The sequence below is a fragment of the Streptomyces sp. MA5143a genome, from assembly GCF_900290235.1.
Lineage (GTDB): Bacteria > Actinomycetota > Actinomycetes > Streptomycetales > Streptomycetaceae > Streptomyces.
Genome location: NZ_OLMK01000021.1, coordinates 57672 through 143550, shown reverse-complemented (window position 1 = coordinate 143550; position 85879 = coordinate 57672). Strand labels below are relative to the sequence as shown.

Here is an 85879-nt window from a genome sequence, read left to right as displayed (position 1 = left end):
TCTGGCAACAGGACTCACTCCCGCTCAGTCCAGAGGGACGGTGTTTCAATGCGGGCATGCAGAACTCCGAGGCCCTCGGGCTCACCGCCGCCCTGCTCGCCGTCGCGGGTGAGCTGACGCAGCGCATCCATGACGGGGTCGTCGCCCGGGGCTTCGAGGGGCGGCCCGCGTACGGGTTCGCGTTCACCCGGCTCGCCCCGGACGGTGCGACGGTCACCGAGCTCGCCCGCCATCTCGGAGTGACCAAGCAGGGCGCCAGTCAGCTCGTCGAGGAATTGGTCGCCAAGGGGTACGTCGAGCGCCGGCCGCACCCCCGGGACGCCCGCGCCCGGCTGATCGTGCTGACCGAGCGGGGATGGGCCTGCACCCGGGCCGCGGAGGAGGCGGCCGCCGAGGTGGTCGCGGGGTGGAGCGGCGCGCTCGGCGGGGAGGCGGAAGTGCGGGCGCTGCGCGAACAGTTGGCGCGCATCGCCCCCCATGGCCCCATCAGGCCCGCCTGGTGACGGTTTCGCCGTCCCGTATCAGCGTCCACGGGCACCGCTTGAAGTTTTTACTGACGCGTAACTTCCCAGTTTTACTACCCACCCGTAACTTGGCTGGATAGAACAGCATCCTCGTGATCCGGATCACAGGGCGAACGCCGTCGCACGTCCCTTGAGCCGCAAGGAGATCACCCGATGCTGCCCTGGAAGCGCCTGATCAGACCGCTGGCCGCCCTGCTCCTCGCCGCCGCGGCGACCACCCTCCCCGCCACCTCCGCCGCGGCCGCCGACACGGCCGCCACCTCCAGCCGTGGCTGGAACGACTACGCGTGCGAACCCTCCAGCGCCCACCCCCGCCCCGTCGTCCTCGTCCACGGAACGTTCGCCAACTCCGTCGACAACTGGCTGGGCCTCGCCCCGTACCTGGTCAACCGCGGGTACTGCGTCTACTCGCTCGACTACGGACAGCTCCCCGGCGTCCCCTTCTTCAACGGCCTCGGCCCGATCGACAAGTCGGCGAAACAGCTCGACACCTTCGTCGACCGGGTGCTCGCCTCGACCGGCGCCGCCGAGGTCGACCTCGTCGGCCACTCGCAGGGCGGCATGATGCCCCGCTACTACCTCAAGTTCCTCGGCGGGGCGGCGGAGGTGAACGCCCTCATCGGTATCGCCCCCTCCAACCACGGCACCACCCTGGGCGGCCTCACCCAACTCCTCGACTACTTCCCCGGCGCGGGCGATCTGCTGTCCACCGCCACCCCCGCCCTCGCCGACCAGGTCGTCGGCTCCCCGTTCCTGACGAAGCTCAACGCGGGCGGTGACACCGTTCCCGGCGTCACCTACACGGTCCTCGCCACCAAGTACGACGAGGTCGTCACGCCCTACCGGTCCCAGTTCCTCGACGGCCCGAACGTACGCAACGTCGTCATCCAGGACCTGTGCGCCGCCGACCTCTCCGAGCACGCGGCGATCGGGCTCCTCGACCGCGTCGCCTTCCACGAGGTCACCAACGCCCTCGACCCGGCCCACGCCACCCCGACGACCTGTCTGTCGGTCATCGGCTGACACGTGCACACACGCCGGGTCACCCATGGCGCGGGTGACCCGGACGTACACCGCCGGGGCCTGTCCGACCTGAGCCGCCGGGCAGGCCCCGGAGTCCGTCAGCCGCCGTGCCGGCCGCCCTTCACGCCGCCCCCACCCGTCCAGGCGAGGCTCTCCCGCGCACCGGCGCACTCCAACCACCGGAGGCGTCACCGCCGTTGTTCTCGGGGCCCTCCGCGTAGCACTGCGCCACCCGGCTCACCGGGTCGCCCGGCGAGCCGTGCGCCGCGGCGGACCCGGCGGCGCACACGGTCGGGGCGAACGGGGCGGCACCGACGACACCGGCGGTGACGAACGCGGCGCCCTTGCGGCGGGCAGCGGGCATGGCGGTACTCCTCGAAGCGGTTCCGGGATCCCGGGCTCTCCGGGCGGGCCGGGCTTCCGGTCGATCAGCAAGCTAGCCCCAGGGAACCGCGACATCACCTGCTGAGGGCGGGTGCGGGAGATCCTTATGGTCGCGTTAAGGATGGGCTAACCGGGGGCTCAGGAACACCGGCCGCGGAGCCGTCGATGATCCCGTTCTTACCCGGACGCGGAACAATGCGACCGACTGCGACAGTTGATGACCGGTTGACGACTGGTCGGAGTGACGAAGAGGAGCATCCATGACCGACGTACGGGGAACGACCGTGGACATCACCACCCAGGACGGCACCGCCGACGCCTACTTCGTCCGCCCCGACGACGACGCCCCGCACCCCGCGGTGCTGTTCTACATGGACGCGTTCGGACTGCGGCCGCATCTGAGGGCGATGGCCGACCGGCTGGCCGGGGCCGGCTACGCGGTCCTCCTGCCCAATGTCTTCTACCGCACCGGACGCGCCCCGGTCTTCGACCTGCCCGACTTCATCGACCCCGGCGCGCGCCCCGAGCTGTGGGACCGGATCCTCCCCGTGATGCTGGCGCTGACACCGGACCTGGCGGTGCGGGACGCCGAGACCTACCTCACATGGCTGGCGGACAGCCCGCACACGACGGACGGGCCCGTCGGCATCACCGGCTACTGCATGGGCGCCGGTCTCGCCCTGCGTACCGCGGGCGCCTTCCCGGAGCGGGTCGCGGCCGTGGGCGGGTTCCACGGGGGCCGGCTGGCGACCGACGCCCCGGACAGCCCGCATCTGACGGCGGACCGCATCACCGGCGAGGTGTACCTCGGGCACGCCGACAACGACTCGTCCATGCCGCAGGAGCAGATCGAGCTGCTCGACAAGACGCTCGACGAGGCGGGCGTCACCCACCGCACCGAGGTGTACGCGGGAGCCCCCCACGGCTACACCCAGGCCGACACCGCCGCCTACGACCCCGAGGCGGCGGAACGCCACTGGACGGCCCTGCTCGACCTGCTCGGCCGCACCCTCACGCACCCCCGCTCATGACGCACGGGACGGACGGGACGGCAGGCGAGGGCATCAGACGGGCGGAGCCCGCGGACGTCGACGCCGTGCGGGCCGTCACGGACGCCGCGTTCCGGCCCTACATCGAACGCATCGGGGTCGTACCGCAGCCCATGGAGGCGGACCACGCGGCGAACGTGGCCGCGGGCCGCGTCTTCGTGACCGGCGACCCCGTGACCGGCCTGGTGGTCGTCGAGGCACACGACGACCACCTGTTCCTCGACGTCATCGCCGTCCACCCCGACGCCCACGGACGGGGCGTCGGGAGACGGCTCCTGGACTTCGTGGACACGCACGCGCGCGCCCTCGGTCTGCCGGAGATCAGGCTCTACACGAACGCGATGATGTGGGAGAACCGGAAGATCTATCCGAAGTTCGGATACGAGGTCGTGGGGCGGCGGGTGGAGGGGCCCTACGACAGGATCCACTACCGCAAGCGGCTCGGCTGACCGGCCGGGGGCCGGGTCAGCCGTCCGGCCACCAGGTGCGCGCGATGTCCTTCCGCACTTCCCGGCGCTCGACGGGGCGCTCGTCGGCTTCTTCCCGCACCCGGCGGGAGTCGGACTTCCTCAGGGGCTTCTGCACGGTCGTACGGCGCATGGCTGCCTCCTTGCGTCTACCGTGTTCCGCGTTCTCACGGAGGTAGACCTCTTCCGGGAGCGTTACTCATCGGGTCGTGCTGTGTCAGTGGCGGCTGTCACCCTCTGGACTGTCAGTGGCAGGTGTCACTCTGGCGGCATGACCAACATCGACGACGGTGAAACCTCCCGGAGCCCCGAAACCGCGAAGAACTCCGTGCCGAACGACCCGCCCCCGCCCGTGGACTGGGACGCGCGGGCAGCCGTTTTCGACGACGAACCCGATCACGGCCTGCGGGATCCCGTCGTCCGGGAGGCGTGGGCGGCCCGTCTGCGGGACTGGCTGCCGCGCCGCACCGCCGACGTCCTGGACCTCGGCTGCGGCACCGGCAGCCTGTCACTCCTCGCGGCCGAACAGGGGCACCGGGTGACCGGAGTGGACTCCTCCCCGGCCATGGTCGGCCGCGCCCGCGCCAAACTCGCCGGGCATCCGGCCGTGTTCCTCGTCGGCGACGCGACGGCACCGCCCGTGGGGGAGGAGCGGTTCGACGTCGTCCTGGTCCGGCATGTCCTGTGGGCCCTGCCCGACCCGGCCCGCGCCCTGCGCCACTGGTGCGGGCTGCTGCGGCCAGGGGGGCGCCTCGTGCTCGTCGAGGGCGTGTGGGGGACGCTCAGCCCGGTCGGCATACCCGCCGAGCGGCTGCACGGGCTCCTCGCACCGCTCGTCTCCGACGCGGTGGTGGTCCGGCTCGACGACGACGCGCGGCTGTGGGGCAAGCGGGTCGAGGACGAGCGGTACGCGGTGGTCGCGGACCTCTGACCCCGCCGGGCCCGCCCCACCACGCTCCCCGCCCCCGCGTCTCCCGGTCAGCCCAGCAGGGCCGTGAAGCCGCCCTCCTTCGCGAGGAGTTCCAGCTCGTCCAGCGCGGCCAGGGCCGCCGCCGCGGCCTCCGGGTCGGTGGTCCCGAGCCCGCTGTCCGCGAACTCGTCCTCGTCCAGGCGCACCACGTCCGTGCCGTCCGCGGAGCGCCACAGGTCCAGGTCGAGGTCCTCGACGACGAGTTCCCCGCCGGACCGCACGGCGGGACGGGTGATGTCGCAGTACCAGCCCTTCAGACCGCCCCGCGCGTCGCGGACCTCCTTCACGGAGTACCACCGGTCGCGCCAGTAGTACTCGGTGAAGACGTCACCGGGCTCGAACCGCACGAAGCCGAAGTCCCGCACCCCGGGGCTCGCCCAGTCGGCGCGGACGACGACCCGGACGCCGTCGTCGCCCAGCAGCCGGGCGGGATAGCGGATCTTCGTACGCCCCGCCTTCAGCAGGACGACCTCCAACTCGCCGGTCGGCTCAGTCGAGTTCCCGGACATGGCGTACCTCCGTCGCACACACTTCGTAACCGAACCACTTGTTGATCGCGATCATCGGCCCGTTCCCGGCGTCGTTACCGGTGAACGCCTCCGCGTAACCGGCGGCACGGGCGCGGTGCAGGGAGTCGTTCTTGGCGAGCTTCGCCAGGCCCCGGCCGCGGAAGGCGCGGGCCGTGCCCGTCATGCCGGTGGAGTAGCGGGCCCCGCCGTCCGTGCGGGCCACGGTGAACGCGGCCGGTGCGCCGTCCACGACGACCACCGTGCTCAGCGCGTGGTCGAGCAGCGGATGGCGGAAGGTCCCGGTGAGCCACTGCTCGTAGTCGTCCAACTCGGCGCCGACATCGCCCGGTTCGTCCGCCGTGGTCTCCGCGTCCAGCGCGAACAGGGGGCGCGGGTCGTCGGCGAAGTCGGCGACCGTCCGCAGTTCCACGCCGGCCGGCGGCTCCCGCAGCGGGGGCAGCGTGCCGGTCGCGAGGTCCAGCCGCAGGAAGTGGGCGGACCTGCTGCCGGTGTAGCCGCGCCGCTCGGCGAACGCCCGGTCGGCCGGGGTGTCCATCACCCACGAGAACAGCCGCGTCGCCCCCGCCGCCGCGAGCCGCTCCTCGGCGGCGCGCACCAGCAGGGAGCCCGCGCCCCGGCGCACGCGCTCCGGGTGCACATACACATTGAGGTACCCCTGACCTGGTTCGGGGCTGTCGTGGGCGATGCCCAGTCGCGCGGTCCCGATCACCTCGCCGTCCGCCTCCGCCACCAGATGCCCGACATGGGCCTCGGGGACCGCGTGGGCGGCCTCGTGGACGACCGCCTCGGGGGTGCTGACCAGGAAGGGGAGGGCGCGCCCGCATACGTCGGCGAAGGCCTCGGTGTCCGCGGGATCCGCGGTCCGGAGGTCGCGCACGATCACTGTCATGGGGTCGCACGGTACGCGGACGGTGTCGCCGGTCGCCTCCGAATTTCCGGTGGGCGTGCGACGACCGCGGCCGGTGCGTACGGGACAATCGCCGCGTGACCTTGAACATTCGCATCGTGGAGGGGGGCGCGCCCTACGAGCAGGTGCGCGCCCAGATCTCGGAGCAGGCCCGGTCCGGGGCGCTGCCCGTGGGGTACCGGCTGCCGACCGTGCGGGGGCTCGCCGAGGAGCTCGGGCTCGCGGCCAACACCGTCGCCAAGGCGTATCGCGCGCTGGAGACGGACGGGGTGATCGAGACGCGGGGGCGCAACGGCACGTTCGTGGCCGCCGCCGGGTCGGCCGCGGAGAAGGAGGCGGCGACGGCCGCGGCGGGGTACGCGGAGCGGGCGCGGCGTCTGGGCCTCGGCGAGGCGGAGGCCCTCGCGGCGGTCCGGGACGCCCTGCGGGCGGTCTACGGCGGCTGAGCGGCCCGGCGGGGGTGTCAGCCGGGCAGCCGCTCGGGGGTTCTCGTCACCGTCAGCCCCGCTCTGCGGGCCGCCCGGGCGAAGGCCATGGCGTCCAGCACGGCCGCCGCGTGGGGGTCGTTGTTGAAGTAGGCGTGGACGTCGGCGCTGTCGGGCCAGGTGGCGGCGATGCGGTGGACCCAGGTGGTGAGGGCCTGGCGGCCGTAGTGGGGCCAGGTGTGGGCGCGGCCGACATGGAAGCGGACGTAGCCCCAGTCGGTGGTGCGCCACAGTGGCGTCGCGGGGCGGGAGCGGACGTCGGCCCAGCACAGGGCGGCGGACCTGGCCTCCAGGACCCCGCGCACCTCGTCGGTCCACCACGACTCGTGGCGGGGCTCCACGGCGACGCGTGTCCCGGCGGGGAACCGCGCGAGGCAGGCGTCGAGGAGGGGCGGGTCGGCGCGGAGGGTGGGCGGCAGCTGGAGGAGGACCGGACCCAGCCGGTCCCCGAGGCCCTCGGCGCGGCCCATCAGGCGCTCCACGGGTTCCTCGGGGTCCTTGAGCCGTTTGATGTGGGTCAGGAAGCGGCTCGCCTTCACCGCGACGACGAAGCCCGGCGGGGTCCGGTCGTGCCAGGCCTCGAAGGTCTCGCGGGACGGCAGCCGGTAGAAGGCGTTGTTGTTCTCCACCGTGGCGAACCGCGCCGCGTACTCCTCCAGCCAGAGGCGGGTGGGGCAGCCCTCCGGGTAGAAGGCGCCCCGCCAGTCCTTGTACTGCCACCCCGACGTGCCGACGAACAGGGTCATATCTCCATCAAAGCACCCGGACGCCACACCTATGCAGTCGGCGGCCGGGGGGGGGCGGCTACAGGTACAGCCCCGCGTCGGCGTCGCCGCGGGGTTCCGGGAGGGACGTGGGTGAGGTGCCCCGGCGCAGGGCGTACAGCTCGGCCAGGGTCGCGCCCTCGCGGCCGACGCCCTCGTCCGTGCCGAGCCAGTTCACCGCCTCCTGGCGGGTCAGCGCGCCGACCTCGATTCGGGCGAGACATCGGCCGGGGCGGACCACGGCCGGGTGCAGCCGCTCCAGGTCCTCGTTGGTGGTGACGCCGACCAGGACGTTGCGCCCCTGGCCGAGGAGGCCGTCGGTGAGGTTGAGCAGCCGGGACAGCGCCTGGCCGGCGGTGTGCTTGGCCTCGCCGCGGATCAGCTCGTCGCAGTCCTCCAGCAGCAACAGACGCCAGCGGCCCTTGCCGGTGGCGTCCTCCTCGCCGATCGCGATGTCCATCAGATAGCCGACGTCGGAGAACAGACGCTCGGGGTCCAGCACGCAGTCGACCTGGCACCAGTCCCGCCAGGACCGGGCCAGCGTCCGCAGGGCGGAGGTCTTGCCGGTGCCGGGTGGGCCGTGCAGCAGCAGGAGGCGGCCCGCGATGTCCTCCGGGGTCGTCTTCATCAGGCGGTCCATCGCGTCCGCCACCGGCGCCGTGTAGTTGGGCCGTACCTCTTCCCAGGTGCCCGCCGAGATCTGCCGTGTCGTACGGTGCGGGCCCCGGCGCGGCGAGACGTACCAGAAGCCCATCGTCACGTTCTCCGGCTGTGGTTCGGGCTCGTCGGCCGCGCCGTCCGTGGCCTGGCCCAGCACCTTCTCCGCCAGTTCGGCGGTGGTCGCCGTCACGGTGACGTCCGCGCCCCGGTTCCAGCGGGACACCAGCAGCGTCCAGCCGTCGCCCTCGGCGAGGGTCGCGCTGCGGTCGTCGTCCCGCGCCACGCGCAGGACGCGCGCGCCCGGCGGCAGCAGGGTCACACCGGTGCGCACCCGGTCGATGTTCGCCGCGTGCGCGTACGGCTGCTCGCCCGTCGCGAAGCGGCCGAGGAACAGCGCGTCGACGACATCGGACGGGGAGTCGCTGTCGTCGACGTTGAGCCGGATCGGCAGAGCGTCGTATGGGTTCGCAGACATGCCGCCATGATCCGTCACGGAGGGCTCGCCGTGCATCCGCTTTGCGTGGCGAGTCGGTTGTCGGTGACGGAAGCTCCCCCACCGCCGCCCCGCGCCGTTACTGTTGCCCATGATGCGACGGCATGGGTGGAATTCGGGGGACCGGCGGTGGCGGCTCACCGCGCTCCTCGGCGTGGGGGCGGCCGTGCTGGCCCTGATCGTGACCCTGCTCAACACACTGCCCGGCGAGGGTGGCACCGCCGGCACCTCACGCGACGGCGACAAGGTGCATGGCACGCCCGCCGTCCCGCCCGACGGCCTCGGACCCGAGGTCGGCTGGGGTTTCACCCACACCCAGTTCAGCGCGGACGAGGGCAGCCGGGCCGCCGTCGAACGCGTCGAGAAGCGCCTGGGCGAGCGGCCGTTGCCGCAGATCCAGCACATCATGGGCTGGGGCGCCGGCAACCCCGAACCGGTCGAGGGGCGCTACGACTTCGAGGAGATGGACCGGCGCGTCGACTTCGTCCGCGCCACCGGTGGCACGCCCGTCGTCACCCTGTGCTGCGCCCCCGACTGGATGAAGGGCGGAAAGTCCGGGGCCGGCGACACCGACTGGAGCCAGTCCGCCCTGGAGACCGCGCCCGAGCCCGAGCACTTCCAGGACTTCGCCGACCTCGCCGCGACCGTCGCCAGGCGCTACCCGGACGTGCGGCACTTCATCGTCTGGAACGAGTTCAAGGGCTTCTGGAACAACGCCGAGGCCCGCTGGGACTACGAGGGCTACACCCGCCTGTACAACCTCGTGTACAAGGCCCTGAAGAAGGTCGACGAGGACATCATGGTCGGCGGCCCCTACCTCGTCATGGACAGCCTCGACCCCCGGCAGAAGCAGAACGCGTCGACCTCCCTGAAGGGCCCCTGGGGCGCCATGGACCAGCGGATCCTCGACGCCTTCGACTACTGGGACAAGAACAGGGCGGGCGCGGACTTCGTGGTCGTCGACGGCTCCAGCTACACCGCGGACGACGAGTTGCTGCCGGACGAGTTCGCGGCCACGGAGAAGTTCACGGCGGTGAGCGAGTGGGTGCGGGGGCGCGCCCCGGGGCTGCCGCTGTGGTGGGCCGAGTACTACGTGGAGCCCGCCGACGCGAACGACGACCGCAACGGCTGGTCCGAGACCCGGCGGGTCGCCGTGCAGGCCGCCGGGCTGATCGGCATGGCGAAGGGCGGCGCGACCTCCGCGTTCTACTGGAACCCGGAGGAGAGGAGCGGGGAGTGCCCCGGATGCCTGTGGACCCCGACCGACACCAGCGGCGGCGGCAGGGCGCTGCCCATGTACGACCTGCTGGCCCGGTTCGGCGCGGAGTTCCCGCCGGGCACGAGGTACGAGACGGTGTCGGTGGCCGCCGACGACCGGCCGAACGTACGGGTGCTGGCCGACGACGACGCCGTGCTCGTGGTCAACACCCTGGACCGGAAGATCAGCGCGAAGGTCGACGGGCGGCGGTTCGCGATGGGGGCGTACGAGGTGCGGTGGCTCAAGCGGTGAGCACCCGCCAGAGGGGCCCCAGGTCCCTCACGGGGCGCCTCCCATCGTCAGGAACCGCTGCACCAGTGACGCGAGCAGCAGGGCCAGCAGCGGCAGGCTGAACCAGAAACTGCCCTGCAACCACCGGAGTTGACGGACGCTCGGGCGGGCCGCCACACGTACGACCTCGCGGGTGGTCAGCAGCACGATCAGGGCGATCGTCGCCAGACCGCCGACCACGGACCACGGCGTCCAGGTCACCTGCGGGCCGATCGGCCCGGGATCGGGCGCGGGGGCCTTACCCGTCCGACCGCGCAGCGAGAAGATCGTCGCGTCCTCGTTGGCGAAGACCTCCCTGAGCTCCTTGCGCGCGTCGAGGTTGCGGATGAGCCGCGCGTCCCAGTTCGCGGGGTAGCCGGAGTCCAGCTGGAGCGACGTGGTCTGGCCGCGGTTGACGATGAGGTAGGAGTGCGGGCCCGCGTCCTTGAGCGACTTGACCAGGCCCGACACCAGGACCGGGTCGACCGGTGCGAGCGTCGGCACGTACTCGACCTTCTCCATGTCCCGGGCGCCCCACGGCAGCGCGGGCGTCACCGAGTCGACCGGGTCGTCGCTGAGCCAGAGCAGCCGTACGGTGGGCTCGTCGTGGGCGTACACGTACTCCATGGCGGCCACCTCGCCGCTGCGGACGCGCTCGAAGGGCTCGTTGCCCCAGCGGGCGACGAGGAAGCCGCCGATGAGGAATAGGCCCGCCAGGAGGGCGGCCAGCGGGGCGAGGCTCCGCCGGTCCTTCGCGCGTTCCCCGGCGGTCGCGCCGGAGCGCGGGAACAGGGCGAGCGCGGCGAGCAGCGCGGCACCCGGCAGGGCGAACATGAAGACCCGCAGGGCCATCTCGCCGCCGTACGACTGCATCCCGAAGCCGAGGAACGGCACGAAGGTCAGGACGAGCAGGGAGCGTTCGCGGTACCTGTTCGCACGGCGGCGCAGGAAGCCGTAGCAGGCCAGCAGCATGACGAGGCCGGCCAGGGCCACACGTGCGTACAGCACGAGTTTGTGTGTGGAGCTTCCCTCGCCGATACGGCCGGACACCGAGGACGTGACGTTCCCGCCGACGCCGCCGACACCACCGAAGAGTTCGTCGAAGTGGCCCGACCAGTACGGCTCGGCGAGGAAGCCCACCCAGACGGCGACCAGGACGGCGAACAGAAGGGGCAGACCGCGCAGTTCGCAGCGGCCGACCAGGACGAGGACGGCGAGGACGCCCAGCATCACGAACGGGGTGAGCTGGTGGGCCGGGACGGTCGCCGCGTACAGCGCGATGAGGACCACCAGCAGCACCGCGCGCTGCCGGCGGTCGGTCGGCTCCACCTCGGCCTCACCGGGCCGGACCTTGGCCCACAGCATGCGCGGGGCGCGGAACCACACCAGGAGGATCGTCACGAAGGCCAGGTAGAGGAGGTAGGTGAAGCCCTGCGGGGAGAAGTAGTCCTGCCCCACCCAGCCGCTCAGCACGAAGATCCACACACCCGTCCACCGGGCGCGCCAGTTCGCGCGCACATGGCGGGCGAGGAGGAACATCGGGGCCAGGTAGAGCAGCTGCATGGCGGTGGGCCACCAGCGGATGATCTCCGTGAAGTCGTCGACGCCGCAGGCCTTGGCCACGAACGCGGCCGCCGCGAAGAAGCCCGGCCAGCTCCAGCGGGCGTCCAGGTCGGGGACCGCCGAGCCGGTGCGGTCGATGTAGTCGAGGAAGCCGAGGTGTTGCCAGGCCGTCGCGAACCGCGGCTCGGCCTCGATCACGGCGGGCAGCGCGTGCAGGGATACGACGGTTGCCACCAGTGTGACCAGCAGCAGAGCCCGGTGCTCGCGGCGCAGCCACAGCAGCGAGGCGAACACGGTGGCCAGCAGCGCCGTCCCGGCCAGCGTCGGCAGCGGCAGCACGGAGACGAGGCCGAGCCCGTCCATGCCGTCCAGCGCGGAGTCGTCCAGCGCGAGGGCGGGCACCCAGTACAGCAGCAGCGCCGCGATCAGGAGGCAGCCGAGGAGCACACCGGCGCGGGTGGGGCGCGGCAGCCATGCCCCGCGGGGCCCGGAGGGCGGTGGCGCCGCCGGGGACGGGGCGGGCGGCGCATCCCCTGGGGCGCCCTCGCTCTCCTCGACCGGCGGGACCTCCCCGTCCACGGGCCGTCCGGGCGCCGGTGGCCGGTTGAGGTGGAGCGGCCGGGTCGGCCGGTCCTGGGCCCAGGCCGGCCGGTGGTCCCCCCGGACGGCCGGGCTTCCGGCGGGCGGGGTGCCGGGGCCGGGGCGTACGTCGGGTCGGCGTTCCATGTGGTCGAAGTCGAGGTGCAGGCCGAGGGCGAGGGTGTCGGAGTCGGGCCGCCGGGACCGGGCTCCGCTCTCCTTCTTCGCGGTGGACGCCACCCGGCCCAGGTCGGCGAGGTCGCCGTCGGGCGCCGCGTCCTCGGGGACCGCGGCGGGCGGCGCCGTGCGGACGATCCGCCAGAGCCGGGGCGCGGCGATCAGCACGATCACCGCGAGGCTGGAGATCTCGGCGACCCCCGCGCCCAGCAGACCCATGCGGGGGAGCAGCAGCAGTGTCAGTCCGAGGACCAGGGCGCACAGCAGGCCCTGGAGCCAGGCGAGTCCGGCGGTACGGCTCTGGGCGCGCAGCACCGCGAAGTAGGTCTCCATCACCACCCGCAGCACGGCGCCGACCGCGAACCAGCGCAGCAGCCCCGTCGCCGCGTCCGCGTAGCCCGGCCCGAACACGGCGAGGATCCACGGCGCCCCGAAGAACAGCACCCCGCACACCGGCAGCATGATCCGGGCCATCCGCCGCAGCGCGGCCCGGGTGTTCGCGGCGAGCCGGGCCGGGTCGTGGGCGCCCTCCACGGTCAGCGAGGCACCCATGTTGATGGCGAGGAGGTTGACCGTGCCGCCGATCGTGGTGGTGATGTAGAAGTACGCGTTGTCGGTGGAGCTGACCTGGGCGGCGACGATCACCGGGACCAGGTAGACCACCGCGAGGGAGAACAGCGAGCCGGTGTAGTCGCCCGCGAGGAAGCGGCCGATCTCCCGCAGCGACGGCGGGTGGGCCAGGCCCTCGGTCGCCTTCACATGCCGGGGGACGAGCCGCCGGAACACCAGCCAGCCCAGCGGCAGCACGGAGACCGCGATCGCCGCGACCCAGGACACGAACACACCCATGGTCGGGACGGCCGCGGCGAACACCACCAGCAGCACCAGCTTGACCGCGGAGAACACGGTGTTGCCGACGGGCACCCACAGGGCGCTGCGCAGCCCGGTCAGCACCCCGTCCTGAAGGGTCAGCAGCGACCAGGCGACCACCGCGAGCACGAAGAACACGGCGTCCCGCGGGTCGTGCAGGAAGCGGTACGAGGACCCCCACAGCCCGAGCGTCAGCAGGAACACCCCGGCCGCGAGCGCCACCGCCACCGAACTGCCCGCGTACGTACGGAAGACCAGCCGTCCCGTGCCGCGCCCCGCGACCGGGATGAACCGGGCGAGCGCCCCCGTCAGGGTGAGCGCGGCCAGCCCCGCCAGGAGCTTCATCGCGGCGATCGCGGCGGAGCCCTGCCCGACCGCAGCCTCGGTGTAGTACCGGGCCGCGGCCAGCCAGAAGCCGAGGCCGAGCACGGCCGAGATACCGGTGTTCAGCATCAGGGCGTAGGCGTTGCGGAACAGCTGGTTGCCGCCGGCCCCCCTGCCGAGGCCGGGCAGCCGCAGCCGGCGGGCGGGGCCGGGCCGCGGCCCGGTGGTGTCCGCCGTGCCGGTGTCGGCCTGCCCGGCCGTGGTGGTCGTCGTGTCAGACACGGGAGCGGATGGCCTTTCCCACCTGTCGTGCTCTTCGGACCATGGCGTACCCCTTGGTCAGGGCACGGTCCCGGGCGAAGCCGCGGGCGACGGCGCGCCCCTGGACCAGCCGCTCGAACTCCTCGACGCCGGTGGAGCGCCGCACGGTGACCCGCCGCAGCGCGTACGGGCCCTGCCGGCGCCGGGCGAGCGCGTTGCCGACGGCGAGCGCCTGCGCGAACCCCGTCTCCCGCACTGCGACCCGCACCCGGCGGCTGGAGTAGCCGTACGGGTAGGCGAACGAGACGGGCGGGGTGCCCAGTTCGTCGGCGACGATCCTTAGGCAGCGCCGCAGCTCGAACCGGAGCCGGTCCTCGTCGAGCATGTCGAGCTGCGGATGGGTGTGGCTGTGTCCGCCGATCTCCACGCCGTGCCCGGCGAGTTCGCGGACCTGGTCCCAGTCGAGCATGGTGTCGAGGGCGCCGCCGTCGTCGTACGGGCCCTTGATCCAGGCCGTGGAGACGAACAGGGAGGCCGCGAAGCCGTGCTTGGCGAGGACGGGCAGGGCATGGCGGTGCACGCCCTCGTAGCCGTCGTCGAAGGTGATCAGCACGGGCCTGGCGGGCAGCGGGCGACCTGAACGCCAGCCGGCCGCCAGGGTGGCCGTGTCGACCGGGGTGAGACCGAGGTCCCCGATCACCGCCATCTGCTCCGCGAACGCCTCCGGTGCCACGGACAGGGCACGGGTGGCGTCGCCCGGAGCGGCGGCGACCGCGTGGTACATCAGGACCGGTACGGCGTCCTCCGTCATGACGAGCCCCCCTCGCCCCCCTCACCGGCCGGGGTCCCGCCGACGGAGAACGTGACGTCCCCCCGGCGGGCCCGGACGCTCCCCACAACGTACCCCCCGGCCGCCGCCGTGACCCCCGCGACGATGGCACCGGCGCGGCCCGCGCCGCCCCGGCGGCCGAGCAGCGCGTCCCGCAGGCCGCGCGCCACCCCGGCGGGCAGGACGCGTGTGGTGTAGCGGCGCTCCGACTCCAGGCCCTTGCCGGCGCCGACGCTCCGCGCGACCAGGGCCTTCGACAGGCCCTCGGCGTAGGTGCGCGACCGGAAGTACCCGAAGCGCTCGCGCGCGCCGGGCACCCGGTGGTGGATCACCGCCCGGTCGTCGAGGAGCAGGATCGCGTCCGGCCTGGCGCGGGTCAGCCGGATGCACAGCTCCGTCTCCTCGCAGCCGAGGGGGTGCCTGTCCCCGTCGCGGCCGATCCCGGTGGCGAAGCCCCCGGCCGCGTCGAAGGCGGTGCGGCGGAACGAGGCGTTGCCGCCGAGCACGTTGCGCACCCGGGCGACCCCGCCGGGCAGGCCCTTGTAGGCGCAGCCCACCACCCAGTCGAACTCCTCGGGGAACCAGGCCGGGCGGCGGCCGGACGCCCAGACGGGCACCGTACGGCCGCCGACGGCCATGACGCGGGGGTCGGCGTAGCCCTCGGCGAACCAGCGCAGCCAGTCGCGTTCGGCGACGGCGTCGTCGTCGAGGAAGGCGATGATCTCGCCGGACGAGGCGGCGATGCCCGTGTTGCGGCCGGCGGACAGGCCGCGGGGGCCCGCGTTGGCGAGCACCCGGACCTCACCGCTCTCCCGGTGTTCCTTGTACTCCCTGGTCAGACGCTCCAGCAGGGCCTGGTTGTGGTCCACCACCAGGAGCGTCTCCAGGGCCGGCCGGGACTGTGCGCGGACCGAGGCGACCGCCGCGAGGATGTCCTCCCAGCGGTCCTCGGTGTACGCGCAGATCACGACCGACACGGCCGGTCCGTTCAAGACACCTCTCCTCGGCCGGAGAGAAGCATCGTCGCGTGCGAACGGCGCCGCAGCGCACGCCGGTTGGAGCGCTCCTTGAGGATCACCCGCAGCACGCGCAGCCCGTCGCGCACGGCCCGCAGATTGCTCGCGCCGTGGATGCGGAGGTATTCGTGGCTCGGTATCTCCTGGACCCGCAGACCGGCCTTGACGACCCGTATGTTCATCAGGGTCTCGACCTCGAACCCGGTGCAGTCGAGGTCGATCTTGTCCAGGCAGTGGCGCCAGAAGGCGTTGTAGCCGTAGCAGAGGTCGGTGTAGCGGGCGCCGAACTTGCGGTTGACGACCGTGCACAGCGCCCAGTTGCCGAACTTGCGGATCAGCGTCATGTCGTCGGTGGCGCCGCCGTTGGCGAAGCGCGACCCCTTGGCGAAGTCCGCGCCCGAGACCAGGGCGGAGACGTACGACAGGATCTCGTGGCCGTCGGCCGAGCCGTCCGCGTCGACCATCACGATGATGTCGCCGGTGCACGCCTCGAACCCGGTGATCAGGGCGTCCCCCTTGCCCTTGCCCTGCTGCGGCACGACCTTGACGCCGGGCCACACCTCGCGGGCCACCTCGACGGTGTTGTCGGTGGAGTTGCCGTCGACGAGGACCACTTCGTGGATCCAGTCCGGCAGTGTCTTGAAGACGTACGGGAGGTTCTCCGCCTCGTTCATGGCGGGGATCACCACGCTCACCGGGGGAGCGATGGCCAGATGGGTGGAGACCGGCCGGTACGTGCCCGAGGCGACCGTGATGGTCCCGTCGGGCTCCTCGGCCGTGTCGGTATCGGATATCGCCGGGCGCAGAACTGAGCTCATGAGTCTGGTCCCTCTCGTCCGGTGGACCGCCCGCCCCTGGGCGGTCCGGCTATGTGTCCGGTTCGAAAGGGGGGTTCTCACCCACGGCACGCGAAATCGATCTCCGTATCGACCCCTTGGTGCATGACAGGGTGAGCTGGCAAAGCTGGCCGACTGTCGCGACTGGGCAGTCGGTCGCGCGGCACGACTCGGCGACAGATGCGCTCACCGAGCACGGCACCCCCCTACCGCGCCCCGCGCCGGGACCGTCACGCCCCTCGAGCCCTCCCCTTGGGACCACTGTCGACGGACCGATGCGGGTGGATGTAAGACGGTATTGATGATTGAGCCCGTATGGCAAGGCCTACTGCGAGGCCTCACATTTTTGTTGTTGTGTCCGTTACCTACAGACCTGATCGGATTTTGCCTACCCGTTTCAGTGCTCTGTCCGCCGACGCGAACAGCTCCGGCCGGGCCAGCACGGCGTTCCGCAGCGCCCGGACGGGGGCGCGACGGGCCCGGTGCCCGAGCGCCACGGGGTGACGCCGGGTGGCCCACCCCTCGGACACGGAGATCTCCCGTGTCTTCAGGGAGTCCTTGTACTGCTTCTGGCCCCGGCCGAGATCCAGGTACGCGATCCCGTCCGCGGCGCCCTCCTCCGCCATGTGCAGATGCAGCAGCAGCCCCGGCGAGAACCTCGCGAACGCCGGGTCGTACGCGGGGAACCAGCAGGTGAGCACCCGCTCGGAGCGGAGCCCGAAATGGGCCGCGACCGGCTTGCCGTCCGCGTACAGCACGGACAGCTGGCCGGCGAAGGAGTCGGAGCGGGTGTGGAACAGCTGCTGGACGAGCCGGATGATCCACGGGTGCGCGAACCGGTCGCTGCGGCCGGTCCTGCGGTACTGGGCGGACTTCCAGGCCATCAGGGTGCGCAGGACCTCGGGGTCGCGCTCGTCGTGCACATAGCGGACCTCGCGCGCCGCGCGCCCGAGTCTGCGTTCCTTGGCGAGCGTCGAGCGGACGAACTTCGGGGAGCCGGCCCGCAGCCGGCCCAGATAGGCCTCGTAGCCCTGTTCGAGGTCCATGACCGGTGACGGGAAGGTCCCGGTCACGTGGTGCGCGAACGGGGTCTGACCCTCCGCCAGGTGGTCGAACTCCCAGACGGCGAGCCCGCAGGCCCGCAGCAGCGCCTCGGCGTCCCAGGTGAATCCGGGGCGGTGGACGACGCCCTGGCAGTCGGACAGTCCCAGGCCGACGGCCCGGCCCACCCCGACCGGGGTTCTCTGGAACGGGAAGAACGCCGCGGGTTCACCGCCCTCGCGCAGGACCGCGATCCGCACCCCGCGCCGGCACCGGCCGACCGCGAGGGCGAACTCGGGGGACAGGAACGGGTTCGCCAGCTCGGGCGCGCCGTGGAGGTGTGCCTTCGACTGCAGGGCGGTCCAGGCCGCCCGGTCGGCGGCGCTCAGTTCGCCTGGGCGGTACACGCTGATGTCCACGTCTCAGGTCCGTCTTCTCTCCGTACGGCCGCGCACGCGCCGTACCAGGCTCAGCAGGAGAACGAGCGAGCTGATCGCGGTCACGGCCGTGATCCCGCCGGTCACCGACCAGGAGTGGGTGGCGATCATGCCCTGTGCGACGAGGAGGTTCACCGCGATCGCGCCCGCGACGGACGCCACGACACGGCCGAAGGGTTCCAGTCCGCGCAGGGCGGCCCCGATGGCGGCTCCGGGCGCGACGAGGAGGAAGAACAGCGTGAACGGGCCGCGCAGGACCGAGTCCGCGTCGGCGAACGCGAGCACCGCGCCGGTCCCCGCCACGGCCGCGGCCACGCCCGCGAGCAGTGGCCCGCCGCTGTCGGACAGGGATGGCTTGGTACTCAAGGTCTGCATGGGCGACTTTGCCCCCCGAAGCGCCGGATGCCGGGCTTCAATGTCGCTCAGCGGGCGCGGGACCGTCAAGATGCGTAACCCGACGGCAAGCGCTCGCGCGGGAGGTCGGCGGAGAAGCGACGGCGGGGGGATCTCCGGGCCCGGGGACGAGGACTCCCCGGAGGCGGCGGGCGCCTCCGGGGAACTCGTGTGCGGACGGACCGTCCCGTGCCGGGAGACCTCGGGAGAAATCTGGAGACCTTAGGGGCTCAGGGACTCAGGGGGCCTCGGGAGACCGGGGACGGGCCGGCCGGTGTCACGGGACGATCTGGAGCAGGCGGTTCGGGGAGCCGGTGCCCGGGCTGGTCACCTTGCCCGTGACGGCCCCGCCGGTCAGTGCCGTGGCGACCTGGGCCGGGGTGGCCGAGGGGTGGCCGGCCAGGTAGACCGCGGCGGCGCCCGCGACATGGGGGGTGGCCATCGAGGTGCCCGAGATGGTGTTGGTGGCGGTGTCGCTGGTGTACCAGCCGGCCGTGATCGACGAACCGGGGGCGAAGATGTCCAGGACAGAGCCGTAGTTCGAGTAGCTGGCCCGGGCGTCGGTGCTGGTGGTCGCGCCGACCGTGATCGCCTCGGTGACCCGGGCGGGGGAGTACGAGGAGGCGTTGGCGCTGCTGTTGCCGGCCGCGACGGCGTAGGTCACTCCGCTGGCTATGGAGTTGCGGACGGCCGTGTCGAGGGCCGCGGACGCGCCGCCGCCGAGCGACATGTTGGCGACCGAGGGGCCGCTGTGGTTCGCAGTCACCCAGTCGATGCCCGCGACGACGCCGGCCGTGGTGCCCGAACCGGAGTTGTTCAGCACCCGCACCGCCACGATCTTCGCCTGCTTGGCGATGCCGTAGGTGGAGCCCGCGATGGTGGTCGCCACATGGGTGCCGTGCCCGTTGCCGTCCTGCGCCACGTTGTCGCCGTCGACGGCGTCGTAGCCGTTGGTGGCCCGGCCGCCGAGCTGGGAGTGCGTGATGCGGACGCCGGTGTCGATGACGTACGCCGTCACGCCGCCGCCCGCGGAGTCCGGGTAGGTGTACGTGCCGGAGAGCGGAAGGGACGCCTGGTCGGAGCGGTCCAGGCCCCAGGGGGCGTTGCTCTGGGTGGCGTCGGCGGTGAGGATCTGGTTCTGCTCGACCGAGGCGACCGCCGGGTCGGCGGCCAGTCTCCTCGCCTCGGCCGCCGAGAGCTCCGCCGACCAGCCGTTGAGCGCGGACCGGTAGGTCCGCTCGACCGTGCCGCCGTACTCCGCGATGAGGCTCCTGCCCTTGCTGGAGGCGGCCTTGAGGCCGGTGCTCTTCCTGAGGGTGACGAGGTAGCTGTCCTTGATGGCCGTGGGGGAGCCCGCCGCGAGCACCGTGCCCTCGGCGGGGGCGGCCTGGGCGGGCAGTGCGGTCGGGCCGACGAGCAGGGCGGCCGTCGCCAGGGTGGTGACGGCGGTGACACGGATCCTCTTGCTACGCAGGTGTGCCATTACGAGGGAGTCCTCCTCATGGGCGGCGCACGCCAGATGGGGGGCGTGCGTCTGTGGGGGGCGTGCGGGATCGCACTCACGACCGGGAGCGTCGCGTTCCGCTCCCGGCTCCCAGCAGCGTGGGGGAGGCGCAAGCGCGGCACAAGGGCGCTGAGGTCTTGTCATGCGTACGTCACATGTACGCAATCGAACGGAAGTTGAACGAGGTGTCTTCGGGGCGATAGGGACCCGAAAGTCTTGACATGGACACTTCCGATCAACACGCGTAGTTGCTACGACGGTTGACACAGAGATCCTGCTAAAGGGAGGTTCCATGAGACGTTCCCGATTTGCGGTATTCACGACCTCACTCCTCTTCGCCGTCGCCGCCACCCTGACCGGGACCGCGGCGGCGCAGGCGTCCGAAGAGGCCGCCGCCACCGGCTACGTGGCCCTCGGCGACTCCTACTCCTCCGGTGTCGGCGCCGGGAGCTACCTCTCCTCCAGCGGCGACTGCAAGCGCAGCACGAAGGCCTACCCGTACCTCTGGGCGGCCGCCAACTCCCCCTCCTCCTTCGACTTCACGGCCTGCTCCGGCGCCCGAACGGGTGATGTTCTGGCGAGTCAGCTCGGCCCGCTGGGCGCCGGAACCGGGCTCGTGTCCCTCTCCGTCGGCGGCAACGACGCCGGGTTCGCCGACGTGATGACCACGTGCGTGCTCCAGTCCGACAGCTCCTGCGTCTCCCGGATCAACACGGCCAAGGCGTACGTCGACTCGACGCTGCCCGGCCAGCTCGACAAGGTGTACTCGGCCGTGCGCGCGAAGGCACCGGCCGCCCACGTGGTGGTGCTCGGCTACCCCCGCTTCTACCAGCTGGGCGGCACCTGCCCCGGGCTGTCCCAGACGAAGCGGTCCGCCATCAACAACGCGGCCGACTATCTGAACACCGCGATCGCCAAGCGCGCCGCCGACCACGGATTCACCTTCGGCGACGTCCGCTCCGCCTTCACCGGGCACGAACTGTGTTCCGGCGACCCTTGGTTGAACAGCCTCAACCTGCTGAACATCGGTGACTCGTACCACCCGAAGGCCGCGGGGCAGTCGGGCGGCTACCTGCCGGTGTTCAGGAACGCGGCCTGACCCCGGTCACGGCCCTCACGAGCACGACCTGAACACCCGCCCGAACACGCCCTGAGCACGCCCTGAGCACGTCGACCGGGCCGGCTCCCCGCTCCCCGGGGCCGGCCCGGTCAACCCCGTTCCAGGCGCTCGGGCGTGGTCCGAACGATCGGCCTACGCCCGCGGCTCCACCGCGCGGTCGTAGGCCCCGGCCCCGGCCCCGGCCTCGTCGTCGGAGCCGCCGGGGTCCCCCGAGTCCGAGGGGGTGCCGCCCGTGGTCGGGGGCTCCTCCTCGCACGTCACGGAGAACGCGACGGAGTTGGACTTCGTCCGCACCGGCCCACGCACCTCGACGGTGATCTCGTCCTCGTAGGTCGTGTCCGGCGCGTACGTCGTGACGACGATCCGGTCCTGCCGGCTCTTCCCGCCGCCCTCCGGGAACGACAGCGTCTTCCACTCGGTGTCCGGTGCCTTGCTGCTCGCGGTCACCCAGCGGTACTCGACCTCCACGGGCACCCGGCCCACGGTGAACGTCGCCGTGAAGCGCGGGGCGTCGCCCTCGGACGGCGGACACGCCCCCGAGTAGCGGGTGGCCTCGCCCGCGACCACCACCTTCACGGACTGGGCCGGCGGCTTGCTGGTCGTCGGACCGTCGTCCGGGGTGTCGGAGGGCCCGTCGTCCTCGGTGGTGGGCTCGTCGCTCGGCTCGTCGGACGTACCGCCGCCGCTCGTCCGCCCGTCGCCGCCGCCCGTGGTGCCCGCGCCGTTGGTGGTGTTGCCGTCGGCCCCGCCGTCGTCCCGGTTGACCCAGGCGTACGTCAGCCCCGCGACGGCGAGGGCGAGCGCCGCGATACCCGTGATCAGGAAGACGAGGGCACGCCGGTCGCGCCCCTGCGCACCGGCGGGCACCGCCGAGGGGCCCGTCGCCACGGCCGGGCCCGCGTACGACGGCGTCGGGGCCCCGTACCCCGCCGTGTCCCGACGGGTCGGCCCGCCCCCGGCCGGGGACGTGGTCACCGTCGGGACGTACGGGGCCGCTCCGGCCGTGTCGGTCCCGGAAGGGGTGCCCCCGGCGCCGATGATCCGCAGGTCCCGTTCGGCCTGTTCGGCCGGGACCCGCTCCGCCGGGTCCTTGCGCAGCAGTCCCTCGATCACCGGGGCCAGCGGACCCGCCCGGCGCGGCGGCGGCAACTCCTCGTCGACGACCGCGCGCAGCGTGCTCAGCGGGGTGTCCTGCCGGAAGGGGGAGTTGCCCTCGACCGCGGCGTACAGCAGCACACCCAGCGACCAGAGATCCGACTCGGGTCCCGGCGTCCGGCCGAGCGCCCGCTCGGGGGCGAGGAACTCGGGCGAGCCGATCACCTCGCCGGTCATCGTCAGCGCGGAGCTGCCCTCCACCGTGGCGATGCCGAAGTCGGTGAGGACCACACGGCCGTCGTTGGACATCAGCACGTTGGCCGGCTTCACGTCCCGGTGCAGGACCCCCGCCTCGTGCGCGGCGCGCAGCGCGGCCAGCACCCCGGCGCCGATCTGCGCGGTGCGCTGCGGGGTGAGCGGGCCCTCGGCGTCCAGGAGATCGGCGAGCGACAGGCCGCGCACCAGCTCCATCACGATCCAGGGGCGGCCGTCCTCCAAGGCCACGTCGTACACCGTGACGACATTGCGGTTGGCGACCCGCGCGGCCGCCCAGGCCTCCCGCTCCAGCCGGGCGTACATCCGCTCGACGTCGGACGTCGGGATACCGGCCGGGGCCCGCACCTCCTTGACCGCGACCTCACGGTGCAGCACCTCGTCGCGGGCCCGCCACACCGTTCCCATGCCGCCCTGGCCGAGCGGGGTCAGCAGGCGGTAGCGGCCCGCGATCACACGTTCACTGCCCGGTTCTTCGGACACGGACATCCCCCATCATTCGCATCCGCGCGACGTCTGAACTCCGTGCGATTTCTCCCCAAAAGTAGCTCAGAGGAACGCGGATGCCGCCCCCTTGAACACCAAACCCGCCCCCAGGGCGACAACCAGCAGCGCCGACGCCAGCGGGACGGTACGGCGGACCAGCGCCGCGGTGGGGCCGCCGAGCCGGCCCTGGCCCTTGTCCATCACGCGCGCCGCCCAGCCGCCCGCCTTCACCACGGCGTACCCGGCCGCGGTCAGCGTGAGCGCCAGACCGATGCCGTACGCCAGCACCAGCAGCAGACCGAACCACGCCTTGCCCATCGCCGCCGCGCCGACCAGCACGACCACCGCGGAGGGGCTCGGCACCATGCCGCCCGCGAAACCGAGCAGGATCGTGCCGCGCAGGGTGGGCGCGGTGGGGTGGGTGTGGGTGAAACCACCATGGGTGTGGGTCAGACCACCGCCGAGCAGCGAACGCTTGGGGGCGGGGGTGTGGTCATGGTCGTGACTGTGGCTGTGGCTGTGGGACGCGTCGTGGTCGTGGTCGTGGCTGTGGACGTGACCGTGCTGGTGCCCGTGGTCATGGCCGTGCTCGTGGGCGGTGCCGTGGCTGTGGGTGTGCGACTTGACCGGGGCCGTTTCGGGGGCGTGGGTGTGCGCGTGGGCTTCGCCGTGTGTGCGGGGGTGCGCGTGGGCGAGGACGAGCTGCTTCTGGGGCTCGGGCTCGGGCGCGTGGTCGTGCGTGGGGGAGTGGCCGCTCCCGTGGCCGTGGCCGTGGGAGTGACCGTGACCATGACTGTGGGAGTGACCGTGTCCGTGACCGTGGTCATGGTCGTGGTCGTGGTCGTGCCCGTGCTCATGTCCATGTCCGTGCCCCGGCATCAGCGTCAGCTTGCGGTTCAGCCAGGCGCGGCGGGCCAGGGTCACGCCCGCCGTCATCACGAAGAGGCCGCTCGCGATGCCGAGCCAGGTGATGACGGACGGGGCGGCGGCGGAGCCGGCGAGGACCAGCAGGCCGAGGGCGACCACGCCCAGGGTGTGGGTGATCGTCACCGACGCGGCCATGGGCAGCACATCGCGCATCCGGGCCCGGTCGCGGGCGGCGGCGGTCGCGGCCATGAGTGTCTTGCCGTGGCCCGGGGCGAGCGCGTGCATCGCGCCGAGGAACAGGGCGATGCCGAAGGCCAGCGCCCCGAAGCCGAGGGTGAGCTCGTGGCTGGAGACCAGGTCGTCCAGGGCCCGGGTCCAGCGGTCCGCGCCGCGCGGGAGGATCGAGGCCCCCGGCGCGTCGCCCTCGCGCTCCGCCAGCGCGGGACCGCCGGGCCGCACCTGGAGGGAGGCGGTCGCGGTGTCCTCGGGGGACTGGAGCAGTTCCTGGGGGTAGTCGGTCAGCCGGTCCGACACCGACTCCTTCGGCACGTCCGACCCGGTCAGGGTCATCCGGTCGCCCTGCGCGGTGACCTCGCGCCAGCCGGGTCCGGAGTCCACGGCGGCGTGGAAGCGCACGTCGACGGCCCGGTCCGGCAGGGCGGCCCTCAGCCGGCACTCCACGCGGAGCGTCTTCAGCCCGGCCTGGCCCGGCCGCTCCTGGGCCCGGCTCGACGCGACGGTCACCTCGACGGCCCGTCCGTCGACCGTCACCTCGGTGTCCCCGGCGGCCGTCGCGCACCGCTCACGGGCCCACCCCGCCCTGCCCCGGCGCTCGATGGCGGGCTCCGCCTGGGTGGCGGGAATCTCCGCCAGGTCCTCCACATGGAGGATCCTGAGCTGACCGGGGGCGGCGACCAGGCCGTCGTACCGGTTGACGGTGAAGTTGCCCAGCGGGTGCGCGCTCGCGGTTCCGCTGGGCACGAGCACCAGGGCGCAGGCGGCCGTGAGGACCGCCGCGCAGGAGGCGAACAGGCGCCGAGGGGCAGTCACTTGGCCTCCAGAGCCTTCAGGGTCTTACGGGCCTCGGCGGCGCCGCGCGGGGCGAAGCCGGGGTTCAGATCGAGTGCCGCCTCGAGGGAGGCCTTCGCGGCCTTCTTCTCGCCGGCGCCGTACTCGACCATCCCCCGGTGGTAGAGGAACGTGGCGTCCTTGTAGCCGGGAGCGGTGGCCCGCCGGGCGTACGGAAGGGCCTCCTCGTCGCGGCCGTTGACGTGCAGGGCCCAGGCGAGGGCGTCCGCCGTGTGGACCGTCTCGCGGCGCTTCCACTCGGCCTCGGCCGCGCGCAGGGCGGCCTTCCTGTCGCCGTGGTCGGCTGCGGCCAGCGCCGTGTCGAGGTCGGCGTTCACGCCGTTGGCGCGGGCGATCGCGGTGTAGGCGTTCACCAGTGCGTACTGGTCGCGGGCCGCCGACTTGTCGCCCTTCGCGTCGTACAGCTCGCCGAGGAGGACCAGCGGGCCCGGCAGCGGGTAGGCGGACACGACCTGTTCGAGTCCGCGGACGGCCTCGGTGGTGTCGCCGCTCGCGGCCTGGGCACGGGCGCGGCCCTCCAGGGCGGGGAGGTAGGTGTCGTCGGCGCCCAGGGCGCGCGCGTAGTGGTCGAGCGCCGTCCTGACGTCGCCCTGCTTCCACGCGAGTTGGCCGAGCTGGGTGGCCACGTAGGCGATGTCGCCCCGCGTGACCGCCGAGTCGAGCGCCTGCCGCAGGACGCGACGGGCGGTCTTCACGTCGCCGCGCAGCTCGTGCACATAGGCGTAGCGGGTGAACACGGGGATGCCGGGGCGGCGGGTGTCGGCGAGCTTCGCCGCTTTCAACGCCTCGTCGTAGCGGCCGAGTTCGACGAGGGCGTCGATCCGGCTGCACAACGCCCGTTCGCTGTACGGGTTCTCCTTGAGGGCACGGTCCGCGTAGCGCAGGGCGTCCTCGAACTCGTGCCGGGCCGCGGCGAGCGCGGCGAGGCCGGCGAGGGCCGGGTCGTTGTCCGGGCGCAGCTTCAGGGAACGGTTCAGGGCCTTCTCGGCCTGCGGGTAGCGGGAGGGGTCGCCCTTGGTGCGGGCCTGCTCCACATAGGCGAGGCCGAGCGTCGACCAGGAGCCGAAGTCCCGCGGCTGGTCCTTGAGGTGGGCCTGCAACGCCTTGACCGACGTGTCCAGGTCCCCGCCGGCGAGCTGTGCCGCCGGGAGCCCCGGCGCGGAGGAGAGGGCGACCGGCCCGTTGTCGTCCCGGGCGCCCAGCGCGATCGCGAACCCGGTGAACGCGACGGCCAGCGCGGCAGCGCACGCGGTGAGCCGCAGCAACCGCCCCCGCGCGGGCTCACGAACGGGCACGACGCCCCCGGACTCGGCACCGGACTCGGCCTCGGCACCGGACTGGCCACCGGACTCGGCCTCGGCACCGGACTGGCCACCGGACTCGGCGACGGCGACGGCGTCGGCACCGGCCTCGGCGATCTCGTGACCGTCGGCCTCGGGAGCCCCCTCGTCGGGGCGCGGACGTCCGTCCTGCGACGCGCTGTCGTTCGTACGCGGGGACATGCCCTCTCCTCAAAGTCCTTGCCGAGCAACGGTGGTGACGTCGGTGGGGCGCGGCCCGCCGTGGGGGATGGATACGAGCGGACCGCGCCGGTCGGTGGGCCGGGCCCCCGCGGGGCCCGGCCGGGTGGGCCTAGTAGTAGGCCCGGTCGTTCCGGCGGCGCCACCACAGCAGGCCCGAGCCGATGAGCAGGACACCGACCGCGCCGGCACCCGCGGAGGCCGCGATCAGCGTGGTGTCGTCCGTGCCGGCCTCGACGCCACCGCCCAGCGCGCTGCGCACGTTGTTCGTGGTGTTGCCCTTGACCGTCTTGCCCCGCGAACCGGCCGTCGGCAGACCGACGTACGGGAAGGACTTGCCGAACTTCTTGTCGTTCTTGTCGACCGCGTCGCCCAGGTCGTTCTTGGCGCCGACCAGTTCGCCCTCGACCACCTGGAGCGCGATGTCGATCACGTCGTCGGTGAGCCGGCGCCCGTTCGGGAAGCCCTGGTTGTCACCGTCGAGGACACCGAGCCGCTTCGGCTTCGCGGTGGGCTTGATGGAGGTGTTGAGGCGCAGCTGCTCCGACGGGGTCACGCGCGGCGGCTGGTTGAGGCCCTCGACACCCTTCAGGAAGACGTCGACGAGGTCGTTGCGCGGCGTCTTCGGGGCGGGGATCTTGTAGATCGCCTCGATCAGCTTCGGCAGCTCCGGCTCGGTGACGTTCTTCAGGAACTGGGCGTCCTCCGTGGGCGAGGACGCGTTGAACCGGTCCTTGTCCTTCAGCGGGTTGACGACCTCGTTCACCAGCGGCATGCCGAGGCGCGAGACCTGGTGGAAGCGGCCGTTGGCGCCCTTGCGCTGCGTCGTCGACCATATGCCGACGATCGGCTGGTCCTTGGAGTAGGCGAGCGCCGCGCTCGGCACCTGGAGCGCGATCGAGTTGACGTTGTAGCCCTTGAGGGTGTCCCGCCCGACCTCGGAGAGGTCACCGCCGTACAGCAGGTCGAAGACGCGCAGGTCCAGGAAGAACGGGTCGTCGGCCTGGCCGGCGAACGTCGTCACACCGCTCGCGGTCTTGTAGACGGCGTCGTCGCGCAGCTTCTTGAAGTTCGGCATCGAGGCCTTGCCGACGTTGGAGGGCGCCACCCACACGTCGTCGGCGAGCTTCGTGCGGGACACCGGGCGGCGGTCCCGCAGCTTGATCAGCTCGATGTCGTACGTCTGCGTGATGTTGAGGTCCGGGTCGTCCAGGCTCTCCACGACACCCGTGTTGTACAGGAACGTACGGTCGTTCTTCGTCTTGGTGTCGAACGTGTAGCGGAAGATCAGGTCTTCCTTCGCGTCGCCGTCCTGGTCGACGCGGATGTCGTACTGGGCTTCCTCGGAGAACGGGAAGAAGTTCGGTCCGCCCGCCGGCTCCTCGAAGGGGATCCAGTTCGCGACGATCGTCGTCGTGTCCGGCCTGTCCGGGCTGACGAACGCGTACACGTCGGTGTTGTCGAACTGCGGCTCCCCCGAGATCAGCGGGGCCTCACGGTGGCTGGAGGCGGAGGCCGTCCCCGGCCCCAGCACGGTCACGCCGGCGGCTGCGAGCCCTCCGGCGGCCAGCGAAGCACAGATGAGGGCCGCGATGCTCCGCCGCCCCGCGCCGCTCTTGGAAGTAGGTGTCGTCATGCCGTCCGTCCTCTGTCCCAACTTGCCTGACGAACGCCATTCGGAGCGGTCGGCAGGGTGGATTGGTCGAATCCCAAACGTTCTTACGGCGCGTTTGAAAGGTTGTCTCAGCGGAGAACGGGATTCCTCGATCGAGATCGTGTTCGGAGCCCGTCCCGACCCCGTCCGGAGCCCGTCAGGACCCGATCCGGCCGGATCCGATCGGATTCGTCGACGGGGGACCCGCGTTTTGGGCACGCTGATCCGTAACCCCATCCGGAGGTGGGGCGGTTGCGAATGCCTTACGCGCGGGGATGGCCGTGCTCGGCCGGAGGCGAGGGGGAGCGAGTGGAGGCGGACAAACTTCTGGTCCGGGTGGCCGGAGGTGACCAGCGGGCCTTCGAGGAGCTGTACACCCTGGTGTCCGGACCGGTGTTCGGTCTGGTGCGCCGGGTCGTACGCGACCCCGCGCAGTCGGAGGAGGTGGCTCAGGAGGTGCTGCTCGAACTCTGGCGCTCCGCCGGCCGCTTCGACCCCGCCCGAGGCAGCGCCCTGTCCTGGATCCTCACCGTCGCCCACCGGCGCGCGGTGGACCGGGTGCGCAGCGCCCGCGCCGCCACCGAGCGCGAGCAGCGCGAGGGCCGCCGGGCCCACGACACCGCCTTCGACCAGGTCGCCGAGGAGGTCGAGGCGGGCCTCGAACGCCAGTGGGTGCGCCACTGCCTGGAACGGCTCACCGCGCTCCAACGCGAGTCGGTCACCCTCGCCTACTACGACGGCTACACCTACCGTGAAGTGGCCGAGCGGCTCTCGCTGCCCCTCGGCACGGTCAAGACCCGTATGCGCGACGGACTCACACGGCTGCGCGAATGCCTGGGAGGAGTCGCATGAGCGTCCTGATCGGCCTCGTGGTGCAGGAGGCCCCGTTCGGTTCCACCGCGCCCCGCGCCCGGGTGCCCGAGGGAGGGGCGGCATGAGCCTGTTCCGCCGCGAGGACCTCCACTCGCTCGCCGCCCCCTACGCCCTCGACGCCCTGGAACCCGACGAGCGCCGCCGCTTCGAGAAGCACCTGGAGCGCTGCGACCGCTGCCCCGCCGAGGTGCGCGCCCTGGCGGAGGACGCGGTCCGCCTCGCCTGGTCGACGGCCGTTCCCGCGCCGGCCGCGATGCGCGACCGGGTGCTGGCCGCCGTGCGGAGCACTCCTCAGGAGGCCCCGGCGCAGGCGCGGCCCCAGCAGCATCTGCCGCCGCACGTCTGGGGCACCGCGCCACCGCCGAAGGCGCGCGCCCGTACGCCCCGGATGCGCCCGTTGTTCATGCCGCTCGCCACCGTGACCGCCGCCGGCGCGCTCGTCGTGGCGTCGCTCTTCGCCGTCGAGGCGAACCGGACACAGGATCAGCTGGACGCGGAGCGCGCGCAGTCACGTGAGATCGCCCACGTTCTCACCGCGCCGGATGTCCGGGCGACCCGGGAACAGGACGCGGAGGGCAACGGAATCGGAGTGATCGCTTCCGCCGAGGAGGGGCGCGCGATCGTGACGCTCGCCGGATTCGAGGACCTCCCCCGCGACCGGGTGCACCAGCTCTGGCTCATGCGCCCCGACGTGCAACCACGCTCCCTGGGCCTCTTCGACGGCGACACGCCCTTGGTCACGAACGGATTGGACACCGATGCGACGTCACTCGCCGTGACCGTCGAGCCCGACGGGGGGTCAACGCAACCCACCAGCCAGCCGATTGTCCAACTCGCCCTGAAATCAGTTGGATTCGGAGAGTAATCGACAACGCCCTTACGGGGTAGGTGTATACCGAGACCGTGATTCCCGAGTGCTCGGGTGGGGCGATATGGTTACGCTGCCCGGGCCGGGTGGACTCGAACGGGTGGGGAGTGACATGGAACAGATAACAGTCCGTAGGGCGCGAGTCCCTGCGATCACTTGCGGGAGCAGTGCGACCAGTTCGCGCCTCGACCGCCATCTCTCGGTGCTGAGCGGCCCCGCCGTGCCGCAGCGCGAGACGGCCGAGGCGACCTCGCTGATGCGCGAGATAACGGCGCGTTCCCCGCACGAGAAGCGTGCCGCCAAGGACACCCGCGTCGGTCGAGTCTCGCTGTTCGCGCCCCTGAGGCGGTTGCGCCGCTCGCTCTTCGGCAGCCGCTAGCACCAAGGTTCTTCAGCAGGAAGCCCGCGCTCAGGCGATCACACCGTCCCGGCGCAGCGCTGCGATCTCGTCGCCCGTCATCCCCACGGCGCGCAGCAGCGACTCGGTGTGCTCCCCGAGCGCGGGTACCGCCCCCATCCGTGCCTCGTCCCCGCCCGGCAGCGTGATGGGCGGCAGCAACGCCCTGAGCGGCCCCACCGGTGACCCCACTTCCCGCCACCGGTCCCGGGCCGCCAGCTGCGGATGCTCCGCCAGGTCGTGCACGTCCCGCAGGCGTGCGCAGGCGATCCCGGCCGCCTCCAGCCGCGCCACCGCCTCGTCCGCGTCCAGGGCGCCCAGCGCCCGCGCCACCGCCTCGTCCGTACGGTCCCGGTGCGCGACCCGGGCCGGGTTGGTCGCGAACGCCGGGTCATCGGCCAACTCGGGTCGCCCCAGCACCCGTTCGGCGAGCCGTCGCCACTCGCGGTCGTTCTGCACCGACAGCAGCACCCGGGCGCCGTCCGCCGTCGGATAGGCGTCGTAGGGCGCGATCACCGCGTGGGCGATACCCGTCCGCACCGGGGGAGTGCCGCCGTGCAGGGTGTGGTGCAGCGGGTGCCCCATCCACTCGGCGAGCGCCTCCAGCATCGACACCTCCACCGGCCCGCCCCGCCCGGTGGTGCCCCGGCGGAGGAGCGCCGCGAGGACCCCCGAGAACGCGTACATCCCGGCGGCGATGTCCGCCGCCGGGATACCCGCCTTCACCGGTTGCTCCGGGGTGCCCGTCACCGACACCAGCCCGGCCTCGCACTGCACGAGCATGTCGTACGCCCGCTTGTCCGCGTACGGTCCGGACGCCCCGTAGCCGGAGATGTCCACCGCGATCAGCCGGGGGTGCGCGGCGCACAGGGCGGCGGCGTCCAGACCGAGGCGGGCCGCCGCGCCGTGCGCGAGGTTCTGCACGAACACGTCCGCGTCCGCCACCAGCCGCCGTACGACGTCCAGGCCGCGCGGGTCCTTCAGATCGAGGGCCAGGGACTCCTTGCCCCGGTTGCACCACACGAAATGGGAGGCGAGGCCCCGGGCGGCGGTGTCGTAGCCGCGCGCGAAGTCACCGCCGTCCACCCGCTCGACCTTGATCACACGGGCGCCGAGGTCGGCGAGCTGCCGGGTGGCGAAGGGGGCCGCCACGGCCTGCTCGACGGCGACGACGGTGAGGCCGTCGAGGGGCAGGGGATCGCCGGTGCCGGTAGTTGAGCGCATGCCGTGGATCATGTCCCCGGCGGGGTGTCGTTGTCAGCAGGGCGTGCCGAGCGTCACGCCCCGGTACACCGGCCTGCGGCCCACCCCGCCGGAGCGGGCCGGAAGCCGCTGGGTCCGGCCCGTCCCCCGAACGGGCCGGAGGTCATCTGGGGCCGGCCGCGTACGTCCTGACCGCGAGCGGTACGAACACCGCGAGGAGGACGGCGCACCAGGCCAGGGAACCGGCGATCGGATGGGCGACAGGCCAGGCGGCGCCGTCGGGGACGGGCGCGTTCCCGAACAGGTCGCGCAGGGCCGTGGTGACCGCGCTGATCGGGTTCCATTCGGCGGCGGTGCGCAGCCAGCCCGGCAGACCCTCGGTCGGGATGTACGCGCTGGACAGCAGCGGCAACAGGAAGGTGGCCCCGCCCAGTTGGCCGGCCGCTTCCTCGTTGCGGGTGAGCAGGCCCAGGAAGACACCGATCCACACCGCCGTGAACCGGAACAGCAGCAGCAGGGCGAACGCGCCGGCCGCCGCGAGCGCGCCGCCCTCGATCCGCCAGCCCACCGCCAGTCCGACCAGCAGGAACGGCGCCGTCCCCGCGGCCGTGAGGACGAGGTCCGCCGCGACCTGGCCGAGCGGGACGGCGGCCCGGCTCATCGGCAGGGTGCGGAAGCGGTCCATCACGCCCCGGTGGGTGTCCTGCGCGGCCTGGAACATGCCGGTCATGATCCCGCCGGCCGCCGTCGCGACCAGCAGACCGGGCACCAGGAACCGGCGGTACTCCTCGCCCGGCACGGCGAGGGCGCTGCCGAAGACGTACCCGAAGAACAGCAGCATCGAGATCGGCATCGTCTGGGTGAGGATCAGCAGCCCCGGATTGTTCCGGGCCCGCCGCAGCTGACGGCCGAGCATGGCCGCGCCGTCGTACGCCAACGCGCTCATGCGGCACGCTCCTTGACGTCGGAGTGGTCGGAGTGGTCGGAGTGGTCGGAGAGCGCGGTCGCGGGTGTCTCGGTGAGGCGGAGGAACACGTCGTCGAGGGTCGGCGGGCGCAGGCTCGCGTCCAGCAACGGCACCCCGGCCGCGTCGAGTTCGCGGACGAGACGGGGCAGCGTCAGCGTCGGGTCGAGACAGACCGCGCCGACCGCGTGCCGGTCGTGGTCGAACGACGGCTCGGCCCCCGTGAGCTGGTCGAGGACGCCCGCCGCCGCGACCATCGCGTCGGCGTGCGCGACGACCACCTCCGCGTACGACCCGATGAGCGCCTTCAGCTGGGGCGGCGAGCCGCTGTGCGCGATCCGCCCCCGGTCCATCAACACCACCTGGTCGGCGAGCCGGTCGGCCTCCTCCAGGTACTGCGTCGTCAGCAGCACGGTCGTCCCCTCCGCCTTGAGGGCGCCCACGGCGTCCCAGATCTGGTTGCGGCTGACCGGATCGAGCCCCGTGGTCGGCTCGTCGAGGAAGAGCACCGCCGGGTGCCGTATCAGGCTCGCCGCCAGGTCCAGCCGCCGCCGCATCCCGCCCGAGTACGTGGAGACGGGCCGGTCGGCGGCCTCGGCCAGACCGAAGCGGTCGAGGAGTTCACCGGCGCGCGCGGCGGTGCCGCGGACGCGGTGCAGCCGCGCGAACAGCCGCAGGTTCTGGCGTCCCGTGAGGTCCCCGTCCACCGACGCGTACTGCCCGGTCACCCCGATCGCCCGCCGCACGGCCTGCGGCTCCCGTGCGAGGTCGTGCCCCGCGATCCGCGCCGAACCGGCGTCCGGCCGCAGCAGCGTCGCCAGCAGCCGTACGGTGGTGGTCTTGCCCGCCCCGTTCGGGCCGAGCATCCCGACCACCGAGCCCCGGGCCACGGCCAGATCCAGGCCGCGGACGGCGCGGACCTCCCCGAAACGCTTCTCCAGACCTTCACTAAGTACAGCGTACGTAGAAGTCATGGGTCGACCATAGCGCACTACGCACGCTGTACGTAACTAGGATGGTGGCCGAGGTGATGATCGATGGCTGGCCGACCGGCGGTACCCCAAGTGATCTGGGCGCGCGCCGAGCGCACCGGCCGCGGCCCGCGACCCGCGTTCAGCCGGGCGGACATCGCGGCGGCGGCGGTGCGGCTCGCCGACGAGGGCGGGCTCGACGCCGTGTCGATGCGGCATGTCGCGGCCGAGCTGGGCTGCGGCACCATGTCGCTCTACAACTACGTGCCGCGCAAGGAGGACCTGCACGAGCTGATGGTCGACGCCGTCGGCGGTGAGCACGAGCTGTGGGAGCCGAGCGGGGACTGGCGGGCCGACCTGCGCCGGGTGGCGCACCAGACCCGGGAGCTGATGCGCCGGCATCCGTGGCTGCCGCGGCTGATGTCACCGGTGTACGGGTTCAGCCCGAACGCGCTGCGGTTCCTGGAGCACTGCCTGGCCTGCATGGACCCGCTCGACGCGCCGTACGGCACGAAGCTCCAGCTCCTGGCGCTGCTCAACGGGTGTGTGACGACCTACGTCGCGAACGAGCTGGCGACGGCGGAGCGGACGCGCGCGCTGCCGTGGTCCGAGGAGCAGGAGAACCAGGTGCGGATCGCGTACCTGGGCGGGCAGATCGCTTCCGGGGCGTATCCGCGGATGGCGGCGGCGTTCACGGAGGACGCGGGGCCGATCGACCTGGAGGCCGTCTTCGACTGGATGCTGGACAGGGTGCTGGACTCGTTCGCACCCTGACACCGTGCCGGTCGGCGGGGCCGCTCACAGCAGGGTGAACTGGCCCTCCGGGCCCTCCTCGTCGTGGTCCAGCACCGAGGCCGGCCTGCGCGCCGACTCCACGACGGGGAGGACGCCCGCCGTGTGCAGGTCCTCCGTCGTGAGGTGGTCCTTCACCGTCAACCCGTCCTGCTCCGGGCGCAGTTCGGCGAGCAGCGCCAGGACCGTGATCAGCTCCAGGAGCTCCGACGTCCAGCTCTGGGGCCAGGTCGCGGGGCGTACGGCCTCCAGGGTGCCCGGTTCCGCGGGCTCGGTGCGGCGGGCGAACCACGCGTCGAGGACGCGGACACCGCCGACGTGGAAGTCCCAGGCCCCGGCGGGCACCGGTGAGACGCGGCCCTCGTCGAGGAGGAGCGCCTCCTCGTCGGGGTCGTAGCGCAGCTCCGCCGGGCGGGCCGGGAGCGGGGCGCGGACGTAGGGGCGCCGGCCGCCGGGGAGCTTGGGGCGGTCGCCGTCGCGGCGCATCAGCCAGAGGACGCGGCGGCCCAGCGCGACGCCACGGGACCAGGTCTCGGGGTCCGCGGTGAGCGGGACCTCGATGCCCCCGGGGCCCGGACGCGCGGTCGCCAGGACCCAGCCGAGGACGTCCAGGGGGTCGGCGCGGTCGGCGCCGACGCGGTCGGCGAGGAACTCCGTGAGACCGGGTGCCAGGTTCGGTTCCCGGCCGCCGGGCCGCCGGAACAGGGGGCGGACCCGGCCGGCGCGCGGACCGTGCGCGGGAGTCAGCGGCAGGACCGCCGTGGCGAGGAGCGGCGGCCCGGACGGTTCGGGGGCGGGCGTCTGCTCCACCACGAACACCTGGTGCTCGTCCGCGACCCGCCACAGCTCGGGGCGGGCCGCGTCGATCAGGCGGTGGTCGGGGACGAGCCACTGCTCGTCGAAGGGCGCGGCGAGGACCCGTACCGGCTCGGGACAGGGGCCCGACTCGCGGACCAGCCGGCCGGTGCCGCCGGTCCGGCCCGGCAGTCCCGGGACGGCGGACATGAGGGTGCGGGAGCGGGTGGGGCCGAACAGGGCCTCGCGGTCCGGGCCCTCCGCCTTCATCAGCGCGTCCCAGCGGGCCCTCAGGGAGGCCGCGTCGGGCGCCGCCGGCCACCCCCGGCCCAGCCGTGGCGGTGCGACGGACCACGGCATGAGGTCCGCCAGGAGCGGAGCGTCGTCGTGCGTCACGCTGGGCATCGTACGACCTCGTCAGTGGGCGTCGAGGGTGACCGTGAAGGAGAAGCGGTCGCCGCGGTAGTGGATGACCGCGACGTCCAGGACGCGGCCCGACTCGTCGTAGGTGACGCCCGTGTAGTGCAGGATCGGGCTGAGCAGGGGGATCTGGAGCAGGCGGGCGGTCTCCGGGTCCGCGAGGCGCGCCTCGACGGTGTCGGTGATCCGGCCGATGGCCACGCCGACGGCGTCCCGGAGCACCTTGGTCATCGGCCAGCGCAGCAGGTCCTCACGGTCGATGCGTTCGGCCAGCTCGGGGCGGACGTAGTTGCGGGCGTGGTTGGTGGGTTCCCCCGTCCGTTCGTCGCCGCGTAGCCGGTGGTACGTGGCCACCTCCGTCAAGTCGGGGAAGTAGTCCGAGAGTTCACCCGACAGGGGGGTGCTGCCCTGGTCCAGCAGCTCGGTCGTCATACCGGACTGCTGGGCCACGATCGCGTCCACCGAGCCGAGCAACCGCACGGGCGTGCCCCGTTGTGCGCCCGGCTCGATGAACGTGCCGCGCCGCCGGTGCCGGCTGATCAGCCCCTCGTCCTCCAGCTCCTTCAGCGCCTGCCGCATGGTCAGCACGCTCACCCCGTAGTGCCCGGCCAGCTGCTCCTCGGTGGGCAGGCGCAGCGGATCGTGGGGCGACCGGCCCAGTATCGAGGCGCGCAGGGACTGCGAGACCTGATACCAGAGAGGCAGCTTGCGGTTCAGGACGATCGAGTCCGGGGCGAAGGAGGTCACGACGCTATCCGTACCCGGCCCGGCGCGTTCAGCGCAACGGACCGAAGTGACGCTGGAGGCCCGACCACACCTCGTCGTACCCCTGCTGGAGGTGGTCCGCCCCGGCCGCCTGCGCGGTGGTCAGGATCGGCCACCGCGTCTCGAACATGAAGGCGAGCCCGTCGTCGACCTTCTGCGGCGCCAGCTCGGCGGCGCTCGCCCGGTCGAAGGTCTCCCGGTCGGGGCCGTGCGCGGACATCATCGTGTGCAGGGAGCCGCCCCCGGGCACGAAACCCCCTTCTCCGGCCGTCTTCGCGTCGTACGCGCCCTCGATGAGGCCCATGTACTCGCTCATCACGTTCCGGTGGAAGTACGGCGGCCGGAAGGTGTCCTCGCCCACCAGCCAGCGCGGCGCGAACACCACGAAGTCCACACCGGCCAGCCCCGGGGTGTCCGAGGGCGAGGTCAGGACGGTGAAGATCGACGGGTCCGGGTGGTCGTACGAGATCGAGCCTATGACGTTGAACCGGCGCAGGTCGTAGACGTACGGCGTGTGGTTTCCGTGCCAGGCGACCACGTCGAGCGGTGAGTGGTCGTAGGTGGCCGTCCAGAGGTTCCCGCAGAACTTGTTGACCACCTCCACCGGGCCCTCCACGTCCTCGTACGCCGCCACCGGCGCCCGGAAGTCACGGGGGTTCGCCAGGCCGTTGGCGCCGATCGGGCCGAGGTCGGGCAGCCGGAAGGGGGCGCCGTAGTTCTCGCAGACGTAGCCGCGGGCGGTGGCGTCGAGGAGCTCGACCCGGAAGCGGACCCCGCGCGGGACGAGGGCGACCTCGCCGGGCTCCGCGTGGAGCAGACCGAACTCGGTGCGCAGGAGCAGGCCGCCGCGCTCCGGGACGATCAGCAGCTCGCCGTCGGCGTCGCTGAAGACCCGCTCCATCGAGGACGTGGCGTGGTACAGGTGCACGGCCATGCCGGCGCGCTGGGCCGCGTCGCCGTTCCCGCCGAGCGTCCACAGGCCGGCGAGGAAGTCCGTGCCCGCCGGGGGCTCCGGCAGGGGGTTCCAGCGCAGCCGGTTGGGGTCGGGGACGGTCTCGGTGAAGGGGGCCGTGCGCAGCGTGCCGTTGTCCGCGCGGGTGAAGGCCGGGTGCGCGGCCGACGGGCGGACACGGTAGAGCCAGGAGCGGCGGTTGTGCGCCCGCGGCTCGGTGAAGGCGGTGCCGCTGAGCTGCTCCGCGTACAGGCCGAGCGGGGCGCGCTGGGGCGAGTTGCGGCCCTCGGGCAGCGCGCCCGGGACCGCCTCCGAGGCGTGCTCGTTGCCGAAACCGGAGAGGTACTCCAGCCCCTCGGCGGTCTTCCTCGCGTCCCCGCTCATGATCGCTCCCTCGCGCTCCTGATTCCTATGCATCACCGTAGGATTCGGACCAGGCGGGCGCAAGGGGGCCGATGGCCGGATCGAGGCAAGCGGCGGCCCCCGTGTCGCCACATCGGGTGCCATCGGGCCGCGGCGGAGAACCGGACCCGAGGTGGATCCGTCTTGTCAGTGCGGTGCTCTACGCTCCCGGCAGGGCCCGGACGTGCGGATGTTCGTCGTCCGCCGCGTTCGACCGCTGAGCGGGAGTGGCGGTACCGGCCGTACCTGTATCCGGAAGCTCATCGGACCTCGGCGGAAAGGCATCATGAAGCCCGTGTCCCAGGCGACCTCCTTGCGCCGCGCACCCGTGCAGCGGCGCAGTGCCGAACGACTGACCAGGATCCTCGACGCCTGCGCCGACCTCCTCGACGAGGTGGGCTACGACGCGCTGAGCACCCGTGCCGTGGCACTGCGCGCGGGTGTGCCCATCGGCTCCGTCTACCGCTTCTTCGGCAACAAGCGCGCGATGGCCGACGCCCTCGCCGAACGCAACCTCGCCCGCTTCACCGAACGCGTCGGACGCCGGCTGGAGGGCACCGGCGGCCGGGACTGGCGCACCGCCATGGACGCCGTCCTCGACGAGTACCTCGACATGAAGCGCCACGCCCCCGGCTTCGCCCTCATCGACTTCGGCAACCAGATCCCCGTCGGCGGCAGCCGTCAGGAACCCAACACCCGCGTCGCCGACCGCCTCTCCGAGCTGCTCTCCGACTACATCGGCCGCACCCCCGACGAGGACCTGCGCCGCATCTTCCTCATCGCCGTCGAGACCGCCGACACCCTCGTCCACCTCTCCTTCCGGGTCTCCCCCGAGGGGGACCCGCGGATCATCGAGGAGATGCGGCAGCTGCTGCGGGCCTATCTCGCGCGCGTCCTGGACTGATCCGATCCGCCCCGAGCCAGGGGGTGTTCCCAAGGTCCCGCACCGCACCCGCCGGTTCGCCCCTCCCGCAGATGCATACCGGTCGGTATGCTCTGCTGCGGCGCCGCGCCCTCCATGCGCGCGGCGCCCGTCCGAGCGTCAACGCCGTCGCCCTCCGGGAGGACCCGTGTCCACCACCCCCGACTCCCGCACCGCCCTGCGGATCTGCCCGCTCTGCGAGGCCACCTGCGGGCTCACCCTCACCATCGAGGGCACCCGGGTCACCAAGGCCCGCGGCGACCGGGACGACGTGTTCAGCAAGGGGTTTATCTGTCCGAAGGGCGCCTCGTTCGGCGCGGCCGACGGCGACCCCGACCGGCTGCGCACCCCGCTGGTCCGCAAGGACGGGGAACTGCGGGAGGCCACCTGGGCGGAGGCCTTCGACGCCGTCGCCGCCGGACTGCGCCCGGTCGTCGAGGCGCACGGCCCGCACGCCGTCGGCGTCGTCCTCGGCAACCCCAACGTGCACACCATGGCGGGTGCCCTCTACCCGCCCGTCCTCCTCGCCGGGCTCGGCACCCGCAGCCTGTTCACCGCCTCCACGGTCGACCAGATGCCCAAGCACGTCTCCAGCGGGCTCCTCTACGGCGACGCCCACGCCATCCCCGTACCGGACCTCGACCGCACCGACCACCTGCTGCTCCTCGGCGCCAACCCGCTGGAGTCCAACGGCAGTCTGTGCACCGCCCCGGACTTCCCCGGCAAGCTCAAGGCGCTCAAGGCCCGCGGCGGCACCCTCACCGTCGTCGACCCGCGGCTGACCCGCACCGCCAAGCTCGCCGACCGGCACGTGGCGATCCGCCCCGGCACGGACGCGCTGCTCCTCGCGGCGATGGCGCACGTCCTGTTCGAGGAGGACCTCGTCGACCTCGGCGACCTCACCCCGAACGTCCTGGGCGTCGAGGAACTCGCCGAAGCCGTAAGGGAGTTCAGCCCCGAGGCCGCCGCCGGGGCCTGCGACGTGGACGCCGGCGCGATCCGGGCCATGGCCCGTGAACTGGCCGCCGCGCCCACCGCCGCCGTATACGGCCGCATCGGCAGCTGCACCGTCCCGCACGGCACCCTCGCCAGCTGGCTGGTCGACGTCCTCAACATCCTCACCGGCAACCTCGACCGGCCCGGCGGCGCCCTGTTCCCGCACTCCGCCACGGACAAGACGCCCCGGCCCGCAGGACCCGGCCGCGGCTTCGCCCTCGGCCGCTGGCACAGCCGGGTGAGCGGCCACCCCGAGGCCAAGGGCGAACTGCCGCTGTCCGCGCTCGCCGAGGAGATCGACACCGCCACACCCGAGGGCAGCCCCGTCCGTGCCCTGATCGTCGTCGCCGCCAACCCCGTGCTCTCCGCGCCGGACGGCGACCGCCTCGACAAGGCGCTCGACTCGCTCGACTTCATGGTCAGCGTCGACCCCTACCTCAACGAGACCGCCCGCCACGCCGATGTCGTCCTGCCGCCGCCCCCGCCCTCGCAGGCCCCGCACTTCGACTTCGCGTTCAACGCGTTCGCCGTCCGCAACCAGGTCCGCTACAACCGCGCCGCCGTGCCCCTGGAGGACGGCCGCCTGCCGGAGACCGAGATCCTCGCGCGCCTGACCCTCGCCGCCACGGGCATGCACGGCGCCGACCCCTCTGCCGTGGACGACCTGGTCATCGGCCAGACCCTCGGCAAGGCCGTCAAGGAGGCCCACTCGCCCGTCCACGGCCGGGACCCCGGGGAACTGGCCGCCCTGCTCACCGGTGAGAGCGGCCCCGAACGGCGGCTCGACATGATGCTGCGCCTCGGCCCGTACGGCGACGGCTTCGGCGCCGACCCCGACGGCCTGAACCTGGAGCGGTTGCTCGCCCACCCGCACGGCATCGACCTCGGGCCCCTCCGGCCCCGGCTGCCCCAGCCGCTCAAGACGGTCACCGGCAGGATCGAACTGCTGCCGGGCCCGATCGCCGACGACCTGCCGAGGCTCCGCACGGCCCTCGGGGAACGCCCGGACGGCCTCGTCCTCATCGGCCGCCGCCATCTGCGGTCCAACAACAGCTGGCTCCACAACGTGCCCGCCCTCACCGGCGGCACCAACCGCTGCACCCTGCACATCCACCCCGAGGACGCCGCACGCCTCGACATCACCGACGGGGACGCCGTACGGATCAAGGGCGCCGGGGGAGAGGTCACCGCTCCCGCCGAGGTCACCGACGGTGTACGCCGGGGCGTGGTGAGCCTTCCGCACGGCTGGGGGCACGACCGGCCGGGCACCCGGATGAGCCACGCCGCGCTCGATCCCGGAGTCAACGTCAACCAGCTCCTCGACGGCTCGCTCCTCGACCCGCTGTCGGGCAACGCGGTCCTCAACGGAGTGCCCGTGGAGCTCGCGCGAGCAGGCGCAACGCTGTGACCTGGAGTTCTGCGCTTATTGCTCGCATGTCAACGTCTTGTTAACGCTTGTGGAGCCGCCCTAACGTCGTCGCACCGCCGGTGCCCTGGTGGGAGTTCAAGGGCGAACGTTAGGTATCCACATGTTGACCATCCTCGGCTTCGCCATGATCGCGACCTTCCTGGTCCTGATCATGATGAAGAAGATGTCGCCGATCGCGGCGCTCGTGCTGATCCCCGCTCTCTTCTGCGTCTTCGTAGGGAAGGGCGCCAAGCTCGGCGACTACGTCATCGAGGGGGTGGGCAACCTCGCGCCCACCGCCGCGATGCTCATGTTCGCCATCGTCTACTTCGGCCTCATGATCGACGTCGGCCTCTTCGACCCGATCGTCCGAGGCATCCTGAAGTTCTGCAAGGCCGACCCGCTGCGCATCGTCATCGGCACGGCCCTGCTCGCCGCGATCGTCTCGCTCGACGGCGACGGCTCCACCACCTTCATGATCACCGTCTCGGCGATGTACCCGCTGTACAAGCGCCTGAAGATGAGCCTCGTCGTCATGACCGGCGTCGCCGCCACCGCCAACGGTGTGATGAACACGCTGCCCTGGGGCGGCCCGACCGCCCGCGCCGCCACCGCGCTCAAGCTCGACGCGGGCGACATCTTCGTCCCGATGATCCCGGCGCTCGCCGTCGGTCTCCTCTTCGTCTTCGTCCTCGCCTACTTCCTCGGTCTGCGCGAGCGCAAGCGCCTCGGGGTGCTGAGCCTCGACGAGGTCCTGGAGCAGGACAAGATCGTCAAGGACGAGGAGCAGGAGCAGTCCGAGGAGACCGTGCTCGTCGGCGCGGGCGCCTCCGCCGCCGGCTCCGGCGACGACAAGGTCCGTACGACGAAGACCACCGGCGGCGCCGGCTCCGGCACGGACGCCGACCCCGAGGACGACGACGCCGACGACGTCCGCCTCCAGGGCCTGGACCCGAACCGCCCGACGCTGCGCCCCAAGCTGTACTGGTTCAACGCGCTGCTCACGGTCACGCTGCTCACCGCCATGATCATGGAGTGGCTGCCGATCCCGGTGCTGTTCATCCTCGGCGCCGCGCTCGCCCTGACGGTCAACTTCCCCCACATCCCCGACCAGAAGGCCCGGCTCGCCGCCCACGCCGACAACGTCCTCAACGTCTCCGGCATGGTCTTCGCCGCCGCCGTCTTCACCGGCGTCCTCCAGGGCACCGGCATGGTCGACTCCATGGCCAAGTGGATCGTCGACGGCATCCCCGAGGGCATGGGCCCGCACATGGCCCTCGTCACCGGCTTCCTGAGCCTGCCCCTCACGTACTTCATGTCCAACGACGGCTTCTACTTCGGTGTCCTGCCGGTCCTCGCCGAGGCCGGTGCCGCACACGGTGTCTCGCCCCTGGAGATCGCCCGCGCCTCCCTCGTCGGCCAGCCGCTGCACATGTCCAGCCCGCTCGTGCCCGCCGTCTACGTCCTCGTGGGCATGGCGAAGGTCGAGTTCGGCGACCACACCCGGTTCGTCGTGAAGTGGGCGGCGGTCACCTCGCTGGTCATCCTGGGCGCCGGAATCCTGATGGGCATCATCTGAGCCGACATCCGAGCCGACCGGCCCCGTCGGCCGAGTCAAGGAGGAACGTCATCGTGAGGCCCGGCAGGAATCGCGGCTGGCTGCTTCGTCTCGTCATCGCCTTCAGCTTCGCGCAGGGGGCGGTGTCGATGGCGCGGCCCGCCGTCTCCTACCGGGCCCTCGCGCTGGGCGCCGACGAGCGGGCGATCGGTGTGATCGCGGGGGGCTACGCCCTGCTCCCGCTGTTCGCCGCCGTCCCGCTCGGCCGCAGGACCGACCAGGGGCGGTGCGCGCCCCTGCTGCCCGTCGGTGTCGTTCTCATCGCCGGTGGCTGCGCCCTGAGCGGTCTGGCGAACTCCCTGGTGACGATGGCCGTCTGGAGCGGGGTGATGGGCCTCGGCCACCTCTCCTTCGTCATCGGCGCCCAGTCGCTGGTCGCCCGGCAGTCCGCGCCGCACGAACACGACCGCAACTTCGGCCACTTCACCATCGGCGCCTCCCTCGGCCAGCTGATCGGCCCGGTCGCCGCGGGCGCCGTCATCGGCGGCCCGGACATGGCACGGACCAGCGCCCTGGCGCTGGTGGTGGCCGGCGCGGGGGCGGCGGTCGCGTTCACCTCGCTGTGGCGCATAGAGCGCCCCGTGGACCCCGAGTCCCGCACCGAGCAGGGCGACCGGGTCCCCGTGCACCGCATCCTGCGCACCAGAGGAGTGCCCGGCGGCATCCTCATCAGCCTCGCGGTGCTGTCGGCGACCGACATCCTGACCGCCTACCTCCCGGTCGTCGGGGAGGACCGGGGCATCGCGCCGTCCGTCATCGGCCTCCTGCTGAGTCTGCGCGCCGCCGCCACCATCGCCTGCCGTCTGGTGATGACACCCATGCTGCGGTGGCTCGGCCGGACCGCCCTGCTCACCGTGACCTGTGTGCTCGGGGCCGTACTGTGCGCGGGGCTCGCGGTGCCGGTGCCCGTGTGGGCGCTGGCCCTGATGCTCGCCGCGCTCGGCTTCTGCCTCGGGGTCGGGCAGCCGCTGTCCATGACGACGGTCGTGCACGCCGCCCCGGACGCGGCCCGCTCCACCGCCCTCGCGCTCCGGCTCACGGGCAACCGGCTCGGGCAGGTCGCGGCGCCGGCCGCGGCGGGTCTGGTCGCAGGTGTCGCGGGAGTGGCCGCGCCGTTCGTGATGCTCGGCGCGCTGCTGCTGGTGTCGTCGGGGATCGCCCTGCGCTCCCCGGTCGCCCCGGCCCGGAGGAGCGGAGGGAAGGAGCGTTCCGCCGGGCGGCGCGGCTCCCGGATCGGGGCGGTCTTGAGCCGGAAGAGGGACATCTGACGGTGCGTGAGGCGCGGCTCCCGCCGTCTTCCCCGTGATGTGACAGAGAGTCAGGTGAAAGCGTGATTTGTATGACAATCACCTGACTCGGAGGTCTTGCATGTCCACCTCGTCCCGCCCCCGCCGCGCCGGAGCACGCGCGAGTGCCGCCGTCCTCGCGACGCTCACCGCCATGGGAGCCACCATGATCTCGGCACCGGCCGCCGTCGCGGCGCCGGGCGACCCCGACGTCAAGATCCACCGGGTGGGCTTCCCGTTCAGCAACCAGCGCCACCAGCCGAACGTCTGCGACTTCTATCTGGCCGCGTTCAACTTCCGCGCGGGACAGAGCATCGCCTGGAGCATCGACAAGCTGCCGCCCGCCGCGGTCCCCAACCCCGTCGCCGAGGGCGCCATCGCGCTGGCGGACGACGGCAGCGGCTACACCCCGCCGGTGACCCCCGAGGGTGCCGTGCGTTTCCAGGAGGGCGACTACCGGCTGACCTGGCGGATCGTCGGCGAGACGGCCGCGCCCAAGTTCAAGGACTTCAACGTGAACTGCCCCGTCGCGCCCAACGGCGGCCCGCCGGCCGGCGGCGGTGGCCTCGCCATGACCAAGGACTTCTCCCCGGTCGTCGGGACGGCCGCCGTGGGCCTCGCCGCGGTGGGCGGGGTCGCCTATCTGCGGCTGCGCCGTCGTCGCGCCGATGGCGCCGCGTAGAGGCGCCCCGCGGCCCTGGCACCGGACGCGCGCCTACCGCCTCACCCGGACGATCGTGCTGACCGTCGTGCTGGTGGTGAGCGTCGCGAACTGGGCGAAGGACGAGGAGCGGGGCGGCCCGCACGGGGCCGACCTCGCCGGGGCCCAGGGGGCGCGCGATGCGGGGACATCGCGTGCTCCGGCGCCCTGGTACTCCCCACCCCCGCGCCCCACGCCGTCGCCCACGGCACGTCCCACGACGGCGACCACGCCCCCCACACCACCGGACGCGACCACGGAACCCGGGGTGCCTTCGGGGACCGGGATGCCGTCGAAGGCCGGGTCCGCGCCTGGGATGCCGTCCGGGGCCGGGGCGGCGCCCGGCGGGCGTCCGGGGGAGGGTGCCGCGTCGGCGGCGGGAGGCGCGGTGGCCTCCGGGAGGCCTGACGGGGCCGGTGGACCGGGGGTGCCCGGATCGCCTTCGAGGGCGACGGCCCGCCCCACCACCGACCCGTCGGCGAAGCCGGGCGGCCCCGCCGGGCCCCGACCGCTTGCGCACTCGCCGGCGAAGACCGTCAGCATCCCCTACCTCGGTATCAAGGCCCCGGTCGTGGAACTCCGCCTCGACCGCGAGGGGCGGCTGCCCGCACCGCCGGACGCCAGCCCGAAGCTGGTCGGCTGGTACGCGGCGGGCCCCGCGCCCGGTGGCCCCGGTACGGCGGTCGTGGTCGGCCATCGCGACACCCGGACGGGACCGGCCGTGTTCGCCGCGCTGGACATGGTCGAACGCGGCCGTGTCGTCGAGGTCCGACGCGCCGACGGCCGTACCGCCGTCTACACGGTGGACGCCGTGAAGACGTACGAGAAGGCCCACTTCCCCAACGAGCTCGTCTACGGCACCCGGAACCGCCCCGAGCTGCGCCTGATCACCTGCGGCGGGGTGTACGACCGGAGGAAGGGCTACGCCAGCAACGTCGTCGTCTTCGCCCACCTCACGGACGTCCGAGGCGCCGCGGGAAGGGGGTGATCGGGGCCCGCGCGGAGGCGGCAACCGGCACCAGGCACAGAGGGGACCGGGGCGCGGGGAGTTGGGGGGCGGCTTCTCGGCGGCTTCGGGGGCGTACGGGCGCACGCTCGGTCCGGCTCCGGCGCGGCCGACGTCCCGGAGTCGGCGGTTCCGTTACAGGTGTGGGCATGACCTCGAACCCCGCCCGTACCCGGCGCCCCGCCCTCGCCCGGCACCTCATCCGCCCCCGCGTCGCCCTCGCGGCGGCCGCCTGCCTGCTCGCCGTCGGGGCCCCGACGGCGTACGCCACCCTCGCCGACGACGTCTCCTCCGGTCCCGTCGTGGCGCCCGGGCGCGGGGCCCCGTACATCGAGACCCGGCTGTTCTTCGGCACGGAGCGGCCCGACGGCGGACCGGCCGTCACCGACGAGGAGTTCATGGACTTCGTCGATCAGGAGGTCACACCCGGCTTCCCGGACGGGCTCACCGTGCAGCAGGGGCGCGGCCAGTGGCGGGACGCGAACGGCGTCATCGAGACGGAACGGTCGTACGAGCTGACCCTGCTGTACCCGGTGTCGGCCGCCACCGCCGGCCACCGGAAGATCGAGGAGATCCGCGTCGACTACCGGAAGGCCTTCGGCCAGGAGGCGGTGGCCAGGGTGGACGACCGTACACGCGTCGACTTCTGAGGCGGACCCTCGGACGGGGCGCGGACGGGGCGCGGGCGGGGCGGTCGTCACAGCCCTCCGCTCTGGTGCCGGAAAACTATCAGAGCTAGTTTTTGGTGCGGACCACTCGGCGGCGCAGCGGAAGGCACCACGATGAAGGCACACGACGGCATGTACATCGGCGGCGACTGGCGGCCCGCCGCCGGCACCGACACGATCGAGGTGGTGAACCCGGCCGACGAGCAGGTGATCGGCCGGGTCCCCGCCGGCACCGCCGAGGACGTCGACGCCGCCGTACGCGCCGCACGGGCGGCCCTGCCGGGTTGGGCCGCCACGCCGCCCGCCGAGCGCGGCGGGGTGATCGGCGCGCTGCGGGACGCGCTCGCCGCGCGCCGGGAGGAGATCGCCGAGACGGTGACGGCGGAGCTCGGCTCGCCGCTGCCGTTCTCCCAGAAGGTGCACGCCGACCTGCCGATCACGGTCGCGGGCTCGTACGCCGAACTCGCCGCGACGCAACGCTTCGAGGAGAGGGTCGGCAACTCGACCGTGTTCCACGAGCCCATCGGCGTCGTCGGCGCGATCACCCCCTGGAACTACCCGCTGCACCAGATCGTCGCCAAGGTCGCCCCGGCGCTCGCGGCGGGCTGCACGGTCGTCCTGAAGCCCGCCGAGGACACCCCGCTCGTCGCCCAGCTGTTCGCGGAGGCCGTGCACGAGGCGGGGGTGCCCGCAGGGGTGTTCAACCTGGTCACCGGTCTCGGCGCGGTCGCCGGGCAGGCACTCGCCGCGCACGACGGCGTCGACATGGTGTCCTTCACCGGCTCCACGGCCGTCGGCCGCGGCATCGGCGCCACCGCGGGCGCGGCGATCAAGCGGGTGGCCCTGGAGCTCGGCGGCAAGTCCGCCAACGTCATCCTCCCGAGCGCCGACCTCGCCAAGGCCGTCAACGTCGGCGTCGCCAACGTCATGTCCAACTCGGGCCAGACGTGCAGCGCCTGGACCCGGATGCTGGTGCATGCCTCCCAGTACGAGGAGGCGGTCGAGCTGGCCGCGACCGCCGCCGCGAAGTACGGCGAGCGCCTCGGCCCGCTCGTCAGCTCCAAGCAGCGGGACCGGGTGCGCGGATACATCGAGAAGGGTCTCGCCGAGGGCGCCCGGCCGGCCGCCGGAGGCCCCGAATCCCCGCGCGAGCAGGGCTACTTCGTGAGCCCCACCGTCCTGGCCGACGTGACCCCCGAGATGACCGTCGCCCAGGAGGAGATCTTCGGCCCCGTGCTGTGCGTCCTCCGCTACGAGGACGAGGAGGACGCCCTGCGCATCGCCAACGGCACGGTGTACGGGCTCGCCGGTGCCGTCTGGGCCGCCGACGAGGCCGAGGCGGTCGCCTTCGCCCGCCGCATGGACACCGGCCAGGTCGACATCAACGGCGGCCGCTTCAACCCGCGGGCACCCTTCGGTGGCTACAAGCAGTCGGGGGTCGGCCGTGAACTCGGCGCCCACGGTCTGGCCGAATACCTCCAGACCAAGTCCCTCCAGTTCTAGCCTCCCGTTCTGGTCCCTCCAGTTCTGGTCCCTCCAGTTCCGGTCCCGCCGGCGGGCGCCCCCGCCCGCTGCCGTTGCCGTCGCCCGTTGCCATCGCCCTGGGAGAGTCGTTCCGTCATGACCGTTCGAGCCGCCGTACTGCCCGCCGTCGGGGCGCCGTTGGAGATCGCCGAGATCGAGCTGCCGGAGCCCGGTCCCGGCCAGGTCCGGGTGCGGCTCGCCGCCGCCGGGGTCTGTCACTCCGACCTGTCGCTGTCCGACGGGACGATGCGGGTGCCGGTGCCCGCCGTGCTGGGCCACGAGGGCGCGGGGACGGTACTGGCCGTGGGGGAGGGGGTCACCCATGTCTCGCCCGGCGCCGGTGTCGTCCTCAACTGGGCCCCGTCCTGCGGGAGTTGCCATGCCTGCTCGCTCGGGGAGGTGTGGCTGTGCGCGAACGCGCTGGCCGGCGTCGGCGACGTGTACGCCCGCCGCGCCTCCGACGGCACGGACCTCCACCCCGGCCTGAACGTGGCGGCGTTCGCGGAGGAGACGGTGGTGGCCGCCGGGTGCGTGCTCCCCGCCCCGGACGGCATTCCGCTCACCGACGCGGCGCTCCTCGGCTGCGCCGTCCTGACCGGGTACGGGGCGGTGCACCACTCGGCGCGGGTGCGGGAGGGCGAGACCGTCGCCGTGTTCGGCGCGGGCGGAGTGGGCCTCGCGGCGCTCCAGGCGGCGCGGATCGCGGGCGCGTCACGCATCGTGGCGGTGGACGTCTCCCCGGCGAAGGAGGAGCTGGCGCGAGCGGCCGGGGCCACGGACTTCGTCGTCGCCTCCGAGGACACCGCCCGCGAGATCCGGGCGCTGACCGGGAAGCAGGGGGTCGATGTCGCCGTGGAGTGCGTGGGGCGGGCGGTGACGATCCGTACGGCCTGGGAGTCCACGCGGCGGGGCGGGCGCACGACGGTCGTGGGGATCGGCGGCAAGGAACAGCAGGTCACCTTCAACGCGCTGGAGATCTTCCACTGGGGCCGCACCCTGTCCGGCTGCGTGTACGGCAACTCCGACCCGGCACGGGACCTGCCGGCCCTGGCCGACCATGTCCGGGCCGGCCGCCTCGACCTCGGCGCACTGGTCACGGACCGCATCTCGCTGGACGACATCCCGGCAGCCTTCGACAACATGCGCGCGGGCAAGGGGGGTCGGGCGGTAGTGACGTTCTGACCTGCGTACGCACGGTGCGGGCGCGTCGGGCCGCAGGCCCAGGCCTCCAGGGGCACGGGTAACTGCGCGAGAAACCACGACGCTCCCGCACCCGCCGCACCGGCCACACCCGCCGCACTGGCCACACCCGCGCGCACCCTCCGAGTCATGAGGCGCCCCGGAACGGAACCCACCCGTGCACAACCGTTGACCGACATACCGTCCGGTCAGTACGTTCCCGGGAACGTCCCCGCACCCATCGGAGTGTGCACGCATGGACACCGCTCCTTCTCCCCGTCCCCCGCAGCCCGACCCCCGCCACCGCCGCAAGGTCGCCACCGCCGCGGCCCTCGCCTCGGCGGTCGAGTGGTACGACTACTTCGTCTTCGGCATAGCCGCGGCCCTCGTCCTCGGCGACCTCTACTTCCCCGCCGGCAGCTCCTCCGCGGGCGTCCTCGCCGCGTTCGCCACCTTCGCCGTCGGCTTCCTCGCCCGCCCCCTCGGCGGCATCGTCGCCGGTCACCTCGGTGACAAACGCGGCCGCAAGCCGATGCTGGTCCTGGCCCTCACCCTGATGGGCCTCGCCACCACCGGCATCGGTCTCCTCCCCACGTACGAGACGATCGGGATCGCCGCTCCGGTCCTGCTCGTCCTTTTCCGGGTCGCCCAGGGCGTCGCCGTCGGCGCTCAGTGGGGCGGCGCGATGCTGCTCGCCACCGAGTACGCCCCCGAGGGCAAGCGCGGGGTGTACGGCAGCTTCGTGCAGCTCGGCGTGCCGATCGGCGTGGTGAGCGCCAACACGATGTTCCTCGTGGTGGGCGCGACCACCGACGACGCGGCGTTCACCGCCTGGGGCTGGCGCGTGCCCTTCCTGGTCGGCCTGTTCGTCCTCGGCCTCGCCTGGTACATCCACCGCCACGTGGAGGAGACCCCCGAGTTCCGGGCGGCGGAACGGAAACTGACGGAGCGGGAGAGGGGTGAGAAGAGCTCCCCGCTCAGGACGATCCTGCGCGGTCACCTCGGCACGGTCTTCCTCGCCGGTGGATCCTTCGCCGTGAACACCGCGACGTTCTACATCCTCATCACCGGCGTCCTCGACTACACCACCCGTGAACTCGACATGAGGCGCGGCGCCGTCCTCGCCGTCTCGCTGTGCGTCAGCCTCACCCAGCTCGTGCTGATCCCCGCCGCCGCGGCCCTCTCCGACCGGGTCGGCCGGATCCGGATCTACGCGTTCGGCGCGGCCGGCATCGCCCTGTGGGCCGTGCCGCTGTTCCTGCTCATCGACACCCGCTCCCTGGTGTGGCTGGCCGTCGGCACGTTCGTCGCCAGCTGCTTCCTCAGCATCATGTACGGGCCGCAGGCCGCCCTGTTCGCGGAGCTGTTCACACCCGAGATGCGGTACACGGGTGCCTCGCTCGGCTACCAGATCGCGGCGGTCCTCGGCGGCGGCCTCGCGCCGTTCCTGATGGTGCTGCTGCTGGAGGCCACCGGCACGTCGATGGCGGTGTCCGCGTACATCATCGTGCTCTCGGTGGTGGCGCTCCTGTCGATCAGGGTCCTCGCCCGGCGGGCGAGTGCGCGCACCGAGCCGACCCCCCGGGCGGAGCCGGCGGAACAGGTCGGTTAGCCACGTCGGCTAAGAGGTCCGATCGCGCTCGGACCGTGGCTCCGGACCGTGTCCGGAGCCACGGTCACCGCGACGTCCGTCACCCCGGCCCCGGCCCCGGTCCCGGCCCGCGGCCGGGACACCGCCACACCCGCCAGGCACAGCGCGCCACCGGCCAGGGTGAGCGGCCCCGGCACCTCGCCCAGCGCCAGCCATGACATGAGGACGACCAGCGCGGGCACGGCGTACGTGGTGGCGCCCATCCGGCTCGCGGTCGTACGGGACAGGGCGTACGCCCAGGTCGTGAACGCCAGCGCGGTCGGGAAGACGCCCAGGTAGACCATGTTGAGGGTCGCGGACAGCGGCGCGTCGGCCGCGTCCCGCACCAGTTGCCCGGCGAACGGCAGGCACAACACGGCGCCGACGAGACAGCCTAAGGTGGTCACCTGGAGGGCGCTCGCCGAGCCCAGCGCGGGCTTCTGCGCGACCACGCCGCCCGCGTACGCCACCGCCGCGAGCACGCACAGCACGACGCCCAGCACCGACGCTCCGCCCTCGCCGGACATCGACAACCCCACCGCGACGGCGCCCGCGAACGACACCGCCATGCCCGCGAGCAGCCGGGGCGGCATCGGATCGCCCAGCAGACGGGCGCCGAGCAGGGCGATCAGGATGGGGCCGATGTTGACGACCAGCGCGGCCGTACCCGCGTCGACCTGCTGCTCGCCCCAGTTCAGGGCGACCATGTAGAACCCGAACCAGAGCGCCCCGGACACCGCGATCCCCCGCCACGCGGCCCGTGGCGGCAGGCCCTCCCGCCGTACCGCCCAGATCAGCCCGAGCGCCACCGCCCCGGCCCCGAGCCGGCCCAGCGCCAGCGCCCCCGGCGAGTACGCCTGCCCGGCGCTGCGGATGGACACGAAGGCGGACGCCCACAGCACGACGGTCACGAGGGCGGCCCCACCGGCGAGGAGCTCGGCACGACGGACGGGACGGACCCGGGAGTTCTCAGCCATGCCCCGAGGCTAGGCGGGCCGCCGCACGGGGGCTCGCGATTTTCGGACGCCGAGCTCGGAGGGTCCTAGGACCCCTGTCGGACGACCCGCTCGTACTGTGCCGCCAGGCCCTCCAGCAGCGCGTTCAGGCCCGCTTCGAACGCCCGCTCGTCCACCTTCTCCTGCTGTTCGGCCAGCAGATGCGCCTGGCCGAGATGCGGGTAGTCCGCCGGGTCGTACGCGCTCTCGTCGTCCACGAAACCCCCGGCGAACGACCCGAGGGCGGACCCCATGATGAAGTACCGCATCAGCGCCCCGATGGACGTGGCCTGCGCCGCGGGCCACCCCGCGTCGACCATGGCGCCGAAGACCGCGTCGGCGACCCGCAGCCCGGCGGGCCGCCGTCCGGGCCCCCGTGCGAGGACGGGCACGATGTTCGGATGGACGCGCAGGGCGCCGCGGTAGGAGAGCGCCCAGTCGTGCAGCGCGGTACGCCAGTCGCGTCCGTCCTCGAACATCGACAGGTCGACCTGGGCGCTCACCGAGTCCGCCACCGCCTCCAGGATCTGGTCCTTGGTGCGGAAGTGGTTGTAGAGCGAGGGCCCGCTCACCCCCAGCTCGGCCGCGAGCCGCCGGGTGGACAGGGCCGCCAGCCCCTCCGCGTCGACCAGATGCCGTGCCGTCTCCACGATGCGGTCGGTGCTCAGCAGGGGCTTGCGCGGTCGGGCCATGGCGCACATAGTAGGGGTGCGCCATTAAACTAGCAGTGATAATTAAAGGAGGGGTGAGCCGCCGTGAACCTGGAGCTCAGCGAGGAGCAGACCGCCGTCCGCCGACTCGCCCGGGACTTCGTGGAGCGCGAGATCGCCCCGCACGTCGTGGACTGGGACCGCGCCGAGAGCGTCGACCGTTCGATCGTGAAGAAGCTCGGCGAGGTCGGCTTCCTGGGGCTCACCGTCGACGAGGACTACGGCGGCTGCGGCGGTGACCACCTCGCGTACTGCCTGGTCACCGAGGAACTCGGCCGCGGTGACTCCTCGGTGCGCGGCATCGTCTCCGTCTCCCTCGGTCTGGTCGCCAAGACGATCGCGGCCTGGGGGAGCGAGGAGCAGAAGAGGCGCTGGCTGCCGGGGCTGACGGCGGGGGAGTATGTCGGCTGCTTCGGCCTCACCGAGCCCGGTACCGGCTCCGACGCCGGCAACCTCGCCACCCGCGCGGTCCGCGACGGCGACGACTACGTCCTCGACGGCACCAAGATGTTCATCACCAACGGCACCTGGGCCGATGTCGTCCTCCTCTTCGCCCGCTCCACCGACGCCCCCGGCCACCAGGGCGTCACCGCGTTCCTCGTCCCCACCGACACCCCCGGCCTGACCCGCCGCACCGTCCACGGCAAGCTGGGCCTGCGCGGCCAGGCCACCGCCGAACTGGTCCTGGACGGTGTCCGCGTCCCCGCCTCCGCGATGCTCGGCCCCGAGGGCAAGGGCTTCGGCGTCGCCATGTCGGCGCTAGCCAAGGGCCGGATGTCGGTCGCCGCGGGCTGCGTCGGCATCGCCCAGGCCGCACTCGACGCGGCGGTCCGGTACGCGGGCGAGCGCGAGCAGTTCGGCCGGTCGATCGCCCACCACCAGCTCGTCCAGGAACTCCTCAGCGACATAGCGGTCGACGTGGACGCCGCCCGGCTGCTGACCTGGCGCGTCGCCGACCTCGTCGACCGGGGCCTGCCCTTCGCCACCGAGGCGAGCAAGGCCAAGCTGTTCGCCTCCGAGGCCGCCGTCCGCGCCGCGAACAACGCCCTCCAGGTCTTCGGCGGCTATGGCTACATCGACGAGTACCCGGTCGGCAAACTCCTGCGCGACGCCCGCGTGATGACCCTGTACGAGGGCACCAGCCAGATCCAGAAACTCCTCATCGGGCGGGCACTGACCGGGGTGTCGGCGTTCTGAGCGCCGGGGCGGCAGGGGTTCTGAGTACCGGGAGCGGTCCCGGACTGAGTATCCGCGCGGATGTGGCACGCCCCACATCCGTCGACCCTGGTCCCCATGAGTGAGACACCGGTCAAGCAGCAGAACACGGCCGCCTTCTACGGGCAGGCCGTCGCGTCGTTCGCCGTCGCCATGGCGGCCACCGGCGTCGGCATCTACAACCTGGACGCCGACGTCTGGGTCCGCGCCTTCCTCGCCATCGCGGTCCTGTACCTCGTGACCTCGGCGTTCACCCTGTCCAAGGTGATCCGCGACCGGCAGGAGGCCGGGCAGATCGTCAGCCGGGTCGACCAGGCCAGGCTGGAGAAACTCCTCGCCGAGCACGACCCCTTCGAGAAACTCTGACGCCCCTCACCGCCGTGCACGCCCAACGCCGGCCACCCGCCCCCACATGGTCGCGTCCCCGCCCGCTCACCCCGCTGAGCGGGCACTCTAAGCGCTCGCTCACCCTCGGCGGTATGGTGGTGCCCAGCCACGGGAAGGGGCGAACGATCGATGAGTACGGCGGAGGAGACGGCCGGCGGCGAGCCGCAGCCGTGGGGCGAGGTCAGCCCGGACGCGGCCCGACGGCTGCTGGTGGCCGCTGTGGAGGCCTTCGCCGAACGCGGCTACCACGCCACGACCACCCGTGACATCGCGGGCCGCGCCGGCATGAGCCCGGCCGCGCTCTACATCCACTACAAGACCAAGGAAGAGCTGCTCCACCGGATCAGCCGCATCGGCCACGAGAAGGCCCTCGACGTCCTGCGCACCGCCGCCGACTCCGAGGGCACCCCGGCCGACCGCCTCGCCGAGGCCGTCCGCTCCTTCGTCCGCTGGCACGCCGGGCAGCACACCGTCGCCCGTGTCGTGCAGTACGAACTCGACGCGCTGGGCCCCGAAGCCCGCGCCGAGATCGTCGCCCTGCGCCGCCAGAACGACGCCGCGGTCCGCCGGATCATCCAGGACGGCGTCGCCGCCGGCGACTTCGACGTGCCCGACGTCAAGGGCACCACGGTGGCCGTCCTCTCCCTGTGCATCGACGTGGCCCGCTGGTTCAACGTCAACGGCCCGCGCACCCCCGACGAGGTGGGCGCCCTCTACGCCGACCTCGTCCTGCGCATGGTGCGCGCCACGAAGTAGGTCGATGGTGCGCGCCACGAAGTAGGTCGTAGGGGCCGCGGCCGTGGAGGGCGGGGGAGCGGTCTTCGCGGAGGACTGGCGCATCCCGCGCCCCGCTCTCGGACGACGTCCTCGCGACCGCGGCCACATGACCGTCGGCATGGTTCGGCCTCCTCTCCGAAACATTCGAAGAGTATGGATCGGGCTTTTGATCTTCGCATTTCGAGACCTTGGGGAAAGTATTTCCTCCGGGTGGCATCAACCCTCTCTGAGCAGCTAGTACGGCATTTCCTCGGTCCATTTCGTCGGGCGAATGTTTCGGGATCATTGCCGAAACCGTTGACAGTTGACAGGGGCAGTTCAACACTCCCCCGTAACAGGGCCCCACGAGAGGGAGGAAGCACGCCAGATGAACGACGCACCCGCACCCGTGCCCGGCACCCCCAGCCGCAGGCTGTTCCTCGGCGGCGTCGGCGCCACGGCGCTGGCCGCCGCGACCACGCTCACACTGCCCGGCACCGCCCACGCCGACACGGTCGTCACCAGCAACCAGACCGGTACCAACAGCGGCTTCTACTACTCGTTCTGGACCGACTCCCCGGGGTCCGTCTCCATGACGCTGGCCAACGGAGGCGCCTACCGGACCTCCTGGCGCAACACCGGCAACTTCGTCTGCGGCAAGGGCTGGAGCAACGGCTCCCGCAGGACGGTGACCTACTCGGGCAGCTTCAACCCGTCGGGCAACGCGTACCTGTGTCTCTACGGCTGGACGTCGAACCCGCTCGTCGAGTACTACATCGTCGACAACTGGGGCACCTACCGGCCCACGGGCACCTACCGGGGCACGGTCAACAGCGACGGCGGCACGTACGACATCTACCGGACGACGCGGTACAACGCCCCGTCCGTCGAGGGCAACCGCACCTTCGACCAGTACTGGAGCGTCCGTCAGCAGAGGCGGACCGGCGGCAGCATCACCACAGGCAACCACTTCGACGCCTGGGGCCGCGCCGGGATGCCCCTGGGCAACTTCCGCTACTACATGATCATGGCGACGGAGGGCTACCAGAGCAGCGGCAACTCCAGCATCACGGTCGGCGGTTGATGATGACTGCTCCGTTCCAGGCCCGGTCGTCGGCACATCCGTCGGCGCGGCCCTCCCGACGCCGGTCCTCACGTTCCCTGGTGGCGCTCCCGGCCGCCGTCGTGATGGCCGCCGTGGGCGCCCTCACCGCCGGCACCGCCGCACCGGCGGGGGCCGTCGGGGCCGCCGCCTGCAACGGGTACGTCGGACTCACCTTCGACGACGGCCCGACCGGCAACACCTCGGCCCTGCTCAACGCGCTGCGCCAGAACGGGCTGCGGGCCACGATGTTCAACACGGGCCAGAACGCGGCGGCGAACCCGGCCCAGGTCCGCGCCCAGGTCTCGGCCGGGATGTGGGTGGCCAACCACAGCTACACGCACCCGTATCTGACCCGGCTCTCCACGGCACAGATCGACTCGGAGCTCGCCCGCACCCAGCAGGCCGTCGCGAACGCGGGCGGCGGCACTCCGCAGTTGTTCCGGCCGCCGTACGGGGACACCAACGCGACGGTGAAGTCCGTCGCGGCCAGGCGCGGTCTGACCGAGATCCTGTGGAACGTCGACTCGCAGGACTGGAACAACGCCAGTGCGGACGCGATCGTGCAGTCCGTCGGCCGGCTCACCAACGGGCAGGTCATCCTCATGCACGACGGGCCCGCGAACACGCGTGCGGCGATCCCGCGCATCGCGCAGACGCTGGCCGCCCGCGGCCTGTGCGCCGGGCGGATCTCGCCCCAGACCGGACGCGCCGTGGCTCCCTGAGCCCGGTGACGGCGGTCCGCCCCGGTGGGCCATGCCCGACCGGTGCGCACTGCGGTACCCGTGGCGCGGCGGTCTCTCACCTCCGCCGCGCCATCACCGGCCGGACGGCCGCCTCACCGCCCCGGCAAGGCCGTGTCACCGGCTCGGCAGCGCCCGGCGCCCGCTCAGAAGTAGAAGCGCGACACGGACTCCGCCACGCACACCGGCTTGTCCCCGCCCTCACGCTCCACCACCACCGCGGCGGTCACCTGCACACCGCCGCCGACCTCCGTGACGTCCTGGAGGGTCGCCGTCGCCCGCAGCCGGGAGCCCACGGGGACGGGCGCGGGGAAGCGCACCTTGTTGGTGCCGTAGTTGACGCCCATCTTCACGTTGTCGACCTTGAGCACCTGAGGCACGAACAACGGCAGCAGCGACAGGGTCAGATAACCGTGGGCGATCGTCGTGCCGAAGGGGCCCGCGGCCGCCTTCTCCGGGTCGACGTGGATCCACTGGTGGTCGCCGGTGGCCTCCGCGAACAGGTCGATCCGCTTCTGGTCGACCTCCAGCCAGTCGCTGTGCCCCAGCTGCTCGCCCACCGCCGCCTTCAGCTCCTCGGCGGACGTGAAGATCCTCGGCTCTGCCATGTCCCGGCCTCCCGCATCCCGGATGCCACCGCATCCGCGTCAACCCTGTCCCATATGCCTAAGCAACTGCTTAGCATGGTCGGGCGGGCGGCTCCTGTCAACGGACGGCGGCGCCGCCCGGGGTCGGTAGGCTCGGAGGGGTGCCCCAGATTCCTGAGAAGATCCACGAGTTGACCGTCGGCCAGCTGTCCGCCCGTAGCGGTGCCGCCGTCTCGGCCCTGCACTTCTACGAGTCCAAGGGGCTGATCAGCAGCCGCCGCACTTCGGGCAACCAACGCCGCTACAGCCGGGACACCCTGCGTCGCGTCGCCTTCGTCCGGGCCGCGCAGCGGGTCGGCATCCCGCTCGCCACGATCCGTGAGGCGCTCGCCGAGCTGCCCGAGGAGCGCACGCCCACCCGGGAGGACTGGGCGCATCTGTCCGAGGCCTGGCGCTCCGAGCTCGACGAGCGGATCAAGCAGCTCAACCGCCTCCGCGACCACCTCACCGACTGCATCGGCTGCGGCTGTCTGTCCCTGGCCACCTGTGTGCTGTCCAACCCCGACGACGCCTTCGGCGAACGGCAGACCGGCTCCCGGCTCATGGTCGAGCACCGGACCGCCCCGACGACCGAGCCGCGCGGTGGCACGGCCGCCGAGTAGCGCCCCGAAGCCCCCGTGGGTCCGCGGCCCCCGGGGACCCGCAGCCCCCGGGGACCCGAAGTACCAGCAGGCCTGCTCACTCGTACTCGGTGCCGCCCTTGCGGGTCAGATACGCCGGGCTGACCGCCTTCGCGATGGCCCGTCCGCCCGTCACAGGGCTGTACCGCTCGACGGCCGGCCGGATCACCACGCCCTCGCGCAGATGCATCTCCCGCCCGGAGACGGTCTCCCGTCCCGTGGCGACCTCCAGCACCCGGTCGACGGCGTAGGGGCCCTCGTACAGACGCGGTACAAGGGGGAGTTCACCGTGGAGCAGGTCGGTCAGCTCCACGGTGTCCAGCCAGCGGACCCGGCCGTCGATCTCCGCGGAGACGTCGAACACGGCGTAACCGAGGCTCTCGCGGCGGCCGTCGGCGCCGTAGGTCAGGTCCTGCACCCCGGCGCCGTACACCTCGCCGAAGACGCCGACCCGGCGCGCGCCGAGCCGCTGGGCGAGCCGGGCCGCGACCTCCGGGACCCCGTGGCCGTGGACGGCACGCCAGTACAGGTTGCGCGGATCCTCCTTCAGCGCGAGGGACTTGCCGCCGAAGCCCTTGGAGGAGACCTGGACACGGCCGTCCTCGGCGAGATACGTCATCAGGCAGGCCGAGCCGTGCAGCTTCTCGGTGAGGACCACCGGTTCGCCGGGCGTGAAGATGTCCGGGTAGCGCTGGATGTTCTCGATGTCGACCCAGGGCAGCAGATCCGGCGCGGACTCGACCTCGCCGCTCATCGTGGGCGGGATCGGCGGCACCCACTTGACGATGCCGAGCCGCTCCGCGAAGTCGGTGCCCTCGGCGACGGCCGCCGTCAGATCCACGTCGGCCAGCGCCTTCGGCCGGCACACGATGCCCTGTGACAGCTCGCCCCGCAGCCGTACGGCCTTCACCCGGTCCGCCCCGGAGCCGGCCAGCCGTCCGGTGAGCCCCAGCTCCTCGATCAGAGCGGCCGGGAGCACGGACTGCTCCGGGATGTAGACGGCGGTGTCACCGGTGCGGAAGGCTCCCTTCGCCACGACGGCGCGATACAGGCCCACCTGGGCCAGTTCCAGGGCGTCGGCGTTGGGGTGTTCATGGATCGTCAGCACTTCGGCGGTGACGCGCAGCGTCGACATCGGGCACTCCTCGGGCGCTCAGCTCGGTTTCATCGACCCCAACTGTCCTTACCGGAAAGGGGTGGAGCGACGTAATTTGCTACTGATAAGGTCACGCGCCGCGGAGCGCCGGGCCCGGTACGAAGAGGAACGTCGATGAGCGTCGTCATTTGTTCGCTGAAGTGGGAGAGCGCCCGCTCGGGGGCGCAGCGGGTCAGCTACGACCCGGACGGGTACCACCTGGTGCGCTTCCCCTACGGCGTGTCGGAGGAGTCGTACGACCCGTGGAACATGCACGATCCGGCCAACGGCGGTGACACCCCGTCGGAGTTCCCCGACCCGCGCTCCGGGCTGATCTGGCCGAGCCACGACGGCTGGGGGGTGCTCTCCGCGATGGTGTTCTGGGAGGCGGACCCGAAGACGCTGGAGTACCGGGCCCGCTTCGTGCGCGACCCGCTGGACATGACCGACAAGCGGTACGACTCCACGGCCACCACCGACAGCGCGCTCACCCGGGGCGGGCAGTTCCGCACGTATCTGTGGCAGATGTTCGTGAGCAAGGGCACACCCATCGGCCTGAAGGTGTCGGCGCGTGGGCGGGGGGACACCAGACGCTCCACGCCGCTCACCCTCGCCGAGTTCAAGCTCGCCATCCACACCGATGTCCAGGAGCCGTAGTCGACGGCACCGGCCCCCGGGGGCCGCGGTCCCCGGCGCGGAGCCCGCACACGGTGGGCGTCAGGCCGTAACGGCACGGGGGTGCGGCATCCCCGGCGCACCCCCGCCGTGCTACGCCGACACGAGCATCCGAACGCGCCTGGTGCCGGCCAGGGCCTCGGGTGTCAGTACCGGTCGCGGCACCACGATTCCGCACTCCGTGCAGACCGGGCCCGCGGACGGTTCATGGGCCAGGTCGTACTTCCAGACGAGGCGCTCGCCGTCGCACACCGGGCAGGTCGAGCCCGGTTCGCGCTCCAGCGCGGCGATCAGCCGGCGCAGCACCTCCGCGAGGGGTTCGTCGGGGTGGACCTTCGGGTCGTCGCACCAGGCGACGCCGAAACCGCCCCAGGTCAGCCGGTGCCAGTCGTCGACACTGCCCGGCCTGCGCAGCCCGTCGTGCTTCTCCTTCTTACGGCGCTGCGCGAACTGCACTTCGTAGTCGAGCCAGACGGAGCGGGCCTCCTCCAACTCGTCCAGTGCGGCCACGAGCCGCGCTGGATCGGGGTTGCGGTCCTCGGGACCGAACCCGGCCCGGGAACACAAGTGGTCCCAGGTCGCCCGATGCCCATAAGGGGCGAACCTCTCCAGGCACTTGCGCAGCGAATAACGCCGCAGTGCCAGATCACACCGTGGATCGCGCACCTGTCTTGCCAGACTCCGGAAACCGGCCATCGCCCTGCACCTCCGTCACACCTGCACCTGTACTTCGGTCACTTCGGCGTCGTCCTCGGAACGTCGCGCGACGTCGCCGAATAGACGTATCGACACGCGATTCGGCTCCATCCGATTTCCGATGACCCCCATAAGTCGTCTACTGAGCCGTTCATGGACCGTTCCTGCCTGCGTCTGACCGCTGCTGACTTCTTCTTCCTGCTTACGACTCCTTTCGAGTACCTGTTCACGCTGTCCGTCACCTGTGCGGCCGTGGGCGGCTTCGAAAAGATGACGCATGTTCACTTTCGAAGCGGGGGATACCGGCGGTAACATCCGGCCCCACCCCCCTTCGGGAGGAGCTGCCATGCCCTGGCACACCCCACGCATCTCACGCACCGCACCGGACAGAGTGAGAACTCCCCGTCGAATCCCGGAGTTCCTCAAGGCCGCCTCCGTATGCGCACTCGTTGCCGGTCTTTTGTCCCCTCTTTCCCCGGCTGCCCAGGCGGCGGCCGCCGACACCAAAGCCGCCGCGACGGCCGACACCAAGGCCGCCGCGGCCGCCGCGAACGACTACTGCGGCGGCCAGTGCTCGGACATCCTGCCGCCGGGCCAGAACGGCAACGCCACCCTCGCGCAGATCCTGCTCAACCAGGCGTTCGGCAGCATGCCGGAGAACGCGAGCAACCAACTCGGGCCCTACAACAACCTCGCCAAGGGATACACCGGGCTCACCAACGCCACGATCAACACCTTCTTCAACGACGCGTCCTTCGGCGTCGCCTCCGACCAGGTCGCCTCCACCCTGAAGCCGGCCGGACGCACCGACGTCACCATCGTCCGCGACAAGAAGACCGGTGTGCCGCACATCACGGGCACCACCCGCTACGGCACCGAGTTCGGCGCCGGGTACGCCGCCGCCCAGGACCGGCTGTGGCTGATGGACGTCTTCCGGCACGTCGGCCGCGGCAAGCTCACCCCGTTCGCCGGCGGCGCCCCCTCCAACCAGGGCCTCGAGCAGGAGTTCTGGCGGCACGCGCCCTACACCGAGGCCGATCTGCAAGCCCAGATCGACAAGGCCGTCGCCACCAACGGCGACCGCGGCCGCCAGGCCCTCGCCGACGTCAACGCCTACCTCGACGGCATCAACGCCTACATCGACGCCTCCGACAGCGGCCGCTACTTCCCCGGCGAGTACGTCCTGACCGGCCACAAGGACTCCATCACCAACGCCGGCACCATAGAGAAGTTCAAGGCCACCGACCTGGTCGCCCTGGCCTCCGTCATCGGCGCCCTCTTCGGCTCGGGCGGCGGCGGCGAGGTCAACAACGCCCTCTCCCTGCTCGCCGCCCAGGAGAAGTACGGCGTCACCGAGGGCACCAAGGTCTGGGAGTCCTTCCGCGAGCGCAACGACCCCGAGGCGGCCCTGACCGTCCACGACGGCAGCTTCCCCTACGCCACCAAGCCCGCCGATCCGCAGGGCATGGCCCTGCCCGACAACGGCGCCGTCACCGAGGAACCCCTGGTGTACGACCGCACGGGCAGCGCGGCCGGCACCGCCTCCAAGGGCGTCTCGTCCAAGGCCACCGACAGCGCCCTCAGCTCCGCCCGGCGCGGAATGTCCAACGCCCTCGTCGTCGGCGGCAAGCACACCGCGAGCGGCCACCCCATCGCCGTCTTCGGCCCCCAGACCGGCTACTTCGCCCCGCAGCTGCTGATGCTCCAGGAGATCCAGGGCCCCGGCCTCAGCGCCCGCGGCGCCTCCTTCGCCGGCCTGAGCATGTACGTCGAACTCGGCCGCGGCCAGGACTACGCCTGGAGCGCCACCACCTCGGGCCAGGACATCATCGACGCGTACGCCGTCGAGCTGTGCCAGGACGACGTCCACTACCTGTACCACGGCACCTGCACGCCGATGGAGAAGGTCGAGCAGACCAACGCCTGGAAGCCCACCACCGCCGACTCCACCGCGGCCGGCTCGTACCGCATGCAGGTCTGGCGCACCAAGTACGGCCCCGTCACCCACCGCGCCACGGTCGGCGGCAAGAAGGTCGCCTACACCACCCTGCGCTCCTCGTACATGAACGAGGCCGAGTCGATCATCGGCTTCCAGATGCTGAACGACCCGGACTACGTGAAGGGCCCCGAGACCTTCCAGAAGGCCGTCCAGAACATCAACTACACCTTCAACTGGTTCTACGCCGACTCCCAGCACACCGCGTACTACAACAGCGGCGACAACCCGGTGCGCGCCGCGGGCGTCGACGCCGAGTTCCCCGCGTGGGCGCGGGCCCCGTACGAGTGGCGCAACTGGAACCCGGCCACCAACGTCGCCGACTACACCCCGCCCTCCGAGCACCCCAACTCCATCGACCAGGACTACTACATCTCCTGGAACAACAAGCAGGCCAAGGACTACCCCTCCGCCCCCTGGGGCAACGGCTCCGTCCACCGCGGCAACCTCCTCGACGACCGGGTGAAGCGGCTCGTCGCCGCCGGCGGGGTCACCCGGGCCTCCCTGACCAAGGCCATGGCCGAGGCGGCCCTCGTCGACCTGCGCGCCGAGGACGTCGTCCCCGACCTGCTGAAGGTCGTCAACAGCAGCCCCGTCACCGACTCCACCGCCGCGGCAGCCGTCAGCAAGCTCCAGGCGTGGGTCACCTCCGGCTCGAAGCGCACGGAGACGTCGGCCGGTTCGAAGACCTACGCCGACGCCGACGCGATCCGCATCCTGGACGCCTGGTGGCCGCTGCTGGTGAAGGCCGAGTTCGAACCCGGCCTCGGCACGAAGCTGTACGACGCGATGACCGCCAACCTCCCCGTCGACGAGTCCCCCTCGGCCGCGCACGGCCCGACCGGCTCCCACGCCGGCAGCTCCTTCCAGTACGGCTGGTGGAGCTACGTCGACAAGGACATGCGCGCGGTGCTCGGTGAGTCGGTGCAGGGCCCGCTCGGCCGGAAGTACTGCGGCGACGGCACCCTCAGCGCCTGCCGCACCCTCCTGATCAACACCCTCAAGGAGGCGGCCGGCAAGACCGCCGCCCAGGTCTACCCCGGGGACGCGTCCTGCTCGGCGGGCGACCAGTGGTGCGCCGACGCGATCATCCACCGGACCCTGGGAGGCATCAAGCACGGCAAGATCAGCTGGCAGAACCGCCCGACCTTCCAGCAGGTCGTGGAGTTCACCTCGCACCGCTGACCACCGGAGGCGGGTGACTCCCGTGCGGCGGCGGGCCGGTCAGACGACCCGGCCCGCCGCCAGCACGACCCGCGCCAACTCCTGGTGACAGATGTCGCCGTGCGCGCCGGACGGCGCACCACCGCGCCGGACGACCGCCGACGCGTCGACGTTCACACAGCCGGACGCCGGCAGCCGTCCGGCGAGCGCGGCGGACAGTGGGAAGGAGCGGGTGCCCTTCACCGCCTGGATGCCGTCGTAGCCGAGCGCGCCCCACTTCGCGCCCAGCAGACTGTTCACGCTCAGGCCCCGCACCGTCCGCGCGTCGCCCGCCATCCGGGACGCCAGCGGATAGATCGTGCCGAGCGCCGAGTCGTGCCGGGAGTGGCAGCACACCAGGGGGCCGTCGACCCGCTTCTGCTGCCCGTTCAGCACCCCGCTCGCCCGGGGGTCGTGCGGCAGCCGCGCCGCGAAGGCGTAGTGCGAGAACGCCGCCTGGAGCAGCGTCGCCGACTTCACCGTGCGCACCCCGTGCGGCAGCCCCCGCAGCGCGAACGACACCAGGCGCGCGCCGAAGCTGTGCCCCACGAGATGGACCCGGACGTCCGGCGCCCGCTCCGCCAGTTGCCCGAGCAGCCGCCCGAGCCCACGCTCCCCGACCGTCCCGGCCCGCCGCTTCATAGCGAAGTACGTGGCCTGGCGCAGCAGTTCATGGGCACCGTCCCACATCTGCGGCCCCGGCACGGCGGCACCGGTCATCACGGCCGAGGGTCCGGTGGTGGACGCGGCGGAGGGCACTCCGGCGACCGCGTCGGCTGCCGCCTCGACCTCCGCCAGCGCCACGGCGAACTCCGCGCACACCCCCGCCGTCCGACCGCACAGCATCCCGGGCGTGCCCTCCGGCACCCCCTCGGCCAGCGTGTCCGCCGTGAACGCGCCCTGCGGCCCCTGCGGCGGCACCTCCACCAGCAGCCGAACGAGCCTGCCGAACTCCTCCAACGAGGCGCTCTCGTCCGGCCGTTGCTCCAACAGCCGGGCCAGCTGCTCCACGAGCGTGGCCCGGCCCGGGAACACCTCCAGCAGGGCGTGCCGGGTGCGCTTGTCGAGCGCGGGACGGGCGGGAGCAGTGGCCGGTGCCGGCCGGTGGTCCGGGATCGGCTCGTCCGAGAACCGCATCGACGGCCACAGCACCCCGACGTAGCCGAGCCGCGCCGACGGGGCGAGCGCCGGGAACGGGGCGAAGAACCTGCTGTACAGGTCGGTGGCCCCGGAACGGTCGCTGTTCCAGCCGTGGGCGAAGACCACGAGGTCCACCACCCCTCGTCGCACCACCCCGTCGAGCAGCCGGTCCCGCTGACCCGTGTCGACGTCACCGTCCGCGTCGAAGGTCACTTCCCAGTAGGGCGTCACGCTCATGTCCGAAGCCGCCATGACGAGCCCCCTTCGGCCCCGTTGGTGCGCTCAGGCGCATGGTCCTGCCAACGGCGAAGGATGGCCATACGTCACGTACGGCTCTTTCACGTGGATATCGACGGCCGGGGTGCGGACCGGCGCCCCTGCCGGGTCACCGGTAGAGCAGATACTCCTCGCGCACCTTCCGGAACGCCGCGAGGTCCTCCTGCCAGTCGGCCACGACCTCGTCGGTGTCGGCCCCGGCGTCGATCATCGTGCGCACCCGCGCCGACCCGGTCAGCTTGTCGATCCAGTGGTCCGGACGCCAGGCGAAGCCGCTCCACACCTTCTTCGCGGTGACGAGAAGACCGATCCCGGTGCGCACGGGGTCGTACGCCCCCCGGTCGTGGACGTGGATCTGCACCCCGCCGACGGTCTTCCCCTGGAACTTGGAGAACGTGGGCGTGAAGTACGCCTCCCTGAAGTGGGCGCCCGGCAGCCCCAGGTCGTTCGCGGCGGCCGCCCACCGCCGGTCGACGCCCTCCGCGCCGAGCAGCTCGAACGGGCGGGTGGTGCCCCGCCCCTCCGAGAGGTTGGTCCCCTCGAACAGGCCCGTCCCCGCGTACACGAGCGCCGTGTCCGGGGTCGGCATGTTCGGGCTCGGCGGCACCCAGGGCAGCCCCGAGGAGTCGTAGAACCGCGACCGCCTCCACCCGGACATCAGCACCGTCTCCAGCGGTACGGGCTCCTCCAGGAACTCCGCGTTGAACAGCCGCGCCAGCTCCGCCACCGTCATGCCGTGCGCCTGCGAGATCGGCTGCCGCCCGACGAACGTCGCGAACTCCCTGTGCAGGACCGGGCCCCGCGCCGACCGCCCCGTCACCGGGTTGGGCCGGTCGAGCACGACGAAGCGCTTCCCCGCGAGCCGGGCCGCCTCCATGCAGTCGTACAGCGTCCAGATGTAGGTGTAGAAGCGAGCGCCCACGTCCTGGATGTCGAAGACGACCGTGTCCACCCCGGAGGCGGTGAAGATGTCCGCGAGGGCGCGGCCGCTCTTCTGGTACGTGTCGTACACGGGCAGCCCCGTCGCCGGGTCGTCGTGGCGGCCCTCGGAACCGCCGGCCTGGGCCGTGCCCCGGAAGCCGTGCTCGGGGCCGAAGACCGCGGTCAGCTCCACACGGTCGTCGGCGTGCATGACGTCGACGATGTGGCGGGCGTCGCGGGTGATCCCGGTGGGGTTGGTGACGACGCCGATCCGCCGGCCGTCGAGGAGCCGGTAGCCGCCGGCCGCCAGGCGCTCGAAGCCGGTGCGCAGCCGCGAGGAGGCCGTCTCCCCCGAGGGCGGCGCACCGCCGGTGGAGGCGCAGGCGGTGGTGGCCGCGGCGGCGGTCGAGGCGGCGAGGAAGGTGCGGCGGGAGAGGCGCATGGGGGTGACCTCCGGGGCGCGGGTGGGGGAAGCGGCGTCCCTGCAAGCTAAGCGCTTCCCCGGGCGGTTTGTAGCCCAGGCGTCCGTCACGGCCGGTCGGGCGTTTCCCCGGGTGCCCGGACGGCGGCGTCCCGGCACCCCTTCCTCACGACATACCGACCGGTTAGTCTGACGGCGGACGATGAGCCGTTCGTGATGGTCGTGAGCCTCGCGTAAGGAGACCGGAGTGGGTGTCGTGCAGGGTGCGGGAGTGGTGGTCACGGGGGCCGGGGGCGGCATCGGCGCCGCGCTGGCCCGGCGGTTCGCGGCGGAGGGCGCCCGGGTCGTCGTGAACGACCTCGACGGGGACCGGGCGAAGGCCGTGGCCGACGAGATCGGCGGGATCGCCGTGCCCGGGGACGCGTCGGAGATCGTCGCCCCGGCGCGCGAGGCACTCGGCGGCACGGTCGACGTGTACTGCGCCAACGCGGGCGTCGCCAGCGGCGGCACGGAAGCCGCCGACGACAAGGTGTGGGCGCTCGCCTGGGACGTGAACGTGATGGCGCACGTCCGCGCGGCCCACGCACTGCTCCCGCAGTGGCTGGAGCGCGGCAGCGGGCGTTTCGTCTCCACGGTCTCGGCGGCCGGACTGCTCACGATGATCGGCGCGGCCCCCTACAGCGTCACCAAGCACGGGGCGTACGCCTTCGCCGAATGGCTGTCCCTCACCTACCGCCACCGGGGCCTGAAGGTGCACGCGATCTGCCCCCAGGGGGTGCGCACCGACATGCTGACGGCGTCCGGCAGCGCGGGTGACCTCGTGCTCACGCCGACCGCGATCGAACCGGAGGACGTCGCCGACGCGCTCTTCGACGGCATCGAGAAGGACCGCTTCCTCATCCTGCCGCATCCCGAGGTGGCCGACTTCTACCAGGCGCGCGCGACCGACCCGGAGCGCTGGCTGACGAACATGAACCACATCCAGCGGAAGTGGGAGGCCACGGGCTGACCCACCTGCCCGGCGGACCGGGCGCCGGGAGTGGGATGATCCTTCGACGGGATCGTCCCCTTCCGGCCGTTCCGGCCGACCGGGAACCGTTCGACGGTCGTGGGACGACCAGTAGGCGACGACAGAACTCCGAAAGGCAGGTGGCGGAAGTGCCCAGGACGACGGACGGAGACGGTACCCCCGTCCCGCAGCGGCTGCTGGCCGCCGCCACCCGGCTCTTCGCCGAGCGCGGCTACGACCGCACGTCCGTGCAGGAGATCGTCGAGGCGGCGGGCGTCACCAAGGGCGCGCTGTACCACTACTTCGGTTCCAAGGACGACCTGCTGCACGAGGTGTACGCGCGCGTGCTGCGCATCCAGCAGGAGCGGCTCGACGCGTTCGCGGGGGCCGACGCGCCGGTGGAGGAGCGGCTGCGGGGCGCGGCCGCCGACGTCGTCGTCACCACCATCGACAACCTCGACGACGCGATGATCTTCTTCCGCTCGATGCACCACCTGAGCCCCGAGAAGAACAAGCAGGTCCGCGCCGAGCGCCGCCGCTACCACGAACGCTTCCGCGCGCTGATCGAGGAGGGCCAGGAGTCGGGCGTCTTCTCCAGGGCCACGCCCGCGGACCTGGTCGTCGACTACCACTTCGGCTCCGTCCACCACTTGTCCACGTGGTACCGCCCGGACGGCCCGATGGGCCCCCAGGAGGTCGCGAACCACTTGGCCGACCTGCTGCTGCGCGCGCTTCGGCCGTGACGCCGGGCGCGGCAGGGGGAGGGCGGTGCGGTGCGTTGGCGGGTGCGGGTGAGTGTGGGCTGGTCGCGCAGTTCCCCGCGCCCCTGAAGGCTTGGGCCTGCGGCCCGGCCCTCATCCTGAAAAGCACGGGGCGAAGCCCCGGTCGCTATTCAGGGGCGCGGGGAACTGCGCGAGAAACCCCCACTCACCCGCACCCGCCACAACCACAGGCACCCCCACCCTCGTAGGCGCCCTGCCCGCACCGGAGGTCACACGTACCGCTTCAGCTCCCGCCGCGCCAGCGACCGCTGATGCACCTCGTCCGGCCCGTCCGCGATCATCAGCGTCCGCGCCCCCGCGTACAGCTCCGCCAGCGGGAAGTCCTGGCTGACGCCGCCCGCCCCGTGCAGCTGGATCGCCCGGTCGATGATGTCGACGACGGTCCGCGGCGTCGCGATCTTGATCGCCTGGATCTCGGTGTGGGCCCCCCGGTTGCCGACCGTGTCCATCATCCACGCCGTCTTCAGCACCAGCAGCCGCAGCTGCTCGACCGCGACGCGCGCGTCCGCGATCCAGTTGTGCACCACGCCCTGCTGGGCCAGCGCCTTGCCGAACGCCTCACGGGCCACCGCCCGCCGGCACATCAGCTCGATCGCCCGCTCGGCCATCCCGATGAGCCGCATGCAGTGGTGGATGCGGCCGGGGCCGAGCCGGGCCTGGGCGATGGCGAAGCCACCGCCCTCCTCACCGATCAGGTTCGACACCGGCACCCGCGCCCGGTCGAAGATCACCTCGGCGTGCCCGCCGTGGTAGTGGTCCTCGTACCCGAAGACCCGCATGGCCCGCTTCACCGTGACGCCCGGCGTGTCACGGGGCACCAGCACCATCGACTGCTGGCGGCGGATGTCGGCCCCGTCCGGGTCCGTCTTGCCCATCACGATGAAGATCTTGCAGTCGGGGTTCATCGCCCCGGAGATGTACCACTTGCGCCCGGTGATGACGTAGTCGTCGCCGTCCCGCTCGATGAGCGTGGTGATGTTGGTGGCGTCGGAGGAGGCCACCTCCGGCTCCGTCATCGCGAAGGCGGACCGGATCTCACCGGCGAGCAGCGGCTCCAGCCACTGCTTCTTCTGAGTGTCGTCGCCGAACTGCGTCAGCACCTCCATGTTGCCGGTGTCCGGCGCCGCGCAGTTCAGCGCGGTCGGCGCCAGCTGCGGCGAACGCCCGGTGATCTCGGCGAGCGGCGCGTACTGGAGGTTGGTGAGGCCGGCCCCGTACGCGGAGTCGGGCAGGAAGAGGTTCCACAGGCCCTGCCTGCGGGCCTCGGCCTTCAGCTCCTCCACCACGGCCGGGGTGTCCCACGGCGAGTCCAGCTCGGCCCGCTGCTCCTCGGCCACGGCTTCCGCCGGGTACACGTACTCGTCCATGAAGGCGAGGAGCTTGGCGCGCAGCTCCTCCGTACGGGCGTCGAATGCGAAGTCCATGGTGGATCAGCCCTCCTGGGAGCCGGAACCGGAGCCGGTACGAAGAGTCGTCAGGCCGTGTTCGATGAAGACGGGGACCAGGTCGCCGATGCGGTCGAAGCCGCGGCCGACCGTCTGGCCGAGGGTGTACCGGTAGTGGATGCCCTCCAGGATCACGGCGAGCTTGAACCACGCGAACGCCGTGTACCAGGCCACGGACGACACGTCCCGGCCCGAGCGCTCGGCGTAGCGGGCCACGATCTCGGCCGGATCGGGGTGCCCGGCGGCCGTCGCGGTCGTCGAGACGGGGGAGTCGGGCAGCCCGAGCGGCACGCTGTACATCACCAGCAGCCCCAGATCGGTCAGCGGGTCGCCGAGCGTGGACATCTCCCAGTCGAGGATCGCCCTGATCCGGTCGTCCTCGCCCAGCAGCACGTTGTCCAGCCGGTAGTCGCCGTGGACGATCGCCGGGGCGGGGGAGTGGGGGAGCTGCCGGCCGAGGGCCGCGTGCAGTTCGTCGATGCCGGCCAGCTCGCGGTTGCGGGACGCGTCGAGCTGCTTGCCCCAGCGCCGCAGCTGCCGGTCGAGGAAGCCCTCCGGGCGGCCGAAGTCGGCGAGGCCCACCTCGGCCGGGTCCACCGCGTGCAGCTCCACGAGGGTGTCGACCAGGCCCAGCACGGCGGCCCGGGTGCGCTCGGCGCCGAGCGGCGCGAGCTGCTCGGCGGTGCGGTACGGGGTGCCCTCGACGAAGTCCATGACGTAGAAGGGCGCGCCGAGCACCTCCTCGTCCTCGCACAGCAGCACGGGGCGCGGCACCGGGACGTCCGTCGGGTGCAGCGCGCTGATCACACGGTGCTCGCGCCTCATGTCGTGCGCGGTCGCGAGGACATGGCCGAGCGGTGGTCGCCGGACGACCCACTTGGCGACGCTGTCGGTGACCTCGTACGTCAGATTCGACCGCCCGCCCTCGATCAGCCGGCCGGTGAGGGGACCGGCCACCAGTCCGGGCCGCTCGGCGTCGAGCAGGGCGCGGAGCCGGTCGGGGTCGAGACCTGGCGGGTGGTCTGGGCGCATCATTGCTCCTACACGCGGGGAGAACGGAACCAGTCACATGATGCCGACCGGTCGGTATGTCGTCCAGTGGGTGGAGTGAAAGTGATCGGTGTCTCGGCGGGATCGGGCCGAGCGCGGCCGGATCCCGCCACGGGCCGTCCGCGCGTCACGCGTGGCAGGTCATCATCTCCCCGCCGTTGATGGCCGCCATGTCCATGAACCCGGCGAACGGGTCCACGCCCTCGCCCTCGGGCAGGCCGTCCAGCTCGGCGTAGGCCCGGTGCAGGTTCGCCACCAGCCGCTCGCTCTCGGGAAGCGCGGCGTACTCGCCGAGATCCGTGGTCCGGGCCGCCTCCAACGGAGTGAGCCCCGCCGCGTGGGACGTCTCGGCGACCTCCGCCACGAACCGGATGTACCGTTCGGCCCGGTCGAACGCCGCAGGGTCCGTCACCGGCCCGTGCCCCGGTACGACGGTCTCGGCGCCCAGCTCCCGCATCAGCGCGAGGGCCCGCAGCGACCCGCTCAGCGACCCCATCAGGAAGAACGGCGTACCGCCCTCGAACACCAGGTCCCCCGCGAACAGGATCCTCCGGTGCGGCAGCCAGACCAGCGAGTCGCCGACCGTGTGCGAGACGCCGGGATGGATCACCTGCGCCTCGACGTCCCCGACGTGCACGGTCGTCCGGTCGTCGTACGTCAGGTCCGCGCCCCGGATGCTGATGTCGCCGAAGTCGGTCTGCGGCCACAGCAGATGCAGGTGCTGCCCACTGGCCAGGGCCTCCCGGCGACAGGCGGAGTGCGAGACGAGTGTGGCGGCGGGCGTGAAGAAGCCGTTGCCGTAGGTGTGGTCGCCGTGGTGGTGGGTGTTGACCAGGAAGCGCGGAGCGGGGACACCGGTCGCGTCGAGCGCGGCGCCCAGCGCCCGGGTCCGGCGTTCCGTCGCGGCGGTGTCCACCAGCAGGGTGGTCGTCCCGTCGCTCACGAAGCCGGAGTTGTTGAGACACCATCCGCCGTCCGGCTGCACATACGCGTACACGTCGCTCGCCAGCTCGACGGTGTACGGCTCTGCTGCGGTCATCGTGATCCCCTTCATCCCCCGCGTCGCCCCGACTGGTGCTCAGAGCCTGCCAGCCGGCGACGATCCAGCCGAATCCGGGTACGGGGAACACCCAGGTGACCGCCCGGCGACCGGCGTCGTGGTCAGAGCACCAGGGCCGCCCCGCACGCCGCGAGAGCGACCGTGCACAGTGCGGCCGTGGCGGCCACGCGCGGGGCGAGACTCGGGGGCCGGGGGCCCGCCAGGGCGCCGATCCGGCGGTGGGCGAGCCCCAGGAGCCCCAGCCACAGCGCCGCGCACAGGGCGGCCGCCACGACCCCGGACGCCTGGACGCCACCGTGCAACGCGGACTTCACGGCGAGCACGGCGATCACGGCCCCGGTCAGGGTCGTACGCCGCCACGCCAGCCGGGTCCGCTCCGGCTGGAGCCCCGGATCGCGCTCGGCGGCCGCGCGGGGAGCGGTCACCCCTCCCACCCGAGCAGCACGACGGCCACCATGGCGATCGCGACGACGGCGACCACGACGCCCAGCGCGGCCGGGAAGCGGGACACCGGCAGGTCCTCGCCCCGCCGCATCGCCCGTTCGCACCGCACCCAGTGGTTCACCGCGCGGAACGCGCACAGCACCCCGGCGCCGAGCAGGGCGAGCGCGAGTCCCACGCGCCACCCCCAGCGCAGGTCCGGCAGGAACTGGTCCACCGCGAACCCGCCGCCGATGAGGGCGAGCGCGGTGCGCAGCCACGCCAGGAACGTCCGCTCGTTGGCCAGCGAGAACCGGTAGTCCGGCGTCCCGCCCTCCTCGCGGATCTCCTCCGGCGCGAACCAGAGCCGGACGTTCCGCACGAATTCGATCACTTGAGGGACCCTACCCGTGACCCCCGTCGGCCCCCGTGCCCGCCCCCGCGCCCCCGGACTCGGACTCCCGCAGCCGCTCCCACGCGGTCAGCCCGTCCGGCACCCACTCCCACTCGGCCAGCCGCCGCTCGACCTCGTCCTCGGTCAGGAAGCCGTACCAGTCGACCTCCTCGACCTGCGGGTTCACCGGCAGCACACAGCGCACCTCGTACACGGCCGACCACCAGGTCCCGCCGTCCCCGTCGTCGTACAGGAACTTGAACAGCGGCACGGGCCGGGGCAGACCGGAGACCCCCAGTTCCTCCTCGGCCTCGCGCAGCGCCGCCTCGTCGTAGGACTCCCCGGCGCCGACCACCCCGCCCACGAACATGTCGTACAGGGAGGGGAAGACCAGTTTCGTGGCCGTCCGGCGATGGACGAAGATCCGCCCCTCGGCGTCCCGGGCCCGCACGAACACCGCCCGGTGCCGCATCCCGCGCGCGTACACCTCCCCGCGCGGGGCCTGTCCGATGACCTGGTCGTTCTCGTCCACGATGTCGAGGATCTCGTCGGCGGCACTCATGCCCTCATCCAACCAGGACGCCCGAAGGAGCACGCACCCGCCGGGGCGCGCGGCCCGGCGCGGTCAGCCCCGCTGGAGCTCGCGCACCCGCGCGCTCCCGGAGTGGTTGCACGGCATCGCCGGATGCATCCCGAGCAGCACCACCCCGACGACGATGCCGACGAGCCCGGCCGCCTCCCAGGCCAGCGCCCCCGCGTCGGTGCGGAGTCGGTCCCCGAGGAAGCCCACCCCGCACGCGATCCCGGCGAGCGGCTGTGCGGCCGTGAGCGCGGGCAGCGACATCCGCAGCGGCGCCGCCTCGAAGGCGCTCTGCACCAGCAGCAGCCCCGTCACCCCGAGCATCAGCACCCCGTACGGCTCCCAGGTCGTGAACAGCCCACCCCAGCCGCCGTCGGCGAACACCTGCCCGCTGACCCGGGTGAGCGCGTCCTGGACGCCGTACAGAAGCCCCGCGGCCACCGCCAGCAGCACCGGTGCGGCGGAGAGCCGGGGCCGCTTTGCGTACGCCGTCAGCAGCAGAGCCGCCCCCACCATCACGCCGATGATCAGCCACTGCCGGAAGGCCCCGCTCGGAGCGCTGCCGCCCTGCGGCTGACCGGCCACGATGAACGCGGTCACCCCGCCCGCGAGCAGCGCGAGACCCGCCCAGCCCTGACGGCCCAGCGGCTGCCGGGTACGGCGGCGGGAGAGGGCGAGCGCGAAGAGCAGATTGGTCGCGAGGAGGGGCTCCACCAGCGTGACCTCACCCTGGCCGAGCGCGATCGCGCCCAGCGCCATCCCGCAGACCATCAACCCGATCCCGCCGAGCCAGCGGGGCACGCGGACCAGGTCGAGGAGCAGCCGGGGGGAGAGGAAGTCGCCGATCGGCGCGTGCGCCGCGGCCTGCTGCTGGAGCACGAAGCCGAAGCCCAGACAGCAGGCGGCGCACACGGACAGGAGAAGAACGAGAACCGACACGCGGGGTACCTCGGGTCGTCGGACGGGCCGCTGCGGCCGTCCCACGGGACGTGCCGCTCGGATTCCCGCGCGAGGGCGATTTATGCCTCGACGGGTGGCCCGATACGTATTGATACGACTCTAGCCGCCACCCCGTGGGCTGTCCGTAAGCAGCGACACATCCGGACAGTTGACTTAGTCGCGTGTTCTACCGAAGGATCTGATCCACAGCTGCTGACCAGCCAGTAACAAAGCGCCGGGCGGCGCCTGGCCCGCCACGCCCGCCCCCGCTCGACCGCGCCCGTTCCCGAGAGGACGTCCTCCATGTCGTACGACGCAGATGTGATCGTGATCGGGGCGGGCCTCGCCGGGCTCGCGGCGACCGCGGAGCTCGTCGACGCGGGTCGCAAGGTGATCCTCCTCGACCAGGAGCCGGAGCAGTCGATCGGCGGGCAGGCGCACTGGTCCTTCGGCGGTCTCTTCTTCGTCGACTCGCCCGAGCAGCGCCGGCTGCGGATCAAGGACAGCCACGCGCTCGCCCTCCAGGACTGGATGGGCACGGCCGGCTTCGACCGCGAGGAGGACCACTGGCCGCGCAGGTGGGCCGAGGCGTACGTCGACTTCGCGGCCGGTGAGAAGCGCTCCTGGCTGCACGGGCAGGGCGTCCGCTTCTTCCCCGTGGTCGGCTGGGCCGAGCGCGGCGGCTACGACGCCAACGGGCACGGCAACTCCGTGCCCCGCTTCCACATCACCTGGGGCACCGGCCCCGGCCTCGTGGAGCCCTTCGAGCGGCGGGTCCGGGAGGGCGTCGCCCGGGGCCTGGTCCAGCTGAAGTTCCGGCACCGGGTCACCGGGCTCGCGCGCAGCGCGGGCGCCGTGGACACCGTCACCGGCGAGATCCTCGAACCGTCGACGATCGAACGCGGGCAGCCCAGCACCCGCACCGTCACCGGCGCCTTCGAGTTCAAGGCCCAGGCGGTGATCGTCACCTCCGGCGGCATCGGCGGCAACCACGACCTCGTCCGCGCCAACTGGCCGGAGCGCCTCGGCAACCCCCCGGAGAAGATGATCTCCGGTGTGCCCGCGCACGTCGACGGCCGGATGCTGGCCATCGCCGAGGAGACGGGCGCCCGCCTCATCAACCGCGACCGCATGTGGCACTACACCGAGGGCATCCAGAACTGGAACCCCATCTGGGACAACCACGGCATCCGCGTCCTGCCCGGCCCGTCCTCGCTGTGGCTGGACGCCCGCGGCAAGCGCCTGCCCGTCCCGCTCTTCCCCGGCTTCGACACCCTCGGCACGCTCGAGCACATCATGAGGACCGGCTACGACTACACCTGGTTCGTGCTCGACCAGAAGATCATCGGCAAGGAGTTCGCGCTCTCCGGCTCCGAGCAGAACCCCGACCTCACCGGCAAGTCCATCAAGGACGTCTTCGTCCGGGCCCGCGCGGACGTCCCCGGCCCGGTCAAGGCGTTCATGGACCACGGCGTCGACTTCGTGGTGGAGAAGGACCTCGGCTCCCTGGTCCGCGGCATGAACGCGCTCACCAAGGACCCCCTCATCGACGAGGCGGAGCTGCGGCGCGAGATCGTGGCCCGCGACCGGGAGATCGCCAACCCGTTCACCAAGGACCTCCAGGTCATGGCGATCCGCGGCGCCCGCAACTACCTCGGCGACAAGCTGATCCGCACCGCGGCCCCGCACCGCATCCTCGACCCCAAGGCGGGCCCCCTGATCGCCGTCCGCCTCAACATCCTCACCCGCAAGACGCTCGGCGGCCTGGAGACGGACCTGTCGTCCCGTGTCCTCACCGAGGGCGGCGACCCGCTGGGGGGCGTGTACGCGGCGGGCGAGGCCGCCGGCTTCGGCGGCGGCGGTGTCCACGGCTACCGTTCCCTGGAGGGTACGTTCCTCGGCGGCTGCCTGTTCTCGGGCCGCACCGCGGGCCGCGCGGCGGCGAAGGCGACGGCCTGATCCCTGCTTTCGCCGACGGACGTGACGGCCTGATTCCTCGGTGGATGTGACGGATTTCTGACGGACCCCCGCCGTCCCTGGCATCTCAGGGGCGGTGAGTGGTCGAATCGGTGTGTGAACCCTGAACATCCCGAGGCGCGGGAAGCGCCGACGGAGCACTCCGAAGAGCGCGAGCGCCACGACGGCCGTGAGCTGGACCACGGCCGGGACGTGGAGCACGGCCAGGACCCCGAGCGGGGCAAGCCCATCGGCCGCCGCATCTTCCTCGGCACCCTCGGCCTCGGCGCCCTGGGCGTGGTCTCCGCGCCCGTCCTCCAGCGCGGCCTTGAGGGGTTCCTCGGCGAGGCGGCCCAGAAGGACCCCACGGGCCTGACCGGTCTGCTCCCCAACGGCGGAGGCTTCCGCTACTACTCGGTGACCGCGTCCGTCCCCCGCAAGAACGCGGGGAACTACCGCCTCACCGTCGGCGGCCTGGTCGACCGGCCCGCCTCCTACACCCTCGACGATCTGCGGGCCCTGCCCCAGACCCGGATGGTGAAGGACGTCCAGTGCGTGACCGGCTGGCGGGTCCCGGACACCCCGTTCGAGGGCGTACGGCTCTCCGAACTGCTGGACACGGCCGGGGTGCGGTCCTCGGCCGGCGCGGTCCGGTTCACCTGCTTCGACGGGGCGTACAGCGAGAGCCTCACCCTGAAGCAGGCCCGCCGCGCGGATGTCCTGGTGGCGCTGCGCATGCAGGACAAGGACATCAGCCACAACCACGGTGGCCCCGTACGCCTCTATGTCGCTCCCATGTACTTCTACAAGTCGGCCAAGTGGCTCTCCGGCATCGAGGTCACGGAGGAGGTCGAGCCGGGCTACTGGGAGAAGCGCGGCTACGACATCGACGCCTGGGTGGGCCGGTCGAACGGGCGGGACGATGAACCGACGACTTGACACACCGCTCGCCGGGGCCGGGGCCGGGGCTGGGAGCGGGTCGGGGGCCGATGCGCCCGACCGCGTCCGGCGCTTCACCCCCGCCGAACGCTGGATCCACCGCACCACGGCCGCCCTGATGGGGGTCTGCGTCGTGACGTCGGCCTGTCTCTACCTGCCCGCCCTCGCCGAACTGGTCGGACGGCGGGCCCTGGTGGTGACCGTGCACCAGTGGTCGGGCCTGCTCCTGCCCCTCCCGGTCCTCGCGGGCCTGGCCTCCCGCGCGTTCCGCGCCGACGTGGGCCGGCTGAACCGCTGGGGGCCGCACGACCGGGTCTGGCTGCGCGCCGCCCGCCGCCGTACGCCGGGCCCGCGGCCCGCCGCCAAGTTCAACGCCGGCCAGAAGGTCTACGCCGCGTGGATCGCCGGCGCCACGCTCGTCATGCTCGCCACCGGTCTGATCATGTGGTTCACCCACCTCACCCCACTGGCGTGGCGCACCAGCGCGACGTTCGTCCACGACTGGCTGGCCCTCACGATCGGGATCGTCCTGGCCGGCCACATCGGCATGGCGCTCGGCGACCCGGAGGCCCGCCGGGGCCTGCGCACGGGCCTGGTGTCGAAGGAGTGGGCGGACCGGGAGCACCCCTTGTGGCGGCCGTAGCGAGCCGGCACCGGTAGCGGGCCCCGACCGGCGGGAGGGCCGCCCGGCCCGCGCGAGGGAGGCCCGACCCGCGCGAGGGAGGCCCGGCCCGCGCGATGGGCCCCGGCCCGCAGCCGGACACCCCTCGCGCTGGACCGGCGTCCTGGACACCGCTAGATCACCAGCGACAGCAGCAGCACGAGCGCCCCCGCCACCACCGAGATGATCGTCTCCATGACCGACCAGCTCTTGATGGTCTGGCCCACGGTCATGCCGAAGTACTCCTTGACCATCCAGAAGCCGGCGTCGTTGACATGGCTGAAGAACAGGGAGCCGGCGCCGATGGCGAGGACGAGCAGCGCCGCGTGGGTCGTCGACATGTCGGCGGCCAGCGGCGCCACGAGCCCGGCCGCGGAGATGGTCGCGACGGTCGCCGAGCCCGTCGCGAGCCGGATGCACACCGCGATGAGCCAGGCCAGGACGAGCGCGGGGATGGACCAGTCCTCGGAGATCTCCAGGATCATCCGCCCGACCCCGGAGTCGATCAGTGTCTGCTTGAAGCCACCGCCGGCCCCGACGATCAGCAGGATGCCCGCGATCGGCGCGAGGGACGTCTCCACCGTCGACGACAGCCGCTCCTTGGTGAACCCGGCCGCCCGCCCCAGCGTGAACATGCCGACGATCACCGACGTGAGCAGCGCGATCAGCGGCGAGCCGACGACGTCGAAGACCCGCTGCACCATCTGCCCGGGGTCGTCGACCACGATGTCCACCAGCGCCTTGGCGAGCATGAGGACGACGGGCAGCAGCATGGTCGCGATGGTCGCCCCGAACCCGGGCCGCTTCTCCAGCTCCTCCGACGCCCGCGCGGGGATCATGCGCTCGGGCACCGGGACGTCCACCCAGCGCGCCGCGTACTTCGAGAACAGCGGCCCGGCGATGATCACGGTCGGTACGGCGACGAGCAGACCCAGTGCCAGCGTGACCCCCAGGTCGGCCTCGACCGCGTCGATCGCGACCAGCGGCCCGGGGTGCGGCGGGATCAGCCCGTGCATGACGGACAGGCCCGCGAGGGCGGGGACACCAATCCGCATCAGCGAGTAGCCGCCGCGCTTGGCGACCATCAGGACCACCGGGATGAGCAGCACGATCCCGACCTCGAAGAACAGCGGCAGTCCGATCACCGAGGCGATCAGCACCATCGCCCACGGCATCGCCCGCCCGCCGGCCTTCGCGAGGATCGTGTCGACGATCTGGTCGGCGCCGCCGGAGTCGGCGAGCAGCTTGCCGAGGATCGCGCCCAGCGCGATGAGCACACCCACCCCGGCCACGGTCGTCCCGAGCCCGGTGGTGAAGCTGACGATCGCCTTGTCCAGCGGTGCCCCGGCGAACGCGCCGAGCGCCAGCGAACCGATGGTCAGGGCCAGGAAGGCATGCACCTTGAACCTGGTGATGAGCAGCACGATGACGGCGATGCCCGCCAGGACGGCTATGCCCAGCTGCGCGTGGCCCGCCGAGGTGATCGGCTCGACGGGGTCCGCTGCCAGCATCTCGACGCTGAGTCCGGTCACGGTGATTCCTTGAAGGGAGGGGGAGGGAAGGGGAGACGGAAGCGGAGGGGGGAGGGGAAGTGGGGCCGGGGAGACGGGTCGGTCACGACGCCGGATCGAGCCGCGCTCGCAGCGCGGCGACCGCCCGTTCGGTGATCTCCTCGGGGTCGCCCGAGACGTCGACCTCGACTCCCGCCTCGTCCGCCCCCAGCGGTTGCAGCGTGGCGAACTGCGAGTCGAGCAGCGCGGTCGGCATGAAGTGCCCCTGCCGGTGCGCCATACGGTCCTCGATCAGCGCCCGGTCACCCGCGAGGTGCACGAACACCAGACCGGGCGCGGCGGACCGCAGCCGGTCCCGGTAGGCGCGCTTCAGCGCCGAGCAGCCGACCACCCCGCCGAGCCCGGCCCGGCCGCGCGCCCAGGCGCCGACGGCGTCCAGCCACGGCCATCGGTCCGCGTCGTCCAGCGGTGTCCCGGCCGACATCTTCGCGATGTTGGCCTCGGGGTGGAAGTCGTCGCCCTCGGCGTACGGAACGCCGAGCCGGGTCGCGAGCAGGGGGCCGATCGTCGTCTTGCCGGTCCCCGCCACGCCCATCACCACGACGACGGGAGGGGTACGCATCGCTACCTCGCTGTCCTCGTCTACATCTGAACGTCAGTCGACGTCGACGCATACTGAAGCCCATTACGTAGGACTAATTCAAGCCCTAGTCGCAAATAAACCTGACTTTTTCCGGACCTCCCTCGCCTCGTACCCTGACCCCATGACCACACCGGGCCGGGGGCTGCACGGCCGAGTACTGGACACGCTCGGCCCGGCGATCACGGCGGGGGAGTACCCGCCGGGCAGCGTCCTGCGCACCGATGAACTCGCCCATCGGTTCGAGGTGTCGCGCTCCGTGATGCGGGAGGCGGTGCGGGTGCTGGAGTCGATGCACCTGGTCGAGTCCCGCCGCCGGGTGGGAGTGATCGTCCGCCCGGCCGCCGCCTGGAACGTCTACGACCCGCAGGTCATCCGCTGGCGTCTCGCGGGCGCCGACCGCGCCCGCCAGCTGCGTTCGCTGACCGTCCTGCGGTCGGCCGTCGAACCGGTCGCCGCGGCCCTGGCCGCGACCCACGCCACCGCCGAGCAGTGCGCCGCGATCACCGAGTGCGCGATCGGCATGGTCGCCCACTCACGCGGCCACAAACTGGAGGGCTACCTCCTCCACGACGTCGCCTTCCACCGGCTGATCCTCACTGCTTCCGGTAACGAGATGTTCGCCCGCCTCGGTGACGTCGTCGAGGAGGTCCTCGCCGGCCGCACCCACCACGAGGTCATGTTCGACGACCCCGACCCCGCCGCCGTCACGCTCCACGTGCAGGTCGCCGAGGCCATCCGCGAGGGCGACGCCCCCCGCGCCGAACACCTCACCCGCGAGATCACCGAGGGCGCCCTGAAGGAACTAGACATACTGGCCCCCAACGGCCGCCCCGCGACCACCGGTTGACCGACGCAGGCCCCGGGACTCCTGACGGTGGCCGTCAGTCCACGAACTCCCCGTCCACATACACCCACGCCCCGTCCAGCCGCTCGAACCGGCTGCGTTCGTGCAGGGTGCCGCCGCGGAACGAGGCGCGGAAGGTGACCGTGCCGGTGGTGTGGAAGGCCGAACCCTCGCTCGTGCCGAGGATCTCCAGGCCGGTCCAGCGCATGCCCGGGTCGAAGTCGACGTGCGCCGGGCGCGTGCGCGGATGCCAGGTCCGCAGGAGGTACGCCTCGTCCTCGACGACGAACGCGCTGTACCGGGACCGCATCAGGGCCTCGGCGGTCGGGGCCCCGGCCGGTCCGGCGTGGAAACGGCCGCAGCAGTCCGCGTACGTGCCCGGAAGACCGCACGGGCACGGGCCGGCCGCCCTCGACGGCACCCCGCCGGGAGCCGAGGACCTGACGGCGGACCGGGACGAGGGCTTCGAACGGCCCTTGGGGCTACGACGCGACGACATGACCGCCATTCTGCCCGCCCCCGGGCACCCGCCCTTGTGCGGAGCCCCCTACGGAGCCCCATGATGCAAAGCCCCCTTGTGCGGGGCCCTCTACGCGGGGCCCGCGTTGGTCGGCGGATACGGCGGCCGCGCCGGCACCGTCCCACCCGTCGGCGACGCCTGCGGCAGCGGCGGCAACGCCGGGTCGCGGAGCCACGCCGCGAACAGATCGTCCAGCGGCCCGTCCGAGTACCGCCCGGCGTGCGCGGTGAACGACGCCGTCGTCACGGCACCCCCACGATGCACCGTCGCCCAGCCGCGCAGCATCCGGAAGAACGCCGCGTCACCGAGGGCGCAGCGCACGGCGTGCACGGTCAGTCCGCCACGCTCGTAGAGCCGGTCGTCGAACATCAGCTTGCGGCCCGGATCCGCCAGCCGAAGGTCCTGCGGGAGCGCCGCCAGCTTCCGGTGCGCGGCGGCCGCCAACTGCCCCGCCGTCCGCCCGCCGGACCGCTCCGACCACAGCCACTCCGCGTACTTGGCGAACCCCTCGTTCAGCCAGATGTGCCGCCAGTCCGCGATGGACACGCTGTTGCCGAACCACTGGTGGGCCAGCTCGTGCGCGACCAGCCGCTCCGAACCCCGCGCCCCGTCCACATGGTTGGCGCCGAACAGCGACAACCCCTGTGCCTCCACCGGGACATCGAGCTCCTCCTCGGTGACCACCACCGCGTACTCACCGAACGGATACGGCCCGAAAAGCTCCTCGAACAGCTCCATCATGGCGGGCTGCCGCGCGAAGTCCCGCGAGAACTCGGTGAGCATGTGCGCAGGGATGTGCCCGTGCTGCGGCACCCCGCCGGGCCCCGGATCGCCCAGCAGCACCGTCTGGTACTTCCCGATCGACAGCCCGACGAGATAGCTCGACGTCGGCGCCGACTGCTCGTACACCCATGTCGTCGTGGACGCCTTCGTCGTCCGCGTCAGCAGCCGCCCGCCCGCGACCACCTGGTACGCCGACGGCGTGGTGATCGAGATCTGGTACGACGCCTTGTCCGCCGGCCGGTCGTTGCACGGGTACCACGACGGCGCCCCCACCGGCTGGCTCGCCACCAGCGCCCCGTCCGCCAGTTCCTCCCAACCGAGCCCGCCCCACGGGCTGTTGACCGGCTTCGGATTCCCCGACCACTGCACCTCGACCGTGAACGCGGCCCCCGCCCGGATCGGCTTCGCGGGCCGGACCCGCAGCCTGCCGCCCCGGTGCGTGTAGTGCGGCGCCCGCCCGTCGACCCGGACCCGGCCGACCTTGAAGTCGGCGAGGTTCAGCTGGAACTCGGTGAGCGCCGCACGGCCCGCTATGGCGTTCAGCCGCGCGGTGCCGGACAGCCGGTTGGGCCCGGGACGGTAGTCCACGCCCAGCTCGTACCGGTGCACCCGGTAACGGGCGTCACCGTTCGCCGGGAAGTACGGGTCCGGACCCATCGCCTGCTGAACCGCCACTGCCGCTTCTGCTCCCCGCTCCGCTGTCGTACGACGTCCATCGTCCCCCGGCATCGCGGACACGGCACTCAGGGCCGCCACACCTCGATCGGGTTGCCCAGCCACCGGGTGTCGTCCGGGACGGACTCCGCGGCCATGACCAGCGACGCCGGACCCAGCGTGGTGCGGGCCCCGACCACACTGCCGGGCAGGACGATCCCGCCCGGGCCCAACGTGGCGCCCTCACGGAGTTCCACAGTATCCGTCCGCAAGATCCGGTCGTGGAAGAGGTGGGTCTGGAGCACGCATCCCCGGTTCACCGTGGCGCCGTGGCCGAGCGTCACCAGATCGGTCTCGGGCAGCCAGTAGCTCTCCACCCACACCCCCCTGCCGATCCGCGCCCCGAGCCCGCGCAGCCACACGTTCGTCAGCGGCGTACCGGGCACCGACCCGGCCAGCCACGGCACGGCCACCACCTCCACGAAGGTGTCCGCCAGCTCGTTGCGCCACACGAACCCGCTCCACAGCGGATGCTCACCACTGCGGTGCCGCCCCACTAGCAGCCACTTCGCGACGACCGACAGCACACCCCCCAGGGCGCCCGTGCCGAGCAGCACCAGCCCGCCGAGCAGCCATCCCCAGCCGCCCAGCGCGCTCAGCACGGCCACGGTCAGCAGGGCCAGCCCCGCCGAGCAGAACACCGGCACGATCCGGCACAGCTCCACCAGGGCCCGCGCCCACAGCAGCCGCGCCGACGGCTCGTACGTCCGGCTCTGGTCCCCGCCGGCCGCCGCCCTCGGCAGCTTCATCGGCGGCAGCCCCAGGTACGAGCTGCCCTTCTTCGCCTTCTTCGGCGTCGCCGACAGCACCCCGACCAGCCCGCCGTCCGGCACGGAACGCCCCGGCGCGGTCATCCCGGAGTTCCCGAGGAACGCCCGCCGGCCGATCTCCGCCCGCCCGATCCGCATCCAGCCGCCACCCAGCTCGTACGGCGCGGTCAGCGTGTCGTCCGCGAGGAACGCCCCGTCCCCGACCGTCGTCAGACTCGGCAGCGCGAGCACGGTGGACACCTCGGCGCCCTTCCCGATCCGCATCCCCAGCAGCCGCAGCCACACCGGCGTCACCAGCCCCGCGTACAGCGGGAACAGCGTCTCCCGCGACCGGTCCATCAGCTGCGTCACCGTCCACGCCTGCCAGCCGACCCGGCTGTGCGTGGGATGCGTGCCCTCCCGCAGCCCCAGGCTCAGCAGCCGCACGGCCACGAGCAGCAGCAGCGCGTACGCCGCCCCGAACGCGAGTGTCGCGGGCACCAGGCCCACCGCCGCGCCCCGTACCGCGGACCCGAGCCCGGCATCCGGCGCCACGAACAGCGCCAGCACGGCCAGCGCGGCGACCCCGGCGAGCAGCGGCAGCGCGGTCAGCCCGACACCGGTCGCCCCGTACGCGGCCCGCCAGAACAGGCCCCGCTGCGGACGCTCCTTCGGCCAGTTCCGCTTCGCCTTGCCCAGCTTGACCGCGGGAGCCCCCGCCCAGCGCTGCCCGGTGGGGATCTGCCCGGCGACCGCCGACCCCGGCGCCACCTCGGCCCGCTTGCCGACCCGCGCTCCCGGCAGCAGCATGCTCCGCGTCCCGACCACCGCGCCGGCGCCCACCTTCACGGCGCCGATCTCCAGCCGGTCCCCGTCCAGCCAGTACCCGGACAGGTCCACCTCCGACTCCACGGCCGCGCCCCGCCCGAGCTTCAGCAGCCCGGTCACCGGCGGCAGCGCGTGCAGATCGACCTCGGCACCCACCTTGGCGCCCAGGGCCCGCGCGTACCGCTCCAGCCACACCCCGGTCAGCGAGGTCGCCCCGCTGAACTCGGCCAGCCGCTCCGCGGCCCACAGCCGCAGATGCACGCTCCCGCCGCGCGCGTACCGCCCCGGCCGGACCCCGCGCAGCAGCAGCCGCGCCCCGCCCGCCGCCACCGCGAGCCGCCCCGGCGGCGTGAAGAACACCAGCGCTCCCGCCGCCACGGCCCACCAGGGCGCCGTCGGCAGCCACGCGTACGACCCGAGCAGATTGCCCAGCGCCGCCAGCGGCACCACCCAGCGCAGCCCCAGAAGCGTGAACAGCGGCACGAGCAGCAGCAGTTGCACGACCCGCGCCCGCAGCGGCACGGGCACCACGGCCCGCCCCGCACCGTCCTCCTGCGCCGACTCCTCCAGGTACCGGGCCAGCTTCCGCAGCGTCGGCCGCTGGTAGACGTCCAGCACCGCCACGCTCGGATACCGGCTCCGCAGCCGCGTCGTCAGCTGCGCGGCGGCCAGACTGCCGCCACCGATCGCGAAGAAGTCGTCGTCGGCGCCACCCACCGGCACACCCAGCACCTCGGCCCACTGCTCGGCGAGCCACGCCTCGGTGCCGTACAACTGCTCGGCCGGCCCGCCGGTCTCCAGCTCCGGCAGCGGCCACGGCAGCGCGTCCCGGTCGACCTTTCCCGACGTCCGCGTGGGGAGCTCCTCGACCGGCGCCAGCAGCGGCACCAGCGCCGCCGGCAGCTCCGCCCGCAGCCGCTCCACGGCCGCCGCCTGGTCCCACCCGTCCTGGGTCACCACATAGCCGACCAGCAGCTGGTTCCCGCTCCGCGCGGTCCGTACGGCGGCCGCGGCGCCCGCGACACCGGGCAGGCCCTGGAGCGCGGCGTCCACCTCGCCCAGCTCGATCCGCCGCCCGCCGAGCTTGATCTGCTCGTCCGCCCGCCCGAGGAAGACCAGCCCCTCCGGCTCCGCCTTCACCAGGTCGCCGCTGCGATAGGCGCGCTCCCAGCCCAGCGACTTCAGCGGCGCGTACTTCTCCGCGTCCTTCTCGGCGTCGAGGTACCGCGCGAGGCCCACCCCGCCGATCACCAGCTGCCCGCTGCCGCCCATCGGCACCGGTTCCCCGGCCTCGTCGACGACGGCCAGCTCCCAGCCGTTCAGCGGCAGCCCGATCCGGATCGGCTCCGCGCCGCTCATCAGCGAGGCACACGCCACCACGGTCGCCTCGGTCGGCCCGTACGTGTTCCAGACCTCGCGCCCCTCCGTCACCAGCCGTTGCGCCAGCTCCGGCGGGCACGCCTCACCGCCGAAGATCAGCAGCCGGACGTCGTTGAGCGTCTCCGGCTCCCACAGCGCCGCGAGCGTCGGCACCGTCGACACCACGGTGATCTCCTGCTCGACCAGCCACGGCCCCAGATCGGCGCCGCTCCTGACCCGCTCGCGCGGTACCGGCACCAGACAGGCCCCGTACCGCCAGGCCAGCCACATCTCCTCGCAGGACGCGTCGAAGGCCACCGAGAGCCCCGCCATGACCCGGTCCCCGGGCCCGATCGGCTCCTCGGCCAGGAACAGCTCCGCCTCGGCGTCCACGAACGCGGCGGCGCTGCGATGACTCACGGCGACACCCTTGGGCTTCCCGGTCGAACCGGAGGTGAAGATGATCCACGCGTCGTTCTCGACCCCGGGCCGCGCGGCGGGGGCGTCGGACACGTCGTGGACGGTCAGCTCGTGCCCGGCCCCGACGACGGCCCGCACCCCGGCCTCGCCGAACACCAGCTCGGCCCGCTCGTCGGGGTCCTCGGCGTCCACCGGGACGTACGCGGCGCCGGCGGCCAGCACCGCGAGGACCGCCACGTACAGGTCGTTGGTGCCCGACGGCACCCGCACCCCGACCCGGTCCCCGAGCCCGACGCCCACCGCGCCCAGCCGCCGCCGCAGCCGCTCCACCTCTGTGGCCAGCGCGCGATAGGTGAGCCGCCGGGTGCCGTCGTCCAGCGCGGGCTCGTCGGGGAACGACCGCACGGACGCCTCGAAGACGTCGACGAGGGTGCGCGGGGAGGCGGCGGGCCCCGCCTCGAAGAGGGCCGGCCCGTCGAGTCCCTCCGCCAGTTCCCCCTCCAACAGGGTCAGCTCGGGACTCTCGTACACGGCGGCCATCGGATCCTCGCCTTTCACACCCGGACGACCCGGGGGCG

General features: G+C 72.4%; 80 protein-coding genes. 36 read left to right on the top strand and 44 right to left on the bottom strand.

Annotated features, from left to right (window positions below; translation table 11 throughout):
* The first annotated feature begins 56 nt into the window (after window positions 1–56).
* Window positions 57–503 (top strand): MarR family winged helix-turn-helix transcriptional regulator, encoded by a 447-nt coding sequence (locus tag SMA5143A_RS11015; RefSeq protein WP_107462687.1) that lies wholly within the window; start codon window positions 57–59, stop codon window positions 501–503.
* Between the two features lie 174 nt (window positions 504–677).
* The gene (locus tag SMA5143A_RS11010; protein ID WP_107462686.1) at window positions 678–1547 is read left to right on the top strand and encodes an esterase/lipase family protein; all 870 of its coding nucleotides are present in this window, start codon (window positions 678–680) and stop codon (window positions 1545–1547) included.
* Between the two features lie 121 nt (window positions 1548–1668).
* On the opposite strand, the gene SMA5143A_RS11005 is transcribed toward SMA5143A_RS11010, so the two are convergent.
* Complete coding sequence (locus tag SMA5143A_RS11005) at window positions 1669–1911, bottom strand: hypothetical protein (RefSeq protein ID WP_375136475.1); 243 nt, start codon at window positions 1909–1911, stop codon at window positions 1669–1671.
* A gap of 280 nt (window positions 1912–2191) precedes the next feature.
* Here SMA5143A_RS11005 and SMA5143A_RS11000 point away from each other — a divergent pair, with 280 nt between their 5' ends.
* Together SMA5143A_RS11000 and SMA5143A_RS10995 are read left to right on the top strand one after the other, a co-directional pair.
* Window positions 2192–2962: a dienelactone hydrolase family protein gene (locus SMA5143A_RS11000; protein WP_107462685.1), complete on the top strand. Its 771-nt coding sequence runs from the start codon at window positions 2192–2194 to the stop codon at window positions 2960–2962.
* A complete protein-coding gene (locus SMA5143A_RS10995) occupies window positions 2959–3429 on the top strand; it encodes a GNAT family N-acetyltransferase (protein WP_107462684.1) in 471 nt (156 codons plus the stop codon). Before SMA5143A_RS11000 ends, SMA5143A_RS10995 begins: the two co-directional genes overlap by 4 nt.
* 16 nt (window positions 3430–3445) lie before the next feature.
* Here SMA5143A_RS10995 and SMA5143A_RS43795 read toward each other — a convergent pair whose 3' ends face one another.
* The gene (locus SMA5143A_RS43795; RefSeq protein ID WP_258193464.1) at window positions 3446–3580 is read right to left on the bottom strand and encodes a hypothetical protein; all 135 of its coding nucleotides are present in this window, start codon (window positions 3578–3580) and stop codon (window positions 3446–3448) included.
* A 138-nt stretch (window positions 3581–3718) separates the two neighbouring features.
* On the opposite strand from SMA5143A_RS43795, the gene SMA5143A_RS10990 reads away from it, so the two are divergent.
* Window positions 3719–4378, top strand: coding sequence for a class I SAM-dependent methyltransferase (locus SMA5143A_RS10990; protein ID WP_107462683.1), 660 nt, complete (start codon window positions 3719–3721; stop codon window positions 4376–4378).
* Window positions 4379–4425: 47 nt separating this feature from the next.
* Here the strand turns inward: SMA5143A_RS10990 and SMA5143A_RS10985 are convergent, their stop codons facing one another.
* Window positions 4426–4926, bottom strand: a complete 501-nt coding sequence (locus SMA5143A_RS10985; RefSeq protein WP_107462682.1) for a DUF402 domain-containing protein — start codon at window positions 4924–4926, stop codon at window positions 4426–4428.
* Window positions 4907–5836, bottom strand: a complete 930-nt coding sequence (locus SMA5143A_RS10980; RefSeq protein ID WP_107462681.1) for a GNAT family N-acetyltransferase — start codon at window positions 5834–5836, stop codon at window positions 4907–4909. The genes SMA5143A_RS10985 and SMA5143A_RS10980 overlap by 20 nt, the downstream gene beginning before the upstream one ends.
* 95 nt (window positions 5837–5931) lie before the next feature.
* Between SMA5143A_RS10980 and SMA5143A_RS10975 the strand changes: the two genes are divergently transcribed.
* Window positions 5932–6300 carry a GntR family transcriptional regulator gene (locus tag SMA5143A_RS10975; RefSeq protein WP_107462680.1) on the top strand — a complete coding sequence of 123 codons (369 nt, stop codon included), beginning with the start codon at window positions 5932–5934 and terminating at the stop codon, window positions 6298–6300.
* 17 nt (window positions 6301–6317) lie between these two features.
* Here SMA5143A_RS10975 and SMA5143A_RS10970 read toward each other — a convergent pair whose 3' ends face one another.
* Window positions 6318–7085, bottom strand: coding sequence for a DUF72 domain-containing protein (locus SMA5143A_RS10970; protein ID WP_107462679.1), 768 nt, complete (start codon window positions 7083–7085; stop codon window positions 6318–6320).
* Window positions 7086–7143: 58 nt separating this feature from the next.
* A complete protein-coding gene (locus SMA5143A_RS10965; protein ID WP_107462678.1) occupies window positions 7144–8238 on the bottom strand; it encodes a DUF5925 domain-containing protein in 1095 nt (364 codons plus the stop codon).
* A gap of 112 nt (window positions 8239–8350) precedes the next feature.
* On the opposite strand from SMA5143A_RS10965, the gene SMA5143A_RS10960 reads away from it, so the two are divergent.
* The gene (locus tag SMA5143A_RS10960; RefSeq protein ID WP_107462695.1) at window positions 8351–9766 is read left to right on the top strand and encodes a GH39 family glycosyl hydrolase; all 1416 of its coding nucleotides are present in this window, start codon (window positions 8351–8353) and stop codon (window positions 9764–9766) included.
* 27 nt (window positions 9767–9793) lie between these two features.
* On the opposite strand, the gene SMA5143A_RS10955 is transcribed toward SMA5143A_RS10960, so the two are convergent.
* The 7 genes from SMA5143A_RS10955 to SMA5143A_RS10925 all read right to left on the bottom strand — a co-directional run bounded on the left by SMA5143A_RS10955 (window position 9794) and on the right by SMA5143A_RS10925 (window position 19593).
* The gene (locus SMA5143A_RS10955) at window positions 9794–13579 is read right to left on the bottom strand and encodes a lipopolysaccharide biosynthesis protein (protein ID WP_181361809.1); all 3786 of its coding nucleotides are present in this window, start codon (window positions 13577–13579) and stop codon (window positions 9794–9796) included.
* Entirely contained in the window at window positions 13572–14369 is a 798-nt protein-coding gene (locus SMA5143A_RS10950; RefSeq protein ID WP_107462677.1) for a polysaccharide deacetylase family protein, read from the bottom strand. Before SMA5143A_RS10950 ends, SMA5143A_RS10955 begins: the two co-directional genes overlap by 8 nt.
* Window positions 14366–15379, bottom strand: coding sequence for a glycosyltransferase family 2 protein (locus tag SMA5143A_RS10945; RefSeq protein WP_107462676.1), 1014 nt, complete (start codon window positions 15377–15379; stop codon window positions 14366–14368). The genes SMA5143A_RS10950 and SMA5143A_RS10945 overlap by 4 nt, the downstream gene beginning before the upstream one ends.
* Window positions 15376–16221, bottom strand: coding sequence for a glycosyltransferase family 2 protein (locus SMA5143A_RS10940; RefSeq protein ID WP_107462675.1), 846 nt, complete (start codon window positions 16219–16221; stop codon window positions 15376–15378). The genes SMA5143A_RS10945 and SMA5143A_RS10940 overlap by 4 nt, the downstream gene beginning before the upstream one ends.
* A gap of 383 nt (window positions 16222–16604) precedes the next feature.
* A complete protein-coding gene (locus SMA5143A_RS10935; RefSeq protein ID WP_107462674.1) occupies window positions 16605–17699 on the bottom strand; it encodes a GNAT family N-acetyltransferase in 1095 nt (364 codons plus the stop codon).
* A gap of 3 nt (window positions 17700–17702) precedes the next feature.
* Window positions 17703–18092 (bottom strand): hypothetical protein, encoded by a 390-nt coding sequence (locus SMA5143A_RS10930; RefSeq protein WP_107462673.1) that lies wholly within the window; start codon window positions 18090–18092, stop codon window positions 17703–17705.
* Between the two features lie 295 nt (window positions 18093–18387).
* Window positions 18388–19593 (bottom strand): S8 family peptidase, encoded by a 1206-nt coding sequence (locus SMA5143A_RS10925; protein WP_107462672.1) that lies wholly within the window; start codon window positions 19591–19593, stop codon window positions 18388–18390.
* A 313-nt stretch (window positions 19594–19906) separates the two neighbouring features.
* Between SMA5143A_RS10925 and SMA5143A_RS10920 the strand changes: the two genes are divergently transcribed.
* Entirely contained in the window at window positions 19907–20713 is an 807-nt protein-coding gene (locus SMA5143A_RS10920) for an SGNH/GDSL hydrolase family protein (RefSeq protein ID WP_107462671.1), read from the top strand.
* 153 nt (window positions 20714–20866) lie between these two features.
* Here the strand turns inward: SMA5143A_RS10920 and SMA5143A_RS10915 are convergent, their stop codons facing one another.
* The 4 genes from SMA5143A_RS10915 to SMA5143A_RS10900 all read right to left on the bottom strand — a co-directional run bounded on the left by SMA5143A_RS10915 (window position 20867) and on the right by SMA5143A_RS10900 (window position 27700).
* A complete protein-coding gene (locus SMA5143A_RS10915) occupies window positions 20867–22591 on the bottom strand; it encodes a serine/threonine-protein kinase (RefSeq protein ID WP_107462670.1) in 1725 nt (574 codons plus the stop codon).
* Between the two features lie 60 nt (window positions 22592–22651).
* Complete coding sequence (locus tag SMA5143A_RS10910; protein WP_107462669.1) at window positions 22652–24505, bottom strand: nickel transporter; 1854 nt, start codon at window positions 24503–24505, stop codon at window positions 22652–22654.
* Window positions 24502–26046 (bottom strand): tetratricopeptide repeat protein, encoded by a 1545-nt coding sequence (locus tag SMA5143A_RS10905; protein WP_107462668.1) that lies wholly within the window; start codon window positions 26044–26046, stop codon window positions 24502–24504. Before SMA5143A_RS10905 ends, SMA5143A_RS10910 begins: the two co-directional genes overlap by 4 nt.
* A 130-nt stretch (window positions 26047–26176) precedes the next feature.
* The gene (locus tag SMA5143A_RS10900) at window positions 26177–27700 is read right to left on the bottom strand and encodes a DUF4331 domain-containing protein (protein ID WP_107462667.1); all 1524 of its coding nucleotides are present in this window, start codon (window positions 27698–27700) and stop codon (window positions 26177–26179) included.
* A 327-nt stretch (window positions 27701–28027) separates the two neighbouring features.
* On the opposite strand from SMA5143A_RS10900, the gene SMA5143A_RS10895 reads away from it, so the two are divergent.
* The 3 genes from SMA5143A_RS10895 to SMA5143A_RS10885 all read left to right on the top strand — a co-directional run bounded on the left by SMA5143A_RS10895 (window position 28028) and on the right by SMA5143A_RS10885 (window position 29838).
* Window positions 28028–28570 carry a sigma-70 family RNA polymerase sigma factor gene (locus SMA5143A_RS10895; protein WP_107462666.1) on the top strand — a complete coding sequence of 181 codons (543 nt, stop codon included), beginning with the start codon at window positions 28028–28030 and terminating at the stop codon, window positions 28568–28570.
* Between the two features lie 82 nt (window positions 28571–28652).
* Window positions 28653–29456 (top strand): anti-sigma factor, encoded by an 804-nt coding sequence (locus SMA5143A_RS10890; RefSeq protein WP_107462665.1) that lies wholly within the window; start codon window positions 28653–28655, stop codon window positions 29454–29456.
* Between the two features lie 115 nt (window positions 29457–29571).
* Complete coding sequence (locus SMA5143A_RS10885) at window positions 29572–29838, top strand: hypothetical protein (protein ID WP_055541681.1); 267 nt, start codon at window positions 29572–29574, stop codon at window positions 29836–29838.
* 30 nt (window positions 29839–29868) lie between these two features.
* Here the strand turns inward: SMA5143A_RS10885 and SMA5143A_RS10880 are convergent, their stop codons facing one another.
* From SMA5143A_RS10880 to SMA5143A_RS10870, 3 genes are all read right to left on the bottom strand, one after another.
* Window positions 29869–31092: a CaiB/BaiF CoA transferase family protein gene (locus tag SMA5143A_RS10880; protein ID WP_107462664.1), complete on the bottom strand. Its 1224-nt coding sequence runs from the start codon at window positions 31090–31092 to the stop codon at window positions 29869–29871.
* A gap of 130 nt (window positions 31093–31222) precedes the next feature.
* The gene (locus tag SMA5143A_RS10875) at window positions 31223–32005 is read right to left on the bottom strand and encodes an ABC transporter permease (protein ID WP_107462663.1); all 783 of its coding nucleotides are present in this window, start codon (window positions 32003–32005) and stop codon (window positions 31223–31225) included.
* The gene (locus tag SMA5143A_RS10870) at window positions 32002–32997 is read right to left on the bottom strand and encodes an ATP-binding cassette domain-containing protein (protein ID WP_107462662.1); all 996 of its coding nucleotides are present in this window, start codon (window positions 32995–32997) and stop codon (window positions 32002–32004) included. The genes SMA5143A_RS10875 and SMA5143A_RS10870 overlap by 4 nt, the downstream gene beginning before the upstream one ends.
* 63 nt (window positions 32998–33060) lie before the next feature.
* Between SMA5143A_RS10870 and SMA5143A_RS10865 the strand changes: the two genes are divergently transcribed.
* Entirely contained in the window at window positions 33061–33768 is a 708-nt protein-coding gene (locus SMA5143A_RS10865; RefSeq protein ID WP_107462661.1) for a TetR/AcrR family transcriptional regulator, read from the top strand.
* A gap of 24 nt (window positions 33769–33792) precedes the next feature.
* Here SMA5143A_RS10865 and SMA5143A_RS10860 read toward each other — a convergent pair whose 3' ends face one another.
* From SMA5143A_RS10860 to hmgA, 3 genes are read right to left on the bottom strand one after another with little or no spacing between them, the layout of a single operon-like run.
* Entirely contained in the window at window positions 33793–34986 is a 1194-nt protein-coding gene (locus SMA5143A_RS10860) for a type ISP restriction/modification enzyme (RefSeq protein WP_107462660.1), read from the bottom strand.
* A 12-nt stretch (window positions 34987–34998) separates the two neighbouring features.
* The gene (locus tag SMA5143A_RS10855) at window positions 34999–35748 is read right to left on the bottom strand and encodes a GntR family transcriptional regulator (protein ID WP_107462659.1); all 750 of its coding nucleotides are present in this window, start codon (window positions 35746–35748) and stop codon (window positions 34999–35001) included.
* Window positions 35749–35776: 28 nt separating this feature from the next.
* Entirely contained in the window at window positions 35777–37102 is a 1326-nt protein-coding gene (gene hmgA, locus SMA5143A_RS10850) for a homogentisate 1,2-dioxygenase (protein WP_107462658.1), read from the bottom strand.
* 304 nt (window positions 37103–37406) lie between these two features.
* Here hmgA and SMA5143A_RS10845 point away from each other — a divergent pair, with 304 nt between their 5' ends.
* The 5 genes from SMA5143A_RS10845 to SMA5143A_RS10825 all read left to right on the top strand — a co-directional run bounded on the left by SMA5143A_RS10845 (window position 37407) and on the right by SMA5143A_RS10825 (window position 44032).
* Entirely contained in the window at window positions 37407–38024 is a 618-nt protein-coding gene (locus SMA5143A_RS10845) for a TetR/AcrR family transcriptional regulator (protein ID WP_107462657.1), read from the top strand.
* 166 nt (window positions 38025–38190) lie between these two features.
* Window positions 38191–40446, top strand: a complete 2256-nt coding sequence (locus SMA5143A_RS10840) for a molybdopterin oxidoreductase family protein (protein WP_107462656.1) — start codon at window positions 38191–38193, stop codon at window positions 40444–40446.
* 121 nt (window positions 40447–40567) lie between these two features.
* Complete coding sequence (locus tag SMA5143A_RS10835) at window positions 40568–42025, top strand: CitMHS family transporter (protein ID WP_107462655.1); 1458 nt, start codon at window positions 40568–40570, stop codon at window positions 42023–42025.
* 53 nt (window positions 42026–42078) lie between these two features.
* Window positions 42079–43332: an MFS transporter gene (locus SMA5143A_RS10830; protein ID WP_107462654.1), complete on the top strand. Its 1254-nt coding sequence runs from the start codon at window positions 42079–42081 to the stop codon at window positions 43330–43332.
* Between the two features lie 100 nt (window positions 43333–43432).
* Window positions 43433–44032 (top strand): hypothetical protein, encoded by a 600-nt coding sequence (locus SMA5143A_RS10825; RefSeq protein ID WP_107462653.1) that lies wholly within the window; start codon window positions 43433–43435, stop codon window positions 44030–44032.
* A gap of 33 nt (window positions 44033–44065) precedes the next feature.
* On the opposite strand, the gene SMA5143A_RS43790 is transcribed toward SMA5143A_RS10825, so the two are convergent.
* Window positions 44066–44593, bottom strand: a complete 528-nt coding sequence (locus tag SMA5143A_RS43790) for a hypothetical protein (RefSeq protein WP_258193467.1) — start codon at window positions 44591–44593, stop codon at window positions 44066–44068.
* Here SMA5143A_RS43790 and SMA5143A_RS43785 point away from each other — a divergent pair.
* The 5 genes from SMA5143A_RS43785 (at window position 44478) to SMA5143A_RS10800 (ending at window position 50039) form a co-directional block, all read left to right on the top strand.
* Complete coding sequence (locus SMA5143A_RS43785) at window positions 44478–45038, top strand: class F sortase (RefSeq protein WP_258193463.1); 561 nt, start codon at window positions 44478–44480, stop codon at window positions 45036–45038. The two genes, SMA5143A_RS43790 and SMA5143A_RS43785, sit on opposite strands and share 116 nt — an antisense overlap.
* 167 nt (window positions 45039–45205) lie before the next feature.
* Window positions 45206–45706, top strand: a complete 501-nt coding sequence (locus tag SMA5143A_RS10815) for a DUF3574 domain-containing protein (protein WP_107462651.1) — start codon at window positions 45206–45208, stop codon at window positions 45704–45706.
* Window positions 45707–45838: 132 nt separating this feature from the next.
* Window positions 45839–47227, top strand: coding sequence for an aldehyde dehydrogenase family protein (locus SMA5143A_RS10810; protein WP_107462650.1), 1389 nt, complete (start codon window positions 45839–45841; stop codon window positions 47225–47227).
* A 117-nt stretch (window positions 47228–47344) separates the two neighbouring features.
* Window positions 47345–48430 (top strand): Zn-dependent alcohol dehydrogenase, encoded by a 1086-nt coding sequence (locus SMA5143A_RS10805; protein ID WP_107462649.1) that lies wholly within the window; start codon window positions 47345–47347, stop codon window positions 48428–48430.
* Between the two features lie 253 nt (window positions 48431–48683).
* Window positions 48684–50039 carry an MFS transporter gene (locus SMA5143A_RS10800; RefSeq protein WP_107462648.1) on the top strand — a complete coding sequence of 452 codons (1356 nt, stop codon included), beginning with the start codon at window positions 48684–48686 and terminating at the stop codon, window positions 50037–50039.
* Here the strand turns inward: SMA5143A_RS10800 and SMA5143A_RS10795 are convergent.
* Together SMA5143A_RS10795 and SMA5143A_RS10790 are read right to left on the bottom strand one after the other, a co-directional pair.
* On the bottom strand, window positions 50036–51034 hold the full coding sequence (locus SMA5143A_RS10795) for a DMT family transporter (RefSeq protein ID WP_107462647.1): 999 nt from the start codon (window positions 51032–51034) through the stop codon (window positions 50036–50038). The genes SMA5143A_RS10800 and SMA5143A_RS10795 overlap by 4 nt on opposite strands.
* A 65-nt stretch (window positions 51035–51099) precedes the next feature.
* Window positions 51100–51744 (bottom strand): TetR/AcrR family transcriptional regulator, encoded by a 645-nt coding sequence (locus SMA5143A_RS10790; protein ID WP_107462646.1) that lies wholly within the window; start codon window positions 51742–51744, stop codon window positions 51100–51102.
* Between the two features lie 63 nt (window positions 51745–51807).
* On the opposite strand from SMA5143A_RS10790, the gene SMA5143A_RS10785 reads away from it, so the two are divergent.
* From SMA5143A_RS10785 to SMA5143A_RS10765, 5 genes are all read left to right on the top strand, one after another.
* The gene (locus SMA5143A_RS10785; protein ID WP_107462645.1) at window positions 51808–52959 is read left to right on the top strand and encodes an acyl-CoA dehydrogenase family protein; all 1152 of its coding nucleotides are present in this window, start codon (window positions 51808–51810) and stop codon (window positions 52957–52959) included.
* Window positions 52960–53055: 96 nt separating this feature from the next.
* A complete protein-coding gene (locus SMA5143A_RS10780) occupies window positions 53056–53343 on the top strand; it encodes a YiaA/YiaB family inner membrane protein (RefSeq protein WP_055521519.1) in 288 nt (95 codons plus the stop codon).
* A gap of 150 nt (window positions 53344–53493) precedes the next feature.
* A complete protein-coding gene (locus SMA5143A_RS10775; RefSeq protein WP_099965670.1) occupies window positions 53494–54120 on the top strand; it encodes a TetR/AcrR family transcriptional regulator in 627 nt (208 codons plus the stop codon).
* 388 nt (window positions 54121–54508) lie between these two features.
* Window positions 54509–55204 carry a glycoside hydrolase family 11 protein gene (locus tag SMA5143A_RS10770; protein WP_107462644.1) on the top strand — a complete coding sequence of 232 codons (696 nt, stop codon included), beginning with the start codon at window positions 54509–54511 and terminating at the stop codon, window positions 55202–55204.
* A 104-nt stretch (window positions 55205–55308) separates the two neighbouring features.
* Window positions 55309–55947 carry a polysaccharide deacetylase family protein gene (locus SMA5143A_RS10765; protein ID WP_107462693.1) on the top strand — a complete coding sequence of 213 codons (639 nt, stop codon included), beginning with the start codon at window positions 55309–55311 and terminating at the stop codon, window positions 55945–55947.
* 164 nt (window positions 55948–56111) lie between these two features.
* On the opposite strand, the gene SMA5143A_RS10760 is transcribed toward SMA5143A_RS10765, so the two are convergent.
* On the bottom strand, window positions 56112–56573 hold the full coding sequence (locus SMA5143A_RS10760) for a MaoC family dehydratase (protein ID WP_107462643.1): 462 nt from the start codon (window positions 56571–56573) through the stop codon (window positions 56112–56114).
* A gap of 140 nt (window positions 56574–56713) precedes the next feature.
* Here SMA5143A_RS10760 and soxR point away from each other — a divergent pair, with 140 nt between their 5' ends.
* A complete protein-coding gene (gene soxR, locus SMA5143A_RS10755; RefSeq protein ID WP_107462642.1) occupies window positions 56714–57214 on the top strand; it encodes a redox-sensitive transcriptional activator SoxR in 501 nt (166 codons plus the stop codon).
* Window positions 57215–57290: 76 nt separating this feature from the next.
* On the opposite strand, the gene SMA5143A_RS10750 is transcribed toward soxR, so the two are convergent.
* Entirely contained in the window at window positions 57291–58367 is a 1077-nt protein-coding gene (locus SMA5143A_RS10750; protein ID WP_107462641.1) for an RNA ligase (ATP), read from the bottom strand.
* Window positions 58368–58502: 135 nt separating this feature from the next.
* Here SMA5143A_RS10750 and SMA5143A_RS10745 point away from each other — a divergent pair, with 135 nt between their 5' ends.
* Entirely contained in the window at window positions 58503–59024 is a 522-nt protein-coding gene (locus SMA5143A_RS10745) for a hypothetical protein (protein WP_107462640.1), read from the top strand.
* Window positions 59025–59135: 111 nt separating this feature from the next.
* On the opposite strand, the gene SMA5143A_RS10740 is transcribed toward SMA5143A_RS10745, so the two are convergent.
* Window positions 59136–59738 (bottom strand): hypothetical protein, encoded by a 603-nt coding sequence (locus SMA5143A_RS10740; RefSeq protein WP_055521508.1) that lies wholly within the window; start codon window positions 59736–59738, stop codon window positions 59136–59138.
* A 15-nt stretch (window positions 59739–59753) separates the two neighbouring features.
* Window positions 59754–60017: a hypothetical protein gene (locus SMA5143A_RS42545; RefSeq protein WP_146193892.1), complete on the bottom strand. Its 264-nt coding sequence runs from the start codon at window positions 60015–60017 to the stop codon at window positions 59754–59756.
* Window positions 60018–60084: 67 nt separating this feature from the next.
* On the opposite strand from SMA5143A_RS42545, the gene SMA5143A_RS10735 reads away from it, so the two are divergent.
* Entirely contained in the window at window positions 60085–62919 is a 2835-nt protein-coding gene (locus tag SMA5143A_RS10735) for a penicillin acylase family protein (RefSeq protein ID WP_107462639.1), read from the top strand.
* 39 nt (window positions 62920–62958) lie between these two features.
* Here the strand turns inward: SMA5143A_RS10735 and SMA5143A_RS10730 are convergent, their stop codons facing one another.
* Window positions 62959–64329, bottom strand: a complete 1371-nt coding sequence (locus tag SMA5143A_RS10730) for a serine-threonine protein kinase (protein WP_107462638.1) — start codon at window positions 64327–64329, stop codon at window positions 62959–62961.
* Window positions 64330–64462: 133 nt separating this feature from the next.
* Entirely contained in the window at window positions 64463–65716 is a 1254-nt protein-coding gene (locus tag SMA5143A_RS10725) for an exo-beta-N-acetylmuramidase NamZ family protein (protein ID WP_107462637.1), read from the bottom strand.
* Window positions 65717–65942: 226 nt separating this feature from the next.
* On the opposite strand from SMA5143A_RS10725, the gene SMA5143A_RS10720 reads away from it, so the two are divergent.
* A complete protein-coding gene (locus SMA5143A_RS10720; protein WP_107462636.1) occupies window positions 65943–66704 on the top strand; it encodes an SDR family oxidoreductase in 762 nt (253 codons plus the stop codon).
* A 149-nt stretch (window positions 66705–66853) separates the two neighbouring features.
* Window positions 66854–67447 carry a TetR/AcrR family transcriptional regulator gene (locus SMA5143A_RS10715; protein ID WP_107462635.1) on the top strand — a complete coding sequence of 198 codons (594 nt, stop codon included), beginning with the start codon at window positions 66854–66856 and terminating at the stop codon, window positions 67445–67447.
* 248 nt (window positions 67448–67695) lie between these two features.
* Here SMA5143A_RS10715 and SMA5143A_RS10710 read toward each other — a convergent pair whose 3' ends face one another.
* The 7 genes from SMA5143A_RS10710 to SMA5143A_RS10680 form a co-directional block, all read right to left on the bottom strand.
* Window positions 67696–68910 (bottom strand): acyl-CoA dehydrogenase family protein, encoded by a 1215-nt coding sequence (locus SMA5143A_RS10710; protein WP_107462634.1) that lies wholly within the window; start codon window positions 68908–68910, stop codon window positions 67696–67698.
* Window positions 68911–68916: 6 nt separating this feature from the next.
* Entirely contained in the window at window positions 68917–69963 is a 1047-nt protein-coding gene (locus tag SMA5143A_RS10705) for a phosphotransferase family protein (protein ID WP_107462692.1), read from the bottom strand.
* A gap of 145 nt (window positions 69964–70108) precedes the next feature.
* Window positions 70109–71020: an MBL fold metallo-hydrolase gene (locus tag SMA5143A_RS10700; RefSeq protein ID WP_107462691.1), complete on the bottom strand. Its 912-nt coding sequence runs from the start codon at window positions 71018–71020 to the stop codon at window positions 70109–70111.
* A gap of 122 nt (window positions 71021–71142) precedes the next feature.
* Window positions 71143–71466 carry a DUF202 domain-containing protein gene (locus SMA5143A_RS10695; protein WP_181361808.1) on the bottom strand — a complete coding sequence of 108 codons (324 nt, stop codon included), beginning with the start codon at window positions 71464–71466 and terminating at the stop codon, window positions 71143–71145.
* Window positions 71463–71855, bottom strand: coding sequence for a YidH family protein (locus SMA5143A_RS10690; protein WP_055542907.1), 393 nt, complete (start codon window positions 71853–71855; stop codon window positions 71463–71465). Before SMA5143A_RS10690 ends, SMA5143A_RS10695 begins: the two co-directional genes overlap by 4 nt.
* Before the next feature lie 10 nt (window positions 71856–71865).
* Entirely contained in the window at window positions 71866–72417 is a 552-nt protein-coding gene (locus SMA5143A_RS10685; RefSeq protein WP_107462632.1) for an NUDIX domain-containing protein, read from the bottom strand.
* Between the two features lie 63 nt (window positions 72418–72480).
* A complete protein-coding gene (locus SMA5143A_RS10680; protein WP_107462631.1) occupies window positions 72481–73374 on the bottom strand; it encodes a DMT family transporter in 894 nt (297 codons plus the stop codon).
* Between the two features lie 303 nt (window positions 73375–73677).
* Here SMA5143A_RS10680 and SMA5143A_RS10675 point away from each other — a divergent pair, with 303 nt between their 5' ends.
* The 3 genes from SMA5143A_RS10675 (at window position 73678) to SMA5143A_RS10665 (ending at window position 76912) form a co-directional block, all read left to right on the top strand.
* On the top strand, window positions 73678–75333 hold the full coding sequence (locus SMA5143A_RS10675) for an FAD-binding dehydrogenase (RefSeq protein ID WP_107462630.1): 1656 nt from the start codon (window positions 73678–73680) through the stop codon (window positions 75331–75333).
* 114 nt (window positions 75334–75447) lie between these two features.
* Window positions 75448–76269, top strand: a complete 822-nt coding sequence (locus SMA5143A_RS10670) for a molybdopterin-dependent oxidoreductase (RefSeq protein WP_107462629.1) — start codon at window positions 75448–75450, stop codon at window positions 76267–76269.
* Entirely contained in the window at window positions 76253–76912 is a 660-nt protein-coding gene (locus tag SMA5143A_RS10665; protein ID WP_258193462.1) for a cytochrome b/b6 domain-containing protein, read from the top strand. Before SMA5143A_RS10670 ends, SMA5143A_RS10665 begins: the two co-directional genes overlap by 17 nt.
* A 152-nt stretch (window positions 76913–77064) precedes the next feature.
* On the opposite strand, the gene SMA5143A_RS10660 is transcribed toward SMA5143A_RS10665, so the two are convergent.
* Both SMA5143A_RS10660 and SMA5143A_RS10655 read right to left on the bottom strand, forming a co-directional pair.
* On the bottom strand, window positions 77065–78462 hold the full coding sequence (locus SMA5143A_RS10660) for a GntP family permease (protein WP_107462628.1): 1398 nt from the start codon (window positions 78460–78462) through the stop codon (window positions 77065–77067).
* Window positions 78463–78544: 82 nt separating this feature from the next.
* Window positions 78545–79063, bottom strand: a complete 519-nt coding sequence (locus SMA5143A_RS10655) for a gluconokinase (RefSeq protein WP_107462627.1) — start codon at window positions 79061–79063, stop codon at window positions 78545–78547.
* A 142-nt stretch (window positions 79064–79205) separates the two neighbouring features.
* On the opposite strand from SMA5143A_RS10655, the gene SMA5143A_RS10650 reads away from it, so the two are divergent.
* Window positions 79206–79931, top strand: coding sequence for a FadR/GntR family transcriptional regulator (locus tag SMA5143A_RS10650; RefSeq protein WP_107462626.1), 726 nt, complete (start codon window positions 79206–79208; stop codon window positions 79929–79931).
* Window positions 79932–79965: 34 nt separating this feature from the next.
* On the opposite strand, the gene SMA5143A_RS10645 is transcribed toward SMA5143A_RS10650, so the two are convergent.
* The 3 genes from SMA5143A_RS10645 to SMA5143A_RS10635 form a co-directional block, all read right to left on the bottom strand.
* The gene (locus tag SMA5143A_RS10645; protein ID WP_181361807.1) at window positions 79966–80427 is read right to left on the bottom strand and encodes a YchJ family protein; all 462 of its coding nucleotides are present in this window, start codon (window positions 80425–80427) and stop codon (window positions 79966–79968) included.
* A 90-nt stretch (window positions 80428–80517) separates the two neighbouring features.
* Window positions 80518–81906: a M1 family metallopeptidase gene (locus SMA5143A_RS10640; protein ID WP_181361806.1), complete on the bottom strand. Its 1389-nt coding sequence runs from the start codon at window positions 81904–81906 to the stop codon at window positions 80518–80520.
* Between the two features lie 68 nt (window positions 81907–81974).
* A complete protein-coding gene (locus SMA5143A_RS10635) occupies window positions 81975–85841 on the bottom strand; it encodes a Pls/PosA family non-ribosomal peptide synthetase (RefSeq protein ID WP_107462623.1) in 3867 nt (1288 codons plus the stop codon).
* Window positions 85842–85879: the final 38 nt, after the last annotated feature.

Coding starts and splice junctions, on each gene's coding strand:
- SMA5143A_RS11015 (WP_107462687.1), top strand. CDS start 57: ATGCAGAACTCCGAGGCCCTCGGGCTCACCGCCGCCCTGCTCGCCGTC.
- SMA5143A_RS11010 (WP_107462686.1), top strand. CDS start 678: ATGCTGCCCTGGAAGCGCCTGATCAGACCGCTGGCCGCCCTGCTCCTC.
- SMA5143A_RS11005 (WP_375136475.1), bottom strand. CDS start 1,911: ATGCCCGCTGCCCGCCGCAAGGGCGCCGCGTTCGTCACCGCCGGTGTC.
- SMA5143A_RS11000 (WP_107462685.1), top strand. CDS start 2,192: ATGACCGACGTACGGGGAACGACCGTGGACATCACCACCCAGGACGGC.
- SMA5143A_RS10995 (WP_107462684.1), top strand. CDS start 2,959: ATGACGCACGGGACGGACGGGACGGCAGGCGAGGGCATCAGACGGGCG.
- SMA5143A_RS43795 (WP_258193464.1), bottom strand. CDS start 3,580: ATGCGCCGTACGACCGTGCAGAAGCCCCTGAGGAAGTCCGACTCCCGC.
- SMA5143A_RS10990 (WP_107462683.1), top strand. CDS start 3,719: ATGACCAACATCGACGACGGTGAAACCTCCCGGAGCCCCGAAACCGCG.
- SMA5143A_RS10985 (WP_107462682.1), bottom strand. CDS start 4,926: ATGTCCGGGAACTCGACTGAGCCGACCGGCGAGTTGGAGGTCGTCCTG.
- SMA5143A_RS10980 (WP_107462681.1), bottom strand. CDS start 5,836: ATGACAGTGATCGTGCGCGACCTCCGGACCGCGGATCCCGCGGACACC.
- SMA5143A_RS10970 (WP_107462679.1), bottom strand. CDS start 7,085: ATGACCCTGTTCGTCGGCACGTCGGGGTGGCAGTACAAGGACTGGCGG.
- SMA5143A_RS10965 (WP_107462678.1), bottom strand. CDS start 8,238: ATGTCTGCGAACCCATACGACGCTCTGCCGATCCGGCTCAACGTCGAC.
- SMA5143A_RS10960 (WP_107462695.1), top strand. CDS start 8,351: ATGCGACGGCATGGGTGGAATTCGGGGGACCGGCGGTGGCGGCTCACC.
- SMA5143A_RS10950 (WP_107462677.1), bottom strand. CDS start 14,369: ATGACGGAGGACGCCGTACCGGTCCTGATGTACCACGCGGTCGCCGCC.
- SMA5143A_RS10940 (WP_107462675.1), bottom strand. CDS start 16,221: ATGAGCTCAGTTCTGCGCCCGGCGATATCCGATACCGACACGGCCGAG.
- SMA5143A_RS10930 (WP_107462673.1), bottom strand. CDS start 18,092: ATGCAGACCTTGAGTACCAAGCCATCCCTGTCCGACAGCGGCGGGCCA.
- SMA5143A_RS10925 (WP_107462672.1), bottom strand. CDS start 19,593: ATGGCACACCTGCGTAGCAAGAGGATCCGTGTCACCGCCGTCACCACC.
- SMA5143A_RS10920 (WP_107462671.1), top strand. CDS start 19,907: ATGAGACGTTCCCGATTTGCGGTATTCACGACCTCACTCCTCTTCGCC.
- SMA5143A_RS10915 (WP_107462670.1), bottom strand. CDS start 22,591: ATGTCCGTGTCCGAAGAACCGGGCAGTGAACGTGTGATCGCGGGCCGC.
- SMA5143A_RS10905 (WP_107462668.1), bottom strand. CDS start 26,046: ATGTCCCCGCGTACGAACGACAGCGCGTCGCAGGACGGACGTCCGCGC.
- SMA5143A_RS10900 (WP_107462667.1), bottom strand. CDS start 27,700: ATGACGACACCTACTTCCAAGAGCGGCGCGGGGCGGCGGAGCATCGCG.
- SMA5143A_RS10890 (WP_107462665.1), top strand. CDS start 28,653: ATGAGCCTGTTCCGCCGCGAGGACCTCCACTCGCTCGCCGCCCCCTAC.
- SMA5143A_RS10885 (WP_055541681.1), top strand. CDS start 29,572: ATGGAACAGATAACAGTCCGTAGGGCGCGAGTCCCTGCGATCACTTGC.
- SMA5143A_RS10880 (WP_107462664.1), bottom strand. CDS start 31,092: ATGATCCACGGCATGCGCTCAACTACCGGCACCGGCGATCCCCTGCCC.
- SMA5143A_RS10875 (WP_107462663.1), bottom strand. CDS start 32,005: ATGAGCGCGTTGGCGTACGACGGCGCGGCCATGCTCGGCCGTCAGCTG.
- SMA5143A_RS10870 (WP_107462662.1), bottom strand. CDS start 32,997: ATGACTTCTACGTACGCTGTACTTAGTGAAGGTCTGGAGAAGCGTTTC.
- SMA5143A_RS10865 (WP_107462661.1), top strand. CDS start 33,061: ATGGCTGGCCGACCGGCGGTACCCCAAGTGATCTGGGCGCGCGCCGAG.
- SMA5143A_RS10860 (WP_107462660.1), bottom strand. CDS start 34,986: ATGCCCAGCGTGACGCACGACGACGCTCCGCTCCTGGCGGACCTCATG.
- hmgA (WP_107462658.1), bottom strand. CDS start 37,102: ATGAGCGGGGACGCGAGGAAGACCGCCGAGGGGCTGGAGTACCTCTCC.
- SMA5143A_RS10845 (WP_107462657.1), top strand. CDS start 37,407: ATGAAGCCCGTGTCCCAGGCGACCTCCTTGCGCCGCGCACCCGTGCAG.
- SMA5143A_RS10835 (WP_107462655.1), top strand. CDS start 40,568: ATGTTGACCATCCTCGGCTTCGCCATGATCGCGACCTTCCTGGTCCTG.
- SMA5143A_RS10825 (WP_107462653.1), top strand. CDS start 43,433: ATGTCCACCTCGTCCCGCCCCCGCCGCGCCGGAGCACGCGCGAGTGCC.
- SMA5143A_RS43790 (WP_258193467.1), bottom strand. CDS start 44,593: ATGCTGACGGTCTTCGCCGGCGAGTGCGCAAGCGGTCGGGGCCCGGCG.
- SMA5143A_RS10815 (WP_107462651.1), top strand. CDS start 45,206: ATGACCTCGAACCCCGCCCGTACCCGGCGCCCCGCCCTCGCCCGGCAC.
- SMA5143A_RS10810 (WP_107462650.1), top strand. CDS start 45,839: ATGAAGGCACACGACGGCATGTACATCGGCGGCGACTGGCGGCCCGCC.
- SMA5143A_RS10805 (WP_107462649.1), top strand. CDS start 47,345: ATGACCGTTCGAGCCGCCGTACTGCCCGCCGTCGGGGCGCCGTTGGAG.
- SMA5143A_RS10800 (WP_107462648.1), top strand. CDS start 48,684: ATGGACACCGCTCCTTCTCCCCGTCCCCCGCAGCCCGACCCCCGCCAC.
- SMA5143A_RS10795 (WP_107462647.1), bottom strand. CDS start 51,034: ATGGCTGAGAACTCCCGGGTCCGTCCCGTCCGTCGTGCCGAGCTCCTC.
- SMA5143A_RS10790 (WP_107462646.1), bottom strand. CDS start 51,744: ATGGCCCGACCGCGCAAGCCCCTGCTGAGCACCGACCGCATCGTGGAG.
- SMA5143A_RS10780 (WP_055521519.1), top strand. CDS start 53,056: ATGAGTGAGACACCGGTCAAGCAGCAGAACACGGCCGCCTTCTACGGG.
- SMA5143A_RS10775 (WP_099965670.1), top strand. CDS start 53,494: ATGAGTACGGCGGAGGAGACGGCCGGCGGCGAGCCGCAGCCGTGGGGC.
- SMA5143A_RS10770 (WP_107462644.1), top strand. CDS start 54,509: ATGAACGACGCACCCGCACCCGTGCCCGGCACCCCCAGCCGCAGGCTG.
- SMA5143A_RS10765 (WP_107462693.1), top strand. CDS start 55,309: ATGGCCGCCGTGGGCGCCCTCACCGCCGGCACCGCCGCACCGGCGGGG.
- SMA5143A_RS10760 (WP_107462643.1), bottom strand. CDS start 56,573: ATGGCAGAGCCGAGGATCTTCACGTCCGCCGAGGAGCTGAAGGCGGCG.
- SMA5143A_RS10750 (WP_107462641.1), bottom strand. CDS start 58,367: ATGTCGACGCTGCGCGTCACCGCCGAAGTGCTGACGATCCATGAACAC.
- SMA5143A_RS10745 (WP_107462640.1), top strand. CDS start 58,503: ATGAGCGTCGTCATTTGTTCGCTGAAGTGGGAGAGCGCCCGCTCGGGG.
- SMA5143A_RS10740 (WP_055521508.1), bottom strand. CDS start 59,738: ATGGCCGGTTTCCGGAGTCTGGCAAGACAGGTGCGCGATCCACGGTGT.
- SMA5143A_RS42545 (WP_146193892.1), bottom strand. CDS start 60,017: ATGCGTCATCTTTTCGAAGCCGCCCACGGCCGCACAGGTGACGGACAG.
- SMA5143A_RS10735 (WP_107462639.1), top strand. CDS start 60,085: ATGCCCTGGCACACCCCACGCATCTCACGCACCGCACCGGACAGAGTG.
- SMA5143A_RS10730 (WP_107462638.1), bottom strand. CDS start 64,329: ATGGCGGCTTCGGACATGAGCGTGACGCCCTACTGGGAAGTGACCTTC.
- SMA5143A_RS10725 (WP_107462637.1), bottom strand. CDS start 65,716: ATGCGCCTCTCCCGCCGCACCTTCCTCGCCGCCTCGACCGCCGCCGCG.
- SMA5143A_RS10710 (WP_107462634.1), bottom strand. CDS start 68,910: ATGGACTTCGCATTCGACGCCCGTACGGAGGAGCTGCGCGCCAAGCTC.
- SMA5143A_RS10705 (WP_107462692.1), bottom strand. CDS start 69,963: ATGCGCCCAGACCACCCGCCAGGTCTCGACCCCGACCGGCTCCGCGCC.
- SMA5143A_RS10700 (WP_107462691.1), bottom strand. CDS start 71,020: ATGACCGCAGCAGAGCCGTACACCGTCGAGCTGGCGAGCGACGTGTAC.
- SMA5143A_RS10685 (WP_107462632.1), bottom strand. CDS start 72,417: ATGAGTGCCGCCGACGAGATCCTCGACATCGTGGACGAGAACGACCAG.
- SMA5143A_RS10675 (WP_107462630.1), top strand. CDS start 73,678: ATGTCGTACGACGCAGATGTGATCGTGATCGGGGCGGGCCTCGCCGGG.
- SMA5143A_RS10665 (WP_258193462.1), top strand. CDS start 76,253: ATGAACCGACGACTTGACACACCGCTCGCCGGGGCCGGGGCCGGGGCT.
- SMA5143A_RS10655 (WP_107462627.1), bottom strand. CDS start 79,063: ATGCGTACCCCTCCCGTCGTCGTGGTGATGGGCGTGGCGGGGACCGGC.
- SMA5143A_RS10650 (WP_107462626.1), top strand. CDS start 79,206: ATGACCACACCGGGCCGGGGGCTGCACGGCCGAGTACTGGACACGCTC.
- SMA5143A_RS10645 (WP_181361807.1), bottom strand. CDS start 80,427: ATGTCGTCGCGTCGTAGCCCCAAGGGCCGTTCGAAGCCCTCGTCCCGG.
- SMA5143A_RS10635 (WP_107462623.1), bottom strand. CDS start 85,841: ATGGCCGCCGTGTACGAGAGTCCCGAGCTGACCCTGTTGGAGGGGGAA.